Here is a 115,343-nt window from a genome sequence, read left to right on the forward strand (position 1 = left end):
GTCCGTAGACGTTGAAATAGCGGAAGCCAACAATCTGAGAATTGGCTTCTGGCAGGATCTGACGAACGTACTCGTCGAACAGGAATTTTGAGTAGCCGTAAACGTTCAGCGGTTTCTCATATTCACGGGATTCGATGAAATCAGAAGTACGACCGCCGTAGGTGGCGGCAGAGGACGCATACAGGAACGGAATTTCACGCTCCAGGCAGTAGTGCAACAGCTCTTTGGAGTATTGATAGTTGTTATCCATCATATACTTGCCGTCCCACTCGGTAGTGGAGGAGCATGCGCCTTCGTGGAAAATCGCTTCGATATCGCCGAAATCTTCTCCGGCCATAATCTGGATCAGGAAGTCTTCCTTGTCCATGTAGTCAGCAATATTCAGATCCACCAGGTTAACAAACTTGGTGCCATCTTTAAGGTTGTCCACCACCAGGATGTCGGTGATGCCTTTATCATTCAATGACTTGACGATGTTGCTGCCGATAAAGCCCGCGCCGCCGGTAACGATGATCATAAATGTAACCTTCGAATTTTGGAGTCAGAGACAATCTCAGACACGAATACTTTCTATCATATCACTACATGGCTCTGGCTTCAGCCATTCACCGATAAGCCGTACGGGTACACGTGATTTATGCTTCATTTTGAAGAAGTGATGATGCGTCATCTCGTATCAGCGTATAGCTTTGGGTAATATGTGCTGAAATTTGCCCAGTCTGGAGAATTGAAATGCGTGGGGATTTTTACAAACAGTTAACGAACGATCTCGAAACCGCACGTGCGGAAGGATTGTTTAAAGAAGAGCGCATTATTACGTCTGCCCAGCAGGCGGATATCACCGTGGCGGACGGAAGCCACGTTATTAACTTTTGTGCGAACAACTATCTGGGGCTGGCTAACCACCCGGAACTGATTGCAGCTGCAAAAGCAGGTATGGATTCTCACGGATTTGGTATGGCTTCGGTCCGCTTTATTTGCGGTACCCAGGACAGCCATAAGCAACTGGAGCAAAAACTGGCGGCATTCCTCGGTATGGAAGATGCCATCCTTTACTCTTCCTGCTTTGACGCCAACGGCGGCCTGTTTGAAACGCTGCTGGGCGCAGAAGATGCGATTATCTCAGATGCGCTCAACCACGCTTCTATCATTGACGGTGTTCGCTTGTGTAAAGCAAAGCGTTTCCGTTACGCCAACAACGACATGGTCGAACTGGAAGCTCGTTTGAAAGAAGCGCGTGAAGCGGGAGCCCGTCATATCCTGATCGCCACCGATGGCGTGTTCTCTATGGATGGTGTGATTGCTAACCTGAAAGGCGTTTGTGACCTGGCGGATAAATACGACGCGCTGGTCATGGTTGATGATTCCCATGCTGTCGGCTTTGTCGGCGAAAATGGTCGTGGCTCACATGAATACTGTGACGTGATGGGGCGTGTGGACATCATCACTGGTACGCTGGGTAAAGCGCTCGGCGGCGCATCTGGCGGTTATACCGCAGCGCGCAAAGAGGTTGTTGAGTGGCTGCGTCAGCGTTCCCGTCCGTATCTGTTCTCCAACTCATTGGCTCCTGCAATTGTTTCTGCCTCCATTAAAGTGCTGGAGATGGTCGAAGCAGGCAGCGAGCTGCGCGATCGCCTGTGGGCGAACGCACGTCAGTTCCGCGAGCAAATGTCTGCCGCAGGCTTTACGTTAGCGGGAGCGGATCACGCAATTATCCCGGTCATGTTGGGGGATGCGGTAGTGGCGCAAGAGTTCGCTCGCGAGCTGCAAAAAGAGGGGATTTACGTTACTGGATTCTTCTATCCGGTGGTTCCAAAAGGTCAGGCGCGTATTCGTACCCAGATGTCTGCGGCGCATACCCCTGAGCAGATTACGCGTGCTGTTGAGGCGTTCACACGCATTGGTAAACAACTGGGCGTTATTGCCTGAGGATGTGAAATGAAAGCGTTATCCAAACTGAAAGCGGAAGAGGGCATTTGGATGACTGACGTTCCTGAACCGGAAGTCGGCCATAACGATTTGCTGATTAAAATCCGTAAAACAGCCATCTGCGGGACTGACGTTCACATTTATAACTGGGATGAATGGTCGCAAAAAACCATTCCGGTACCGATGGTCGTTGGACATGAATATGTCGGCGAAGTTGTTGGCATCGGCCAGGAAGTTAAAGGCTTTAAAATCGGTGATCGCGTTTCAGGCGAAGGTCATATCACCTGCGGGCATTGCCGTAACTGCCGCGGTGGACGTACTCACCTGTGCCGCAATACGACCGGTGTTGGCGTAAACCGTCCTGGCTGCTTTGCAGAGTACCTGGTGATCCCGGCATTTAACGCGTTTAAAATTCCGGACAACATCTCTGACGACCTGGCGTCTATCTTCGATCCGTTCGGTAATGCGGTACATACGGCGCTGTCGTTCGATCTGGTTGGGGAAGATGTGCTGGTTTCCGGCGCGGGTCCAATCGGTATTATGGCGGCAGCGGTTGCCAGGCACGTTGGCGCACGCCACGTGGTGATTACCGATGTTAATGAGTATCGCCTTGAACTGGCGCGTAAAATGGGCATCACTCGCGCGGTCAACGTGTCGAAAGAGAGTCTGACCGACGTGATGGCTGAACTGGGCATGACCGAAGGGTTTGATGTCGGTCTGGAGATGTCCGGCGCGCCGCCAGCGTTTCGCGCCATGCTGGACACCATGAACCACGGTGGCCGTATTGCTATGCTGGGTATTCCACCATCAGACATGTCCATCGACTGGACTAAAGTTATCTTTAAGGGATTGTTTATTAAAGGTATCTACGGTCGTGAGATGTTTGAAACCTGGTACAAGATGGCCGCATTGATTCAGTCTGGTCTGGATTTGTCACCGATCATCACCCATCGATTCTCCATCGATGAATTCCAGCAGGGCTTTGACGCGATGCGCTCGGGCCAGTCAGGGAAAGTGATCCTGAGCTGGGATTAACCCTATCCAATCAGTAGATTCTGCGTATGTCCCTGGGTGTTGATTATCATTACCATCCGGGGCTTTTTTATGCTTGCACGCTCGCTCCTGCCTGGCGCATTTTCTGCTAAAGAATTAATAATTTTTTCTGAAAATCTACCGCTTAATATGCTAAAAAGTGCCGATAACTCTATTGTTTGGCTGGATTTGATATGACCTATATCCCTGGTCTCCTGAGCGTCATTATGCCACTTTACAACACGGGTGAACCGTTCATTGCGTGTATGGATTCGCTGATTGCGCAAACCTGGAAGAACCTGGAGATCATCATTGTTAATGATGGTTCTACGGATAACTCAGCGGACCTTGCTCAGTCTTATGCGGATCGTTACCCGCACGTTCACCTGTTGCACCAGCCCAATGGAGGGGTATCCGCGGCGCGCAATACCGGTATGGAAGTTGCCAGGGGGGAGTACATCGCGTACGTAGACGGCGATGATATTGCCTATCCGGAAATGTATGAGACGCTGATGACTATGGCGCTGAAGGATAATCTGGATGTTGCGCAGTGCAACGCTGATTGGTGTATTGCGGAGACAGGCCACACCTGGGCATCCATTCCTACCAATCGAATTAGTTCTACCGGCGTGATGACCGGGCCAGACTGGTTACGCAAAGCGTTAGCCAGTCGCCGTTGGCGGCACGTTGTCTGGATGGGCGTTTACCGCCATCAGACCATCCGCGACGCAGGACTGACCTTCCTGTCCGGTCTGCACCACCAGGATATTATCTGGACGACAGAGTTTATGTTTAATGCGAAACGCGCGCGTTATACGGAAGTGCCGTTGTATAAATACTTCCTGCACGGCGCGTCCGTCAGCCGCCTGCCACGCACCGGGCTGAAAAATCTCGCCTATCAACGCCACTACATTAAAATTACCCGTCTGCTGGATAAGATGAATCACGACTATGCTGGACGCATTCCAATTTATCCGGAGTTCAAACAGCAGGTGATTTACGAAGCGCTACGCGTTTGTCATTGCATACGTAAAGAGCCGGACGAGAAAATCCGCCAACGGATGATTGCTGAAGTATTCGTATCGGGTATGTTTAAGCGCATGGTGAGCAATATCTGCAGCGTTAAGCTGGGTTATCAGGTGCTATTGTGGGCCATACGCTTTAGTCAGTGGCGCGATAAATCACTGACGCCGCGCCGCCTGGCCCATTTAACGCTGGATATTAAAGAGTAATTATTGCCAGCCCTGCCATTGCAGGCGCATGTACTGCACCAGCGTGCTTTGGGTGATGCTTTCACCGAGCACGCTGAAGAAGCGGCTGGCGTAAACTGGCTCTAACGGCTGCTTCGGTTTGCATAATCTCACCCCGCGGAAAGGATTACGTGGCGCATCAGGTTTACCATTCTTCGGCGGTGTAAGGTTTGGTCTGGAGGTGTCTACCTGTGGTTCATTGAGCAGGCTGCTTGGGCGAACCAGCGTAATGTCCGCAGGCAGGTTATAAAGCATCTGCTGCAGGACGCGAACCGTCGAAGGGTGAGGATGCCCAATGGCAATTGCTGAACCGTTGCGGCGCGCAAGCTCAACGGCACGATTAAACTGACGGCGAATATCGGCTTCGTTTTGCGTGTCATCCAGGAAGACTTTGCGTTTGATAACCTTCACGCCGGTTCCTGATGCTGCGCGCATTGCCTGACTGTTGCCGATGGTCATACTGTCCAGGAAGTAGAGATCGTAGCGTTCCAGCGCCTGCATCACCTTCTGCATGCCGAACAGGCTGGAGGTCATCGCGCTGCCCATATGGTTGTTCAGCCCGACCGCATTCGGTACTTTGCTTACCGCGTCGCGAATAATCCGCTCAATCTCTTCGCTGCTCATTTCCGGGCGCAAAGTATCTTTCTCTAACGGCTGTTTGCTCAGCGGCGCCATCGGCAGATGGATTAAAACTTCATGCCCGCTGTTATGCGCTTTAATCGCCATTTCACGCGCGTGTGGGGCATTAGGCAGAACGGCAACGGAGAGGGTGGAAGGCATCGCCAGAACCTGATTTTCGGTGTGTGGACGATAGCCGAAATCATCAATAACGATGGCAAGTTTGCCAGCAAAAACAGGTGTTGCGAAGGCCAGCACGCTGGCGAGAGAGAATAATAGACGACGAAATTGAGGCAAAACTTATCTTCCCAACCACGGCTGTGGATTGACCGCCTGACCCTGGCGACGAATTTCGAAATAGAGTGCCGGCCTGCCCTGTCCGCCGCTGCTACCCACAAGTGCAATAGGCTGCCCGGCGCGAACCTGCGTACCGACGCTGACCAGCGCGCTCTGGTTATAACCGTAAAGGCTCATATCGCCTTTACCGTGCTCAACGACGACCACTAGACCGTAGCCCTGCAACCAGTCCGCCAGAATGACGCGGCCATCGGCAATGGCTTTAACTTCGGTGCCTTCGGATGCGCCAATAACCATCCCCTTCCAACGTAGCTCACCTTGCAACTGTTCGCCATAACGATGTAGCGTTGGGCCACGAACGGGCCAGAATGCCTGGCCGCGTGGGGAACCTAAACCGCCGGTACGGGACATCAGTGATTTTTCGCTTTCGGTTGGCTTGTAGGTTGAGCCTTTCCGTGACGCATCCTTTTGTTTGTCGCGTACGGCCTGCGCCTCGCGTGCTTCACGTTCCGCACGTGCTTTGGCTGCGGCTTCGGCGCGAGCAATGCTGTTGCGCAGGCGTGATTCGTTGGCGCGCATTTCGCCCAGTTGCTGCTGGTCCTGCTGAATCGATGACTCCAGACCCGAGAGCGTCTTCTTGCGTTCATTACGCGCCTGCTCCAGCTTAGCCTGCTGAGCGCGCTGTTCGTACAGCAACGTCTGCTGTTCGCTCTGCTTATCTTCCAGCTCGGCTTTTTGCGAGTCGACTTCTTCGCGGGTTTGTTTCAACTGCGCGATGGTTTCCTGCCGCGCCTGGTTCAGATAGCCGAAATAGGCCTGCAGGCGTTGCCCGCGCTGGCTCTCTTCCCCGCTCAGAATGAGCTGAATACCGGTGTGTTCGCCCTGGCGAAACGCTGCGTCAAGTTGGGCTGCCAGGCTACGCTCTTGCGCAGCCCGCTGTTTTTCCAGCTTCGCGAGGGCGGCATTCATTTCAGTGATTTGCGCATTCAGCTGCGCCAGCGAGTTTTGCGTTTCGCGTAGTTGCCTGGCGGCAACGGCGATGGCCTGTTCCTGAGCTTTAAGTTGAGCGAGGAGAGTGGAGCGTTGTTGTTGTTGTTGGCGTACCGCGCGTTCTTTTGCCGCGATATCAGCCTGAATAGATTTGAGCTGATCGCGCTCGTCCGCGTGGGCGGAAAAGGCGCACAGCAATACGCCAGCGCTAAGCGCGCTGGCGTAGAAAAAGGGCCTGACTGAAAGCTTTCGCAGTTTCACGGCCCAAGTGATGGTATTAATCGCCTTTCCCCTCATGGGGAGGGATTATTCCACGATGAACAGCGGCTTACCAGTCATCTCTTGCGGGATTTCCATACCCATCAGCGTCAGCATCGTCGGGGCGATATCAGAAAGTTTGCCGCCTTCAACTGCTTTGACGTTTTTACCACCGACATAAATCAGCGGAACGGGCAGGTTGGTGTGTGCTGTATGCGCCTGACCGGTGGACGGATCGCGCATTTGCTCTGCGTTACCGTGGTCCGCGGTGATCAGCAGTTGGCCGCCAACGGATTCAACCGCTTTAGTCACCTGCTCAACGCAGTGATCCAGCGCTTCAACCGCTTTAACCGCAGCTTCCATCACCCCGGTGTGACCAACCATGTCGCCGTTCGGGTAGTTACAAATGATGGTGTCGTATTTTCCACTCTGAATCGCAGCAACCAGCTTCTCGGTCAGCTCAGCAGAGCTCATTTCCGGCTGCAGATCGTAGGTCGCGACTTTCGGCGAGTTGATCAGGATGCGATCTTCGCCTTTGAACGGCTCTTCTACGCCGCCGTTAAAGAAGAAGGTCACGTGGGCATATTTTTCAGTTTCGGAAATACGCAGCTGCGTTTTGTCATTCTTCGCCATCCACTCGCCAAGGGTGTTGGCCAGAGACGCTGGTGGGTAAGCAACAGCAGTTTTGATGTCGGCTGCGTATTCGGTCAGCATCACAAAGTTGAGGTTAACGACTTTCTTACGGGCGAAGCCGTCGAAGTCTGCGTTAACAAACGCACGGGTGATTTCACGCGCACGGTCAGCACGGAAGTTCATGAAAATCAGCGTATCGCCGTCTTCCATGGCGGCTTCAGCCTGGCCTTCAGCACGGATCACGGTCGCTTTCACGAATTCGTCGTTTTCGTCGCGGGCATAAGCAGCCTGCAGGCCTTCAACAGCCGTAGCGAACTGGAACTCGCCTTTTGCCAGCGTCATCAGGTCATAAGCCTGTTCAACGCGATCCCAACGGTTGTCGCGGTCCATGGCGTAGTAACGACCGATGATGGACGCTACGCGGCCTTTGCCCAGCGCGGCAAATTTCTCTTCGAATTTCTGCAGCGAATGTTCAGCGCTGCGCGGCGGGGTATCACGGCCATCAAGGAAAGCGTGCAGATAGATTTTCTCAGCACCGCGTTCAGCTGCCATTTCGACCATCGCCATGATGTGATCTTCGTGGCTGTGAACGCCGCCAGCAGAGAGCAGGCCCATGATGTGAACCGCTTTGCCGCTATTTTTTGCCTGGTCGACCGCATCGGTCAGCACTGGGTTAGCGAAGAAAGTCCGTTCTTTAATTTCAACATCCAGACGGGTCAGGTCCTGATACACGATGCGGCCCGCGCCCAGGTTGACGTGACCCACTTCGGAGTTGCCCATCTGGCGATCGGGCAGGCCGACTTCCAGGCCAGAGGCATCAATCAGGGTATGCGGACGTTTTGCCCACAGAGCATCCATTACCGGGGTTTTGGCATTAAAGATGGCGTTATCCTGGCTGTCTTCACGATAGCCATAGCCATCCAGAATCACCAGTACCATAGGTTTTTTAGAAACCGACATTGCGACAACCTCACACTCAATAGACAAAAATAATTGCGTAATTTTACTACAGCTGAATCGATAAAATAGCCCCAGAAGATCAAATAATCGACCAGAGCGTGTCGCAGAGGGCGCGGATTTACGTTTTTTTTTCCGTAGCGCCCCGCAAAAATGCAATCCAATGCACGCTCTGGCTGTATTTGCGCCAACGCGCAGGTATACTCCTTTCCTGGTTTTTTAATCACTAAGTCGGGAGTTGTTACCCCCCATGCAAGAAATTATGCAATTTGTTAGTCGCCACCCTGTATTGAGTATCGCCTGGATTGCGTTACTGGCGGCTGTATTATTTACCACGTTTAAGAGCCTGACTTCGAAAGTGAAGGTAATTACGCGCGGAGAAGCCACTCGTCTTATCAACAAAGAAGATGCGGTGATTGTGGATTTACGTCAGCGCGACGACTTCCGCAAAGGTCATATCGCGGGCTCCACTAACCTGCTGCCGAGCGAAATCAAAGCCAACAATTTTGGCGAGCTGGAAAAACACAAAAACAAACCTGTTATTGTGGTTGATGGCTCTGGTATGCAGTGCCAGGATTCAGCAACTGCGCTGATTAAAGCCGGTTTTGAGCAGGTATCTGTACTGAAAGACGGCGTAGCGGGCTGGAGTGGCGAGAATCTGCCACTGGTTCGCGGCAAGTAATTTACCCGTCTTCTTTCATGCCGCAGGGTAAAAGAACACTGGAGATAAGTCATGGCCAATATTGAGATCTATACCAAAGCGACCTGCCCGTTTTGCCATCGCGCAAAGGCGCTGTTGAGCAGCAAGGGTGTGAGTTTCCAGGAACTTCCGATTGACGGCGATGCCGTGAAGCGTGAAGAGATGATCAAGCGCAGTGGCCGTACAACGGTTCCGCAGATTTTTATTGATGCACAGCACATTGGTGGTTGTGACGACTTGTATGCGTTGGATGCACGTGGTGGACTGGATCCACTGCTGCGTTAAGGCGTACCGAAGTATTTAAAGGACAACACTAAAGGGTTTTCTCAACATGTCAGAACAAAATAACACTGAAATGGCTTTCCAGATCCAACGTATTTATACCAAGGATGTGTCTTTCGAAGCGCCAAATGCACCACATGTTTTCCAGAAAGATTGGCAGCCAGAGGTTAAACTGGATCTTGATACCGCATCTACCCAACTGGCAGATGATGTGTATGAAGTAGTGCTGCGTGTCACCGTAACGGCTTCTCTGGGTGAAGAAACTGCGTTCCTGTGTGAAGTTCAGCAGGGCGGTATTTTCTCCATCAGTGGTATTGAAGGGACTCAGATGGCGCATTGCCTTGGTGCATACTGCCCGAACATTCTGTTCCCGTATGCCCGCGAATGCATCACCAGCCTGGTTTCCCGCGGTACATTCCCGCAACTGAACCTTGCGCCGGTCAACTTTGATGCGCTGTTCATGAACTATTTACAGCAGCAGGCTGGCGAAGGTACTGAAGAACATCAGGATGCCTGATGAACCAAAGTAATGCTTCAATGACTGTGATTGGTGCCGGCTCGTACGGCACCGCTCTTGCCATCACCCTGGCAAGAAATGGCCATCAGGTTGTCCTGTGGGGCCATGATCCGAAACATATCGCGACCCTCGAGCACGATCGCTGCAACGTCGCGTTCCTCCCTGATGTGCCTTTTCCCGAAACGCTGCGCCTGGAAAGTGATTTAGCCACTGCGCTGGCCGCCAGTCGTAATATTCTGGTGGTGGTGCCGAGCCACGTCTTTGGCGAAGTGCTGCGGAACATCAAACCGCTGATGCGTCCTGACGCGCGTCTGGTCTGGGCGACAAAGGGTCTGGAAGCGGAAACGGGACGCCTGCTGCAGGACGTCGCGCGTGAAGCGCTGGGGAATTCTATTCCACTGGCAGTTATCTCCGGTCCGACGTTCGCCAAAGAGCTAGCGGCGGGCATGCCGACGGCGATTTCTCTGGCCTCGACGGACGACACCTTTGCTGACGATCTCCAGCAGTTGCTGCACTGTGGCAAGAGCTTCCGCGTTTACAGCAATCCGGATTTCATTGGCGTGCAGCTTGGCGGCGCGGTGAAAAACGTCATTGCGATTGGCGCGGGGATGTCTGACGGCATCGGTTTCGGCGCGAATGCGCGAACCGCATTGATCACCCGTGGACTGACCGAAATGTCTCGTCTTGGCGCGGCGCTGGGTGCCGATCCTGCCACCTTTATGGGGATGGCGGGTTTAGGCGATCTGGTGCTGACCTGTACCGACAACCAGTCGCGTAACCGTCGTTTTGGCATGATGCTCGGCCAGGGGATGGACGTGCAGGGGGCGCAGGACAAGATTGGTCAAGTGGTTGAAGGCTACCGCAATACGAAAGAAGTTCGTGAATTGGCGCACCGTTTTGGTGTTGAGATGCCAATAACCGAGGAAATTTATCAAGTATTGTATTGCGGAAAAAACGCGCGCGAGGCAGCATTGACGTTATTAGGCCGTGCACGCAGGGACGAGCTGAGTCGCCACTAGCTGTAAGGAACTGTTGAATATAACGACCCGACCCGCGAAGAACGGGTCGGTCGTTTTGCTACCTTCTGGAGTACGCAATGCCGTGTGAAGAACTGGATATCGTCTGGAAAAACATTAAAGCGGAAGCCCGGGCACTGGCGGAATGTGAACCAATGCTGGCCAGTTTTTACCACGCAACGCTGCTCAAGCATGAAAACCTCGGCAGTGCGCTGAGCTATATGCTGGCGAATAAACTCGCTTCTCCGATCATGCCCGCCATTGCCATTCGCGAAGTCGTGGAAGAGGCCTACGCGGCCGATCCTGAAATGATTGCCTCAGCGGCCTGTGATATTCAGGCGGTACGCACGCGTGATCCGGCTGTCGATAAATATTCCACCCCACTTCTGTATCTGAAGGGCTTTCATGCGCTTCAGGCCTACCGTATCGGTCACTGGCTGTGGCATCAGGGGCGTCAGGCGCTGGCGATCTTCCTGCAAAACCAGGTGTCCGTTAGCTTCCAGGTAGACATTCACCCGGCGGCAAAAATTGGCCGTGGGATTATGCTCGATCACGCCACTGGTATTGTGGTCGGTGAAACTGCCGTGATTGAAAACGACGTCTCTATTTTGCAATCCGTCACGCTGGGCGGGACCGGTAAAGCCGGCGGTGACCGTCATCCGAAAATTCGTGAAGGCGTGATGATTGGCGCGGGAGCAAAAATTCTCGGCAACATTGAAGTCGGGCGCGGCGCGAAGATTGGCGCAGGTTCCGTCGTTTTACAGCCGGTACCCCCGCATACCACTGCAGCAGGCGTTCCGGCACGCATCGTCGGCAAGCCTGACAGCGATAAGCCGTCCATGGATATGGATCAGCATTTCAACGGGATACATCATACTTTTGAGTATGGAGATGGTATCTGATTTCGAGCTATCTTACCTGGCAGATTGAACCTGAGCTGTGCTCGTCATCCTCACGTATTGCGTGTACGCTCCGGTGACTGTGCGCAGTCCGTGTTCAATCTGTCTGCGCCGATAACGCTCAAAATGAATTTCATCAAATTAATGTAGGTCGGATCAGGCGCTAGCCGCCATCCAACAATCATCAGCTACGCAGTACCGCGCCCGGATACCCTAGCTGGCGCCAGGCCTCATACACCACCACCGACACCGCATTTGACAGGTTCATGCTGCGACTGTCTGGCATCATCGGAATACGAATTTTTTGTTCGGCCGGCAGCGCGTCAAGGATGCTGGCTGGCAGACCGCGTGTTTCCGGACCAAACATCAGATAATCCCCGTCCTGATAGCATACCGCGCTATGCGCTGGCGTACCTTTGGTGGTCAGAGCAAACAGGCGCTGCGGATGTTCTGCGGCGACGAAGGCGGCGTAATCAGGGTGGCGCAGCACGGCGGTAAATTCATGGTAATCCAGCCCCGCGCGACGCAGGCGCTTGTCGTCCCAGGTAAAGCCCATTGGCTCTATAATATGCAGACGAAAGCCGGTGTTGGCGCAAAGACGGATAATATTGCCGGTATTTGGCGGGATTTCTGGTTCGAATAAAACGATGTTAAGCATACTGCCCCCTTGATAACGGGGGGCAGAATAGCAGAAAGAGCGGGTACTATGCGACGGTCAGCGTGTGCGGTTTATAGCGTTGCAGCTTGTAAATTGTCGCGGCAGCAGCGACCAGGGCCGGAAGGCTGAGGAACATTAAGATACTGTCTGCCTGCCATTGCAGGGAAAGCAACTGGGCGCTCATCATCGTTCCGGCTACGCCGCCGAAGCGGCCCACGCCCTGCATCCAGGCAATGCCCGTCGCACGGCAGTGGGTTGGATAAAACGTGGCGGCCAGCGTCTGCAGCCCGGACTGCGCGCCGTTCATGGTAATCCCCATCAGGAAGATCAGTGCGCCGAACAAGATGATGTGGTTATGTTCAAACCCGAGAGCGAGGGCAAACAGCATCGTCAGAATGAAGCCGAGTGAGACCACTTTATGGGCTTCCCAGCGGTCCATTAACCAACCGGCCAGCAGGATCCCCGCCGTACCGCCAAAGGTAAACAGCGATGTCAGCCAGGCGGATTCGGCCAGCGGATAGCCCATTCCCAGCATCAGCGTTGGCATCCAGCTCAGCAGCACGTAATAGATAACCAGCCCCATAAAGTAGGTCATCCAGAGCATCAGCGTACCCGGCAGCCAGGGCATACTAAATAACTGTGCCACGCTGCTTTTTTTGACCGTGATACGGTCTTCATCCAGATAAAACTGGGTAACCTGTTCCAGACTTCCCGACATAAAACGTTGAGCAATGCGTTTAATCTGTGCAACCCCTTTACCGCGGTGAACCAGATACTTAACCGACTCCGGCAGGAACAGCACCAACAGTACGGTGAGGACCAGTGGGGCGATCGCACCAGCAAGCAGAACACTGTGCCAGCCGTAGTTGGGGATCAGCCAGGAGGAGATCACGCCGCCGCCCGCAGCCCCTAATGGAAAGCCACAGTACATGGTGTTAATCACCATTGAACGACAGCGTTTCGGGGCGAATTCTGACACCAGGGTGATGGCATTGGGCATTGCCGCGCCAAGCCCAAGCCCGGTGAGAAAGCGCCAAAACGTGAGCATATTCAGCGTCTGGGCATAGGCGGTTCCCAGACTGGCGAGGCCAAAGAACAGACAGGAAAAGACCAGGACGCGCTTACGACCCATACGATCGGAAATCGGTCCGGCCAGCAGGGCACCAAATGAGAGGCCCAATAGCGCGGCGCTTAACACCGGTCCAAGATCTTGTTTCTTGATGCCCCAGTCGGCTGAAAGCGTGGGGGCAATATAGCCCATCGCCGCCGTATCGAAGCCGTCAATGGCTAAAACCAGAAAACCCAGGACAATAATGACCCAGTGGAAGCGCGAAAAAGCACTGTCATCTATCGCCTGCTGGATATTCACTTTTCCGGAATAAGCCATGTCACCCTCGCCCGTTATGATGGTTGTTATATGTATAAAATGCTGTTGTATTAGCTTGTCTATACATTTGGCAGGTGGATAAAAAGTTGTCAAATATATTGGTTGTAAATGTTAACTAGTCGTTATTTTTGGATAAAAAATGGTCGGGCTGAAAACAGACCGACCATTCAGAAAATGGGGTTTACGGGGATGTTGTTACGCTGCGCTACCCTGGACCAGAGGTGCCAGCGCGGCAGGCAGGCTCTTACCCAGTTCCTGTACCAGCGAATCACGGCTGATTTCGCTAATCGACTTCGCACCGGTCAGGGTCATCGCCACCTTCATCTCTTTCTCGATCAGGTTCAGCAGATTCGCCACACCGGCCTGGCCGTGGGTCGCCAGCGCGTACAGATAAGCACGCCCCAGCAGCACGCTATCCGCGCCCAGCGCTATCATGCGTACAACGTCCAGACCATTGCGGATCCCGCTATCAGCCAGAATGGTAATATCGCCTTTCACCGCATCGGCAATGGCGGGCAGCGCACGAGCTGAAGACAGCACGCCATCTAACTGACGGCCACCGTGGTTAGAGACAACGATGCCATCCGCGCCAAAGCGTACGGCGTCGCGGGCATCTTCAGGATCGAGGATCCCTTTGATCACCATCGGACCATCCCAGAATTCACGGATCCACTCGAGGTCTTTCCAGGAAATCGACGGATCGAAGTTATTCGCCAGCCAGCCGATGTAATCTTCAAGGCCGGTGGGTTTGCCAAGATAAGTCGAAATATTGCCTAAATCATGCGGGCGACCGTTCAGACCAACGTCCCATGCCCACTGTGGATGAGTGACTGCTTGCCAGTAGCGCCGCAGTGCCGCATTTGGACCGCTCATACCGGAATGGGCGTCACGGTAGCGTGCGCCAGGCGTTGGCATATCGACGGTAAAGACCAGCGTGGAGCAACCCGCCGCTTTGGCGCGCTCCAGTGCGTTACGCATAAAACCGCGATCGCGCAGCACATACAGCTGGAACCACATCGGACGCTTGATGGTCGGGGCGACTTCTTCAATCGGACATACGGACACTGTGGAAAGCGTAAACGGAATGCCTTTGGCATCAGCGGCGGCGGCGGCCTGAACCTCGCCCCGGCGTGCGTACATGCCGCACAAGCCGACAGGCGCGAGGGCTACCGGCATGGAGAGTGTTTCGTTGAACAGCTTGGTTTCCAGGCTCAGGTCGGACATATTCTTCAGTACGCGCTGGCGCAGCGCCACCTCTGACAGGTCTGCCACGTTACGGCGCAAGGTGTGCTCGGCATACGCCCCGCCGTCAATATAGTGGAACAAGAAGGGGGGCAGGATGCGCTGGGCTGCGGCGCGATAGTCGCTGGCTGCTGAAATAATCATGTGTTGTTCTCCCTGCTATTCTCACCAGGATCACCGGGCAGGCGAGTAATACGCGCCTGCCGGGCCTGATCTTCATCAAATCGTTTAATTGTGGTGTGGACAAAACTGAGGTGCGCCATCATGGCCTTACGCGCCCCGTCGGCATCCCCGGCAACAATGGCGTCCAGCACGGCCTGATGCTGCGCCGTCAGTTGAGAAAATACCGGCGGTACCAGGTACATACGTTGGCGGCTCTGTTTTACCGAAGACTGCAGGACGTCGAAGAAACCGCGCATGGTCTGCAACAGCACCACGTTGTGCGAGGCTTCCGCAATGGCGAGATGAAAACGAACGTCAGCCTGCGAGGCGAGATCCGGATCTTCGCTTTGCGTGGCCTCGAAACAGAGCCTGATTTTCTCTTTATCCGCGGCGGTGGCCCGCATGGCAGCGTGCCAGGCGGTACTGGCTTCGATGGCGTGGCGGGCCTCCAGAATATCGAAACTGTAATCAGGATCGTCCGCCAGCAGGGTTTTCAGCGGCTGAACGATGTTTTGTTCAGACCAGGCCTCATGCTGCCAGCGGATAAACGTCCCGCCGCCACGACGGCTAATCAGTACGCCTTCACTGACCAGCTTTGCTAACGCCTCGCGCAGCGAGTTACGCGATACGCCGAGCTGTACAGCCAGTTGGCGCTCAGCGGGCAACTTCATGCCCGCCTCCAGCTGTTGTTCTTCAATCAGCGCCCGCACACGAGATGCGACTTCGTCTGACAGGCGTCTGGGCATCACTATCATGGAATCATCCAGGTTAAGACATAGGCCTGCAGCGTGGTAATCACACCCACCATGCAGGTGAAAATCAGGCTGTGTTTCACGGTAAAGCGGAACAGGTCAGACTCTTTCCCCACTAATCCCACTGCCGCACAGGCGATAGCGATAGATTGCGGCGAGATCATCTTGCCGGTCACGCCGCCGGTGGTATTTGCCGCAACCATCAGCACATCCGAAACGCCGATTTGCTGAGCAGCCGTAGCCTGCAGGGCGGCAAACAGTGCGTTTGATGAGGTGTCGGACCCGGTCAGAAATACCCCCAGCCAGCCGAGGAACGGTGAGAAGAAGGTAAACGCGCTGCCGGTGTGTGCCAGGGCCAACGCCAGGGTTGATGAAAGCCCGGAGTAGTTTGAGATAAACGCGAATGACAGCACCATTCCGATGGAGTAAATAGGTAATGCCAGATCTTTCAGCGTGCTGCCAAAAGTCTGCAGCGCTGCGGACGGCTTCATCTTCAACCAGACGATAGACAGCAGGGCGGCAAACAAAATCGCGGTACCGGTCGCGGAGAACCAGTCAAATTTATACACCGCCGCGTAGGCTGTGGCTTCGTGTACGACCGGCGGCATACGGGCAACCAGCTTATCGAGGTACGGAACCGGAATATTGACCACCCAGTGGTACATCGCGCCGCCTGGCGCAAACAGCGCTTTAAACGGCGGTACGCTCCACAGCGTGACGGTGGCCGTCAGGAACAGGAACGGAGACCAGGCGCGGACCACCTGTCCAGCGGTATAGTGGGTGCGAGCCAGCGTCTGATCGACCTGTGAAGCGCCCATATCGCCAAAGCGGAAGATGCGTACCGGCTGCCAGCGTTTCAGGAACAGCGTCAGGCAGACCAGCGAAACCAGAGACGAGATAATGTCCGGCAGTTCCGGCCCGATAAAGTTAGAGCTGAGGTACTGCGCGATAGCAAACGAGCCGCCAGCGACCATCACCGCAGGCCAGGTCTCTTTTACGCCGCGCCAGCCATCCATAATCGCCATAATCCAGAACAACACGATAATGGTCAGGAACGGTAACTGACGGCCCACCATCTGACCAATCTCGAAGCTATCCAGCCCGGTAACCTGACCGGCAACCAGAATCGGAATGCCCATTGCGCCAAAAGCGACCGGAGCGGTGTTTACGATCAGGCACAAACCTGCCGCGTACAGAGGGTTAAAACCCAGACCAACCAGCAGTGCGGCGGTAATCGCTACCGGAGCGCCAAATCCTGCCGCCCCTTCGAGGAATGCGCCAAAGGAGAAACCGACAATCAGCATTTGCAGACGTTGGTCCGGGGTAATCGAGAGTATTGAGGAGCGGATGATGTCGAACTGCCCGGTTTTCACCGAGATTTTATAGACGAATACCGCGGCGATAATGATCCAGGCAATTGGCCACAAACCATAGAAGAAGCCGTACACCACGGAAGCCAGAGCGTGATCGACTGGCATTTTGTAAAACAGCAGGGCGACCGTCAGAGCGATCACCACCGTCCATGACGCCGCAACATAGCCTTTCAGCTTGAGCTTAATCAGGGCGAAGAAAAAGAACAGGATAGGGAGCGATGCGATCAGACTGGAAAGCCAGATGTTACCGGCCGGGTCGTAGTTCTGTTGCCAGAGATTCATTGCAGGTCTCCTGGGGGCCGCCGACATAATGGAATGAGTCTGTGCTCATCTCCTGGTCACATTATGTGTAAAAGTGGCCCTGCCAATATTGTTGTGTAGGGGTAATGACAATGAATGGTTAATCAAATGTTATTTATTGGCAACGGTATTGTACTCACATTTTAATGAAATGTGAGGTGCTGGTAGGATCCGGCTAAAATTGGTAGGGCCAATTGCGGGTGAGGACAACAAAGAGAAGTGAAAAGGCAATGGCATGATGCCATTGCCTTTGATGTCGGGAGTATTGTTACTTCATTACCACTGGAAGCCAGCACCAATGGCTGCAGAGTAATCGCCCTGGCTGTTACTGGTTCCTTGCAATTTATAAACCCAGCCCCCGCTTTCACTCACCATAGACACGCCGAGTGCGACGGCACTTTCACCATTAAACGTACCCCCAGCAATCGAGGTCATGTTGGCTCCCGGTGCGTAAGCTTGTGGAAGACCGGCCATGGCCATTGCTGAGGCAATACCGCCGCTCATCTTGTTTTCTACTCCTTTGATTTTACTGTTCATTTCACCCATTTTTTGATCGGTATAGGTGTTTGCTTCTTCTACGCTGCGTTTCAATTGCGCATAGTTCACCGCATCCGTATCGTTCACCGCCGCTGAAACATTGCCGATCCGAGTGGTACCGCCACTCCCGTCTCCCAGGTTGAGCACACTGTAGTTAAGCGAGCCATCGGTATTGGTTTCATAACGAACGGAACCTGCTTCTGAGGCTTTCAGTTGCGCCACATTAACCGCGTCAGTGTTGTTCACCCCTGCGGCAACATTGGTAATACGACGTTGTTGAGTAGAAGAGCCGACAGACACCGTATTAGCTTCATCTGCGACGGAATTTGTGCCTAGCGCCACGCTGTTTTCAGCAGCCGCAATAGATCCGGAACCCATCGCGACGCTGTCTGCACCCTGGGCATTTGCATCGGCACCTGTTGAACTGGTCTTGAAGTATTTGGTGCTCCCCGTAGTGACAATATCGCCGACAGAGTTTTCGATATTGGTGACGCGAGTATCAAGGTTGCTAACCTGGGTATTCAGGTTATTGATGCTTTCGGTATTTGCGGCAACACGGCTGTCAGTGACTTTCAATTGACCAACGTTTACGGCATCGGTGTCTGCGCTTCCTGCTGCAACATTGGTGATCTGCCGCTGGCCATCGCCACTGCCTACAGAAACTTCGCCCACTGACGTTTGTGGCGTATCCATGTTGTAAGCGGTATAGCTGCTTTGTGCGCCGACGGTGGTTTGTGAATTGCTGCCGAGCGCGATGCTGTTGGCGTGATTTACCTGTGCGTTTGAACCAATGGCAATGCCGTTGAAGGCAGATTGATCCACGACTGCGCCATAGCCAATACCGACTCCCGAATCGCCATTGACGATGGTTTTCGCGCCGACGGCAATCGCGTTTTCACCCACCGCCAGGGAATCTTCCTCATCCGAGTTGGCGTGGAAATATTGTGTCGACGTCGTGGAAACGGCGGCGATAGCATTTTGTAACTGACGAACTGTTACCGCATCTTGCGCTTCAGAGCCGTCCGCAACGTTGGTAATTTGACGATAGCTTTCTCCATCCGTCCCCAATGACAACGCGCCCAGCAACTCTCTGTCTGTTGTATCGTAACCAATGACGACGCCATCGCTTGTTACGCTCGTTGCTTGTATGCCGGTTGTAATAGCGCGGTTAGAGCTGGAGCCACTGCCCAAGGCGATGCTGCCCTCAATGCTGCTGCTGCTGTTTTCTCCAAGCGCCAGACTCGAAGCACCGGATGCGACGGCGTTGTAACCCACTGCTGTTGCGCCCTCACCCGTTGCGTATGCATCCTGGCCTTCAAGCCCGTTATCGTTCGTGCGGATGTATTTCACGCCGGTACCATTTTCCGTGATATAGGTTTCGCTGGTATCACCGGTTATTTGGCTAATAGATTCATTATACTGAGAAATCAGCATGTTAGTTTCATAGAGCTGAGAGCCATTAACGGCGTCAGTACTGTCACTGGCGATTTCACCTGCTGCTACATTGGTTATCTTATTGGTACCGCTGGTACCGTGGCTGGCGCTGAACGCACCCTCTTCGTCATCCCAGCTCAGTGCATCGGTACCAAGGTTGGTGATGGACGTATTGATATCCGCAATAGCAGAGGTGTTTTGATCTACTTTCTGGTTGGTTTCATACAACTGTGAGCCGTTTACCGCGTCTGTACTGTTCTCAGAAAGCTCCCCGGTGGCGACATTGGTTATTTTACTGGTACTTCCACCGTGGTTTGCGCTAAAAGCCTCGATGTCTTCGTCCCATAACAGAGCATTATCAGTGAGGCCGGTAATGGACGTATTAATGTCGGTGACAGAAGTATTCAGGTTCTCAATTGCGGTGCTGTTCTGAGATATGTTGGTGGTATTGGCGGCGATATCGGTCGTGTTCTGATCCACTTTTTCATTGGTTTCGAACAGCTGCGAACCGTTAACCGCGTCGGTGCTGCTCTCAGAAAGCTCCCCGGCGGCGACATTGGTGATTTTGTTTGCCGTACTACTTCCGTGGCTGGCGGAGAACGAATTGGTTGCCTCATCCCAGCTCAGTGCATCGGTACCAAGATTGGTGATCGTCGTATTAATATCTGCAATATCTGATGTGTTTTGATCTACCTTCTGGTTGGTTTCATACAACTGTGAGCCGTTCACCGCGTCTGTACTGTCCTCAGAAAGTTCCCCGGCGGCGACATTAATGATTTTGCTGGCGCTTCCCGCGTGGTTAGCGCTGAATGCTCCAGAGTCAGCATCCCACAGCAGGGCATCATCGGTTAGCGTGGTAACTGAGTTGCTCAGGTTATTGATATTGGTGGTGTTGGTGGCGATATCAGTGGTGTTCTGAGACACATTTTCGTTGGTGGCAAACAACTGGGAGCCGTTAACTGCATCGGTGCTGTCTGCGGCCAGAGTGCCTGCCGCCAGATTGGTGATCTTGCTGGCGCTTCCCGCGTGGTTAGCGCTGAATGCACCAGAGTTAGCATCCCACAGCAAGGCATCATTGGTGAGCGTGGTAACAGAGTCGCTCAGGTTATTGATATTGGTGGTGTTGGTGGCGATATCAGTGGTGTTCTGATTGATGCTGGTCGTATTAGCGGCGATATCAGTGGTGTTCTGGTTAATGCTGTCGGTATTGGCGGTAATATCGGCAGTGTTCTGGTTGATGCTGTCGGTATTGGTGGCGATATCAGTAGTGTTCTGATCCACTTTCTCATTTGTATCAAACAACTGGGAGCCGTTAACGGCATCGGTGCTGTCTGCGGCCAGGGTGCCTGCCGCCAGATTGGTGATCTTGCTGGCGCTTCCCGCGTGGTTAGCGCTGAATGCGCCAGAGTTAGCATCCCACAGCAAGGCATCATTGGTGAGCGTGGTAACAGAGTCGCTCAGGTTATTGATATTGGTGGTGTTGGTGGCGATATCAGTGGTGTTCTGATTGATGCTGGTCGTATTAGCGGCGATATCAGTAGTGTTCTGATTGATGCTGGTCGTATTAGCGGCGATATCAGTAGTGTTCTGATTGATGCTGGTCGTATTAGCGGCGATATCAGTAGTGTTCTGATTGATGCTGGTCGTATTAGCGGCGATATCTGTTGTGTTCTGGTTAATGCTGTCGGTATTGGTGGCGATATCAGTAGTGTTCTGATCCACTTTCTCATTTGTATCAAACAACTGGGAGCCGTTAACGGCATCGGTGCTGTCTGCGGCTAGGGTGCCTGCCGCCAGATTGGTGATCTTGCTGGTGCTTCCCGCGTGGTTAGCGCTAAAGGCACTGGTGCTGTCATTCCACAACAGCGCGTCTTCGGTTAATCCTGCGACAGAGGCACCTGTGTTAATGATAGAAGTGTTAAGTGCACTTAATGCACTGCCTACGTTATTGTAGGTGCCTGTGCCTACCTCGTAGAGGGGAGCATTCACTGTACCATCAGAATTAACGGAAGCCCCTCCGCCGAGTCGGTTGGCGACGGATTGACTTAAAGAATGAATTTGCGCACCTGTGACGGCATCAGTACTGCTGGAATTGATGTCGCCTTTAGCAACATAGGTGATCTGCCGTTGAGTGGTGCTGTTACCCACGGCGACGGAATTGTCTTCCAGGGCGGTAGAGCCTGTGCCAAGGGCAACTGAGCTGGTGCCTATCGCTTTTGCGCCATTACCAAATGCAGTGCTGTCGTCACCGCTCGCAGTGGATTGATTACCTAATGCAACGGATGTTGCTCCGCTCGCAGTGGATTGATTACCTAATGCAACCGATTTTGCACCGCTCGAATTGGCATAAACACCCATTGCCATCGAATAATCTCCACCGGCTGAGGAAGAGGCTCCCATTGCAATGGCCCGGTCACCGGCAGAAACCGATTTTACGCCAAGCGCTAGCGAAGAGTCGCCGGAGGATTGGCTGTATGAACCAATGGCGGTACTCCATTTCCCCATCGCATCGGCCTTATAACCCATCGCGGCGCTTGCGCCATCTTCGCTGGTGTAAGTATTGGCTGTGGCATTGGTACCAATTGCAACCCACCCTGTTCCCGTTGTACCTGATACGGTAACACCGCTTCCGGTATCGTTCCCCGCGTTGGCCAGCGCATCCGCTGAGACCATAATACTGCCAAGACCGATGAGTGCGGAAACAGCCAGCTTTTTGCGACCGCTTTTTTTGCCGTGGCTTTTTGCGGTTTCGCTGGTGACAATAAATGTTCCCGTAGCGGCATTCCAGATGACTTTAAATATTTTGTTCATGGATAAGTGCTTTCCTTTTATAAAATAGTTGTATCAATGGCTATTATTTTTTTGATTTCTTTTTTGTATCTTTAATAGGTTGTATGCTGTCAAAAATAACATTTTTCATGTTAATGCCTATTTTTAGATACTTAAGATTATTGGGCGATACGCCTTTTAATGTCAGCGTGACGTTTGTCCATGCTCCCGGTAAGAGTTCTATTGTCGAATCCATTTGCGTGTTGAGCAGGAGCTGTTTCCAGCGAGGCAGATCTTTTGCCTCGGAAGGTTTTTTCGTACCCCATGTCATATTAAACGCCAGGTTTGATACGGGAATGCTGAGTAAGTTAACCAAATCAAGATGAATAACACTTCCATCATCTATTGGCTCAATAGATAGAATACGCCCGGCTAAGCCGATATTGCCGTTGTTAATAATAAAATAGTGCGTTTGTGATGGGTCCAGTTCTGTGTAGTCGAATAGCCGTTGTTTGCGTTCAATGCGTCCAACGACTTCGGCGACCTTTTGTGTCGCGTTAATAATCGTAGTTTGTTGTTTTTCTAGTAAATTTATCTTTTCTTCTTGTTCTTTTTGTTGTTTTTTTAGTTCTTCGACAAGGTGTTTATCTGCAAAGTAATCACAACCCGATAACAAGAATGTGAATCCCAAAACAAGCAGCGGAACAAATTTTCCATTATTGTTCATATAAAATATCCTTATTTATAATTTATATGGTGTAAATAGTTGTCTGTTATTTATACAGCTAACTCACTATTCTGCGGGCATTGCCAATAACCCATTAATGTATGGTTATAATGAAAATATTCATTGCTTATATGAAATTTTGAAAATACCCAATATTATTTATTAATTACCCATAGCAATGCCTTATAAAAATATAATCATAATATTTATATATAGGGGCATTGTTTTATAGATGATAATGTTATTTAATTTTGTGGGTCAATTATATTCTGCGGGTCATGAAAAAAGAGGATGAAAAAATTCATTGTATAAATACAAACAGACATGATGGTGGGATTTTTTTTCTGAAAAGCAGAGATTGCCGTTAAAAATGAACTTGTATATAAGCGGTGTAAATATTTACAAGAAAAAATTCGGAATATAGCCCGATGCTCTCAAGCCACCCGCCGTTCGACGGGTGTCTTGAGAGCCTGTGATGCGGGAGTGCTTAGAACTCGCTCTTCGCGAAGCCCGTCATCTCTTTCAGGCCCATTTCACGGCCAAGCTCGGTCATCGGGTGAACGACGATCAGGCCGCGCACGCTCTTCTTCAGCTTGCCCATGTCGGCCTGTTCTTTTTTGGTGATAGCACGACGGAACGGAAGTTTCGCCAGCTTTTGCGCTTCTTTGCTCAGCTTCTGACCGTGGACGTCACGCAGACGCGCGATCTCGGTTTCCAGCGTTTCTTTCTCTTGCTCCAGCTCGGCATATTTGTCGGCGGCTTCAACCAGGGACAGGTCTGCCTGCTGGTGGCGGATAGCGTCCAGACGATCGCTCAGGCGTTTAATTTCGTTTTTTTCGACTTCTTTCATAGGATAGCTTCTGATAAAAATAGGATGAATATCCTATAGTATGCGCGCAGAGCGGGATTATTCACAACTAATCGAAGATAAATAATCAAATGTTGCAAGTATTATTCAGCTAATGAAAATACTACTATTTTGATTAATAAGGAATTTTAAGTGATAAGGTCGGCCGTGGTGCTTTTTATTGACGGGTTCATAGTGAAGCACGTTTTCCTCAATATAATCGCCCAACCGATCCTAAACTTAAATGAGCAACCGCGCAGGCTGAGCGCGGTTAATACATGGAGGAGGGAAGATTATGGCGAAAATAGGTGAGAACGTTTCGGCCCTTATTGATAAGACGGTCGATTTTATGGCTTCAAGCCAGGCTTTTCGCGAATATCTGAATAAAACACCACCGCGCAACGTTGTCCCTACTGAAATACCGCAGGAGAATGCGCAGCTGTATCTGCAACGTCTGGCGTATTATCGGCAGCTGTATCGACCGCAGCAGGAAGAGAAGTAAGCCTGCAGGGTCTTATTTTTGAAAGGCTTTTTTTAAGCTGATTTTAGAAATCAGCTCGGTCAGGGAAAGTACCATCGTGGAGCGTACCATCTGCTGGTAGCGCTGAATCTGCATTGCGTGCAAACCTGAGTCTGAGGTATCAAACTGCGGTGGCGGCGGGAGTGCCGTCACGCAGTGGAGTTCGCCAAACGGGCCAAGAATTTCGTCGTCGGTGAACGCGTATTCATTACCGTCATGGTTTAACTCTTCCCGCAGCGCCATCAGAAGCTCCGCATCTTCATACTCCGGCCGGCTGAGTACGCCCAGACCGTAAATTAGCTTCAGACGAACGGAAAGATCGCCCAGCGGACCGTCGCCGTCGAGCAGGGGTTCTACGGCATATTTTACCGCATAGTCGTCTTTGCGAAATACCTGAAGCACAAGGATATTCACCGCTTCGGTGAGCAGTTCTACGGCGGTGATGAGGAAGCTGCGTACGGTTTTGCCAGCATTCAGACGCTCAAGCACACGATTTTCAAAGGCCTGCGTTTGTTCCATTATTGCCTGCATATCTGACAATCTGTCATTTGGGCGCAGGCTGACCTGCGCCACATTCTCTATCATTTGGTTGCGTTATATGCGTTAACCGCCTCCGCCACCACATCACTGTTGGCATCCAGACCGGAAACCTGCGCCAGCGCGGCCTGTGGACCTTTTTCGTCAATCAGCGCGGCCAGCTCCTGGGCCTGCGGATCTTCTTCACTGCGATAGTGCATCGCTGCAGCAATACCGGTGACCAGATTCGCGTGCGGCAGGCCATACTCCAGCGTGCCCAGCAGCGGTTTAATCAGACGATCGCCCGCGCTCAGTTTACGCAGCGGCTGACGACCCACGCGCTCAACGTCATCTTTCAGATACGGGTTTTCAAAGCGACCGAGGATTTTCTGAATGTATGCCGCATGTTTTGCTACATCAAAGCCATAGCGTTTGATCAGTACCGCGCCGCTCTCTTCCATCGCACCTTTTACCACTGCACGGATTTTCTCGTCGAGAATCGCGTCACGGATGGTCTGATGACCGGTCAATTTTCCGAGGTACGCGGTTATAGCATGCCCGGTGTTCAGCGTGAAGAGTTTACGTTCGACAAATGCCATCAGGTTATCAGTTAATTCCATTCCCGGGATGTCAGGCAGTTCGCCTTTGAACTGTGTTTTGTCGACAATCCACTCACTGAAGGTTTCGACGGTGACTTCCAGCGGATCGTTGGTCGCAGAAGCCGAAGGGGGAACAATGCGGTCCACGGCGGAATCGACGAAGCCAACATGTTCTTCAACCCAGGATTTGTCTTCATCTGCCAGCGCGTTCATAACGTGGCCTTTCAACTGGGTGGTTCCGCGCACCATGTTTTCACAGGCGATAATATTCAGCGGAGTGGCGATGCCCTGCGCCTTGCGTTTAACCAGCCCTTTGGCGATGGCCGGAGCGATACGCTCAAGCACGACCGGACCGACGGCGGTAGTGACTAAATCTACGTGGGCAATCAGGTCGACAACATCATCGCCGATGCTGCTCACGGCGTTGACGCCGGAAACGGTATCAACCTGCTCGTTTTCACCCACCACATGAACCTGATAGCTATGACGGGCATTCAGGGCATCGAGCACGACCTGGTTTACATCCGCGAACGTCAGTTGTATCCCCGCGTCCGCCAGCAGTTTGCCGATAAAGCCACGACCGATATTACCTGCGCCAAAATGTAATGCTTTCATAGTATTAACCTTCATTAATGTTTTTACCCAAGAGGGCTGGGGTGAGGCGTTTCCCTCAACCTAACCCTCTCCACAAGGGAGAGGATATCGCCTTCATATTTCGAACTGCAGATGCGTTGGCTCTCCTCGCTCACCCCAGTCACGTACTTATGTACGCTCCTGGGGATTCGCTGCGTTGCCGCCTTTCTGCAGCTCGAACTATTTTGGAGATACTTAATGGTTAAGCTTTTTTACCTGCCAGCAGTTCCAGAACTTCATCCACGCTGGTGGTATGGGCCAGACGTTCGATCACGGATTCGTCATCCAGAGCGTTGGTCAGGCTGGTGATCACCTGGATATGTTCATTGTTACGTGCGGCGATACCAATGACCAGGCGGGCAATGTCGTCTTCTTCTTCACCGAAGCGCACGCCTTCCGGGTACTGGCAGAACACCACGCCGGTTTTCAGCACGCGGTCTTTGGCTTCAACCGTACCGTGCGGCACTGCGATGGACTCACCGAGGTAAGTCGGGGTCAGTTTTTCGCGGTCCAGCATCGCCTCGACGTATTCTGGCTCAACGTAGCCGCCTATCACCAGTTGCTCACCGGCAAAGCGAATCGCTTCTTCTTTGTTAGTGGCTTTACGGCCGAGGAAGATATTCTCCGCACCCAGTTTGAACAGGTGGGTATCACCCTCTTCAAAGCTGTCTTTCAAGTGATCGCGGACTTTCTCTTCGTTCACGTTGTGGCGCTGTGCTGCAACCAGACGTTCGGTCAGGCTGGCGTACAGGCCGCTGTCGAGGAAGTTGGTCAGCGAAATGTGCTGCGCCTGAGGCACCTGGCGCATCGCACGTTCGGTCAGGTCACGGTGAGTAATGACCAGATCGACATCCGGCGGCAGATTGTTAATCGCGCTGTTGGTGACGGAAATCTGAGACAGACCGGCATCCTGCACTTTCTTGCGCAGTACGCCCGCACCCATGGCGCTGGAGCCCATACCCGCATCGCAGGCAACGATGATTTTACGCACATGGCTCAGGTCGTTAGTCACGTCGCCAGCCGCCAGCGGAGATGCACCTTTGGATTCCGCTTTCATGTCGTGCATACGACGAGTTGCGGCATCAATGTCATCATCTTCTTTCACTTTGCTGGTTTTCAGCAGAATGGCTGAGACGACAAAGGAGACAGCCATTGCGGCACAAATAGCAGCGATGTTCGCGAAGTAAGCACCCTTCGGCGTCATTGCCAGCACGGCCAGGATAGAACCCGGAGAAGCCGGAGAAACCAGGCCGCCGTTCAGGATAGTCAGGGTAAATACGCCAGTCATACCACCGAGGATAACGGCCAGGATCAGACGCGGGTTCATCAGCACGTACGGGAAGTAAATTTCGTGGATACCACCCAGGAAGTGGATGATAGCCGCGCCGCCTGCAGACTGCTTAGCGCTGCCGCGACCGAAGAACATGTATGCCAGCAGAACGCCCATACCCGGACCCGGGTTAGCTTCAATCAGGAAGAAGATGGATTTGCCCATCTCGTGGGACTGCTGAATACCCAGCGGTGAGAAAATACCGTGGTTGATGGCGTTGTTGAGGAACAGGATTTTCGCCGGTTCAACGAAGATAGACGCCAGCGGCAGCATGTCATGGACAACCATGAAGTTAACGCCTGCCGCCAGGATTTTGGACAGTGCTTCAACCAATGGGCCAATGCCAAGGAATGCCAGAATGGCGAGGATCATCCCGATGATGCCTGCGGAGAAGTTATTCACCAGCATCTCAAAACCGGACTTGATCTTACCGTCTACCCAGTTGTCGAAATGTTTGATAGCCCAGCCGCCCAGCGGACCTGCGATCATCGCGCCGAGGAACATTGGCATATCGGCACCGACGATAACGCCCATGGTGGTGATAGCACCCACCACGCCGCCACGCTCGCCGCCAACCAGCTTACCACCGGTATAACCGATCAGCAGCGGCAGCAGATAGGTGATCATTGGGCCGACAAGCTTCGCCAGCGTTTCGTTCGGCAACCACCCTGTCGGAATGAATAATGCGGTGATAATACCCCACGCGATAAACGCGCCGATATTTGGCATCACCATGTTACTGAGGAATCGACCAAAGCTTTGCACTTTGATCTTAATATCGGATGACATAAAAACACCCCTTCTTATGTTTGCTGTCGCGCAGGCTAAAAGCCCGAGGTTTGTTAATGTAGCGGCAGGAGGTAGCCGGACCCTGTAGATACTGCGAAATCTGGCACTGAATCGTTCAACTGTCCAGTCGACGGCTTTTTATGTGACGTTTGTCACGTAAATATAGGGTGTATGGCGTTAGTTAATGTGATTTTCATCACAAAATATCGGTACAAAAAAACATCACAGGTCAAGAATTGGCTAAAAATGGGCGTTAAGTGTGAAGTTGTTCACGCTTTTGCTTTGGCTGTTTGTTGGGTATTTGTGATCTACTTCGCAATAAATATTTGTCTGGATTTCTCCTGGTGTGATCTGGAGCGGATTCTGTTTCATCACCTATTTCTTGCAACTACCCCGCAAGCCATCAACCTGAAAATTTATACCCTGGTGGTATGGCGGAAATGGCTAACTGCAATTATGTTCAAATTACCAGCCATGACTCCTTTCGGCTGCCTGCAATTGAAAGCTCTGATTAGCGTGAATACGAGGCGGGTATGTTTCTAAACTATTTCGCGTTAGGTGTGCTGATCTTCGTTTTTCTGGTTCTGTTTTACGGAATCATCGCCATCCATGATATTCCCTATAACATGGCTAAGAAGCGCAACCATCCCCATGCCGATGCCATCCATACGGCGGGTTGGGTGAGCTTATTTACGCTGCATGTTATTTGGCCCTTCCTGTGGATCTGGGCCACGCTCTATCAGCCAGAACGAGGCTGGGGAATGCAGTCACACATCGCGCCGTCCGGGAAGGAACCTGACCCTGAAATTGCCGCGCTGGCCGCGCGCATCACCCAGTTGGAAAATAGACTGGATGGGGAGAAAAAAAACGATAACTCCACCTTTCCGGAGATTTGATCATGGACTTGTTGATTGTCCTGACCTATGTGGCATTCGCCTGGGCCATTTTTAAAATATTCCGTATTCCGGTAAATCAATGGACGCTTGCTACCGCCGCATTAGGTGGGGTGTTTATTGTGGCGGGACTCATTTTATTAATGAACTATAACCACCCGTATACCTTTACGGCGCAAAAGGCGGTTATTTCAATTCCTGTTACCCCACAGGTCACCGGAATTGTTAGTGAGGTGACAGATAAAAATAATCAGCTGATTAAAAAAGGCGAGGTGTTATTTAAACTCGATCCCGTTCGTTATCAGGCGCGGGTCGACAGGCTGCAGGCCGACCTGGTGACCGCTACGCACAACATCGACAATATGAAAGCGCAGCTGTCTGAAGCCGTAGCCAATACCACCCGCGTTTCCGCTGAACGAGATCGCCTGTATAAAGATTATCAACGCTATTTGAAGGGTAGTCAGGCGAAGGTTAATCCATTCTCTGAAAGCGACATCGACAATGCCCGGCAAAACTATCTGGCGCAGGATGCGCTGGTCAAAGGCTCCGTTGCTGAACAGACGCAGATTCAGAGCCAGTTAGACAGTATGGTCAATGGAGAGCAATCTCAGGTTGCGTCTCTGCGCGCCCAGCTCGCTGAAGCCAAATACAATCTTGAGCAGACTATCGTACGTGCGCCCAGCAACGGTTATGTAACACAGGTGCTTATCCGGCCCGGGACCTATGCCGCCGCGCTGCCTCTACGCCCGGTGATGGTATTTATTCCGGAACAAAAACGGCAAATCGTGGCGCAATTCCGCCAGAATTCGTTGCTGCGCCTTAAACCGGGTGATGAAGCGGAAGTGGTCTTCAACGCGCTGCCAGGCCAGGTATTCTCCGGCAAGCTCACCAGCATTCTGCCGGTTGTTCCGGGCGGTTCTTATCAGGCGCAGGGAGCATTACAGTCCTTAACGGTGGTGCCGGGTACCGATGGCGTGCTGGCCACGATTGAGCTGGCTCCCAATGCCGATGTGGATGCGCTGCCGGACGGTATCTATGCCCAGGTGGCGGTCTATTCCGACCATTTCGCTCACGTTTCAGTGATGCGTAAAGTGCTGCTGCGCATGACCAGCTGGATGCATTACCTTTATTTGGATCATTGAGACCGCCATCACCTGCCATTTGCACTGACCTGAGCCATACTGATATTTTTGTTGGCAAAAAGGACCCGGCATGAAACTCATTGGCAGCTATACCAGCCCTTTTGTGCGTAAAATTTCTATTCTGTTACTGGAAAAGGGCATCACCTTCGAATTTGTGAATGAACTCCCCTATAACGCAGATAACGGCGTGGCACGCTATAACCCGTTAGGAAAAGTGCCCGCGTTGGTTACCGATGAGGGCGAGTACTGGTTTGACTCTCCGATCATCGCGGAATACATAGAACTGCTGGATATTGCGCCAGCGATGCTGCCGCGTGAACCACTGGCGGCGCTGAAGGTACGCCAGTTGGAAGCGCTGGCCGATGGCATTATGGATGCCGGTTTAGTCTCGGTACGCGAACAGGCTCGCCCCGTCGCACAGCAGTCAGAAACCGAACTGTTACGCCAGCGAGAAAAGATTACCCGTAGTCTGGATATGCTGGAAGGTTATCTGGCGGAGGGTACGCTGAAAACGGATACGGTTAACCTGGCAACCATTGCGATTGCCTGTGCCGTCGGTTATCTCAATTTCCGTCGGGTTGCGCCCGGCTGGTGTGTTGATCGCCCGCGTCTGGTCAAACTGGTGGAAACGCTCTTTCAACGCGAAAGTTTTGCCCGTACGGAACCGCCAAAGGCTTGATACACATTATACTCGCCTAAGCAAAGTCACGGTACAATCCTTCCTATATCGATATCCCTCTCCACGGTGGAGAGGGCCACCAACAGCCAGGCCCTTTCATGACAACCGACATGCGTTCACTCTACAGCCAGCTTCCTGCGATCGATCGTTTATTGCGCGATAGCGCCTTCCCAGCTTTACGTGAGTCTCACGGTCATACCCGGGTGGTTGACCTGCTGCGTCACATGCTCGACGAAGCCAGAGAAGCTATTCGCGACACGCACGCGCTCCCGGCATGGTGTGAGGACTGGGCGCAAGAGGCCTGCGCCCGGCTGGAACGAGAATCGCAAAGTGCGCTGCGTCCGGTAATTAACCTTACCGGAACGGTGCTGCATACCAATCTTGGTCGCGCATCGCAGGCCGAAGAAGCGATCGAGGCGGTGGTGCAGGCGATGCGCACGCCGGTGACGCTGGAATACAGCCTGGATGATGCCGGGCGTGGGCATCGGGATCGGGCCCTGGCGGATTTACTCTGCCGTCTGACGGGGGCGGAAGACGCCTGTATCGTCAATAACAATGCGGCAGCGGTTTTGCTGATGCTGGCGGCCACAGCTAACGGCAAAGAGGTGGTCGTTTCACGCGGAGAACTGGTAGAAATTGGCGGCGCGTTTCGTATTCCTGACGTGATGTGTCAGGCCGGATGTATTCTGCGCGAAGTGGGTACCACCAACCGGACCCACACGAAAGATTATCGTCAGGCGGTAAATGAAAATACCGGTCTGCTGATGAAAGTACATACCAGTAATTACAGCATCGAAGGCTTTACGAAGTCGGTGGATGAGGCAGAGCTGGCCACTATTGGCAAGGAGCTGGATATTCCGGTAGTGGCGGATCTCGGCAGCGGCTCGCTGGTCGATCTCAGCCAGTATGGATTACCGCAGGAGCCGATGCCGCAACAGCTGATTGCCGCTGGCGTCAGCCTGGTGAGCTTCTCTGGCGATAAATTACTGGGAGGGCCGCAGGCAGGGATTATTGTCGGTAAAAAAGAGATGATCGCGCGCTTACAGAGCCATCCGCTGAAACGTGCATTACGGGCTGATAAAATGACGCTGGCTGCGCTGGAAGCGACGCTGCGGCTCTACCTGCACCCGGAAGCGCTGGCAGCGAAGTTGCCGACGTTACGCCAGCTCACCCGCTCGCAGGAGGCTGTCCACGCGCAGGCACAACAATTACAGGCACGGCTTGCTGATCATTACGGCGACGAATTCGCCCTGAACGTTATGCCTTGTTTATCGCAGATAGGCAGCGGTTCGCTACCTGTTGATAGGCTGCCCAGCGCGGCATTAACCTTTACGCCACATGACGGGCGCGGTAGCCGCCTCGAAGCACTGGCCGCTCGTTGGCGTGCGCTGCCTGTGCCGATCATTGGGCGAATTTATGATGGTCGCTTATGGCTGGATCTGCGCTGCCTTGAGGACGAGACCCGGTTTATGGAGATGATGCTGAAATGATTATTGCAACCGCCGGACACGTTGACCACGGAAAAACAACGTTATTACAGGCGATTACCGGCGTGAATGCCGACCGTTTGCCGGAAGAAAAAAAGCGCGGCATGACCATCGATCTCGGTTATGCCTACTGGCCGCAGCCGGACGGAAGGATTCTGGGATTTATCGATGTTCCCGGACACGAAAAGTTTTTGTCCAACATGCTGGCGGGTGTCGGCGGGATCGACCATGCGCTGCTGGTGGTGGCGTGTGATGACGGCGTGATGGCGCAAACGCGTGAGCATTTGCAAATTCTGCAACTGACGGGCAATCCGCAGATCACCGTGGCGCTCACGAAAGCCGATCGCGTGGATGACGATCGCATCAACGCGGTACGTACTGAGGTGCATACTGCGCTTGAGAACTATGGATTCGCCGATGCGGTTCTGTTCGTGACGGCTGCCAGTGAAGGTCGTGGAATCGAAGAACTGCGCGATCATTTACAGCAATTAACGTCGCGCGAGCATGCCCGCGATTGCAGCTTTCGCCTGGCGATTGACCGTGCCTTTACGGTCAAAGGCGCGGGTCTGGTGGTGACCGGGACGGCGCTTAGCGGTGAGGTGACTGTTGGTGACACGCTGTGGCTCACGGGCGTCAACAAACCGATGCGCGTACGTAGCTTGCATGCGCAAAATCAGGCCACCGATCGCGCGCAGGCGGGGCAACGTATTGCGCTGAATATTGCCGGTGATGCACAAAAAGAAGAGCTTAACCGCGGCGACTGGCTGCTGTCCGATGCACCGCCAGAGGCGTTTACCCGCGTGATTGTCTCTTTAGAGCATGCCGCGCCGCTGATGCAGTGGCAACCGCTGCATATTCACCACGCGGCCAGCCACGTCACCGGGAGAATCTCGCTGCTTGAAGGGACGCTGGCGGAACTGGTGTTTGATACACCGCTCTGGCTCGCCGATAACGACCGTCTGGTGCTACGCGATATTTCGGCCCGCACGACGCTGGCTGGCGCACGCGTGGTAACGCTCAATCCGCCGCGTCGCGGGAAGCGTAAGCCGGAATATTTGCAGTGGCTGGCAGCGCTGGAGAAGGTACAGAGTGACGGCGAAGCTCTGGCGCTGCATCTGACGCGCGGGGCGGTGAATATTCCTGACTTCGCCTGGGCGCGTCAGCTCAACGGCAACGGTATGCGTCCGTTGATTGAGCTGCATGGCTTTATTCAGGCGGGATACAGTCTGTTGAATGCTGCCGTTGCAGCGCGCTGGCAGCGGAAAGTCCTTGATACGCTGGCAACGTACCACGAGCAGCACCGTGATGAACCAGGACCTGGGCGAGAACGCCTGCGCCGTATGGCTTTGCCGATGGAAGATGAAGCGCTGGTCCTGCTGCTGATTGAAAAGATGCGTGAGAGCGGAGCCATCCATAGTCATCATGGCTGGCTGCATTTGCCGGATCATAAGGCCGGTTTCAGCGAAGAGCAGCAGGCTATCTGGCAAAAAGCAGAACCGCTTTTTGGCGATGAGCCGTGGTGGGTGCGCGATTTGGCAAAACAGACGGGCACAGATGAGCAGATGATGCGTGTGGCGTTACGACAAGCAGCGCAGCAGGGCATCATCACTGCGATCGTCAAAGATCGCTATTACCGTAATGATCGTATTGTGGCCTTTGCCAATATGATCCGCGAACTGGATCAGGAGAAAGGATCGACCTGTGCTGCCGATTTCCGCGACAGGCTTAACGTTGGACGCAAATTGGCTATCCAGATTCTGGAATATTTTGACCGCATTGGTTTTACGCGTCGCCGGGGAAATGATCATTTATTACGCGATGCTTTGCTGTTTCCCGAAAAGTAATGAAACAATTAATTCAGGAATTAAATGAATTAATACAAAATAAATATTGATTGAAATAAGCACATTAGATTATGAACCTAATGTGCTTTTTAATTGTGGGTGTTATTAAAATAACAACCACGATCATATTTTGTTGGATATTTCACTCGTATGCTTCCTGACTCTTTAGAGTAATTAAGGATCGTACAATGGCTGCTTCAACATTTTTTATTCCTTCCGTGAATGTAATCGGCGCTAATTCATTAAAAGACGCAATGAATACAATGGCGGAATATGGTTTTCGTCGTACGCTGATTGTCACTGATGCCATGCTGACAAAATTAGGTATGGCTGGCGAGATTCAAAAAGCATTACAGGAACGTGATATTTTCAGCGTAATTTTCGACGGTACGCATCCTAATCCCACGACCAGTAACGTCGCTGCTGGCCTGCATATACTGAAAGAAAATGAATGTGATAGCGTTATTTCCCTCGGCGGCGGTTCTCCGCACGATTGTGCGAAGGGCATTGCGCTGGTGGCGGCTAACGGCGGTGATATTCGCGATTACGAAGGTGTGGACCGTTCTGCAAAACCACAACTACCGATGATCGCCATTAACACCACCGCGGGCACGGCATCTGAGATGACCCGTTTCTGCATCATTACCGATGAAGTACGTCACATTAAAATGGCGATTGTGGATAAGCATGTTACGCCGCTGCTGTCCGTTAATGACTCCTCGCTGATGGTCGGCATGCCGAAGTCCCTGACAGCGGCAACCGGTATGGATGCGCTGACCCACGCCATTGAAGCCTACGTGTCTATTGCTGCAACGCCGATTACCGATGCGTGCGCGTTGAAAGCGGTCACCATGATTGCGGAAAACCTGCCGGTCGCCGTTGCAGATGGCAGCAATGCTCAGGCGCGCGAAGCCATGGCTTACGCGCAGTTCCTCGCGGGCATGGCTTTTAACAACGCTTCTCTTGGTTATGTGCACGCAATGGCGCACCAGTTGGGTGGCTTCTACGATCTGCCGCACGGTGTATGTAACGCAGTGCTGCTGCCGCATGTGCAGGTCTTCAATAGCAAAGTGGCTGCCGCTCGCCTGCGTGATTGCGCTGCGGCAATGGGCGTGGACGTTGCTGGCTTGAGCGCAGAGCAAGGGGCGGAAGCCTGCATCGCGGCGATCCGCGAACTGGCGCAGAAAGTGAATATCCCGGCCGGTCTGTGTGAGTTGAACGTGAAGGAAGAGGATATTGCCGTACTGGCGACCAATGCTCTGAAAGATGCCTGCGGTTTCACTAACCCGATTCAGGCGACTCATGAAGAAATCATGGCGATTTATCGCGCTGCTATGTAATTCGTGATACCTGTCGTAAAGCAGTAAATGGCTGGCGAATAATTCGCCAGCCCCGTCTACCCTTGTAGTACCCCTACAGCAAGGAGACGGTCATGACCAATAACCCCCCTTCAACGCGTATTTATCCCGGCGAGTATGGTTACCCTCTGAAGTTAAAAGCCCGATACGATAACTTTATCGGCGGTGACTGGGTTGCCCCGGTGGACGGCGAGTATTACCAAAACCTGACGCCGGTAACCGGGCAATTACTGTGCGAAGTGGCCTCTTCCGGCAAAAAGGATATCGATCTGGCACTGGATGCCGCGCACAAAGTAAAAGACAAGTGGGCGCAGACATCCGTGCAGGACAGGGCGGCGATACTGTTCAAAATCGCCGATCGTATGGAGCAAAACCTGGAACTGCTGGCGACGGCAGAAACCTGGGATAACGGTAAGCCCATCCGCGAAACCAGCGCGGCAGATGTTCCGCTGGCGATTGACCATTTCCGCTATTTCGCTTCCTGTATTCGTGCGCAGGAAGGGGGAATAAGCGAGGTTGATAGCGAGACCGTGGCTTATCACTTCCATGAACCTCTTGGCGTGGTAGGGCAAATTATCCCGTGGAACTTCCCGTTGCTGATGGCCAGCTGGAAGATGGCGCCCGCGCTGGCGGCGGGTAACTGCGTCGTGCTTAAACCCGCGCGCCTCACGCCGCTGTCCGTGCTGTTGCTGATGGAAGTCATCGGCGATCTGCTCCCGCCAGGCGTGGTGAACGTGGTAAACGGTGCGGGTGGGGAAATCGGTGAGTATCTGGCGACGTCTAAACGCATTGCGAAAGTGGCGTTTACCGGCTCAACGGAAGTTGGGCAGCAGATCATGCAATACGCTACGCAGAACATTATTCCCGTCACGCTGGAGCTGGGTGGGAAATCGCCCAATATCTTCTTCGCTGATGTGATGGATGAAGAAGATGCGTTTTTTGACAAAGCGCTGGAAGGTTTCGCGCTGTTTGCCTTCAATCAGGGTGAAGTGTGTACCTGTCCGAGCCGTGCGTTAGTACAGGAATCTATTTACGAACGTTTTATGGAAAGAGCTATTCGCCGGGTGGAGAGTATTCGCAGCGGCAACCCGTTAGACAGCGTGACGCAAATGGGTGCGCAGGTGTCGCATGGTCAACTGGAAACCATTTTGAATTACATCGATATTGGTAAGAAAGAAGGGGCCGACGTTCTCACCGGTGGGCGGCGCAAGCAACTGGGTGGCGACTTAAAAGAAGGTTATTACCTCGAACCAACCATTCTGTTTGGCAAGAACAACATGCGGGTTTTCCAGGAAGAGATCTTCGGGCCCGTGCTGGCCGTAACGACCTTTAAAACCATGGAAGAGGCGCTGGAAATCGCCAATGACACCCAATATGGGCTTGGCGCTGGCGTCTGGAGCCGTAACGGAAATCTGGCGTACAAGATGGGCCGTGGGATTCAGGCGGGGCGTGTATGGACCAACTGTTACCATGCTTATCCGGCCCATGCGGCATTCGGTGGTTATAAGCAGTCAGGCATCGGGCGCGAGACGCATAAGATGATGCTCGAGCATTATCAGCAAACCAAATGTCTGCTGGTTAGCTACTCGGATAAACCGCTGGGACTATTTTAATTTCTCATCACTTATTGCCCGGTTTTGCGCCGGGCATATCTTTATTCTGCAGTTATATATAAACCCATATATCGTTATATAAATAAGACGATTGCATCCAATCTGGTCATTCCACTACTATTATCAACTCTATTGTGTAAATCAAATTGCAGCCGAATTTTTAATTTAAATCCCTGAGGCAAATATGTTCCTTAATTATTTTGCATTAGGAGTGCTTATTTTTGTATTCCTGGTCATTTTTTACGGGATTATTATTCTGCATGATATTCCCTATCTCATTGCAAAGAAACGTAACCATCCTCATGCTGACGCAATACATGTCGCGGGCTGGGTGAGTTTGTTTACCTTACATGTCATTTGGCCCTTTTTATGGATCTGGGCAACGCTTTATCGCCCGGAACGCGGGTGGGGTATGCAAAGCGCGGATTCTTCCCTGATCCAGTTGCAGGCCAGGGTTGCCGATCTGGAAAAGAAACTGGGTGAGGCGAAGACCTCTCCGGCGGAGTAATATCGATGGATTTATTGATCGTTCTGACCTATGTGGCGTGCGCATGGTCAATATTTAAGATTTTTAAAATTCCTGCCAATAAATGGACAGTACCCACTGCAGCATTGGGCGGTATATTCATTGTTTGCGGGCTTATATTACTGATGAATTATAACCATCCGTATACATTTAAGGCGCAAAAGGCAGTAATTTCTATTCCCGTAGTACCGCAGGTCACGGGGGTCGTGACGGAAGTGACGGATAAGAAGAATACGCTGATCAAAAAAGGTGAGGTACTGTTTAAACTTAATCCGGGACGTTATCAGGCACGAGTTGATCGCCTGAAAGCTGATATTGTCACCGCACAACATAAAGAGCAGGTGCTGGTGGCGCAGTTAGACGAAATGCAAGCCAACACGCAGCGGGCAAAGGCTACGCGTGACAAGCTAGCTAAAGATTACCAGCGCTATGCGCAGGGGAGTCAGGCGAAGGTCAATCCTTTTTCTGAACGCGATATCGATGCGGCGCGGCAAAACTATCTGGCGCAGGAAGCAGCGGTGAAATCCTCCGTTGCGGAACAACAGCAAATCCAGAGTCAGTTAGACAGCCTGGTGCAGGGTGAGAATTCGCAAATTGCCAGCCTGAAAGCGCAGTTAGCCGAAGCGGAGTTCAACCTGGACCAGACAGTGGTTCGCGCGCCCAGCGATGGTTACGTTACGCAGGTGCTGATGCGACCGGGAACCTATGCCGCCGCGCTGCCTATGCGTCCGGTGATGGTGTTTATCCCGGATCAAAAACGGCAAATTATCGCCCAGTTCCGGCAAAACTCGTTGCTGCGATTGGAGCCAGGCGATGAAGCTGAGGTGGTGTTTAACGCCTTGCCGGGTAAGGTTTTCAGCGGCAAACTGGCTGCCATCAGTCCGGCCGTACCGGGGGGGACATATCAGTCGAATGGGGTGCTGCAATCCTTAAATTCTACGCCCGGATCGGAGGGGGTGATCGCCACGATTGAGCTGAATGATAATGTGGATGTGAACGCTCTGCCTGATGGGATTTATGCGCAGGTCGCGGTTTATTCTGATCACTTCACCCATGTGTCAGTGATGCGTAAGGTTCTGCTGCGTATGACCAGTTGGGTGCATTATCTGTATCTCGATCACTAGGCGCAGGCTATTTTGCTTACCATTTTGAACCTGGTACCCTAATTCGCTTACTCAGGCTGCTGTTCCAGCGCCTGAGTAAGTTGCTGGCGGATCTCTGCCAACATCTCATCAAGAATAAACTGTACCCGCCATGGCTGATATTCACGTTTGCGGAAAATCACCACCAAATCCAGCCACCATTCATGTTGTTCTGAGAAACATGGAACCAGCGACCCGGATTCAACATCTTTTTGCACACTCGCATTTGGCGCAAAAACAATGCCCAGATGGTTACGTGCCAGCGCCAGTGCAGACTGTGTATTGTCGCAGACATAATTTCCGGTTACCCGATAATCGTGCATCTCCTTGCCTCCGGCAGAAGTGAAACGCCAGATATTAGCCTCATCTATCATCATGGAATCAATCAGGATACAGGAATGTTCTTCCAGTTCATCAGGGCTACTAATAGGATGTGCTTTGATATACTCAGGGCTGGCAAAAGCCGTCACCGCATATTTGGTAATGAAACTGGCAACCAGAGATTCATCTTTAGGATGCGCATAGGTAATTAAAATATCACAATCTTCAGGGAAGTCGACACCTTCAAAAAATGCCTTTCGTTCCAGGTTACATGTTTTAAGTGAGAGGCTAATTCCACCAATATCCTGAATTTTTGCGATCACATGTTGCGATAAATAAGCAATTATGCCCGTCGGAGCATATACGGTTACCCGGCCACGTTTTTCGTGCTTATAATCAGCAATGAAATTATTGAGCTGATCGTTTCTGTCCAACATGTCATTGATGTAAGGAAGCAGCGCTGTACCAAACGGTGTGAGGGTGAGCTGTCGAGTGGTGCGATCAAATACCTTTAGTCCAACTTTGGATTCAAAATCAGCAAGATACTTACTAACGTTGGCTTGTGCGATGCCGAGAACCGTAGCGGCATGACTGATGTTTTCACTGGCAGCAATTACCGAAATAATCTTCAGTTCCCGGTGTTTGAGTTGTAATTTGTTCATCGCCAAACCCAATATATATATGTTTGTATATATTACTATATAAATATGAATCTTGCACCGATGAAATTGTAAGCATTATTATGCACGCGTTTTGTATCTTATTTTAAAATGGAATGTGGGCATGTTAATTAAACGCAATATTGTGGCGCTATTCGCCTTTTCATTTATGGCGAGCGCAACTGCCGCAGAATTTTCTATTGGCGGCGGCGCTGTATATAACGAATCTCCTTATCGTGGATATAATGATAACGTTCACGCAGTACCGCTTGTCAGTTATGAAAGTGAATCATTTTATTTTAGGCAAACAACGTTAGGTTATATTCTTTCAAAAAATGAAAGTAATGAATTTAGCATTACTGCCTCGTACATGCCGCTTGAGTTTGATCCGGGTGATAACGACGATCAAGCGATGAAGCAACTGAACAAGCGTGACGCAACCGCGATGGCGGGTGCTGCATGGTATCACCATGAGAAATGGGGCAGCGTGAAAGTCTCCGCAGCAGCGGATGTGCTGGACAACAGCAACGGTTGGGTTGGGGAAATGTCTCTGTTTCGCCAAATGCCGATGGGCAAGCTGACGCTGACGCCGGCGATTGGCGTGCTCTACTATGACGAAAACTTCAACGAATATTACTACGGCATCTCTGGCAATGAATCCCGCCGTAGTGGGTTATCAAGCTACTCCCCTGGCGATAGCTGGACACCGTATGTTGGCCTGTCCGCTAAATACGCATTGACCAGCAATCTGACGCTGCTGGCCAGCGCCAACTATAGTGCGCTGCCAGATGATATTAAAAATAGCCCGATGGTCGACCGTGATGACAGCTTTACCTTTATGTCCGGTCTGACCTGGCGTTTCTGATTTAAATACGTGCCTGATGGCGCTTCGCTTATCAGGCCTACGTGGATGGGTGTTGTAGGCCGGATAAGACGTGAAGTGTTGCCATCCGGCACGGTTTAATTACTACTCGTTTACCCAGATACGCATTTCGCCTTCACCACGGTTCGCCCAGCTAAACCACGGAATAAACGTCAGGGTATGTGGCTGGCGCGTAGTCGGTGAAACATCGTAGTGCCACAAGGATTGCTGTGTCGCGTCATCGCTACTTTGCTTCACGCCTTCAGCCTGAATTAACTGTTTATGGCTGAACAGCCCCTTACCCTCGAATACCCTGAATTCACTCTCTTTTGGCAGCCACAAATTATGTAGCTCCTCACCGTTGTCGGCCTGCTCCAGGCAATACACCAGCGGCCCTCGTTGAATGGCGACCTTACCGGCAACATGACGCACCAGTGGATTTCCGTACACCCGACGCACCGGCATCGGCAGAGTCAGACTCAGCGTATCTCCCTCCTGCCAGATTCGGCTGATGTGCAAATAGCCTTTGCGAATATCCTGCTCAACCGGCTGACCATTCAGTAAAACCTGCGGCGCGGAGCACCAGTCTGGTAGGCGCAGGGCCAGAGTGTGATATACCGACTGCGGCGATTCGATGGCGATTTTTACCTGCTCATGCCATGGATAATCTCCGCTAATGCGCAGTTTGAGCGAGCCATCTGCAATGGGGACTTCCATGCTATTGCCCACGTACATATTGATATACAGCGCGTCCTGACGTGGCGTGTAGATGTAATGACCAATTGAGGTTAACACGCGGGCGATATTTGGCGGACAGCAGGCGCAGCCGAACCAGCGTTGGCGAACGGGCTTCACGTGGTCGTAAATATGATTGAATTTTAATGACTTAGGATGTACTTCCAGTGGGTTTACGTAGAAAAAGTGTTTACCGTCCAGCGCCATGCCGCCAAGTACGGTGTTATACAGGGCGCGCTCCATTACGTCGGCATACTGGCTGTCGGCCTCCATTTCCAGCATTCTGCGGGCGAACATCATCAGTCCGATTGAAGCGCAGCTTTCCGCGTACACGGAGTCGTTGGGCAGATCGTAATCGCTGCTAAAAGCCTCACCGCTGCTTTGAGAGCCGATCCCGCCGGTAATGTACAACTGACGCTGGACCATGTTTTTCCACAGACGCAGGCAATCCTGACGTTTGCCTTCGTCCCGGCTTAAGCGCGCCAGGTGCGCCACGCCGGTCATCAGATAAACAAAACGTACTGCATGACCGATCGCCGTTTGCTGTTCTGAAATGGGCTGATGTGCCTGGCTATAGGGTTTATCCTTCACCATCCATGCTGGGCCGTAAGTATGCCAGTAAGAGGTTTGGCCGCGCTTTTCATACTCTTCGTCATAGAAATGGGGCTGTGCGCCGCGCTGCTCAACAAAGTAATTTACCAGCGCCATATAGCGAGGTTGCTGGGTCACTTCGAACAAGCGCATTAAGGCCAGCTCGATTTCCGGGTGTCCGGGGTAGCCACGCAGTTGATTCTCTCCGAGACCAAACACGCTGTCGATGTGATCCGCCAGGCGGCACACCACCTCTAACAGACGACGCTTACCCGTCGCCTGGAAAAATGCGACGCCCGCTTCAATTAAATGACCGGCGCAGTACAGTTCATGGCATTCCGCGAGGTTGGTCCAGCGTTCATCCGGGGCTTTTACCGTAAAGTAAGTATTGAGATAGCCATCTTCACACTGTGCCGCAGCCACCAGTTCAATGACCTCATCAGCGGTTTTCTCAAGTTCCGCATCGGGTTTCTGGCACAGCGACCAGGCAACTGCCTCCAGCCATTTCGCTACATCGCTATCCTGAAAAACCATGCCGTAAAACTCGCCATCCTGCAGCCCTGCGGCGATGCGGAAGTTCTCTATCGCATGGCTTGGTTCCGCCTCTGCAATGCGGTCATTGAGCGCATCCCACTGGTAGGGGAGCACCACATCACGCACCAACTGCTGATATTGTCCGAGAAACGGATCGCTGACCGTGAGCTTGTGCAGGTCGACTTCCAGTACGTTCATTTCATGCTCCTTAAGGCTGTACATGACGCTGACGCAGATCGGTGGCAATGCGCGACATCATCGGGTTATTGAGTTTACAAATGCGGATAGACAGCGCCAGCAGCAGGTGGAACAGCGCGGGCAGCAGCGTTTCCATCGCCGTAATCCCTTGCAGCGAACTGGCGGTTTGGTTGCCAGCGCCTGGCTGATAGGCGACAAAAATAAACAACAGGCTGATGATCCCCGCGCTTGAGGCCCAGGCCAGCTTGATGAAAAACAGGTTGAAGGCGAAATTCATGCCGGAGGAACGCACGCCGGTTTTCCACTCGCCGTAATCGTCGGCAAAGGCCATCAGCGAGAAGTGCAGCGGCAGCGTGAAGCCCAGAATAATGCCGTTGCCGAGAATAACCGCCAGCCATAATGTCTGATAAGCCGAACCGGTCGGCAGGAACCACATCATCACTGCCAGGGCTGCCAGCACCAGGTTGGTGTAGTAATAGAGTTTGACGGTATCAATGCGGCGGGTCAGCGGGCTGACAACCACTGAACCGATGATGGACGCGAAGGTGACCATGGTGAAAAACAGCGACGTGTAAGCGGTGCTGCCCTCCAGCACGTAGGTAATGAAGTACATGTACCCGCCGCCGCGAATATTGAAGACGTTAATCAGCAGGAAAGACATCACCAGCATCAGTAATAGCTGATCATTTTTGCGCAGTCCGCCAATGTGTTCGCGCAGGGTAAATTTTCCCATCATCGCCAGTGGCACACGCTCGCGAACCCAGAAGAAACAGCACAGGAACATCACCACTGCGATGGCGCACAGGATGCCCACGCCGAACTGATAACCCTGCGCGGCATTGCCCTGACCCAGAATATCCACCATCCACGGCAGACCAACGGAGACAAGGAATCCTGCCACGCCGCACAGCACAAAGCGCCAGGACTGACAGGCGATCACCTCGTTATGGCGGGTTGTCATGGTGTTGATCAGCGCACAATACGGTACGTTGATGGCGGTATAGCCGACAGAGAGCAACAGATAGGTGCCGAATGCCCAGGCGATTTTTACGCTCATGCTGGCGTCAGGGACGGTAAACGTCAGTACGCCAATGATGCCAATGGGAATTGCCACCCACAGCTGCCATGGGCGAAAACGCCCCCAGCGGCTTTGTGTGCGGTCGGCAAGTATGCCCATTATCGGATCGGAAATAGCATCAAATACGCGCAGGGCAATAAACAATGTGCCGACCAGCGCGGGCGTTAACCCGAAGACATCGGTGTAGAAAAATGTCAGAAAGTTCATGATCAGACAGGTAATTACCGTCCCGCCTGCATCGCCCAGGCCGTAGCCAATTTTTTCACGCAGGGATAATTTGTCGTCCTGGGCACGCTGTGCCAAATCAGAGGTCGTAATCGGAGCCGAAGTCATAAATAACTCCCGGAGAGGATGTTCAGAAAGTACCCCGCTACGTTGCGGGTTATTTGTTTGTAATTTGCAAAGTACGTTATTTATTCTGCACGAAATGTTTGGGTCAACAAGGGAAGAGAAAAGTATAAAAAGATGACAATTCCGACTTCATTATAAAAATGTGATTTCGATCCAGCGGAAAGCAATTTTATCGTGAATAATCAATGATAAAGGGTGGTTTAAATAATGCAAAAAGCGGGAATTTGAATATATATGCTCGAATTGTCCATGTCTCTTCCGATTAAAGTGCAAAATGGTGGGCTATTTATTTCCCGAGGCGTGGGAAGCCATCCTGCGCGGCAATTGCAATCCTGGGAAATCATCTTTGTCGAAAAAGGGACATTAACGATTCGCGAAGGCCAGACCGTTTTTTGTGTGAATGCTGGAGAAAGTTTGTTGCTATGGCCGCAGCGTTCGCATATTGGTGTGGGACAATTTCCGGCTGATTTGAAATTTTACTGGCTGCACTTTGAGGTGACAGCAGAAAACGATGCTTCACTTACAGAACCGTTGCTTGCAATTCCTCAGCATGCCCGGGTTAGCGAGCCACAATATATTATTTCGCTGTTTCGCCAGTTCTTACGCGAGCAGGAAAATATTCATCGCAGCGTTGCGTTGGAACTGATCCTACTGCTGATTTTGCAGCAAATCTCCGCGGCGGCTAGCGAGCAACCCGCAGATAGTCCCGGTAATGCGCTGGCATGGAAAGCGCAACAAATAATCCACACCCAGTTCCACCTGCCGATTAGTGCTTCAACTCTGGCGAAAGAACTGTATTGCAATGCGGATTATCTGGGGCGTGTATTCCGTAGCGCTTTCAGGCTGACGCTAACTGAAGCATTGCATCGCCAGCGGGTAAGGGCGGCAGAAAAACTGTTGATCAGTGGCTCGCTGTCGCTTACCGAAGTGGCGATAAAATGTGGATTTAATGATGTGGGTTACTTTCGCAAAATCTTTCGCAAGCATACCAGCCTGACACCCGCGGCGTGGAAACGGCGCTATTGCAAAGAGCATATTAATAGCGCCTGACCCGTTACTGCCCGTAATACGCATTCACGCCGTGTTTGCGCAGATAGTGTTTATCCAGCAACTCCGACTGCATATCCGGCAACTGAGGGGCTAACTGGCGCGAGAACAGCCCCATATAGGCGCACTCTTCGAGCACCACTGCGTTATGTACGGCGTCTGCGGCATCTTTACCCCAGGCGAACGGACCGTGTGAATGCACTAATACCGCCGGAACCTGCAGCGGATTAAGATCGCGTTGCTCAAAGGTCTGAATAATGACCTCACCGGTTTGATATTCATATTCGCCGTTAATCTCCTCAACGGTCATCAGACGAGTACACGGAATAGAACCATAGAAATAATCGGCATGTGTGGTGCCCCATGCCGGGAGATCAAGACCCGCCTGTGACCAGATCGTCGCGTGGCGTGAATGGGTGTGGACGATCCCACCGATTTCAGGGTAGCGACGGTACAGCGCCAGATGGGTTGGCGTGTCTGAGGAGGGTTTTTTACTGCCTTCAACCACATTGCCGCTGGCAATATCCACCACCACCATATCGTCGGCGGCCATCACGTCATATTCCACGCCGGACGGCTTAATCACCATCAGCTTACGCGTTTCATCCACCGCGCTGACGTTACCCCAGGTAAAGGTGACTAAACCATGAGCCGGAAGCGCCAGATTGGCCGCCAGCACCTCGGCCTTCAGTTGTTCTAACATGGAAATCCTCCTTCCTGCATACGTGCTTCTATCCAGCGTCGCGCCTGGATAATTTCCAGTACCGGCTCATTCGCTTTTTCAGTCCACATTTCAATCAGAAACGATCCGCGATAGTTCAGCTCATACAGCGTTTTGAAGATACCGACAAAGTCCACGCACCCTTCGCCAAAAGGCACATCGCGAAACTGGCCCGGATGCGTTTCGGTTACCGGCAGCGTGTCTTTCAGGTGGATAGCGGCGATACGGTCGATGCCCAGCGTCAATTCGGCAGTGACGTCATTTCCCCAGGCACTGAGATTGCCTACGTCCGGATAGACGGTGAACCACGGCGATGACAGCATTTCGTCCCACTTTTTCCACTTGCTAATCGAGTTCATAAAAGCGGTATCCATAATTTCTACCGCCAGCATGACCTGCGCGGCGGCGGCTTGCTCGACTGCCCATGCCAACCCTTCGGCAAAGCGCTGCTGCGTACCTTCGTCATGTTCCTCGTAATAGACGTCATAACCTGCCAATTGAATGGTGCGAATACCGAGATCGCGCGCCAGACGAATGGCTTTGGTCATGATGTCGCGCGCCCGAACTCGGACTGATTCATCGCGGCTGCCAAAGGGAAAACGGCGGTGGGCGGACAGGCACATTGAGGGGATTGCCACGCCGGTTTCCAGCATCGCGCTCACCAGCGATGCGCGCTGAGCGGGGCTCCAGTCGAGACGCGACAGACGTTCATCGGTTTCATCCACCGACATCTCGACGAAATCAAAACCGCAGCTTTTCGCCAGCACCAAACGCTCCGGCCAGGAGAGGTCTTTCGCCAGCGCTTTTTCATAGATACCTAACGGATGATTACGCATACTGTGCTCCCCAGATGGCGTCGATTTGCGCATGGAATTCAGCTGCAACCTGCGTTGGGTTTTGCGCCCCAGCCAGCGCGCGTCCGGCGATAAAGGCTTTGACGTTGATATCGCGAAACAGCGGCAGGTCGGCGGGCGTAATCCCGCCGGTAATCGACAACTCCAGACCGATATCGGAAAGCGCTTTCATGCGCGCCAGATCCGCTTCTCCCCACTGTTGCCCGCTGGCCTGGGCATCGCGCCCCCGATGGTAAATCGCCTGGCGAACCCCAACGTGATACCAGTCACGGGCGTCATCCAGCGTCCAGTTGCCGAACAGTTCCATCTGAATTTCGCCGCCGCAGGACTGCGCGACGCCATGGCCTTTCTCTACCGTCGCCAGCGGCGCAGCGCAGATGATGGTCATCCAGTTAGCGCCAGCGCCAAACGCTTGCTGTGCAAGGGTTTCGCCCGCATCGGCTACCTTCCAGTCGGCGACGATGATTTTATTTGGGCACTGGGCGCGCAGCGCTTTGACGGCGCTAAGTCCTTCGGTTAAGCAGAGAATCGTTCCCGCTTCAACGATATCGACACTTTCTTGTAGCAGTGCGACATCGCGCTGGGCTGCCTGCAGGTTGGTGTGGTCGAGCGCCAGTTGCAGTAATGGTCGACTCATCATTCGTGCTCCTTAATGCGGGCGTGATAGCCCTGTAGTGCGGTAATTAAATTCTGGTATTGGCGGTATTTGCGCTGGTAGCTCGCATGCGCGGCAGCGTCTGGCAGCAGTGTGCGCACTGGGTGCTGTAAGCTGCGCTGCGCGTCGCTGAAATTGTGATAAACGCCGGTGCCTACGCGGGCGGCGAGTGCTGCGCCAAAGCAGCCGGTCTCTTCAATCTGTGGCAGCTCGATACGTAAGCCGCTGACGTCTGCCAGCATTTGCATCCAGATGTCGGAGTGCGCCGGACCTCCGGTGACGCGCAGGGTATGTGCCTGCGTAAAACGTTCACGCATGCGGTTCAGGTGGGTCATGTGGCTGAAAACCACGCCTTCGTAGATGGCCTGTAATAAGTGGGCGCGAGTGTGTATAGCCTGCATGCCATAAAAGCCGCTGGTCATCTCCAGCCCGGCGTTACTGCCGTACAAAAAAGGCAGGAAGAAAAGCGCGCTACCGGCTTTCGGTAAACTGGCTACGGCCTGATTGATCTCATCAAAAGAGAGCTCACCCCACTGAGCGGTAAACCATTCCAGATTGCCGGAGGAGGTCGGACTGGCTTCATGAACGATGTACTGCCCGTCATTCACATAGCGGCCATAAACATAGGGATGAGGCTCGTGGTCGCGCAGCCCGTGAGCGATCCCGCTGGTGACAGCCCACGTTCCCATCACCGCGTTAAGGGTGTGCTCATCTTCGATACCGGCGCAGAGTGCGGTGGAAACCACATCAAATAGACCGCCGACGACGGGCGTACCCGCCGCCAGACCGGTGATGGCGGCTGTCTGAGCGGTGATTTCCCCGCATATTTCTGCTGACCCCACGATGGGGGGCTGGGCATGGTCGATTTCACTGATACCCAGCCACTGAGTCAGCCTCGGGTCGTACTGACCCGTGGTCATGTTGTAGAGGTTCGACTCGGAGATATTGCTCTCTTCGCAGCCTTTGACGCCGGTTAAGCACCAGCGCAGATAGTCATGACCCATCATGACACTACCAATTTGCGCGTAGCGCTGAGGGGTGTTCTCTTTCACCCAGCGCAGGAGCGATGCCGGATGCCCGGTCCACAATGTCTGGCGGGTGACCGGGTAGAGCTGCTCAGGGATCCCATCCTGCTGCCAGCGCTGTACGATGTCCATCGCACGTCGGTCAGAAGAGAGAATGGCATTACCTAGCGGCTTATCTTGCTTATCAAGAAGGAACAGGCCTTTGCCCTGAGCGGATATACCGACGCCTTTGATTTGCTCGCCGCAGACGCCTGTACGCTTTAACAGCCCGTCAATGGTCGCGACGCACTGTTGCCACAGTTGGTGCATATCGCGTTCGGCGTAACCGGGTAATGGCGATATTGTCTGCAGCGATTGCCGGTTAATTCCCAGCTCATGACCTTTGGCATCATACAAACCTGCTTTCAGATATGTACCGCCGCAATCAATACCCAGCCAGAAGGTCGCTTTCTCACTCATCTTTGTTATCTCATTTTTGCCGGATGGCGCTGTGCTTATCTGGTCTACAGTGGTGCCATTTGCAGGCCCGGCAAGCTTATGGCTACCGGGCAGATATGAGGCGTACGCTGGAATAATCCAGAATATGCCCATAATTTATTGGACCTCATCGACCGCTTTTAGCAGGTATGCGCCATGCGGCGTGTCCTTTAGGAACATATCGCGGACCTGGTTGCCCAAAACATTACTAAAAGCTTTGCGATCGATATCCGTCAGCACTTCCACTCCCGAATTTTTCATACCATCGATAATTTTTTGCTGATTTTCCGCGACCAACTGACGTTGGTAATCTCCCGCCTCTTTGGCGGCACTTAATAATGTTTCTTGTAGCTTCGGTGCTAATGCATCGAATTTGGCTTTATTCATCACGAGTAACAAAGGTGAGTAAGCATGGTGAGTAAGAGAAAGATACTTCTGCACTTCATAAAACTTGGCAGACCATACGACGTTGATAGGATGTTCTTGTGCATCAATCGCACGGGTTTCCAGTCCGGTGTAAACTTCTGCGAATGGCATTGGAATTGGATTAGCGCCGAAGATCTTAAATGCGGCAATATTCATTGGGCTGTTATTCGTGCGCACTTTTAATCCTTTCAGGTCTGCGGGTGTTTTCACTGGCGCACGTGAATTTGTCACATCACGCCAGCCATTCTCCCAATATGCCAGTACAACCAATCCTTTCGGTTCAAGTGACTTTTTCAGCTCTTCGCCGACCTCGCCATCCAGCGTTTTATGCGCATGTGCCGTGTCACGAAACAGGAATGGCACATCCAGCAGGTTAAATACTGGAGCAAGGCCAGTGAAGTTGTTTGAACCAGACATTTCCATATCAATGGTGCCACCGCGTACGCCGCTGATCATCGCCTGCGCGTTGCCCAACGTACTGTCAGGGAAGAGTTTAAGCGCCAGCGCGCCGTTGGTTTTTTCTTTAAGCAATTCATTAAACTTTTTTGCGGCGATATGTTGAGAGTCTGTTTGTGGTGTTTCATAGCCAAAACGCAAAGATTGCGCAGCCTGTGACGACAGGCTGAAAGTCATCAGGCCAGCTATTAATAATGTGTAGGTTACAGAGCATAATTTCATGTTATTTTCCTTTTAGTTAATCCATTTAAGCGGTGTGGTGATAAGTTCAGGAATAAATATAAAAAGTATTAGCAGCATAAATAACACTATTACATAAGGTGTAACGCCTCTTACGGCGTCATCAAATTTTAGTTTTGCTACGCCTGAAATAACATTAAGAACATTGCCTACTGGTGGGGTTATTAATCCAATAGAGCAGTTGATAATAAACATTACGCCAAAGTAAATAGGGTCGATGCCTGCTTCTTTAACTAACGGAAGTAATACTGGTGTTAGAATTAATACCGTCGGGGTTAGATCCATCACCATTCCTACAACGAGGATTGCCAGCATGATGACAATAAATAAAAGCCGTGGCGAATCCACCAGTGGTTGCAGTAAATCGGAAACCATCATAGGTAACTCAGCGATCGTGATAAGCCATGCGGATACCTGAGCAGCGGCAACCAGAAACATTACAATCGAGGTAGTTTTAGCCGCATTGACCAGTACGTGATATAAGTTTGTCAGAGGCAATTCTCGGTAGATTACCGTAGCGACAAAAAGTGCATAAAATGCTGCTACCGCCCCTGCTTCTGTTGGAGTGAATAATCCTGAGCGGAAACCACCAATAATAATAACCGGTAAAAATAGCGCCCAAATGCCAGACACCAATGATTGCCAAATTTCACGTGGGGTGGCTTTGGGCTGGCGTGGTAGATTTAGGCGAGAGGCCTGCCACCACCATGTAAGCATAAGTACCGTACCCATCATAATGCCAGGTGCGATCCCTGCCATAAATAACTTACTGATGGATAAGCCGCTGGAGACACCAAAAATAATGAATGGGATCGAAGGTGGGATAATGGGCGCGATAATTCCACCGGAGGCAATAAGTCCCACAGAACGGTTTACCGGATAGTTGGCTGAACGCATCATTGGGACTAACAATGCTGCGACAGCGGCGGTATCTGCAACGGCAGAACCAGATAAACTGGCCATGATCATTGCTGCCAGCACGCCAACATATCCCAGCCCCCCAGGTTTGTGGCCAACTAACTTCATCGGTAAGTCAACGATACGCTTTGACAGGCCGCCAGCATTCATAATTTCGCCCGCCAGGACAAAGAACGGAATTGCCAGCAGGGAGAAGCTATCTGCACCGTTAACCAGCGTTTGCGCCATGATTTGTACGTCGAACATATCGAGGTACATCATTAGAGCCATCCCACACAACAACAGAGACCAGGCTATGGGCAAGCCAATTGCAATCCCGCCCAATAGACAGCAGAGAAATATCACGACGGCCATGATTAAGCTCCTTGCTGTGGTTGTTGGGAAGAATGCCTGCTGGCAATTAAGATATACAATCGGCGCAGCTCAATAAGCGCAATTGCCACTCCTGTAGGTAGGCAAGCGGCATACATCAGGCCAATAGGTATACCGAGGATAGGGGAATGATCGCTCCAGTCCTGGAGTGCTTTTTGTATTCCGCCCCAACTGAGTGCGATGCAAAGTAATAAGATCAACGTATGTGTTAATAATGACATACGCCTCTGGTTTTTCGGTGAGAGTTTCTCAACCAAAAAAGTCACCTGCACGTGGGCATTATCCATAAAGGCGACAATGGCACCGATGAACGTTAGCCAGACAAACAAGTAGCGTGATAGCTCATCAACCGACAAAATGCTGGTTTGAAAACCATAACGCAGGATAACGTTAAGAAAAACAATGCAAGACAATATTGCGATTAATACTGCAAGAATGCCTTCAAGTACCCGCTTCATAATTATTCCTTCAGATCAAATGTCGAGTTGAAAGAGTGATTGGTTTTTTTATATAAACAATTAAATTTTCATATCTGTTATGATTCTGTGAGCTATCGCTTATTTAATCTGATAATAATTTTTCTATGGATAATTCAATCTAATTTATTGGTCCACCAAATTTATCATGTTGATACCGTCGCGCAATATTGCTACACGATGAGCTACATCTGCATTGGCATTTATTTCCAGTAATTTAATGCCGGCAAATTGCAATGGCTCGGTTCCTGCGCAGGCGAATAATTCGCGGGCATGGTCGGTGGTCATCAGGCTTTGCGGGCAAAAAGGGGCAAACGGTGCGTGTAAGTCCTGCCACTCACCGTACTCTCCCGTAAGCGTCGTGCCAGAGAACATCAACGCCCCTAGTTTTCCAGCCCGTTGGGCCTGCTGCGTGTGGGTCAGCGCCAGGGCAGGATTCTGCCCTTCAATGGCCGATCGCGCCCAGTTAATGCACACGCTGATGTCATACCCGGCAATGACCTCCAACACGTTGTCCAACGGCAGAAAACCTTTGCGCGGCGCAATACCGGTCATGGCATCACAATGTTCAAGCACCAGATCGCAGGACCAGTCCCAATTGGCTATCTCTTTAAGCGAACGGGCGAATGCGTCGGTGGCCTGCGCAACATCTGGATTGCTGGCACAGGGTGCGGCATGCAACTCCAGCGCAATCACTTTTCCGGAGCGGGCCGCATTGATATGGTTGATTTTCTGCTGCAGATGACGGTAATACGCCACGCAGCCTTTACGTTGTTCTTCGTCGCTGGAAGCCAGCCCAAAAGCGCTGTTTGCGCCACGACGGCGCATGGTTTCCATTATAGCTGTGACCACGATTTGCCAGTCGCCCGGTGTATGACGTAATAACCATTCGTCGCCGAATGGGTGCAGATGTTCAAGGCAGGGCTGCTCCAGTCCGCGAATATCTGGGGTATCGGAGAGTTGTCGCCAGAATTCCTTCTCTTCCTCTTCACACTTTTGGTGAAATGAGGGTGCACAGGGATACGCACCGATAATATAACCGGCATTGTCCAAATTCATTTTGTGCTCCTTTTATAAAACTGAAATAGAAACTTTAACAACTATTTTGCGGATCGGCGTGGCGACAGTTTTATGACATGCAGGGCGGTGAACATCCTGCGGGAAAAATATGGCATAACTTCCCGGAATCATTTCAATGAAAGATTCATGTTCGCTGGCGTGATAAAAAATAATATCGCGCTGTTCTAATAACGATTCACTGATTTGGTTATTCCCGGTATCAATGGCGATCCCGATTTTCTCTTCACCCCAGGCCAGAAACTGAATATCCAGATAGCGGCGATGCACCTCAGGACGATTTTCGGCAACGTCACGGGTGGTTAAATCGATAATTTGAGCGAAGATATTTTTACCGTCGATCTCCACCACGCCCGGCTCCAGTTTTTGAAAATCTGTGGTGCGCAGAAAGTCGAGCGCCCTTTCAATCGCCGCGGGCAAACTGCATGGGTTAGGTTGAGCAATATGTCCGAAGATCATGGTGTTGCTCCTTACAGGGCCTGAATTTTTGCCCAGACGCTGTCGTCAACGGTGATACCGTTCCGGCTATTTTCTTCCAGTAGCTTTGTAAACTCGTGGCCCGGCAGACGAACAGGCGTGTTTTCATCAGCGCGTTCGGCGGTGGTGATGAAATCCATAATCCGCTGTAGCTTGGCATCGCGGGTGGCGCCGTCGATCAGCTTATCCACTTCAATGGCGATAAAAATCTGTGAAACGCCATATTCATCGCTGTTATCCTGGGTGACTTCCGCAACGGAGGAGCCATCAGAAAGCAGGGTGGCAATCATATCCAGCACAATCGACAGACCTGAACCTTTCCAGTAGCCCATCGGCAAAATGCGGCGGTTTTTTTCGATAACGCCCGGCTCTTTGGTGAGATTGCCTTCATCATCAAAGCCACCATCTACCGGCAGTTGGCGACCGGCCAGGCGATTCACTTCCAGCATGCCGTAGGAGAACATCGACATCGACATATCAACCATGGTGATTGGCGTGGAGGGGATCGCGACAATCAGCGGGTTGGTTCCAATGCGGCACTCTTTCGAACCCCACGGTGGCATGACGGCAATTGAGTTAGTCCAGCAGATACCGATGTAACCTTTCTCCGCCGCCTGCCAGCCATAGCTACCGCCGCGCATCCAGTGGTTGGCGTTACGCAGTGCGACCAGGCCAATACCGTGATCGGAGGCCAGCTCAATGGCTCTGTCCATCATCTTTTTCGCCGTCAGGTTGCCGATCGAACGCTGGGCATCCCATTGTTCAATCGCCCCCAGGCTGGTAATGCGTTGCGGTTTGGCCTCAGGAATGATGTCGCCGTTATCCAGTTGCTGAATGAAACGGGGGAAACGATTCACGCCGTGCGAATAAACGCCGGACTCGGTGGTGCGCGCAAACATTTCGGCACAGGCATCGGCGGTTTCAACGGCGATACCGCGTGCCAGCAGTACCCGATTGAACGCATCTTTCAACTGCTCAAAAGTGACTTTCATTCCTGTTTCCTTGTTTAAATTTGATCTCTTTTTTATCTCTAAATTTCACTATGCGAAATCTGATTTCAAATATAACGATCAAATTTTGACAGATCAACGGGGTGGTCTATTTTTTAAAATCATCAAAATCAAATAGTTGTGTTTTTTCGGTTCAGATCGTGAACTGAAACACACTTTGCGCTACCATCAGAGCGCGACGAAAAGGGGGAGCGGATGCGATGGGCACAAAAGAGAGTGAAATGACGCAAGATAAAGAGAGGCCAGCCGGAAGTCAGAGCCTGTTCCGTGGTTTAATGTTGATTGAGATTCTGAGTAACTATCCGAATGGGTGCCCACTGGCCCATCTGTCTGAACTGGCCGGGCTGAACAAAAGTACTGTGCATCGACTCCTGCAAGGGCTGCAGTCCTGCGGATATGTCACGCCTGCACCTGCTGCGGGTAGCTATAGGTTAACCACTAAATTTATCGCCGTGGGTCAGAAGGCACTATCTTCACTGAATATCATCCATGTTGCCGCACCACACCTCGAAGCGTTGAATATTGCCACCGGTGAAACAATCAACTTCTCCAGTCGTGAAGATGACCACGCGATTCTGATTTATAAGCTGGAACCGACGACAGGCATGCTGCGTACCCGCGCTTATATCGGTCAACATATGCCGCTGTACTGCTCCGCGATGGGCAAAATTTACATGGCGTTTGGGCATGCGGATTACGTGGAGTCCTACTGGGAGAGCCATCAGGATCTGATTAAGCCGCTGACCCGCAATACCATTACCGGTCTACCGGCGATGTACGATGAACTCGCTAAGATCCGCGAAAGCAGTATGGCGATGGATCGTGAAGAGAACGAACTGGGCGTTTCCTGTATTGCTGTACCGGTGTTTGATATTCATGGCCGGGTGCCGTACGCGGTGTCAATTTCACTCTCGACCTCGCGACTTAAGCAGATAGGGGAAAAAAATCTACTCAAGCCGCTACGGGAAACCGCGCAGGCGATTTCCAATGAGCTGGGTTTTACCGTTCGCGATTAGGCGGATCGCCATAGTTGTTCAGGCACCTGACAATATTTAACCGTTTCCCCTGTCCGATCAAGGCGTCAGGGGCAACCTCTCTGGCACTCTGTGGTTTTCACGCAGACGGAGGGAGCAATGAACGAGTTTATTATGGCGGATGCGGCAAAATGTATTGGGTGTCGTACCTGCGAAGTTGCTTGCGTCGTCGCGCACCAGCAAAACCAGGACTGCGCGTCGGTCTCTTCCACTGCGTTTACCCCGCGCATCCGCGTGATCAAAGACGACGCCTTTACGACGGCAGTCGCCTGCCATCAATGCGAGGACGCTCCCTGTGCAAATGTCTGCCCGACGCACGCAGTTCGTCGTGAACATGGGCATATCTTCGTTGAACAGACGCGTTGTATTGGCTGTAAAAGTTGTATGCTGGCCTGCCCGTTTGGGGCAATGAATGTCGTCGCCCGCTCGTCGCGGGTACAGGCGATAAAGTGCGATTTATGCTGGCACCGTGATGCGGGGCCGGCGTGTGTCGAAGCCTGCCCGACCAGCGCGTTGCAGTGTATAGATGCCGTCAGTATTCAGCGCCAGCGTCTGTGTTCACTTCCACAGTAATGTGAGTCCCGACCTGTAGTTAGGTCGGGACTTGCGTTAGCCTTCCTGCCAGGCGCGTTCGATCTCTTCAGCCAGAATCTTCACTCCAGCTTCTATTTTCTCCGGTTCTGGCACGTAGTTCATCCGCATACACTGATGCGTATGCGGCCAGGGTTTATCCAGACCCGGGAAGAAGTAGTCACCAGGAACCATCAGCACGCCGCGCGCTTTCAGACGCTGATACAACAGTTCGGTAGTGATAGGCAAATCTTTGAACCATAACCACAGGAAAATCGCGCCCTCCGGTTTATGAATAAGGCAGCGATCTTCAGATAAATAGCGGCGAATGATCGCAATCGTCTCCTGAACGCGCTGATAATAAAACGGCTTAATAACCGTCTCGGACAGGCGCAGAAGGTCGTTGCGCTTAATCATTTCGCACATGATTGCCGGACCCATTCCGCCAGGCGCGAGACTGATAATGCCGTTCATGTTGGTGATGGCGGTGATGATTTTTTCATTCGCGATAATGATGCCGCAGCGGGAGCCTGGCAGACCCAGCTTGGAAAGGCTCATGCACAGCACAATGTTGGGGTTCCACAGCGGGCGCGCTTCGCTAAAGATGATGCCGGGGAACGGTACGCCATAGGCGTTATCAATCACCAGCGGGATCCCATGCTGGTTGGCCAGCCGGTCCAGCTTCATCAGCTCTTCATCGGTGATCACGTTGCCTGTCGGGTTTGTCGGACGTGACACGCAGATCATGCCCGTCTCTTCACCGATGTGCAGGTGTTCAAAATCAACGTGATACTTAAACTGACCTTCTGGTAACAGTTCGATGTTTGGACGCGCGGAGACAAAAAGATCCTCTTCCAGCCCGGAATCGGCATAGCCAATGTATTCCGGAGCTAACGGGAACAACACTTTTTGCGTTGTTCCGTCGGCGCGGCGTCCGGCGAACAGATTGAATAAGTAGAAAAATGCGCTCTGACTGCCATTTGTCAGTGCAATATTTTGTGGCTCGATATCCCAACCCTGCTTCTCACGTAGCAGTTTCGCCAGCTCAGTCAGCAGCTCGGTTTTACCTTGTGGACCATCGTAATTGCAAAGCGCATCAGTGGCTTTGCCGTTTTCCAGCATATCTGCCAGCAGAGATTGAAAGTAATTTTGCATCTCTGGAATTTGCGCCGGATTGCCGCCACCGAGCATGATGGCGCCTGGGGTGCGTAAACCGTCGTTAAGGTCCTCCATCAGGCGTGTGATGCCTGAATGGCGGGTAAATTTGTCGCCAAAAAGTGAGAATGTCATAGCAGGTGGTCTGTCGAACTGAGTAGTAAAGTGGCTAACCATAGCGCTACCCATGGCAGGGTGCAAATCAGGGGGAACAGGCCGGATTGAGATTTTGTGCTACTGATTTTTATTTGGCTGGTTTTTAATGTTGAGTAAGGCTTCCCGCTGCGTGCACAGCGAGAAGCCTGCCGGGATCAGGGCTGGCCGGCCCACACCACCATCACCTTATCGTCGCCATGCTCACGAATAAATCCGTATCCCTGCGTCAGCGGCAGCGTGATTTGTTTACCGGCGCCAATGGCGGGATGCCTGGCCCTGAACTGACTGATTCGCTGCCAGTGGGCGACGCTGGCGGCAGATTTCCCGGTCACATCCTGCCAGTTCATCTCTGAGCGCGTACCCTGTAATGGGTCTGAGCCGGTTGGGCCAAAGGGGCGGGCCGACTCGTCGCCATAAAAGAGTTGAACCGCGCCAGGTGCCAGCAGCAATAGCTCGGCGGCTTTGTCTCCACCTTCGCGGAACAGACGTGTATCGTGCGAGGAGAGATAGCTCAGGACGTTGAAGTCCTGCAATTTATCCGCCATCTGCTGCCAGGTGGGGTCCATATTTGCCAGACAATCGACGGCCTTTGCCGCCTGCTCCTGGTAGTCGAAATTGATCATCGCATCGAAGCCGTGACGGTAATAGTCGCTTTGCATCACACCGTGACCCCAGGCCTCGCCGGTCATCCAGAAGGGGTTATCATCCAGCGCTTTTTCCGGATTGGCTTTCTTCCATTCGACCAGCGCCGCGCTGGCCTGTGTTTTTAGCTGCTGCCAGGCGGGAAGCTCGACGTGTTTAGCGGTGTCGACCCGAAAGCCGTCAATCCCATAATCACGCACCCACTGACTGAGCCAGTGCGTCAGATAATCCCGGGGCGTGTAACCGGCGATGGCTTTGGCGTGCGTATCCGGCTTGTGCTGATAAAAGTTTGGCAGCCCGGAAGGCGTGGTGGATTCGGTTTTCAGATCGGGCAGGAAAGCCAGCGACATCGTCAGGTCGTCAAAGCCAGGATTGTCGTAATCGCCAATATCGGTGCGGACCCAGTTTTTCCCCCACCATTTTTCCCAGCCAGCTTTATCGCTAAAGTTGATGTAATCATTGAAACTGTGCCAGCTTTGCCCGGCGGCTGGCTGCCAGTCCGTCCAGCGTTCCCCGAGCGTTTTTTTCAGCTCATCGCCCGATAGATACAGTGCCCCAAACTGATACTCCTGCATATCCGCCAGCGTGGCGTAGCCGGTATGGTTCATCACCACATCAAACAAGACACGGATGCCGCGCTGGTGTGCGCCATCAACCAGCGCACGCAGGTCCGCTTCGTTTCCCATATTGGCGTCAAGCGTGGTCCAGTCTTGGGTGTAGTAGCCGTGGTAAGCGTAGTGGGGGAAGTCCCCTTTGGCGCCACCGCCGACCCAGCCGTGGATTTGCTCAAACGGCGCGCTGATCCACAGGGCGTTGACGCCTAACTGTTGCAGGTAGTCGAGTTTGCTGGCTAGCCCGCGCAAATCGCCACCGTGGAACGTGCCAATTTCTTGCATGCCGTCGTTGCGACGCCCATAGCTGTGGTCGTTACTCGGATCGCCATTCACAAAGCGGTCCGTCAGGACGAAATACACCGTGGCGTTATGCCAGTCGAAAGCGGCGGGGGCATCGGTTTCCGCCCGTTCCAGTAGCAACAGCCCGTTACTGGTTGCGGCGGGCTGTAGGGTAATCGACCCGTTTTTTACCGTTGCCGTTTGCTGGCTGTAGAAATCACGCACCACGGCACCTTCCGGGAAGGTCTGGCTCACGTCCAGCGTTAATGGTGAACCGTCCCATTTCGGGCATTGGCGAATCTGGGTGGTGACGGTGTCCTTAGCACTTTTTACCAACAGCATCAGCGTCGGCGTACCGGAGCGGGTATCGATTTCCAGCGTGTAATCGCCGTCTTTGAATAAACGCCACTGTGGCGGCGTGCCTTCACAAGGTTTTAGCGACAGCATCTGGTTGAGTTTTATCGCATCAGCAGGCTGCCAGCACTGTTGGTCAAAATTCAGGGTTAAAGGACGGGTACCCTTCGTCAACGCTGCATGGCTGACGAATTTACCCGTACCTTCCGCTTCGAAGGTGGGAAGTCCTTGAGACGTCCATGATGAGGCGATGGCAATGCCGGGCATTAGCGCCAGCGCAACGGCGGCAAGTTTCATAGTGCTGTCCTTGATGCTGCGATTTTCGCCAGTTTGCCAGTGAAATCAGGCCGGAAACTCCTCCTTTGAGTTGATTCCGCCAGGAGGAGAAGTGAGGGTGAGCGATCGCGCGCAAAAAATGAACTTATTTTGCGATAACCTCCACATTTTCTTCGAATTAATGGCACCCAGAACTGTTAATACGTGACATAGTTTCAGAATTGGACTATTCCTGAGGGTGCTCTTGACGGCTATTTTTGATATGATTTGAGATTCATCTCTCATTTTTGTGAAAAATATAAGGTGTTGGAATGTATAAATCCGACCAGGAGACCTAATGATATTGACTCCCATTCGACGATATGGGGCAATGATTCTTATGTTACTCACCGTTGCATTTTCGGGTGAGGTGCTGGCAAAGACACACACGGCGACAACGAGTCACAAGCCCCAGATAACCAAGGCAAGTAATAAACAGGTTAGCAGTAAACAAGAGTATTCTCGCAATAGTGCAAAGAGTAGTTCACTTCCTGATTTGCGAAAATACCCTTCCGGAACACCAAGGAAAAAAGCGTTTCTCCGGACAGTTATGCCTTATATTACCAGTCAAAATGCTGCCATTACGGCGGACCGTAACTGGCTGATTTCAAAACAGTACCAGAATCGCTGGTCACCGACTGAGCGTACGCGTATGAAAGACATCGCGAAGCGCTACAAGGTGAACTGGTCTGGTAACACGCGTAAAATTCCGTGGAATACGCTGCTTGAGCGTGTAGACATTATCCCGACCAGTATGGTGGCAACCATGGCTGCGGCAGAAAGCGGCTGGGGTACGTCGAAGCTGGCGCGGAGCAACAACAACCTGTTTGGCATGAAATGTGGCAAGGGTCGTTGTAACAATGCACCGGGTAAGGTGAAAGGCTACTCACAGTTTGAATCAGTGAAAGAGTCGGTGAATGCTTACGTCATTAATTTGAATACGCATCCGGCCTACTCTTCCTTCCGTAAGTCACGTGCGCAGTTGCGTAAAGCCGATCAGGAAGTCACCGCCACCGCGATGATCCATAAGCTGAAGGGTTATTCCACTAAGGGACAGAGTTATAACAACTATCTGTTCGCAATGTATCAGGACAACCAGCGTTTAATCGCCGCGCATATGTAATTTCGAGTGCCGGATGGCGACTTCGCCCTCCGGCTATCATCCTTATAGCAACACTTCACTGTTCACATCGCGATACTCTTTTGGCGTCGTGTCGTACTCTTTCTTGAATACCGAATAGAAATACTGCAGAGATGGGTAGCCGCACATCTGTGAAATTTCGTTGATTGAAAGCGTGGTAGAAATCAACAGACTGCGCGCCTTTTCCAGCTTTTCGGCATGAATCACGGCGTGAATGGTCTCTCCGACCTCTTCTTTAAAGCGCTTCTCCAGATTCGAACGTGAAATCCCTACTGAGTCCAACACTTGATCAACCTTGATACCTTTGCAGGCATGGTTGCGAATGTAATGCATCGCCTGAATAACGGCAGGATCGGTAAGTGAACGATAATCTGTAGACTGACGCGCAACAACGCGTACAGGAGGAACCAGAATGCGCTGTAAGGGTATCTCTTCGTGAGCCAGCAGGCGGTGGAGTAGTTTGGCTGCCTGATACCCCATTTGTCTGGCCCCCTGAGCGACGGAGGACAAGGCGACTCGTGACAGGTAACGGGTCAGCTCTTCGTTATCGATACCAATGACGCACAGTTTTTCCGGTACCGGAATATGCAGATGTTCACAGGCCTGCAGAACGTGCCGCGCACGTGCGTCGGTGACGGCGATAATCCCGGTTTGCGGCGGCAGAGTTTGCAGCCAGTCCGCCAGCCTATTTTGCGCGTGCTGCCAGTTCTCCGGCGCGGTTTCCAGCCCCTGATAGACGACGCCGCGGTACTTCTCTTTGGCAACCAACTGGCAAAACGCATATTCACGTTCTGCGGCCCAGCGTTTACCGCTTGAAGCCGGAAGACCATAAAATGCAAACCGGTTAATCCCTTTCTCTTTCAGATGCAGGAAGGCGCTTTCTACCAGCGCGTGGTTGTCGGTGGCAATGTAATGTACTGGTGGATAATCTTGCTGCAGATGGTAGGAACCCCCAACGCCAATGATCGGAACATCCACATCGACAAGTAATTGCGCAATATCATCATCGTCATAATCGGCAATAACGCCGTCGCCTAACCACTCTTTAATGTTATCAATGCGAGCACGAAAATCTTCTTCTATGAAGATATCCCACTCCGATTGCGACGCTTGCAGATACTCGCCAACCCCTTCAACCACCTGACGGTCGTAGGCTTTATTGGCATTAAATAACAACGTAATACGATGACGTTTATAAAACATGGTTCTTTTCCTGCTGAATCATGTAGATAAGACAATGCCGGTTGCATTAACCGGCATTGAGATACACCCACTTCTTAAATTCAGGAACGACGTTTGGTTGCTGAGTCCATCCATACCGCCAACAACAATATCGCCCCTTTCACTATGTATTGCCAGAAGGTGGGGACGTCCATCATACTCATTCCATTATCGAGAGAAGCCATAATGAATGCGCCCATGACGGCGCCGGCAACACTCCCGACCCCTCCCGCCAGGCTGGTTCCCCCGATGACACATGCGGCAATGGCATCCAGTTCTGCAATGTTCCCTGCGGAAGGGGAACCTGCGCCAAGCCGGGAGCTAAGAATGAGCCCGGCAATGGCGACCATCAAACCATTAATAGCGAAGACGGCAAGTTTGGTGCGTTCAACGTTGATACCTGAAAGGCGGGCGGCTTCCAGGTTCCCGCCAATGGCGTAAATTCTCCGACCGAATGCAGTGCGCGTGGCCATAAACATCCCGCCGAGCAGCAGCAGCGTCAGCAGCAGGACGGGCGTTGGAACACCACGATAATCGTTTAATAGCCAGATTGCCCCTAAGACGACAATGGCTGTGAATGCCTGGCGACCCACAGCCGACGTTGATGCGGGAGTGGCAAGGCCTAACGCCTGGCGACGCATACGGCCTCGCCATTGCCAGCCAACAAACGCCATTAAGCCGAGAGCACCGATGACAAAGCCTGTGCCATCAGACAAGTAGCTCTGACCAATCTGAGACATTGCTGCGCTGGTGGGGGATACGGTGGTGCCGTTGGTGATGCCAATCAGAATACCGCGGAAAGCCAGCATTCCCGCAAGGGTGACGATAAACGACGGAACCTTGCGGTAAGCAACCCACCATCCATTCCATGCCCCGAGGAGCAATCCCAGAGTCAAGGTTACGATCACCGTCAGCGGTAAAGGCCAGCCTAGCCAAACATCACAGATCGCCGCTACGCCGCCCAATAATCCCATCATGGAACCGACAGAGAGATCGATTTCAGCGGAAATGATCACAAACACCATACCCACGGCAAGAATACCGGTAATCGCAGTCTGTCGAAGCAGGTTCGAGACATTACGTGCGCTCAGGTATGCGCCATCAGTGGTCCACGTGAAAAACAGCATAATCACGATAATCGCCGCAATCATGACGAAGACTTGCAAGTTAAGCGATTTTATTGCTGGGAAACCACCTGTGATAGAGGGAGAAAGTTTCGCTTCAGACGGATTGTTTTTCGACATGATGTTCGCTCCTTAATGCGGCTTCCATCACCTGCTCCTGAGTCAGGTTATGATTTACCAGGTTAGCTTTCAGTTTTCCTTCATGCATCACAAGGATGCGATCGCTTAGTCCGAGCACTTCAGGTAATTCAGAGGAGATGACAATCACGGCAATGCCTTCCTGGACGAGGTGGTTGATGAGTTTGTAGATTTCATATTTGGCGCCGATATCAATACCCCTGGTGGGTTCATCAAGAATGAGAATCCGGGGATTTAACAGGAGGCAACGTGCGAGAATCGCTTTTTGCTGATTCCCTCCGCTCAGACGCCCGATCGCAAGGTCGGGGGACGATGTTTTTACTTTGAGCTGTTGAAGCGATTCCAGAATGCATTTTTGTTCAGCGGCATCATCAAGATGGCTCATGCCCCCGGTAAATTTATCGAGTGCAGCCAGCGTGATATTTTTCCCCACAGCCATCACCGGAACAATGCCATCTTTTTTTCTGTCTTCAGGCACCATGGCGATGCCATGAGCAATAGCTTGCTGGCAGTTATGGATATGCACCTGAGTGCCTTCAATAAAAATCTTTCCCTCCCAACGACCAGACCAGACGCCAAACAGACACTGTACGGCTTCGGTACGTCCTGCACCGACGAGTCCGGCAATGCCGAGAATTTCGCCCTGCTTGAGTGAGAAAGAAATGTCGTTGACGCGTTTTATATGGCGATTGACGGGATGCCAGGCTGTCAGATTCTCAACCCGTAAAATCTCTTCTCCCGTGGTATGAGGCTCGCTGGGGTAAAGTGCGGTGAGCTCACGACCAACCATCATGGTGATAATATCGTCTTCAGTCATGTTGGTCGCATCGCGTGTGCCGATGTGTTTACCGTCGCGAATAACGCAAATGGTATTCGAGATGGCCTTAACTTCATTCAGTTTGTGTGAAATATAAATGCAGGCGATATCATGCTGTTGTAGGTCACGTATAATATTCAGCAGTATTGCAGTTTCCTGCTCGGTGAGGGAGGCCGTTGGTTCATCCAGAATAAGTAAGCGGACCTGCTTATTCAGCGCTTTTGCAATTTCTACCAGCTGTTGTTGCCCTAATCCTAAATCGCCCACGCGCGTATCTGGCGAAATAGACAAACTGACCTGATCGAGTAATTTTTGACAGCGTAACGTCATCATCTCGTAATCAAGAACGCCGTTACGGGTCATTTCGTTACCGAGGAAAATATTTTCCAGTATTGTTAACTCTTTCACCAGGGCTAATTCCTGGTGGATGATCGCAATACCCTTACGTTCGGTATCACGAATATGGCTGGCACGGATGGCTTCGCCAGCAAAAATGATCTCGCCTTCGTAGGTTCCATGCGGGTAAATTCCGCACAGAACTTTCATTAGCGTCGATTTACCCGAACCATTTTCACCGCATAATGAAATGATTTCGCCAGCATTGATCCTAAGGCTAACGTTATCAACCGCCTTCACTACGCCGAATGTCTTGGTAATGTTTTTCATTTCAAGAAGATATGGCATAACTGCTCCACATAAGCCAATAAGAGAACCCTGCGTGGACATTCACGTATATCCGTGGCGAATTTGACACCACGTTTTATTGCCCTCTGATTTGCAGAGGGCACATGGCTTACAGATCGCTTTTCTTGTGGAATCCGTCTTTAATGACGGTCTCGTTAATATTGTCTTTGTTAACATCAATAGGTGTGAGTAGTCGGGAAGGGACATCTTTCAGGCCATTATTCAGCGAAGTATCTGCTTTAGGCTGTTGATCATTTCCCAGTTCGACGGCGATTTCCGCAGCGGTATTTGCGAGCAATGTAATAGGTTTATAAACCGTCATGGTTTGAGTCCCGGCGACAATGCGCTTGATGCCTGCAAGGTCTGCATCTTGTCCGGAAATAGCGACTTTTCCTGATAATCCTTGCGCACTCAGCGCCTGAATCGCACCGCCAGCTGTGGCGTCATTTGAGGCAACTACTGCGTCAATTTTGTTATTGTTGGCGGTTAGCGCATTTTCCATAATCTTCAACGCATTCTCCGGTAACCAGCCGTCAACCCATTGATCGCCCACCACCTTAATTTTTCCGCTGTCGATATACGGTTTTAATACTTTCATTTGTCCAGCGCGGAACAGCTTCGCGTTGTTATCAACGGGTGAGCCACTCATCAGGAAATAATTCCCTTCGGGGACAATATTGACTAATGATTGAGCCTGTAATTCACCTACTTTTTCATTATCGAAAGAGATATAAAAATCGATGTCAGCATCATTGATCATGCGATCGTAAGCCAGCACCTTGATCCCTTCTTGTTTTGCTTCTTTGATAACATTGCTTAATACCTGGCCGTTGTAAGGGATTATCACAAGGACATCCACGCCCCGGTTTATCATGTTTTCAATCTGCGACATTTGGGTTTCTTCATTACCATTCGCCGATTGTACAAATACTTTCGCACCAAGCGATTCAGCTTTATTGACGAAAATATCGCGATCTTTCTGCCAGCGTTCCAGGCGGAGATCATCAATCGCCATACCGATTTTTACTTCTTTGGCATGACCTGCGACACTGGTGAGTAAAAGGGATGTGCAAACAGCAAGTAAAATGTTCTTCATCTTCATAATCGTGATGCCTTTTGTAGGGGAGAAACAGCAGTAAAAGTAACAATCACAGCATAAGACGTAGCAGAGTTTTAACAGGTAACGGCGGGAAGGCAATTATAGATTTTTATCTTCCAATTACGTTTTTTGGTTTATTTCTTGATTTATGACCGGGATCGTATTTTAAATGATTCGTTACCTGGGTTGCATTTAAGTTTGATAAGTAACAATTTTTAAATTGTTCAGATTTTATTTTGAGAAGTAGCGCACACTTGTGAATTATCTCAATGGCAGTATGAAATAACATAATTGAGCAATAGGTGGGGAGTGCCCAATATTACGACATTATCCATCACCCGCCGCATTACCTGATTATGGAGTTCATTATGCCAGCCTATTTTGACCAGCTTGAGCGCGTTCGTTATGAAGGCACCAAATCAACTAATCCATTAGCATTTCGCCACTACAACTCTGATGAGTTAGTGTTAGGCAAGCGTATGGAAGATCACCTGCGATTTGCTGCCTGCTACTGGCACACTTTCTGCTGGAATGGTGCAGATATGTTTGGTGTTGGTGCATTTAATCGCCCGTGGCAGCAGCCCGGTGAAGCGCTGGAATTAGCGAAGCGCAAGGCGGACGTGGCGTTCGAGTTTTTCCACAAACTGAACGTGCCCTACTACTGCTTCCATGACGTGGATGTCTCGCCGGAAGGCGCGTCGCTGAAAGAGTACAAAAACAATTTTGCGCAGATGGTTGATGTACTGGCGGCAAAACAGGAACAGAGCGGCGTGAAGCTGCTGTGGGGAACGGCAAACTGCTTCACCAACCCACGTTACGGCGCGGGCGCGGCCACGAACCCGGATCCAGAAGTGTTCAGTTGGGCCGCCACGCAGGTGGTTACGGCTATGGATGCCACGCATAAATTAGGCGGTGAAAACTACGTTCTGTGGGGCGGTCGTGAAGGCTATGAAACGCTGCTGAATACCGATCTGCGTCAGGAACGTGAGCAAATTGGTCGCTTCATGCAACTGGTAGTGGAACACAAACACAAAACTGGTTTCCAGGGCACTTTGCTTATCGAGCCGAAGCCGCAGGAACCGACCAAGCACCAGTATGATTACGATGCGGCGACCGTATACGGATTCCTCAAGCAGTTCGGTCTGGAAAAAGAGATCAAACTGAATATCGAAGCCAACCACGCCACGCTGGCGGGTCACTCGTTCCATCACGAAATCGCTACCGCTATCGCACTGGGCCTGTTTGGCTCTGTCGATGCCAACCGTGGGGACGCGCAACTGGGCTGGGACACTGACCAATTCCCGAACAGCGTAGAAGAGAATGCGTTGGTGATGTACGAAATCCTGAAAGCCGGCGGCTTCACCACCGGTGGCCTGAACTTCGATGCCAAGGTTCGTCGTCAGAGTACCGATAAATACGATCTGTTCTATGGTCATATTGGCGCGATGGATACCATGGCGCTGTCGCTGAAAATTGCGGCGCGTATGATTGAAGACGGTGGTCTGGATCAGCGCGTGGCTAAACGTTATGCCGGTTGGAATGGTGAGCTGGGCCAGCAAATTCTGAAAGGGCAGATGACGCTGACGGAAATTGCGCAGTACGCTGAACAACACAACCTGGCGCCAGTGCACCAGAGCGGTCATCAGGAATTGCTGGAAAATCTGGTGAACCATTATTTGTTCGACAAATAACGGGTCTCTGAGCATGTCCGTAAGCCCGGTCAGCTCGCGCGACCGGGCCTTTCTTTAAGGAACGATGCCCTATGTATATCGGGATAGATCTTGGCACATCAGGCGTAAAGGCCATTCTGCTCAACGAGCAGGGCGATGTGGTCGCTTCGCAAACAGAGAAACTCACCGTCTCGCGCCCGCACCCGTTATGGTCAGAACAAGACCCAGAGCAGTGGTGGCTGGCAACGGATCGCGCTGTGAAAGCCCTGGGTCGGCAGCATTCACTTCGCGAGGTGAAAGCGTTGGGGATTGCCGGACAGATGCACGGCGCGACGCTACTGGATGAACAACAGAAGGTATTGCGCCCGGCTATCCTGTGGAACGATGGTCGCTGCGCCGAAGAGTGCGTCATGCTGGAGAGCCTGGTTCCGCAGTCTCGTGCCATCACCGGCAACCTAATGATGCCTGGCTTTACCGCGCCAAAGCTGCTGTGGGTACAGCGCCACGAACCGGAGATTTTTAGCCGGGTTGATAAAGTCCTGCTGCCGAAAGATTACCTGCGCCTGCGTATGACCGGCGATTTCGCCAGCGATATGTCTGATGCGGCTGGTACCCTGTGGCTGGATGTTGCGAAGCGTGACTGGAGTGATGTCATGCTGGAAGCCTGTAAGCTGACTCGTGCGCATATGCCTGCGCTCTATGAAGGCAGTGAGATTACCGGAACATTGTTGCCAGCAGTCGCCAGGGCCTGGGGAATGCAGGAGGTTGCGGTGGTCGCCGGAGGCGGGGATAACGCAGCGGGGGCAGTTGGCGTGGGCATGATGAATGCCGGTCAGGCGATGCTATCGCTGGGTACTTCCGGGGTCTATTTTGCGGTCAGCGACGGCTTTCTCAGCAAACCGGAAAGCGCGGTCCATAGCTTTTGCCATGCCTTGCCTGAACGATGGCACCTGATGTCCGTGATGCTAAGTGCGGCATCCTGCCTGGACTGGGCGGCAAAATTAACCGGACTGGCGAGCGTTCCTGCGTTGATTGCCGCAGCGCAACAGGCGGATGAACACGCTGAGCCGGTCTGGTTTTTACCCTATCTGTCCGGTGAACGTACGCCGCACAACAACCCGCAGGCGAAGGGCGTATTTTTCGGTCTGACGCATCAGCATGGTCCGGCGGAGCTGGCACAGGCGGTGCTGGAAGGCGTTGGTTTTGCATTGGCTGAGGGTATGGACGTGGTACACGCCTGCGGCGTGCAGCCCTCCAGCATTACGCTGATTGGCGGCGGGGCGCGCAGCGAATACTGGCGTCAGATGCTGTCTGACATCAGCGGATTGCAATTGGATTACCGTACCGGCGGCGATGTTGGTCCTGCTCTCGGTGCGGCGCGTCTGGCGCAAATTGCCATTAATCCGCAGCAGCCATTATCAGACCTTCTGCCTCAGCTTACGCTGGAGCAGGCGCATTATCCTGATGCCGAGCGCCATGCCCTTTATCAACAGCGTCGGGAAACCTTCCGCCGAATCTATCAGCAATTACACCCGCTGATGTCCTGACCCTAAATCCCCTCTGGTAAACAGAGGGGATTTATCAAATATATATTTCAATCTAATTAATAATTATCGCGCATGAATTTATTCTGAAAGTCCGGCGTAGTGACCTTTTCTGTGTTGTCTTTAGCGGGTTATTCATATTGTATCCATGATGGATAAGGAGGTCCCAATGAAGACGACAAGGCTGTTGCCATGGATATTATTCTTCTCTGGTGCATTTATTTACGTTATTGGCTTATGGCGGGCATGCCCGTTATTGAGTAGCAAAGGCTATTTTTTCGCCGTGCTGATGACGGGAATGTTTGTGACGTACGTTTATCAGCGTGCAGATAATCTCAATCAGAATGATGAACACTTCGCCTCTGTATGTCAGATGGTGGCGCTCATCACGGTAGGGGTGCTGTTGGTGGGCGTATTGAATGTCCCATTATCACCCCTCGAAAAGGGGCTGTTCCCGCTGGCATTCATCGTATGTTTACTGGGGCAAGTTTTACTCATGCGTTCAGCAGAATATTTATCTAAAGGACCGGAACTCTAAATGGAAAACAGGATATCAACTTATTCACCGGCATTTAGTATTGTGTCATGGGTCGCGCTTCTCGGCGGCATTGTGGTTTATCTGCTGGGGTTGTGGAATGCCGATATGCAGTTGAACGAAAAGGGGTATTACTTTGCTGTTTTGGTGCTTGGTTTGTTTTCTGCTGCGTCGTATCAAAAGACGGTACGGGATAAATATGAGGGGATCCCGACAACGCCGATTTACTACATAACCTGTCTTGCCGCGTTTATTATTGCGGTTGCATTGTTGGTTATCGGTTTGTGGAATGCCACGCTGCTGCTAAACGAGAAAGGGTTTTACGGCCTGGCCTTCTTTTTAAGCCTGTTTGGTACCGTTGCGGTGCAGAAAAATATCCGTGATAGTGACTTTGAGCATCCAAAAGAAACGCTGGCAGTCGCAGACGATTTTACGGAGTGATCGTATGCCCTCGATGGTTACCGATCGAGGGCTTTTATTGTTAGCTCACCAGTCTGCGCGTATCGATGCGCTGCAACAATACAGACAACAGTAAACTTCCCGCCAGCGTGGCGCTAAAAATCCATAACATATCCAGCGGCGGCCAGTTTTTGAGTTCTACACCGTTGGTGCGTAGCGCGTGAATGATCAGCGCATGAAAGCCATAAATGCCCAGGGAGTGGCGGGAAATAAGGCCCAGTACCGGCAGAGTGCGCGTACTGAGCGTATTTTTGACCAGCGTCAGGAGGGAGGCAGCACAAATAAACACCGCCGGGCCGCAATAGAGATACCAGGTATCGGCAAAATTGCCTCGCCAACGCAGTTCATGCAACGTGCCTCGAGAAATAATAAACACTGCGGTGATAAACAACGCCGCACAGAGCCAGGTAAGTGCGCGCTTGTGCGTATCCATCATACCAATCGCTCGGCCTAGCATACCGTACACGATGTAGTAGAACGTGTCGCCACTGATGTACAGGTTGATGGGAAGCCACTCAAAACCGCCAATTTTTTGTGAGACGGTATTGGGATTGGCAATCACCCCAATCACCACCATAAGTGCCAGCAGCATCTTGCCGCTGATATTTTTTACCTGTATCAGCGGGGAAACCAGGTAGATTACGGCGATCGCGAAGAAAAACCACAGGTGATAGAACACCGGCTTTTGCAGCAGGTTTTTCAGCGACAGCTCAGCGTTGATCGAGGTAAACAGCAGGATGTAGGCCAGCGCCACGCTGCTGTAAAACAGGATGCAGAGCGCAATGCGCATGAAATGGCGCGATTTGGCGCTGCGCTCGCCAAAAAACAGATAGCCGGAAATCATAAAGAACAACGGGACGCTGACGCGAGAGGCTGAATTGAGCACATTGGCCAGATCCCAATTCAATGGGCTGACGCTTTGCGCATTGGTGATGTACCAGGTCGTGGTGTGGATCATCACAACCATGAGACAGGCTATCCCGCGCAGGTTATCAATCCAGAATATTTTGGGCTGCATCAGTTCCTCTGTATCCATTAAAAAAAGTCTGACCGAAAATTTGCGAGCGTAGCTCACTGGAAAAATCCGAGATCTTACGCTAAAGCTTGAGATGGTCTGATGAGATTCTCAAAATAGCATCCGTTTCCAGACACTTAATAATAAGACTGACCAGCAAACCAGGCGGTAATAAAATGATGATGAAGTATTTCTTTTCCGCGATCGTTACCCTTTTACTGGTTGCATGCGCCGACACCCAGCCGCCTGCACCCGCGCAGAAGGCGCAAAAGATCAAAGTCAGTGCAACACGTTCGCTGGATATGGAGTCACTGTGTAAAAATGAGGCGGCACAAATCTACAACACTGGTGTGCAGAAAATTGATATCTCCGGTCTGGAACAATTTCAGGGCAGCTATGAGATGCGTGGTTCTACCTTCCGTAAAGAGAGTTTTGTCTGCTCTTTTGATGCAGACGGGCAGTTTTTACACCTTTCCATGCGCTAAGTTCCCCCTTTTTCCCGTTTCGTACTGTATATCTTGCAGCCAGCGGGTATACTGACCGCTTCCTTTAAATCCACACGTATCCAGCACGAAATAATATGCAAAAGTTTGATACCAGGACCTTCCAGGGCTTGATCCTGACCTTACAGGATTACTGGGCTCGCCAGGGCTGCACCATCGTTCAACCATTGGACATGGAAGTCGGCGCGGGGACATCTCACCCAATGACCTGCCTGCGGGCGCTGGGGCCGGAACCGATGGCGACTGCTTATGTGCAGCCTTCTCGTCGTCCGACCGACGGCCGCTATGGCGAAAACCCGAACCGCTTACAGCACTACTATCAGTTCCAGGTAGTGATTAAGCCGTCTCCGGACAACATTCAGGAGCTGTACCTGGGTTCTCTGAAAGAGCTGGGTATGGACCCGACCATTCACGATATCCGTTTCGTGGAAGATAACTGGGAAAACCCAACGCTGGGTGCCTGGGGTCTGGGTTGGGAAGTGTGGCTGAACGGCATGGAAGTCACGCAGTTCACCTACTTCCAGCAGGTTGGTGGTCTGGAATGTAAACCAGTGACCGGGGAAATTACCTACGGTCTGGAACGTCTGGCTATGTACATTCAGGGCGTAGACAGCGTTTACGACCTGGTCTGGAGCGATGGCCCGCTGGGTAAAACCACTTACGGCGACGTGTTCCATCAGAACGAAGTGGAGCAATCCACCTACAACTTCGAATACGCCGACGTGGACTTCCTGTTCACCTGCTTCGAGCAGTACGAGAAAGAAGCGCAGCAGTTGCTGGCGCTGGAAAATCCGCTGCCGCTGCCTGCGTATGAACGTATTCTGAAAGCCGCCCATAGCTTCAACCTGCTGGATGCGCGTAAAGCCATCTCCGTCACCGAGCGTCAGCGCTATATCCTGCGTATTCGCACCCTGACCAAAGCAGTGGCAGAAGCTTACTACGCTTCCCGTGAAGCCCTTGGCTTCCCGATGTGCAACAAAGACAAATAAGAGGCGGCCATGTCTGAGAAAACTTTTCTGGTGGAAATCGGCACTGAAGAGCTGCCACCAAAAGCACTGCGCAGCCTGGCTGAGTCCTTTGCTGCGAACTTTACCGCGGAGCTGGATAATGCTGGCATCGCGCACGGCAACGTGGAGTGGTTCGCCGCGCCGCGTCGTCTGGCGTTGAAAGTCGCTGCCCTGGCTGAAGCGCAACCCGACCGTGAAGTAGAAAAACGCGGCCCGGCTATCGCCCAGGCGTTTGACGCCGAAGGTAAACCGAGCAAAGCGGCCGAAGGTTGGGCGCGTGGCTGTGGCATCACGGTTGATCAGGCTGAGCGTCTGACCACCGACAAAGGCGAGTGGCTGCTGTATCGCGCGCATGTGAAAGGCGAAAGCGCTGAAGCGTTGCTGCCGAATATGATCGCCACCTCACTGGCGAAGCTGCCGATCCCGAAACTGATGCGCTGGGGCGCGTCTGACGTTCACTTCGTGCGTCCGGTTCACACCGTGACGCTGCTGCTGGGCGACAAAGTTATTCCGGCAACTATTCTGGGTATTCAGTCCGATCGCGTGATCCGCGGGCATCGCTTTATGGGCGAGCCGGAGTTCACCATCGATAATGCCGATCAGTACCCAGAAATTCTGCGTGAGCGCGGCAAAGTGATTGCGGATTACGCTGAGCGTAAAGCCAAAATCAAAGCCGATGCCGAAGACGCGGCGCGTAAAATTGGCGGCAACGCCGATCTGAGTGAAAGCCTGCTGGAAGAAGTCACCTCGCTGGTGGAATGGCCGGTCGTGCTGACCGCGAAGTTCGAAGAGAAATTCCTCGCTGTTCCGTCCGAAGCGCTGGTACACACCATGAAAGGTGACCAGAAGTACTTCCCGGTATACGCGAACGACGGCAAACTGCTGCCGAATTTTATCTTCGTTGCCAACATCGAATCCAAAGACCCGCAGCAAATCATCTCCGGTAACGAGAAGGTGGTTCGTCCGCGTCTGGCGGATGCCGAATTCTTCTTCAATACTGACCGTAAAAAACGTCTGGAAGACCATCTGCCGCGTCTGCAAACCGTGCTGTTCCAACAGCAACTGGGTACGCTGCGCGACAAAACTGACCGTATCCAGGCGCTGGCGGGCTGGATTGCTGGTCAGATTGGCGCTGACGTTAACCACGCAACGCGTGCTGGCCTGCTGTCCAAGTGCGACCTGATGACCAACATGGTCTTCGAGTTCACCGATACCCAGGGCGTGATGGGCATGCACTACGCGCGTCACGATGGTGAAGCGGAAGATGTCGCTGTGGCGCTGAACGAGCAGTATCAGCCGCGTTTTGCCGGTGATGACCTGCCATCTAATCCGGTTGCCTGTGCCGTGGCGATTGCCGATAAGATGGACACACTGGCGGGTATCTTCGGTATCGGTCAGCATCCGAAAGGCGACAAAGACCCGTTTGCGCTGCGTCGTGCCGCGCTGGGCGTACTGCGTATCATCGTTGAGAAGAACCTGAATCTGGATCTACAAACGTTGACCGAAGAAGCGGTTCGTCTGTATGGCGACAAGCTGACTAACGCCAACGTGGTGGATGATGTGATCGACTTTATGCTCGGTCGCTTCCGCGCCTGGTATCAGGATGAAGGTTACACCGTCGATACCATTCAGGCAGTACTGGCGCGTCGTCCGACTCGTCCGGCTGATTTCGACGCACGTATGAAGGCGGTTTCGCACTTCCGTACGCTGGAAGCCGCGTCCGCGCTGGCTGCAGCGAACAAGCGTGTATCGAACATCCTGGCGAAGTCTGAAGAGACGCTGAATGACCGTGTAAATTCGGCAACGCTGAAAGAGCCGGAAGAAATTGCACTGGCGCTGCAGGTTGTGGTGCTGCGCGATAAGCTGGAGCCTGTCTTTGCAGCTGGTCGTTACCAGGAAGCGCTGGTTGAGTTGGCGGAACTGCGTGAACCGGTTGATGCGTTCTTCGAGAAAGTGATGGTCAACGTGGAAGATAAAGATCTGCGTATTAACCGTCTGTCTATGCTCGCAAAACTGCGCGAACTGTTCCTGCGCGTAGCGGATATTTCTCTGCTGCAGTAACGTTCCTGAGCTGACTTAGAAAAAGCCGGATAAGCATTGTGCCATCCGGCTTTTTTGTATGTTGTTAGCGCAGCTGTAATTTTGTCAGACAGGTCTGGCTGTTTTCCATCGTCTTGATGGGATACTCTGCCGTTTTACCGTTGTAACTTACCGCGATTGTGCCTGCCATATTGCGCGGTAGCCATACCCCGACGAAGCCATTTCGACCGCTCTTCATCACTTTTTGTACCACCACCTCACCCTTGTTATCCGTCACTTTGACATTGAATGCCTTCTCCGGCATTTCGCCCTGGCAGCCAGAAAGGCTGTGGTTGAAGCAAGGATGTGTTTGCCATTCATAAGGGGCAAATGACAGATAGAACTTGTCACCGAGCGGTAGGGTATAAATCTGATCGCCCGAAGAGAGCTTCAGTTCGGTACTGGTGATAGATGCTGAGTACGGCAGCGGGCGGTTCTGTGGCGACTGGTCAATGGTCTCGACGATTTGCTCGACGGATTTACCGCTGAGCCCGTGTTCCGCCAGAAAAGCAGCTTCCGGAGTTGCTGCGAACGCGCTACCGGTTGTGAGCAAACCTAAAACCAGCAGCAGTGAGGATTTCGACATAACTTCAATTCCTTGTGAATATTGTGGAATACAGACTGGCTCACTATAAAGCTTGCCCTTAGGGAAAGGTCAAAGGGAGGACGGGTAAAGTAATGCAAAGAAGCGTTTGGGCGGGGAGTCTTGCGAAGTACAGATAAAAAAAATCCCCGCCGTTTGGCAGGGATTCAGAATTTTGAGCTTTTTAAGCTTACAGGCTGGTTACGTTGCCAGCTGCCGGGCCTTTAGCGCCGCTTTCGATGGTGAAGGAAACTTTCTGACCTTCGTCCAGAGATTTGTAGCCATCGTTCTGGATAGCAGAGAAGTGTACGAACACGTCTTTAGAGCCATCGTCAGGAGTGATGAAGCCGAAACCTTTGTCAGCGTTGAACCATTTTACGATACCAGTCATTTTACCGGACATAGTGTATTACCTTTTAAAAAATAAGTGTGCCTTTCGGCGATATGGCGTGCTTTACAGATTTTTTAACAGTAAAGGAAATGCTCACTACGAAGGGTATCAACGATAACTCTTGAAGGGACTTGCCTTACTAACTGCTGTAATGGTCTGTACGTCAAACCGTTGAGGGCATTAACTCATTTTACGCATGTGGATGCAACTACTATTTTCTTTTTTGTGGATAACCCCCTTAAGGGAACGGCCCTTTTACAGGGCCGTTCATAAGTAAAATTAAAAAATAGTTCAATCCATCAGTTGCTTACTTAATCTTGGGTCTGCCTGAATCAGGCGCATTAACTTCAATTCGGTATTGGAAGGCTTTACGCGTTTAGACTCCCATTCATGAACCGTCGCGACCGTCACGCCCATCACCCGGGCAAAATCATCTGTTTTTAAACCTGTCCCTCGTCGTAGCTGTTCAAATTCGGTGAAAGGGTTGGTTTTTTGCGTCAGAGTAACCGTCTGCGATACATCTTTAAAAACAATCTGCTCCAGACTGCTCAGCAGTTCAAACATAGGATCTTTGTATTCCATTGAGAACTCCTACAAATCACACAGCGGGATCGTGAATTTCATCGAAGCTCATTAAGAGTAGTCGGAAAAAATGAAGCCGGATTTTAGGTTTGCGTGATGGATTCGTTTCAGCGGATCGGGGTCGACAATCTTTTGCAGGCTAACGAACTGATAAAGGTCGTGATCTGCGAACGATCGATCCCGATTGTAAAGATGACTAAAATATGACGTCGTGTGGTAAATGGCGCATTGTTTAGCAAAACGATGGGTGGCGGGAGCGGTTATTTTCCCCCACAAGATTACGCGGAAAGGGTATCTTGCGGGGCTGACCTGGACTATCCTTGTCAACGTCAGGCACGCGGGTGTCGTTGTGCGCATTTTTGGGTGAAAGGAGTATTAAAATGGCGACAGGTAAGTCCTGCTCTCGCTGGTTTGCGCCTGTTTTGGCGCTCTTAATGGTAGTTGGCCTGAGTGGGTGTTTTGATAAAGAAGGCGATCAACGCAAAGCGTTTATCGATTTTCTGCAGAATACTGCAATGCGTAGCGGAGAGCGTTTACCAACGCTGACCGCCGATCAGAAAAAACAGTTTGGCCCGTTTGTGTCCGATTACGCGATTCTGTATGGCTATTCACAGCAGGTTAATCAGGCAATGGACTCCGGTCTGCGCCCGGTGGTTGATAGCGTAAATGCGATTCGTGTTCCTCAGGATTATGTGACTCAGCGTGAACCGCTGCGTCAGGCAAATGGTGCGTTGGGCGTATTAGGGCAACAGTTGCAGAATGCGAAACTGCAGGCAGATGCTGCGCATGGCGCGCTGAAGCAGGGCGAGGATCTGAAGCCGGTCTTTGACCAGGTCTACAATAAAGTCGTCACTGTACCTTCAGAGGCGCTACAGCCGCTGATCCCTGCCGCGCAAATCTTCACGCAGCAGTTAGTACAGGTCGGTGATTTTGTGGCACAGCAGGATACGCAGGTGAGCTTTGTCGCTAACGGTATCCAGTTCCCAACTTCACAGCAGGCAAGTCAGTACAACACGCTGATTGGCCCGTTGGCCTCTCAGCATCAGGCATTTAATCAGGCCTGGACTGCTGCGGTGAATGCCGCTCAGTAATGAAGGCGCTGTAATACATAAAAGGCAGGGTAAGCGTAAGCGCTACCCGGCCTTTTGTTTATGGCGCGACCTGCGGGTTCACGCAATTCTTCTCAACGCGTCCTTGCAGCGCATCGATTAAGTTATCCACCGCACAGGCCGCCATGTTATAGCGCGTTTCGTGCGTCGCTGAACCTATGTGCGGCACGGCTACCACGTTTGGCAGCGCCAATAGCGGTGAGTCTGCTGGTAATGGCTCCTGCTCAAACACATCCAAGCCTGCGGCATGAATTTCCCCGCTTTGCAGGGCGGCAATCAGCGCTTTTTCATCGACCACTGGCCCACGCCCGGCGTTAATGAAAATGGCGGAGGACTTCATTTTGGCAAACTGTTCGGTACTAAACAGATGATGCGTTTCTGCGGTTAATGGCAGGATCAGGCAGACAAAATCGGACTCCTGCAACAGCGTATCGAGGTCACAGTAACGCGCGTTGAAGCGTTCTTCCGCCTCCTGGTGATGACGGCGCGCGTTATAAAGAATCGGCATGCTAAAACCAAAATGCGCGCGTTGCGCCAGCGCCAGACCAATACGGCCCATGCCGACAATCCCCAGCGTTTTGTGGTGTACATCCGTACCAAACCAGTCCGGCCCGATACTTTTGGTCCACTCGCCAATTTTCACCCGTTCAGCAACTTCTACCACGCGGCGAGCGGTGCTTAACACCAGCGCCATTACCGTATCGGCGACAGTTTCCGTCAGCACGGTTGGCGTGTGCATCAACAGCACCTTGCGCGCGTTGAGGGCATCGACGTCGAAGTTGTCATAACCTACGGAAATCGTGGATGTCGCACGAAGCCTGGGCATTCTCTCCAGTAGGGCGGTATTGACGGCTTCACTGGAACCCAGCAGACCTTCCGCGTTGGCAAAAGCCTCGGCGTGCTGTGCGACCGTTTCCGGGCGCAGGTTAGGCACATGAGTCACAGTAAAATGCTCTTCCAGGCGATGCAGTAAATCGTCAGGTAACGCTTTATAGAGAATAATGGACGGCTTCATGCGAATCTCCGTAAGTTAAAATTTAAGCGTGGCGTGCGCCAATAGGTAATTGCTGATTATTAGCAGGCTTAACAATTAAAGTTAGCCATACTGAGACAAAAAGCGCTACCCCCATAAATATGTACGAGGCGGATGGGCTGCCGGTTGCGCCATTGAGGTAGCCGACAAACCATGAACCAAAGAATGAGCCTAGCGCGCCCATGCTGTTAATCAGCGCCATTGCACCCCCGGCGACGTTGCGCGGCAGCATTTCCGGGATGATGGCGAAGAAGGGGCCATATGGGGCGTACATTGCCGCACCCGCAATAACTAACAGCGTGTAAGAAATCCAGAAGTGGTCTGCACCCACGGCCCAGGAGCCGATAAAAGCGAAAGCAGCTATCAATAACAGCGGCCAGACAAACAGTTTACGGTTTTGCAGCTTATCGGAGGCCCAGGAGACGAGGATCATCGCCGCCGTCGCCGCCAGATAAGGTACGGATGACAGCCAGCCAACCTCTACCATGCCCAGATTTGCGCCGCCGTTGCGGATAATCGACGGTAGCCACAGGACAAAACCATAGACGCCAATACTCCAGGCGAAATACTGCATGCACAGCAGGATGACGTTACGTGAGCGGAAGGCCTCGCTATAGTTACGCACGGCTTTGATGCCTTGCTGCTCTTTTTCCAGTTGCGCCTGAAGGGCGGCTTTTTCAGATTCTGACAGCCAGCCGACCTGAGACGGTTTGTCTTTTACCAATACCCACCAGCAGAACGCCCAGATGATGGCCGGGAAGCCCTCGATGATAAACATTTCCCGCCAGCCCAGCGCCTGAATCAGATAACCGGAAACCACAGACATCCACAGGACGGTAACCGGGTTACCGAGGATCAGGAAAGTGTTAGCGCGCGAGCGCTCGGATTTCGTAAACCAGTTGCTGATATAAATCAGCATTGCGGGCATCACCGCGGCTTCAACGACGCCAAGAATAAAGCGGATGGCGGCAAGCATTGGAATATTGCTGACCATACCGGTTAACGACGCGCATGCGCCCCAGAGGATCAGACAGACAAAAATCAGTTTTCGTACGCTGCGCCGTTCTGCGTAAATCGCGCCTGGGATCTGAAAGAAGAAATAGCCGAGGAAAAACAGAGCGCCCAGCAGGGAAGAGATCCCTTTGGTAATGCCGAGGTCCTCGTTGATACCGGCGGCGGAGGCGAAGCTGAAGTTCGCACGGTCAAGGTACGCCAGGCTATACGTGATAAACACGATTGGCATAATGTACCACCAGCGTTTTGCTGCATTAGTTGAGCTATTCATAGACTGCCCTCTGGTTATGCTGATACGCCGCCTCTGTATGTAGGGTACAGAGACAGAGTTGGCCGGGAGTTTATTCCCCTAATTGTTCACGTGTGGGTAATCCTTCGCTGTCGCCCTGAACCTGAATGGCCAGTGCGCCGATTTTATTGCCGCGCGTCACCGCCTGATGCAGCGAACGGCCTTCCAGCAGGGCGCTGATAACGCCTACGGCAAAGCCATCGCCTGCGCCGACCGTATCGACCACGTTGTCGACTTTTACCGGTGCAACGCAACCTTGTTCACCGCTGGCTGTTTTGTACCAGGCACCATCAGCCCCGGTTTTGATGATCACGGCCTTCACCCCGTGGCGCAGATAAAAGTCGGCGATGGCTTCAGGCGTCTGTTGGCCGGTTAAAATCATCCCCTCTTTTAATCCAGGTAAAACCCAGTCAGCCTGGAATGCCAGCCGGTTCAGTTTTTCCACCATTTCGGCTTCGCTTTTCCACAGTACCGGACGCAAATTTGGGTCGAACGAGATGGTCTTCCCCTGGGCTTTCAGCGTGCGGGCGGTGTGCGCCAGTAGTTCATAGGAGCTGGCAGAAAGCGCCGCCGCCACGCCGCTCAGGTGCAAGTGGCGCGCGCTGGCGAAATAGTCCTCGTGATAATCCTCAACGCTGAGGTGGCTGGCGGCCGAACCTTTGCGGAAATACTCCACAATGGGATCGGTTCCATTTTCGACCTTAGATTTAAGCTGAAAGCCGGTAGCGTAACGCCCATCCAGGGTAACTCCCTGCGCATCTATCCCTTCTTTTTCCAGCGACTTAACGATAAAACGACCAAAACTGTCGTTGCCTACGCGGCTCACCCAGCCGACCTTCAGGCCCAGACGAGCAAGACCGGTCGCCACGTTGAGTTCAGCGCCTGCAACGCGCTTGATAAACTGCTCTACATCCGTCAGTTCGCCGGTTTGCGTGGCGACAAACATCGCCATCGCTTCACCAATAGTGACCGCATCCAGTGAATTTTTCATGTGTTACTCCTCGCGTAACAGCTCGACGTAGTGGCGGGTAACCGCCGTCAAATCCTGCCCTTCCAGGGGGAACTCAATACCGCGCGGAACATCGTTGGGCAGCGTTTTTAACAGCGCCAGCCAGCGTGAATCTGCTTCATCAGGCGGTACGGCACGGTAGCTATCGCGATGCGTAACTGCGGCTTTGACATGGATATATCCGACGGTTGGCGCCAGGTTCTGCGCGGCCTGCTCCGGGGAGTCGCCAACCCACAGCCAGTTGCCCATATCGAAAGTCAGAGATATCGGCAGGTTTTGCGTCTGACAGGCTTCATTAAAGCGTTGCATCGGCTGCAGGCGTCCGCAGGCGGTCTGATCGTTTTCCACAACCAGCTCCATTCCGCTGTTGTCCAGCCATTCACGTAAATCGTCGAACTGTTCGGTATGGAAAAAATGACCGAGAGAGACTTTTAACCACAGTGCCTGTAGGGCCTGCGCTTCTTCGAGGAGCTGCGGAAGTCGGGGATTCAGGTTCCCATCCTCAAGGAATAACGGTTCAGGCGCTGAATAACAGGCCAGCAGGCCGAAGAGTTCGATTGCAGAGGCCGTTGTGGACAGCGTTTTCAGCTCGGCGTCGGTTAATAACTCGCGGCGGATTTCGACGCCGTCAGCACCGGCTTCGGCAATGATGGGCAACATTGCCGTTTGCCCGCCTGCGGCCCGCACCTGGTCGTAGCCGTAGGCGGCGGTAACCACCATAATTTTTCTTTTCATGGAAACTCCAGACTAGCATTCTTGTTATAACGCTAGATGGAACCGGTTCCAAAGAAAAGCTCATGATGTCGAATTTATGATCACCATCACGAAGGAAATTTAACGGGCGGTTGAGCCGCGCACGATCAGCTCGCCGGAGAATACCTGTTCCTGAATGGCAGCAGAGCCGCCATCAATTCGGCGTACAACCTGCTCAACGGCGGTGTAGCCAATCTGCCATGTGGGTTGTTTCAACGTGGTGATACCGACGCCCGCCAGCTCCGCCCATTCCAGTTCGTCAAAACCGAGCAGGCCGATATCGCTGCCCCAGTTAAGGCCAATGCGCTTCAGGGCGCGGGCAACCTGCAGCGTGAGAGCGCCGTTGGCAGAGATAACGGCTTTGCGCATCCCCCGATGCTGCTGGTGAAACTGGCGCAGCGTGTCATCCAGTTGCGTATTGTCCGTTAGCGGGACTTCGGCATTTTGCGCGATAACGCCGGGGTACTGTGCGAGCGTGGCGCGAAAAGCGCTCAGGCGTTCGCGGCGGGTATTCACCATGCCCAGCGGTTCGCTGAGGAACAGGATGGCTTCAAAGCCTTGCTCGACCAGATGTTCAGTGGCAACCGTTGCCGCCTGGGTGTTATCCAGCCCGACCATATCACAGGCGAAATCGGGGATTTTACGGTCAATCAGTACCATCGGTAGCGCAGACTGTTGCAGGCGGTTCAGCCCCTCTTCGCGCATTCCAACGGCGTTGACCACAATCCCTTCGACCTGGTAGCTGCGCAGCAGGTCGAGATAATGCAGCTCCTGATCCACTTCGTTGTTGGTGTTACACACCAGCGGGGTAAAGCCCTTATCGCGACAGGCGGCTTCAATCCCGCTTAACACGTTGACGGAGTAGGGATTAGTAATATCGGCGATGATCAGACCAATCAGACGGGTACGACCGTGTTTCAGGCCTCTTGCCATCAGGCTGGGACGGTAGTCGAGATCGGCAATGGCTTGTTCAATGCGGGCCAGTAGCGCGTCGGAAAGCAGGTGCTTTTCACCGTTGAGGTAGCGTGAAATGCTGGTCTTGCCGGTTTTTGCGGCTTTCGCCACATCGCTGATGGTTGCCCGTGTTGATTTGCTCATCGCTGATTTCCCTAAATTTGGTGACAACACCTTAACGCGAAAATCAACGATGGCAAGTGCTTCATGCCGGATAAGACGCTGCCATTATCCGGCACAAAACGTTACTGGAGCGGGCTTAAGGTGATCTCTACGCGGCGGTTTTGTGCTTTACCTTCCGCCGTGCTGTTACTGGTGATCGGGTTTGCCGGGCCCATACCCTGAGTGCGGATACGGTTAGCGGCGACGCCTTGAGTGATTAAGGCGCTGGCCACAGAGTCCGCGCGCTGCTGCGACAGGCGCATATTTAGATCCTGACTGCCGGTGCTGTCGGTGAAGCCGAGCACGTTGACGGCGGTTTTATTGTACTCTTTCAGTACCATTGCCACGCCGGTCAGGGTGTTGGCACCCGCAGGTTTCAGGTTGCTGCTGTTGCTGTCGAAGGTGACGTTATTTGGCATATTCAGGATGATGTTATCGCCACTGCGCGTCACGCTGACGCCCGTTCCCTGCATTTTGTCGCGCAGTTTTGCTTCCTGCACGTCCATGTAATAGCCGACACCGCCGCCAACGGCCGCGCCAGCCGCCGCACCAATCAGCGCGCCTTTGCCGCGATCTTTCTTCGAAGAAGAGAGTGCGCCAATACCCGCGCCGACCAGAGAGCCAATACCCGCGCCAATGCCGGATTTACCCGCTTCGCGTTCGCCGGTGTAAGGGTTTGTTGTGCAGCCAGAAACCGCCAGGGCGCCGCTCACGATGGCAGCAATAACAAAAACACGTTTCTTCATCTTAATTCCTTAATGACTTTTTCTTCTTTGCCACAGCGACCGTGGCGGTTGATTATGACGTGTGAACATGAAGAAAATTCCAGGGAAGACTCTGAAATTTGTAAGTAACATTGAACGGCATAATAAATAAGCCGTCACATCGCATTCAGGAGCGCCATCTTGGCTAATTCACCCGCACATTACTCGGTGTTAACCGCCGCCCACTGGGGACCTATTCTCGTCGAAACTGATGGCGAGACAGTTTTCTCCTCTCGCGGCGCGCTGCCCACCGCCCATCCCAACTCTTTGCAAACCGTGGTGCGCGACCAGGTACACAGTAAAACGCGGGTACGTTTTCCCATGGTGCGTAAAGGCTTTCTCGCCTCGCCGGAGGATCCGCAGGGGGTGCGCGGGCAGGATGAATTTGTTCGTGTCAGTTGGGACGACGCGCTGAATCTTATCCATACGCAGCATAAACGCATCCGTGACAGCTACGGCCCGGCCTCGATTTTTGCCGGTTCCTACGGCTGGCGTTCCAACGGAGTGTTACACAAAGCCGCAACCCTGCTACAGCGTTATATGGCGCTGGCGGGCGGTTATACCGGGCATCTGGGGGATTACTCGACAGGCGCTGCGCAGGCCATCATGCCGTACGTGGTGGGCGGTAACGAAGTTTACCAGCAGCAGACCAGTTGGCCGGTGGTGCTGGAGAACAGCGAAGTGGTGGTGTTATGGAGCGCCAATCCACTGAATACCCTGAAAATTGCCTGGAACGCCTCCGACGAGCAGGGCCTCGCTTACTTTGAGGCACTGCGTGGCAGCGGGAAGCGGTTGATCTGTATCGATCCGATGCGATCGGAAAGCGTCGATTTCTTTGGCGAGAAGATGGAATGGATCGCTCCGCATATGGGGACCGACGTGGCGCTGATGCTGGGTATCGCGCATACGCTGGTGGAAAACGGCTGGCACGACGCGGACTTTCTTGCCCGGTGTACGACCGGATATGACCGTTTTGCCGACTATCTGCTGGGCAAATCTGACGATGTTGCAAAAACGGCAGAATGGGCCGCGGGAATTTGTGGTGTTCCGGCGGCGAAAATACGTGAACTTGCGGCGATATTTCACCAAAACACCACCATGCTGATGGCGGGGTGGGGTATGCAACGCCAGCAGTATGGCGAGCAGAAACACTGGATGATTGTCACGCTGGCTGCCATGCTCGGGCAAATCGGGACACCTGGCGGGGGCTTTGGGCTGTCGTACCATTTTGCCAACGGCGGCAACCCAACGCGCCGTGCTGCGGTGCTGGCTTCAATGCAGGGCAGCGTTAAAAACGGTACCGACGCGGTAGATAAAATCCCGGTGGCGCGAATTGTTGAAGCGCTGGAGAACCCCGGTGGTTTTTATCAGCACAACGGTATGGACCGCCATTTCCCGGACATCCGTATGCTGTGGTGGGCGGGCGGCGCCAACTTCACCCATCATCAGGACACCAACCGTCTGATTCGCGCCTGGCAAAAACCGGAGCTGGTGGTTATCTCGGAGTGTTTCTGGACAGCCGCAGCGAAGCATGCCGATATCGTGCTGCCGGCGACGACGTCTTTTGAGCGTAATGATTTGACCATGACCGGCGATTACAGCAACCAGCATCTGGTGCCGATGAAGCAGGTTGTATCGCCGCAGGCTGAAGCGCGAAATGATTTTGATGTCTTTGCCGAGCTGAGTGAACGCTGGGAGAAGGGCGGATATGAGCGATTTACCGAAGGCAAAAGCGAGCTGGAATGGCTGGAGACTTTTTACAACATTGCCGGGCAGCGTGGGGCTAGCCAGCAGGTGACGTTGCCGCCATTCACCGAGTTTTGGCAGCGGAATGCGCTGATCGAAATGCCGGAAAACGCCGCCAGCGCGGAGTTTATCCGTTTCGCGGATTTTCGCCGCAACCCACAGGCGCATCCGCTGAAAACGGACAGCGGTAAAATTGAAATCTACTCCGCGAGGATTGCCGGTTACGGTTACGCGGACTGTGCGGGGCATCCGATGTGGCTGGAGCCGGATGAGTGGTTCGGTAACGCCGAGCCGGGCCAGTTACAGCTGCTTTCCGCCCATCCGGCGCACCGTTTGCACAGTCAGCTAAATTACAGCGCGTTGCGCGAACAGTATGCGGTAGCGGATCGTGAGCCCGTCACGATTCATCCGCAGGATGCCAAAGCGCGCGGTATTGCGGATGGCGACACGGTCAGAGTGTGGAACCAGCGTGGGCACGTTCTGGCGGGAGCGGTCGTGACGACGGGAATTAAACCCGGTGTCATCTGTATTCATGAGGGCGCCTGGCCTGATTTGGATCTTGCCGCCAACGGTATTTGTAAAAATGGCGCCGTCAACGTGCTGACCAAAGATCTCCCCAGCTCGAAGCTGGGGAATGGCTGTGCGGGCAACACTGCGCTGGCGTGGCTCGAAAAATACAGCGGACCAACGTTGACGCTTACGGCGTTTGATCCGCCTGCCAGCCCATAATCCACGTGGGATGGTGAGTCTCTTCCTGCCATGCGCCATCTTCAATGCGAAAACCCAGCGCATGGTAGAAGTTCACCGCTGATTGATTCTTCTGGTAGACCTCGAGGCTGAGTAACGAAAAGCGCTGCTGCACATGCTGCACCAGCGCTTTGCCGATCCCGCTTCTGATGGCGGCAGGCGCGACGAACAGCGCGCCGAGAAAGCGGTCGTCAATGACGCTGGCAAAGCCTTTGAGCACCCCTTCTTCTTCCCATACCCAGGTTTGTGCGGCTGGCAGATAAACATCCCGCACGATGGATTCACTTTCGCGCCAGTAGCGTTCTTCGATAAACGGATGGGCATGGATCGTGCTTTCCATCCACAGCGCCAGAATCGACGGTAGATCGTCAGCCTTTGATTCACGAATCATGTTGTTCTCCCGGGTAACAGATACAGCTGGTGACATGGTCATTGACCAAGCCGCATGCCTGCATAAAGGAGTAACAGATGGTGGTGCCGACAAACTTAAATCCGCGTTTTTTTAACGCTTTAGACAGAGCATCTGACGCCGGTGTAGAGGTGGGGATATCGCTCAGGTTGGCGGCGCGGGTCAGTTGCGGTTGGTTATCAACAAACGACCAGACGAACTCGCTAAACGATTCTCCGTTTTGCGCCATGGTCAGAAAGGCGCGAGCGTTGCCGATAATGGCCTGAATTTTTCCTCTATGGCGAATAATGCCGGCATCCAGTACCAGTCTTTCCACATCCTCTTCGGTCATGGCCGCCACTTTTTCCGGGTCAAAATGGTGGAAGGCGTGGCGATAATTTTCCCGTTTCTTTAGCACGGTGATCCACGATAAACCGGCCTGTTGGCCTTCCAGACAGATCATTTCGAACAGCTTGTTGCCATCTGTTTCGGGGACGCCCCATTCCTTGTCGTGGTAGGCAATGTAAAGTGGGTCCTGGCTGACCCATCCGCAACGCTGCATATTCTTCCTCGCTGTTTTTACTGGCGTAAAAATTTCATTCGGCCCGCCTTGACGCGCCAGCTAAAAAGACAATATTTAATACAGGGCCTGATGGGCCCGATATCCTTCACACAATGACAATAATATCGCCGAATTCGGCTCTTTTCTGGAGTCGCGTTGATGATTATAAGAAACAGTAGTGGTCGCCAAAGGTTAACTCTGGCGAGCGTCGTAGTTTGTGCGCTGTTCATCAATACAGCATATGGCTGGCAACAAGAATATATCGTTGATGCGATGTCAGGGCATACGGCTGAACGTTATACATGGGACAGCGATCACCAACCACGTTATAACGACATTCTGGAAGAACGTATTCGCTCCACTCAAAACGTGGCGGGTCCCGTGGTGAATCTGGCGGATGAAACGCCTATGGATGCGACCAGCGGCATGAGTATGGGCTGGAACTTTCCGCTTTCAAGGCAGGTGATGACCGGTCCGGTGGCCGCGCTGCATTATGACGGTTCGACCACGTCTACTTACAACGAATTTGGCGATAGCGTGACGTCGGTAACGCAGAACGATCCGCTGTGGCATGCCAGCGTCAGCACGTTAGGCTGGCGAGTCAATTCTCAGTTCGGTGATGTGCGACCGTGGGCGCAAATCAGCTATAACCAGCAGTTTGGCGAGAATATCTGGAAAGCGCAGTCGGGCCTCAGTCGCATGACGGCGGCGGGTCAAGACGGTAACTGGCTGGATGTTACCGTTGGCGCAGATATGCTGTTGAACAGGCACATGGCGGCTTACGCGGCGCTTTCGCAGGCGGAAAATAGCGCCAATAACAGCGACTATATGTACACCATGGGAGTGAGTGCCAAATTTTAACGCAAACAATCATCATATAAACATCTCCGTTACATATTGAGAACAGCAATCACACGCCCCTCAGCGATAGCGTGTACTAACTCTTACGATAAAATTCAGTAACCCGACTTTTTGTCTCGTCATTCATTCCGCATTCCAGGCATTTCATTCCGTCCTGGCGGCATTTCATGCCGTTTTCTCCTGGCCATAAAAGCGCTTCGGTATGGTTGTTGGCAGAGAATTTCCCATTTTGCTTATGCAGGAAGACTGCCATGAAAACTTCTGATTATCAGCGTACTCGCTGGCTAACACTGATCGGCACGATTATTACCCAATTTGCTTTAGGTTCTGTTTATACCTGGAGCCTGTTTAATGGCGCGCTCTCTTCTAAGCTCGATGCGCCGGTCAGTCAGGTGGCATTTTCTTTTGGCTTGCTGAGCCTCGGGCTGGCGATTTCCTCTTCCGTTGCTGGCAAGCTGCAGGAACGTTTTGGCGTGAAACGCGTCACCATGGCCTCCGGTATTTTACTCGGCGTCGGTTTCTTCTTAACTGCCCATTCCAACAGTCTGATTATGCTGTGGCTGAGCGCCGGTGTGCTGGTTGGTCTGGCGGATGGCGCAGGTTACCTGTTAACGCTTTCCAACTGCGTAAAATGGTTCCCTGAGCGTAAAGGGCTGATTTCCGCCTTTGCCATCGGTTCTTATGGCCTTGGCAGCCTCGGTTTTAAATTTATCGACAGCCAACTGCTGAGCACCGTGGGCCTGGAAAAAACCTTCATGATTTGGGGCGCGATCGTACTGGTGATGATCGTCTTTGGCTCCACGCTGATGAAAGATGCGCCGAATCAGGAAGTGAAAGCGAAGAATGGCGTAGTTGAGAACGACTACACCCTGGCGCAGTCCATGCGCAAACCGCAGTACTGGATGCTGGCAGTCATGTTCCTGACAGCGTGTATGAGCGGTCTGTACGTCATTGGCGTGGCGAAAGATATCGCACAAAGCCTGGCGCATATGGATGTGGCGACGGCGGCGAATGCGGTTACCGTCATTTCTATCGCGAACCTGTCGGGTCGTCTGGTGCTGGGGATTCTGTCCGATAAAATCTCTCGTATTCGCGTGATCACCATTGGTCAGGTTGTTTCTCTGGTCGGTATGGCTGCACTGTTGTTCGCGCCGCTGAATGACGTAACCTTCTTTATGGCAATTGCCTGTGTCGCATTTAACTTTGGCGGTACCATCACCGTATTCCCGTCACTGGTCAGCGAGTTCTTCGGTCTGAATAACCTGGCTAAAAACTACGGTGTTATTTACCTGGGCTTCGGTATCGGTAGCATTTGCGGTTCCATTATCGCCTCGCTGTTTGGCGGGTTCTATGTGACCTTCTGCGTCATCTTTGCGCTGTTAATCATTTCGCTGGCGCTTTCTACCACTATTCGTCAGCCACAACGTAGCGTCTATACCGAGGCGCACGCCTAAATCTATTAGTAGTATGATTAATACCTGGCGCATATATTTACAAAAATTTATGCGCCATTTTCATTCTCTATAAGCACTTTTGCTCCCTCCTGTGGTCTACTTACCCGCGCCCGTAGACATTTCACCTCTGCTGTTGTCGCATTTTTCCTCTGTCAGGTCTGATTGATCGCTGCTCAGGGTTTTTTATCCCGATTTCCAGGGTTTGTTTGCATGAGATACATTAAGTCGATGACGCAGCAGAAACTCAGTTTCTTGCTGGCAATCTATATCGGTTTGTTTATGAACTGTGCTGTATTTTTCCGTCGTTTTAGCGGATATGCGCACGATTTTACCGTCTGGAAAGGACTTTCCGCGGTTGTTGAATTGGCCGGCACTGTGCTGGTGACCTTCTTTTTACTACGACTTCTCTCTTTGTTTGGCCGCCGCGCCTGGCGTGTCCTGGCAACCTGTTTGGTGCTGTGTTCTGCCGGCGCCAGTTATTATATGACCTTCCTGAACGTGGTAATTGGTTACGGTATTATCGCCTCCGTAATGACCACGGATATTGATTTATCGAAAGAAGTCGTCGGCTGGCATTTCATCGTGTGGCTGGTTTCGGTCAGTATTATTCCCTTGGTGCTGATTTGGAGTAACCGCTGCCGCTACACGTTGATGAGACAAATTCGTACACCGGGCATGAGGTGGCGTAGCGTAGCGGTGGTTTTGTTAGCTGGCCTGATGGTATGGGTACCAATTCGCCTGCTGAGCATGCAACAGAGAAGCGTGGAGCGAGAAACTGGTATCGATTTACCCAGCTATGGCGGGGTTGTGGCGAACTCTTATTTGCCGTCAAACTGGCTCTCTGCGCTGGGTTTGTACGCCTGGGCACAGGTGGATGAATCCTCAGACAACAAATCGCTGATGAACCCGGCGAAGAAATTTACCTATGTTGAGCCCAAGAACCTCGACGACACCTATGTGGTCTTTATTATCGGCGAAACCACCCGCTGGGACCATATGGGGATTTTTGGCTATGAGCGAAATACCACGCCAAGGCTCGCCCAGGAGAAAAACCTGGCCGCGTTCCGTGGATATTCCTGTGACACAGCGACCAAGCTTTCGCTGCGCTGTATGTTTGTGCGTGAAGGTGGGGCGGAAGAAAACCCGCAGCGTACCCTGAAAGAACAAAACGTCTTTTCCGTGCTCGGTCAGTTAGGGTTCAAGACAGACCTCTACGCGATGCAAAGCGAGATGTGGTTCTACAGCAATACCATGGCGGAGAACATCGCTTACCGAGAGCAGATTGGCGCAGAGCCGCGTAACCGTGGCAAGAACGTTGACGATATGCTGTTGATTACCGAAATGCAGCAGTCTCTGCAACCGAATGACGATGATGGCAAACGTCTGATTATTCTGCATACCAAAGGTTCGCATTTTAACTACACGCAGCGCTACACCCGCGACTATGCGCAGTGGAAGCCGGAGTGTGTCAATGTGGATAGCGGTTGCTCGAAAGCCGAGATGATTAACTCTTTTGATAACTCGGTAACCTATGTTGATCACTTTATTACCAAAGTGTTTGATCAACTGCGGGATAAGAAAGCGATAGTGTTCTACGCCGCCGATCACGGTGAGTCGATTAACGAGCGTGAGCACCTGCACGGTACGCCGCGTAAAATGGCTCCGCCAGAGCAGTTCCGCGTTCCTATGCTGGTGTGGATGTCAGATAAATATCTGGAAGACCCAGACCATGCGAAGGCGTTTGCACACCTGAAGCAAGAAGCTGATATGAAGGTGCCGCGTCGTCATGTGGAACTGTACGACACTATTTTGGGTTGCCTCGGTTATACCTCGCCAAATGGCGGTATTAACGAGAATAACAACTGGTGCCGTATCCCGGACGCGAAGAAGGTTACGGCTCAGTAATTGGGCTGCTGACTTTCTCGCCGATCAAATGGCATTTTGATACTAAGGGATTGACGGGGGCGCGGCTGAGCAGTAAGATGCGCCCCGCATTCGGTGATTGGCGCAGCCTGGTAGCGCACTTCGTTCGGGACGAAGGGGTCGGAGGTTCGAATCCTCTATCACCGACCAAATTCAAAACCCTGCTCAACGAGCAGGGTTTTTTGCATTTGAAACCCACGAGGATGAGAACCTCCGGGGGTAAGAGGTTCGACTCGAGCGCAGCGAGAGAACGTTGCGTTAGCAACGGCCCGTAGGGCGAGCCACGTCAGTGGCGAGTAATCCTCTCTCTCCGACCAAAATTGACCTTCCTTTTATCTGCAAAAATTGTGCACCACTTCCCACTGACTGTTAACGATTCTGTGACATATTCCATTGCCTTTTTTTATATTTGCTTGAAACTTTTTTTGCGCTACTTATGGCTGAACCTGGCATTTTCCGCTGTGCGCTTTAGCGTTCATGGCATTAATCGCTCAGATATGCAGCATTAATTTAGAAAGTTTTAATAATTTGCATAAATGTTAATCACCAAATGTTGCGAAATATGAAGATGTTTATTCTGGCATAGTGCGCGTAGCACAAATTTCCCTGCTGAAAATGTCCTTCTGCACTTTTTTTAATCTTTGTTTGCGAATTCTCACCGTTGGTGTAAATCACGGTTACCTGTATTGACGTTTTCACATTCTGTTGACAGATTGTAGGGCATGAGGGGCATTTCATGGAGAATCCGCACTGCAACTCAGTCGCTTATGTGAACGGAATCCCTATCCTCTTAACGCCGACCCGGCCGGGTAAAAAACAAAAAAGGCCAGGCGGTGCAAACCCACTGCAAAGGGTAAAACAACAAACATCACATTTGGAGCAGAAGAATGAGTATTTCCTTGAAGAAGTCAGGGATGCTGAAGCTTGGTCTGAGCCTGGTGGCTATGACCTGCGCCGCAAGCGTACAGGCTAAAACTCTGGTTTATTGTTCAGAAGGATCTCCTGAAGGCTTTAACCCACAGCTTTTCACCTCTGGCACGACCTATGATGCCAGCTCCGTACCGATCTATAACCGCCTGGTCGAGTTCAAAACCGGTACAACTGAAGTGATCCCGGGCCTTGCTGAGAAGTGGGAAATCAGCGAAGACGGTAAAACCTATACCTTCCACCTGCGCCAGGGCGTGAAGTGGCAGGACAACAAAGATTTCAAACCGACGCGCGATTTAAACGCCGATGACGTGGTGTTCTCTTTCGATCGTCAGAAAAATGCCCAGAACCCGTACCACAAAGTCTCTGGCGGTAGCTATGAATACTTCGAAGGGATGGGTCTGCCAGATCTGATCTCCGAAGTGAAAAAAGTGGACGATAAAACCGTTCAGTTCGTGCTGACTCGCCCGGAAGCGCCTTTCCTGGCTGACCTGGCGATGGACTTCGCTTCTATTCTTTCCAAAGAATATGCAGACAACATGCTGAAAGCCGGCTCCCCGGAGAAAGTGGATCTGAACCCAATTGGGACCGGTCCGTTCCAGCTGCAGCAGTACCAGAAAGACTCCCGTATTCTGTATAAAGCATTCGAAGGTTACTGGGGCACCAAGCCACAGATTGACCGTCTGGTCTTCTCCATTACGCCTGACGCTTCCGTGCGTTACGCCAAACTGCAGAAGAACGAGTGCCAGGTGATGCCGTACCCGAACCCGGCAGATATCGCGCGCATGAAGCAGGATAAAAACATTAACCTGATGGAGCAGGCCGGTCTGAACGTTGGCTACCTCTCTTTCAACACCGAGAAGAAACCGTTTGATGACGTGAAAGTCCGTCAGGCGCTGACCTACGCGGTGAACAAAGAAGCCATCATTAAAGCGGTATATCAGGGCGCCGGCGTTGCCGCGAAAAACCTGATCCCACCGACCATGTGGGGCTATAACGACGACGTTAAAGACTACACCTACGATCCTGAAAAGGCTAAAGCGCTGCTGAAGGAAGCGGGTCAGGATAAAGGCTTCACCGTTGAGCTGTGGGCCATGCCGGTACAGCGTCCTTACAACCCGAACGCCCGCCGTATGGCGGAAATGGTTCAGGCTGACTGGGCGAAAATCGGCGTTCAGGCCAAGATTGTGACCTACGAGTGGGGCGAATATCTGAAACGCGCCAAAGCGGGTGAGCATCAGGCGGTGATGATGGGTTGGACCGGTGACAACGGGGATCCGGACAACTTCTTCGCCACCCTGTTCAGCTGTGCGGCAGCGAAAGACGGTTCCAACTACTCTCGCTGGTGCTACAAGCCGTTTGAAGATCTGATCCAGCCGGCGCGTGCGACCGACGATCACAACAAACGTATTGAACTGTACAAGCAAGCTCAGGTTGTTATGCACGATCAGGCCCCGGCTCTGATTGTTGCTCACTCCACCGTGTATGAACCAGTGCGTAAAGAAGTGAAAGGCTATGTGGTTGATCCATTAGGCAAACATCACTTCGAAAACGTCTCTGTCGAATAATTAAAAGCAAGCCAGGCAGCGCTACGGACCGTTAAGTCGGGTCACCGTAGCGCCACCTGACAGTAATGCTTTATCTCCCTCTCGCTGGAGGGGGAGATAAGATTTGTGAGCAATACAGATTCACGGTTCCAGGCCGTGCGTCATTAGAGAGAATCCGGGTTATGTTGCAGTTCATTCTCCGACGTTTGGGACTTGTCATTCCCACGTTTATCGGTATCACTCTTCTCACCTTTGCTTTCGTTCATATGATCCCCGGCGATCCGGTAATGATCATGGCGGGTGAGCGTGGAATTTCCCCTGAGCGTCATGCTCAACTGTTGGCTGAACTCGGTCTGGATAAACCGATGTGGCAGCAGTACCTCCATTATATCTGGGGGGTTATGCATGGTGATTTAGGTATCTCGCTGAAAAGCCGATTACCGGTGTGGGAAGAGTTCGTTCCTCGCTTTAAAGCAACGCTGGAACTTGGCGTCTGCGCGATGATTTTCGCCGTTGCGGTGGGTATTCCGGTGGGTGTACTTGCTGCCGTTAAGCGCGGCTCTATTTTCGATCACACTGCCGTTGGCCTGGCGCTGACCGGTTACTCCATGCCGATTTTCTGGTGGGGCATGATGCTGATCATGCTGGTTTCCGTGCAGTGGAACCTGACGCCGGTTTCCGGTCGGGTGAGCGACATGGTGTTCCTTGATGATTCCAATCCCCTGACTGGTTTCATGCTGATTGACACCGCCATTTGGGGTGAAGAGGGCAACTTTATCGATGCGCTGGTGCATATGATACTGCCGGCAATGGTGCTTGGCACCATTCCTCTGGCGGTAATTGTGCGTATGACTCGTTCATCAATGCTGGAAGTACTGGGTGAAGATTACATTCGTACCGCACGCGCCAAAGGCCTGACCCGTATGCGCGTCATCATCATTCACGCTCTGCGTAACGCGATGCTGCCCGTTGTGACCGTTATCGGCCTGCAGGTCGGTACGTTATTGGCTGGGGCGATCCTGACCGAGACTATTTTCTCGTGGCCGGGACTGGGACGCTGGTTGATCGATGCGCTACAACGCCGTGATTATCCAGTGGTACAGGGCGGGGTACTGCTGGTCGCGACGATGATTATCCTCGTCAACCTGCTGGTAGACCTGCTGTACGGCGTGGTGAACCCGCGTATTCGGCATAGGAAGTAAGGGGCCATCATGTCACAGGTTACTGAAAATAAAGTTATTGCTGCACCGGTGCCCATGACCCCGCTGCAGGAGTTCTGGCACTATTTTAAACGCAACAAAGGTGCGGTTGTTGGGCTGGTGTACGTTGTCGTGATGATCCTGATTGCGGTCTTTGCCAACGTCCTCGCGCCGTACAACCCGGCAGAGCAGTTCCGCGATACGCTGCTGGCTCCTCCTGCGTGGCAGGAAGGCGGTACCATGGCGCATCTGTTTGGTACTGATGATGTGGGCCGCGATGTGCTGTCCCGCCTGATGTACGGTGCGCGTCTGTCTCTGTTGGTCGGCTGTCTGGTGGTGGTGCTCTCCCTGCTGATGGGCGTGATTCTCGGGCTGATTGCCGGTTACTTTGGCGGGATTGTCGATAACGTCATCATGCGTGTGGTCGATATCATGCTGGCACTGCCGAGCCTGTTACTGGCGCTGGTGCTGGTGGCGGTATTTGGGCCCTCGATTGGCAACGCCGCGCTGGCGCTGACGTTCGTGGCATTGCCGCACTATGTGCGTCTGACGCGCGCCGCCGTCCTGGTGGAGGTTAACCGCGACTACGTTACCGCATCCCGCGTGGCCGGGGCCGGTGCGATGCGCCAGATGTTCGTCAATATTCTTCCTAACTGTCTTGCGCCGCTGATTGTTCAGGCGTCGCTTGGCTTCTCTAACGCCATTCTCGATATGGCTGCCCTCGGCTTCCTGGGGATGGGCGCACAGCCGCCTACGCCGGAATGGGGCACCATGCTCTCTGACGTGTTGCAATTTGCCCAAAGCGCCTGGTGGGTCGTGACCTTCCCGGGGCTGGCAATCCTGCTGACGGTGCTGGCATTTAACCTGATGGGTGACGGTCTGCGTGACGCGCTCGATCCCAAACTGAAGCAGTAAGAGGTTCGAGATGGCGTTATTAAATGTAGATAAATTATCGGTGCACTTCGGCGATGTGGGGTCCGAATTCCGTGCCGTAGACCGCATTAGTTACAGCGTGAACCAGGGTGAAGTGGTTGGCATTGTAGGGGAGTCCGGCTCTGGTAAGTCCGTCAGCTCGCTGGCGATCATGGGATTGATTGACTACCCAGGCCGCGTTATGGCCGAAAATCTGGAGTTTAATGGTCGTGACCTGAAGCGCATCTCTGAGAAAGAGCGTCGCCAGTTAGTGGGCGCGGAAGTGGCGATGATCTTCCAGGACCCGATGACCAGCCTTAACCCGTGCTACACCGTCGGCTACCAAATTATGGAAGCCATTAAGGTGCACCAGGGCGGCAACAAAAAAACGCGTATTCAGCGGGCGATTGACCTGCTGACGCTGGTGGGGATCCCCGATCCGGCCTCGCGTCTGGATGTCTATCCGCACCAGTTGTCTGGTGGGATGAGCCAGCGCGTGATGATCGCGATGGCGATTGCCTGTCGTCCAAAGCTGTTGATTGCCGACGAACCGACAACGGCGCTGGATGTGACCATTCAGGCGCAGATCATCGAGCTACTGCTGGAATTGCAGCAAAAAGAGAACATGGCGCTGGTCTTAATCACGCACGACCTGGCGCTGGTGGCCGAAGCGGCGCACAAAATCATTGTGATGTACGCCGGGCAGGTAGTGGAAGCCGGGGCCGCGCAGGATATTTTTCGCGCGCCGCGTCATCCGTATACCCAGGCGTTGCTGCGCGCGTTGCCGGAGTTCGCTCAGGATAAAGCGCGTCTGGCTTCGTTGCCGGGCGTGGTGCCAGGTAAATATGACCGCCCGACCGGTTGTTTACTGAACCCGCGCTGCCCCTATGCGACTGACAAATGCCGCGCTGAAGAACCTGAACTGAACCTGCTGGAAGGCGGTCGTCAGTCGAAATGCCACTACCCACTTGATGATGCCGGGAGGCCTGGGCTATGAGTACGCAAAAGGCCGCTTTGCCACAGCCGCTGTTGCAGGCAATTGACCTGAAAAAACACTACCCGGTGAAGAAGGGGATGTTCGCCCCGGAACGCCTGGTGAAAGCGCTGGACGGCGTCTCCTTTACGCTGGAACGCGGCAAAACGCTGGCGGTGGTAGGCGAGTCGGGCTGTGGGAAATCCACCCTTGGTCGCCTGCTGACGATGATTGAAGTCCCGACCGGCGGCGAGCTGTATTACCAGGGGCAGGATCTGCTTAAGCACGACCCGCAGGCGCAGAAGCTGCGCCGGCAGAAAATCCAGATTGTGTTCCAGAACCCTTACGGTTCCCTGAACCCGCGCAAGAAAGTAGGGCAGATTCTGGAAGAACCGCTGCTGATCAACTCCACGCTAAGCAAAGAGGAGCGTCGTGAAAAAGCGCTGGCGATGATGGCAAAAGTGGGGCTGAAAACCGAGCACTACGACCGCTATCCGCACATGTTCTCCGGCGGTCAGCGTCAGCGTATTGCCATCGCTCGCGGGCTGATGCTTGATCCAGACGTGGTGATTGCCGACGAACCGGTCTCGGCGCTGGACGTTTCTGTTCGTGCGCAGGTGCTGAACCTGATGATGGACTTGCAGCAGGAACTGGGGCTGTCATACGTCTTTATCTCGCATGACCTGTCGGTGGTAGAGCACATTGCCGATGAGGTGATGGTGATGTATTTAGGCCGCTGTGTGGAAAAAGGAACGAAGGATCAGATCTTCAATAATCCGCGTCATCCGTATACGCAGGCGCTGCTCTCCGCGACGCCACGCCTGAACCCGGACGATCGCCGCGAGCGTATCAAGCTGACCGGTGAGCTGCCAAGCCCGCTGAATCCACCGCCGGGCTGTGCGTTCAATGCCCGCTGCCGTCGGCGTTTTGGTCCGTGTACCCAGCTTCAGCCGCAGCTGAAGGATTACGGTGGACAACTCGTGGCCTGTTTCGCTGTTGACCAGGATGAAAATCCACAGCAATAAACGTGGGTTATGACCTGATAACCGGAGCCTTGTGCTCCGGTTTTTTTATATTTTGTTTTTACGTCCACAATGTGAGTCCTCTGGCAGAACATTATTCCACAGCGTCTAAAATGTAGTCAGATTTCCTCTCGTCACAGAAATATCTATTTCGCAGTTGCTAACTGTCAGGAGCAAATGTGGTCACGATACGCTGGGATATTAAAACAATTGATCGTCTGTCGATGGTTGAGGATGTCCTGAAGGAATTTTCCTGCTGCGATATCAATATCATCTCCATGAAAGTCACGCCTGGACGGATCCTGATTAAATCCTGGTGCCGTCAGTTACAGGATATTTCCTGCGTGCAATCCTGTTTAGGCCGGCGCGCCGATATTATTAACGTCGCTTACCTGTGTGAAGAGATAAGCGAACTTTCAACGCCTGAGCCGGAACGCCCGCGCTATTTCTCTGACATTATTTGTAGCAGCCAGAGCATGCACTCGCTTATCGAAAAGGCGATAAAAATTGCCGACAGCAAATATACCGTTTTGATCCGCGGCGATACGGGTACTGGCAAAGAACTTCTGGCCCGGGCTATCCATAATTCCGGGCAGCGACGTTTTTATCCGTTTATTCCGGTCAACTGCTCTGCGCTACCTGAGTCGTTGATGGAGAGTGAATTCTTTGGCTATGAGAAAGGGGCTTTTAGCGGTGCAGATTGTAAAGGCAAAAAAGGGCTGTTTGAAATGGCCGATAAAGGCACCCTTTTTCTCGATGAATTTGGTGAAATGTCGCTGAGCTTACAGGCTAAATTACTGCGCGTACTTCAGGATGGCGGGATTCGTCGCGTTGGCGGGGCGCAAATTATTCCGGTCAATGTGCGCATTATTGTGGCAACCAACGCCAATTTGGAAGAGATGGTGGAACAACGTCTGCTGCGTGCCGATCTCTATTACCGCATCAATGTACTTTCACTGACCATTCCGCCCCTGCGGGAGCGCCCGCAGGATATCAGCCTATTGATTCGCCACTTTGTGCAGAAATACGCGAAGGAATTCCAGCGACGGATCATTCTGGATAAAGCCTGCTTTGATGCCCTGCATCATCACACCTGGCCGGGGAACGTTCGCGAACTGGAAAATACCATCATTCGCCTGATGCTGATGGCGGAATCCGATGTCATTACGCGGGAAGAATTAGGGATGGTGAATTTGCCTACCGTTGAGCTGACGCCGACAGAGCGTCCTTTTAAAGAACAGGTTTTGTGTGCTGAACGCCAGCTTATTGAACAGATGGTGGAAGAGAATGTGTCGTCGCGGCATATCGCTAAAGCGCTGGGGGTGTCACATACCACGGTACTGAATAAAATTCGCAGCTATCAACTGGAGAGTGTGAGTTAAGCGCCGTCAGTCACTGACGGCGCTGTAAACTGATTATTCAATCAGCTTCAATAATGGCGACAGGCACAGCAGGATCCCGTACAACAGGATTAGCCAGGTTTTCAGCCCGCGTAGTTTTTCCAGTTGCGTTACTTTATAGATCAGGAAAAACGGAATAATACACGACACAATCCCGTAAAGTGGGCTACCCAACTGGAAGAACACCAGTACCGATACACGAAATGACACCCAGATCACCAGGGTGATAACAATAAAGGTGCAAATACCCAGCGTAAGCACCAGGGGATTAATTTTCTCCACATCAATAACGCGGCTCAGAACATTAAGAATAATACCCTTAATCGCCTCGTGGAACCCCAGATAAATACCAAAGAATGCGGTTAATACGGCGAAGATATTTAGCACCGTTGAGGTGATATGAATAATTTGCCCAGGAATGACTTGCGCTGCCAGCGCCAGTGCGGAAATATTTTGTTCGAAGGCCGAAACGGCCTCTTCATGACTAATAGAAAAGGTAAAAGAGAATGAGAAAAACAGAATGACCGCAATCAGCGTAATGTAACTGATGCGATGCGTGCGTATTGCCATGCGGGTGGCCAGAACCCGGTCCGCTACCCGCTTGCGGTAGGCGATGTTCATTGGGTTCAACACCTGAATAAACACCGCCGAGAAGAAGCAGAACGGGATGGTCAGCAATACGTCGCGAAAGAAGACCGATGCTTCAGGGAATGCGCTGATATTAGAGAAGTTCCAGTGCGGAACCATCGCAAAACCAAACACGATGATGATCCCCACTTTGACTACCACCATCGGGCCGGAGATTTTAAACAGCAGCTTTTCTCCCCCGGAAGCAATGGCCACCAGCACGGCAAAAATGGCCACTTTATAGATTATCGATTGTGAAAGATCGGCATCGGTTAAGCCGAAGGTTTTGATATATGAGGCACTGTCAAAAACCACGGATAAGGAATAGATAAATATGCCGTGAATAATCATCAAAAAATAGATGACGCCAAGAAATACGCCCCAGTTTTTTCCCAGGTAATGACTGATAATATCGGTATAGTCATTACAAGTTTCACTTTCTGATAATGTTTTTAAATAAATATCCTGCACAATATAGGTTGCTGGATAGGCAATAATAAAGGCGACGATAAATACCCAAATGCCTGTTAAGCCTATTTGTACCGGCATCAGTACCGTTCCAGCACCAATTGCCATACCGATACACAGTAATACCCAGCCAAAGTCGTATTTCGTAAACGGTATTTTCTTTGAGAATGGTACGGTGGTTGCTGTATTGTTGCTTAGTTGTAATGTGTCGTCCTGCATAGAACCCCCTGCCCAAAATACGCGCACTCCCCGAAACAGGATTGCGCGTATTACCAGACTGTTGTGCCTTGATTCTCAACAACCTGAACCGATCGGCGTCGGTTCAGGTCATAATGGTCAGAATGTTGCCTTTCTGATGGCGTGTTCAAGGTCGTTAATAATATCTTCTGGATCTTCAAGACCCACAGAAAGACGGATAAGCCCGTCGGTAATACCTGCTTTAAGCCGTTCCTCTGGCGCAACGGGCGAATGTGTCATAGACGCTGGGTGCTGAATGAGGGTTTCGGTATCACCGAGACTGACCGCGAGGAGGCACAATTCTACAGAATTGATCATCCGTCTGCCAGCCTCGAGGCCGCCGGCTATTTCGAAGCTGATAATTCCTCCTGGCAGGCTCATCTGTCGCTGGCCCAGCTCATACTGCGGGTGTGAAGATAAGCCAGGATAATAAACGCGGGTAATGGATGGATGCCCCTCGAGGAAGCGGGCGATTTTCAATGCGTTTTCACAGTGGCGTTCCATACGAATCCCCAGTGTTTTAACGCCGCGTAGCGTCAGCCACGCGTTGAAAGGACTCATGCAGCCGCCGGTGATATCTTTCAGACCAACAAACCGCGCCTGGTCAATAAACTCCTGCTTACCAACAATGATGCCGCCAATCACGTCTCCGTGACCGTTGATATATTTAGTGACGCTGTGTACCACAATATCCGCGCCTAGCTGTAAAGGCTGCTGGCAGTACGGTGACATAAAGGTGTTATCCACCACCAGCAATGCGCCTTGTTGATGGGCGATACCGGCTACCGTTTCAATGTCGACCAGCGACAGCGTCGGGTTAGCGGGCGTTTCGATATACACTACTTTGGTTTCCGGGCGCATGGCGGCGCGGATTTCTTCAGGCTTTGCCGCATCGACGAAGCTGACGTTAATCCCAAACTTCGGCATGCTGTGCGACAAAAACGCGTGGGTGCAGCCGTAAATCGCGCTGGCGGAAACGATATGGTCGCCCTGCTGGCACAACGTCAGCAGCGTGGTGGTGATGGCAGAAATACCGGATGCGGTTGCCAGCCCGGCTTCACCTCTTTCCAGTACCGCCAGCTTTTTCTCCAGCGCATCGGTGGTGGGGTTACCCAAACGGGTGTAAATGTACCCGGACTCCTCGAGCGCAAAGCGGGCGGCACCTTGTTCGGCGCTGTCAAAAACAAACGTTGAAGTCTGGAAAATAGGCGTACTGAGCGCGCCAGTAGAAGGGTCGGGTTGTTGCCCCGCGTGAACGATCTGGGTGTTGAATCCGTAAGTACGACAGTCAGACATGATATCTCCTTTGATTCGGAACAGAACAGCTCACAGTCAAATAGCAATCGCTGTGCCAGAAAATGAAGGCATAGATATCAATGAGATATGTCTTTTTCAGTATTGAAGAGCGGCAGGAATGTTGCCAACTGGCAAGAATCTTTCCAGCGTAATGGTGAGAAAACAGGTGAAATGCGAGGCGCTACGCAGAGCCATATATTGCGCAGTGATATGGCAAGTGGGCTACCGTAGAATCAGCGGCAAGCCGGGAATTCCCGGTGAGGCGCAATGTTGCGGGGGCTTGATCCCCGGCGGCATCGGTTGCTGGAAAGAGAAAACCCCCGCACGTTGTTAGGTATAAACCAGGCAACAAGACGGGGGCTAACTTGACTCCAGACAAGTTAAGAATAGCCGCGAACAGTTGCCATTGCAACACAGGCGGCTATATGACGCTCGCACAGTTAGGCGTGGCCTTCTGGCACGATTTAGCGGCACCGATCATCGCTGGCATTATTGCCAGCCTGATTGTGAGCTGGCTGCGTAACAGGAAGTAATGCTCCTTGCGGGCGTCTGTCTGCCGTGATGGCAACATGCGCCCGAACCAGGCCGCAGGGGGTAACTTTGCGGCCTTTTTCGGCTTAAATGCAGATAAATCTCGTCGCCAGGTGCCTATCCTGTCGGGATAATGCATGCTGGGAAGTTTTCAGATACCGCCTCTCTTAATACCGCTACGATCGGGTATACTCTGACGGCAGTTTCGTCTATCCGTGGAGAGTCAGTTTGCGTGTCAGTCGCTCGTTAACAATTAAGCAGATGGCAATGGTTGCGGCCGTTGTCATGGTGTTTGTGTTTATTTTTTGCACCGTTTTGTTGTTCCATCTGGTCCAGCAGAATCGCTACAACACGGCTACGCAACTGGAAAGTATCGCTCGCTCCGTCCGTGAGCCTCTGTCGGGCACGATCCTGAAAGGGGATATTCCCGAAGCAGAAGCTATTTTAAGAAGTATTCGACCAGCAGGCGTGGTCAGTCGCGCCGATGTGGTGCTTCCGAATCAGTTTCAGGCGCTGCGGATGAGCTTTATTCCTGAACGCCCGGTTCCGGTTACGGTGACTCGCCTGTTTGAACTTCCGGTACAAATTTCGCTGCCGGTCTATTCTCTTGAGCGTTCAGCGAATCCGCAACCGCTGGCGTATCTGGTGCTGCAGGCGGATTCGTACCGTATGTACAAGTTCGTGATGAGTACGCTCTCAACGTTAGTGACCATTTACTTACTTCTCTCGTTAATACTCACGGTAGCTATCTCATGGTGTATTAACAGATTGATTTTGCATCCATTACGTAAAATAGCGCGTGAGCTGAACGACATTCCCCAGCAGGATCTGATTGGCTATCAGCTGGCATTGCCGCGTCTGCATCAGGACGACGAGATTGGCCTGCTGGTGCGTAGCTACAACCTCAATCAGCAACTGATTCAGCGCCGCAGTGAAGAGCAAAGCGACCATTCAATGCGATTCCCGGTTTCTGAGCTGCCCAACAAGTCGTTTCTGATGGCGCTGCTGGAGCAGGTTGTGAACCGCCAGCAGACAACGGCGTTGATGATTGTCACCTGCGAAACCCTTCGTGATACCGCGGGTGTATTATCCGAGACCCAGCGGGAAATCCTGCTGCTTACGCTGGTTGAAAAGCTGAAGTCAGTATTGGCCCCCAGAATGGTGCTTACCCAGGTGAGCGGCTATGACTTTGCCATCATCGCACATGGTGTGAAAGAACCCTGGCACGCTATTACGCTAGGTCAGCAAGTGCTCACTATCGTTAACGAGCGATTACCGATTCAGGGCATTCAACTCCGTCCAACATGCAACATTGGGGTGGCGATGTTTAATGGCGATTTGACCGCAGAACAGCTTTACCACCGCGCACTCTCAGCCGTATTAACGTCGCGTCACAAGGGTAAAAACCGGATTCAGTTCTTTGACCCGTTGCAGATGGAAGAGGCGCAACAGCGTTTGACGGAAGAGAACGATATTCTTACCGCGCTGGATAACCATCAGTTTGCGCTCTGGATGCAGCCGCAGGTGGAGATGTCCAGCGGTAAGGTATTGAGCGCAGAAGCATTATTGCGAATGCAGCAGCCAGACGGAAGCTGGGAGTTGCCAGAAGGGTTAATTGACAGGATTGAGTCCTGTGGCCTGATGGTGACGGTCGGTTACTGGGTGCTGGAGGAGACATGCCGCCAGCTGTCAGCCTGGCAGGAACGCGGCCTGATGCTGCCGCTCTCGGTGAACCTGTCTGCGCTACAGCTGATGCATCCGAGTATGGTGTCGGATCTGCTGGAATTGCTAAACCGCTATCGCATCAAGCTTGGGACGTTGATTCTGGAAGTGACCGAAAGCCGGCACATTGATGATCCTAATGCCGCTGTGGCTATTTTACGCCCGCTGCGCAACGCGGGCGTGCGTATCGCGCTGGACGATTTTGGTATGGGATATGCGGGCCTGCGGCAGCTGCAGCACATGAAGTCGCTCCCGGTGGATGTACTCAAAATCGATAAGATGTTTGTCGATGGCGTCCCTGAAGATTGCAGCATGATCTCCGCCATCATTCAGTTGGCACATAGCCTCAATTTGCAGATGATCGCTGAGGGCGTCGAAACCGAAGCGCAACGCGAATGGTTATCACAAGCGGGGGTAGAAGTGGCACAAGGGTTCCTGTTTGCCCGGCCGGTTCCGGCGAATATCTTCGAAGAACGTTATCTGACGCCGAAAAACGCTGATTACAAAAGTTAAAAAAGGTCTCGCTTGTGCGAGCCAGCTCAAAATTTTTAACATTTCTGTATCAATTATGATCCAGGCGCATTTCTGTCATGTTGTGTGGGTGTTACTTTAAGGCCGCAGGTTAAACAAAACCTTACAAGACCTGTGGTTTTTACTTTAAGGACACCCTATGAAAACCTCTATATTCAAAAGCCTTTACTTTCAGGTCCTGACAGCAATTGCCATAGGTATTCTCCTTGGCCATTACTACCCTGAATTAGGCGCCCAAATGAAGCCACTTGGTGATGCTTTCGTGAAGCTCATCAAAATGGTCATCGCACCTGTCATCTTCTGTACTGTCGTCACCGGCATTGCAGGCATGGAAAGTATGAAAGCCGTAGGCCGCACCGGTGCGGTTGCACTGCTTTATTTTGAAATTGTCAGTACGATTGCGCTGATCATCGGCCTTATCATCGTCAACGTGGTGCAACCCGGTGCCGGTATGAACGTCGATCCGGCGACGCTGGATGCCAAAGCGGTTGCGATTTACGCCGAACAGGCAAAAGACCAGGGGATCGTAGGCTTCCTGATGGATATTATCCCGGGTAGCGTCATTGGCGCGTTCGCCAGTGGCAACATCCTGCAGGTATTGCTGTTTGCGGTTATGTTTGGTTTTGCGCTGCATCGTTTAGGTAGCAAAGGCCAGATGATTTTCAACGTGATTGAAAGCTTCTCGCAGGTTATTTTTGGCATCATCAACATGATCATGCGCCTGGCGCCGATCGGTGCTTTCGGTGCCATGGCCTTTACTATCGGTAAATATGGCGTCGGGACGCTGGTGCAGTTGGGTCAGTTGATCATCTGTTTCTACATTACCTGTATTCTGTTTGTGGTTGTGGTGTTGGGCTCGATTGCGCGCGCAACCGGCTTCAGCATTTTCAAATTCATCCGCTATATCCGTGAAGAACTGCTGATCGTTCTGGGCACCTCTTCTTCCGAGTCCGCGCTGCCGCGTATGCTCGATAAGATGGAAAAACTGGGCTGTCGCAAGTCGGTTGTCGGGTTGGTTATACCCACGGGCTACTCGTTTAACCTTGATGGGACATCAATCTATCTGACGATGGCGGCGGTATTTATCGCTCAGGCCACCAACAGTCATATGGATATCTTCCATCAGATAACCCTGCTGGTGGTGCTCCTGCTCTCTTCAAAAGGTGCTGCGGGTGTGACCGGGAGTGGCTTCATTGTTCTGGCCGCGACTATCTCCGCTGTGGGCCATTTGCCGGTTGCTGGTCTGGCGCTGATTCTCGGTATTGACCGCTTTATGTCTGAAGCCCGTGCGCTGACTAACCTGGTCGGTAACGGTGTGGCAACTGTTGTAGTAGCGAAATGGGTGAAAGAACTGGACCATAAAAAGCTGGATGATGTGCTGAATAATCGTGCGCCGGATGGCAAAACGCACGAAATATCCTCTTAATCTCTCCACTTATGCCCGTAGTCCCTTCCAGGACTGCGGGCGTTTGCGCATAATTAACCCCTGTGCCTGAAACCGCCGATTCGGCGGCGTCGGGATTTTTTCACTTCCTCCGTGACATTTTTATGTTCTTGCGGTCTAACACGAAGTGTTTTTAACGTCATATTCAGAGAGTCCTCTCGCGGGCTGTCTTTTTATTTCCAGGATAGTTGATCAGGGGTTCACATGCAGGGCACAAAAATTCGACTTTTAGCGGGCGGCTTGCTGATGATGGCCACTGCCGGCTATGTGCAGGCAGATGCGCTCCAGCCTGACCCGGCGTGGCAACAGGGCACGCTGGCAAATGGTTTACAGTGGCAAGTCTTAGCCACTCCCCAGCGCCCCAGCGACCGTATTGAGGTTCGCCTGCTGGTCAATACCGGTTCACTCACCGAAAGTACACAACAGAGTGGTTTCAGCCATGCGATCCCGCGTATCGCGCTGACGCAAAGCGGTGGCCTCGATGCTACGCAAGCCCGTTCTCTGTGGCAGCAGGGGTTCGATCCCAGTCGTCCCATGCCGCCCGTTATCGTTTCCTATGATTCCACGCTGTATAACCTCAGTCTGCCTAACAGCCGTAACGATCTGCTGAAAGAGTCACTTTCTTATCTGGCGAATATCTCCGGTAATCTGAGCATCACCCCTGAATCGGTCAATCATGCGCTGAGTAGCGAAGATATGGTTGCAACCTGGCCGTCAGATACCAAAGAGGGATGGTGGCGCTATCGTCTGAAGGGATCGACGCTGCTGGGTCACGATCCTGCCGATCCGCTGAAAACGCCTGTTGATGCGACGAAAATCCAGTCCTTCTACCAGAAATGGTATACCCCGGATGCGATGACGCTGATTATCGTCGGTAACGTAGATGCGCGCAGCGTGGCTGATCAAATCAATAAAACCTTCGGCGAATTAAAAGGTAAACGCGAAACGCCTGCGCCGGTACCCACGCTCTCTCCGCTGCGTGCAGAGGCCGTAAGCATAATGACCGATGCGGTACGTCAGGATCGCCTGTCTATTATGTGGGATACGCCGTGGCAGCCGATCCGTGAATCTGCCGCGCTGTTACGTTACTGGCGCGCTGATTTAGCCCGTGAAGCGTTGTTCTGGCACATTCAGCAGGAGCTCACCAAAAACAATGCCAAAGACATTGGCCTTGGCTTTGACTGTCGGGTGCTGTTCCTGCGCGCGCAATGTGCCATTAACGTTGAATCACCGAACGGTAAGCTGAACGCGAACCTCAGCACGGTTGCGCGTGAGCTGGCCAAAGTGCGCGATAAGGGGCTGCCGGAAGAAGAATTTAATGCGCTGGTGGCGCAAAAGAATCTGGAACTGCAGAAGCTGTTTGCCACCTATGGTCGCACCGATACCGATATTTTGATCAGCCAGCGTTTGCGCTCGCTGCAAAACCAGGTCGTAGATATTGCGCCTGAACAGTATCAGCGTTTACGTCAGAGCTTCCTGAACAACCTGAGTGTTGAGATGCTGAATCAGGACCTGCGTCAGCAACTGTCGCAAGATATGGCGTTAATTCTGTTGCAGCCGAAGGGTGAACCTGAATTCAATATGAAGGATCTGCAGGCGACGTGGGATAGCATTATGGCGCCGGTTACCGCCGCGGCAACGTCGGTAGAAACGGATGAATCACATTCTGAAGTGACGGACATCCCGCCGGTGCAATAAGGGAATCGTGACCTGCAGGCCGGACGCGACGTTAACGTCTAATCCGGCCTGCCAGAACGCCAGATTACTGCGGCATGGCGTCGCGAGGAATAATCGCCCCGCGATGCTGAATAACGGTGCTTGCCGTCAGGTGCCCGCGTTTTGCGGCATCAGCGGCATCGCCACCGGTCAGACGTACCGCCAGATACCCGGCGCTGAAGGAGTCTCCCGCAGCGGTTGTATCGATAACCTTCTCTTTCGATAGTTTTACGGCCGGAACGTCGATGAGTTCTTCGCCTGCGATGGAAACCAGGCAAGAATCTGCACCGCGTTTCACAACCACTTCCTGTACGCCAGCCGCGTGAGTACGGGCAATCACCTCGGCAACTGGTTTTTCACCCCACAGCGCGTCTTCATCATCCAGCGTCAGGAACGCGATATCGGTGCATTCCAGCATTTGCTGATACACCTGCTGGGTCTCTTCTTTACTGCTCCACAGACGTGGGCGGTAGTTATTGTCAAAAATGACCTTTCCACCGTTGGCGCGGCATTCTTGCAGCAGCGACAGCAGCTTGTCACGACTTGCCGGGCTTAAAATAGCCAGGCTGATTCCGCTCAGATACAGATAGTCAAATGTCGCCAGTTCTTCGCAAATAGCGGCGGACTGTTCGCTCTCAAGCCAGAATTTTGCGGCGGCTTCATTACGCCAGTAATAGAAGGTGCGCTCGCCGGTGCTATCGGTTTCAATGTAATAGAGGCCCGGCAGGCGGTTTTCCATGCGTTGGGTTAATGAGGTATCCACATTTTCGCTCTGCCAGGATTCCAGCATTTGTTGGCTAAAACTGTCGGTACCCAGCGCAGTCACATAGTGTACGGAAAGTGCCGCAGCATCGACCTGACGGGCGATATAAACGGATGTATTCAACGTGTCGCCACCGAATCCGCGCTGAACGTCAGCGCCTTTCTGTGACAGCTCAATCATGCATTCGCCAATCACGGCAATCTTTCTGGACATAGTCGTAACCTGCTCTGAAAAAAATTAGCGTTAGTGTGCGCTGTGGGTGTTAAGTGGTCAACTATATTAAAACATCGTTCCATTATTTTTTTGAGCCAGCACGTGTTCTGCGTCGTTTTTTGCCGCTTAGTTTCTATTTTGCGTAGGGCTGAACGTAAAGTTCTTCGCCTGAGCGCCGATAACCTTTGACGAGTCCGGTCAGTCACACTCTTATTTACAGGACATCTCAGATGATAAAGCAGGTTACCCAGCAGCTAATTACGCTCGATGCGAGTATTGAAAACTTGCAGGAGAGACGCTATTGGCTGCAGTGCGAGCGTGCTTACACCTACCAGCCGATTTATCAGACCAACGGACGGCTGATGGCCGTTGAGCTGCTGACCGTCGTGAGCCATCCTGAAAACCCCTCCCAACGTATCGCACCAGACCGCTATTTCGCCGAAGTGGCCGTACGACATCGTGTAGATGTGGTGAAAGAGCAGCTTGTACAGCTTGAACAAAAAGGGGCGTTTTTCAAAGCCCACGATCTGCTGGCATCCGTGAATGTCGACGGGCCAACGCTGATTGCAATGCGCCAGGATCCCGAAATCCTGAAAATCATCGAATGTCTGCCGTGGCTGCGCTTTGAACTGGTGGAGCATATCCGCTTGCCGAAGGGCTCGTCGTTCGCCTCAATGTGCGAGTTTGGCCCGCTCTGGCTGGATGATTTTGGTACCGGAATGGCAAACTTCTCGGCTCTGAGTGAAGTGAGTTACGACTATATCAAAGTGGCGCGGGATCTGTTTGTCATGCTGCGCCAGACGCCGGAGGGCCGCAATCTCTTTACGCTGCTGTTACAGCTGATGAACCGCTATTGCCGCGGTGTGATTGTCGAAGGCGTTGAAACGCTGGAAGAGTGGCGTGATGTGCAAAACTCTCCGGCTTTCGCTGCGCAAGGCTATTTTCTCTCTCGTCCAGTGCCTCTGGATACCCTTGAAGACGTAATTCTGTCGCTTTGATAAGGATGTAGAGCGCCTCCTTTCCTCTGCTGGACTATCTTTAGGACAGGCAAGGAAGAAAGTAAGGAGGTTAAACATGACGAGAACAGGCAAAATAACCACTTCAGTAATAGGGGTTTTCTTGTTGTTGATCGTCGTACTCATCATCGTGATTGCGACATTTGACTGGAACCGGCTCAAACCGACCATCAACCAGAAAGTCTCTACAGAACTCAACCGTCCCTTCGCCATACGGGGTGACCTGGGCGTGGTTTGGGAACGCCAAAAACAGGAAACCGGCTGGCGTAGCTGGGTTCCGTGGCCGCATGTTCATGCTGAGGATATCATTCTCGGCAACCCGCCGGACATTCCTGAGGTCACCATGGTGCATCTCCCGCGCGTTGAAGCCACGCTCGCCCCACTGGCGTTGCTGACAAAAACCGTCTGGCTCCCGTGGATCAAGCTGGTAAAACCCGATGCGCGGCTTATCCGCCTGTCGGAGAAAAACAATAACTGGACCTTTAACCTGGCAGGGGATGAAAACCGCGATCCCAATGCGCCGCCATCAGCCTGGTCTTTCCGGCTGGATAACATTCTGTTCGACCAAGGGCGCATCGCCATTAACGATAAGGTGACGAAGTCAGAGATTGAGATCCTGGTCGATCCGCTGGGTAAGCCGTTGCCCTTTAGCGAAGTGACTGGCGCAAAAAGTAAAGAGAGCAACGCCCACATTGAGGACTACGTGTTTGGTCTGAAAGCGCAAGGCCGATATAACGGCGAACCGCTAAGCGGTCGCGGGAAGATAGGCGGAATGCTGGCGCTGCGCAGTGAAGGAACTCCTTTCCCGATTCAGGCTGATTTCCGTTCGGGTAATACGCGTGTGGCGTTTATGGGTACGATAAACGATCCGATGAATATGGGCGGGGCGGATCTGCGGCTTAAATTCTCGGGAGATTCGCTAGGGGATTTGTACGATTTGACCGGCGTGCTGCTCCCGGATACGCCGCCGTTTGAAACCGACGGACATCTGGTCGCGAAAATTGACCCGGAAAAATCCTCTGTTTTTGATTACCGCGATTTTAATGGCCGAATTGGCGACAGCGATATTCACGGAACGCTGGCCTATACCACCGGTAAGCCGCGCCCAATGCTGAAAGGGGATGTTGAGTCACGCCAACTGAGGCTGGCTGATTTGGGGCCGCTGATCGGTGTGGATTCAGGCAAAGGGGCCGAGCGCGCCAAACAATCTGAACACCGCAAAGGTGAGAAGAGCGTCCAGCCCGCGGACAAGGTCTTGCCGTATGACCGTTTTGAAACCGACAAATGGAACGTGATGGACGCTGACGTACGTTTCAAAGGACGGCGTATTGAGCACGGCAGTAGCCTGCCGATCAGCGATCTCTCCACCCATATCATCCTGAAAAATGCCGACCTGCGCCTGCAGCCGCTGAAATTTGGCCTCGCGGGAGGCAGCATTGTCTCCAGCATCCATCTGGAAGGGGATAAAAAGCCGATGCGGGGGCAGGCGGACATCCAGGCTCGCCGCCTGAAGCTAAAAGCGCTGATGCCGGATGTGGAGCTGATGCAGAAAACGCTCGGTGAAATGAACGGTGACGCCAGGTTTAGCGGGAGCGGAAACTCGGTAGCGGCGCTGCTTGGTAACAGCAATGGCAACCTGAAGCTGCTGATGAACGACGGTTTGATCAGCCGGAATCTGATGGAAATTGTTGGCTTGAATCTGGGCAACTATCTTGTTGGACAGATATTTGGTGATGACGAGGTGCGGGTGAACTGCGCGGCGGCGAATCTGGATATTGTTAACGGCGTAGCCCGCCCGCAGATTTTTGCCTTCGACACGGAAAACGCGGTCATTAATGTCACTGGTACGGCGAGTTTTGCGTCGGAGCAACTGGATTTAACCATCGATCCGGAGAGCAAAGGCATTCGTATTATTACCCTGCGTTCGCCGCTGTATGTTCGCGGCACCTTTAAGAATCCGCAGGCCGGTGTGAAGGCCGGGCCGCTGATTGCGCGCGGTGCGGTTGCTGCCGCGCTGGCAACGTTAGTGACGCCCGCGGCGGCCTTGCTGGCGCTGATTTCACCTTCTGAAGGAGACGCTAATCAATGCCGGACCATTTTGTCGCAAATGAAGAAGTGATTTTTGCCGTTGTCGGATGGCGCTAACGCTTCGCTTCTGCGGCCTACATTTCATGCTCAACGTAGGCCGCAGACGGTGCTTACAACCAAAGAATCACAATGATTGATGGCGGGTTTCGTGGGTTAACAGCAGCGCAATCAGCGTTAACGCCGCCATTGATGCCAGATACGTACCGACCGCCGCCAGGCCGTAATTCGCCTGCAGCCATGCGGCAATGTAAGGGGCAACGGAAGCACCAAGAATCGACGAAACGTTGTACGAGAACGACGCCCCCGTGTAGCGCACTTCGGTCGGGAACAGCTCCGGCAGTAGCGCGCCCATCGGACCAAATGTCAAACCCATCAGGCTCAAACCAAGCAACAGGAAGGCGAACACCAGCACCGGATTGCCAGAGCCGAGCAGCGGTTTAAAGGCAAACAGCGCAAACAGAATAATAAGCGTGGTGATGATGAGCATGCTCTTGCGACGACCAAACGCATCGGCCAGCAGGCCCGCCACCGGCACCATGACGCCAAAGCCAATAACCGCCATCATCAGCATCCACAACACTTCATTACGCGGCAGGCCAAGCCCTACAGGCGCCGCGGCGGTGCTGAACGTCATGGAATAGACGGTCATGATATAGAACAGCGTATAGGTCGCCAGCATAATGAACGTGCCGAGGATCGTCACGCGGACATGTTTTGTCAGCAGGGTACCCAGCGGGATTTTCACCTGTTTTTTCGCCGCAGCCACTTTGGCAAAGACCGGGGATTCATGCAGCGAAACGCGAACGTACAGACCGATAATCACCAGCACCGCAGAGAAGATGAACGGTACGCGCCAGCCCCAGCTCATAAACTGCTCGTCGGTCAGCAGCCAGGAGAGCAGCAGGAAAGTGCCGTTGGCGAAGAAGAAGCCGATAGGTGCGCCCAACTGCGGGAATGATCCGTACAGCGCGCGTTTACGCGGCGGTGCGTTTTCCGTCGCCAGTAACGCCGCGCCGCCCCATTCCCCGCCCAGTCCTAAACCCTGACCAAAACGCGCCAGCGCCAGCAGCAGCGGGGCGAAAATACCGATAGTTTCATAACCCGGCAGCAGGCCAATGACAACCGTCGAGATCCCCATAGTGAGCAGTGAGGCAACCAGCGTGACTTTACGCCCTACGCGATCGCCAAAATGCCCGAACACAGCAGAACCGATAGGCCGTGCCACAAAGGCGATGGCAAAGGTGGCGAGGGACTGCAGCGTTGCCGCGGTCGGATCCCCCTGCGGGAAGAAGATATGGGGGAACACGATCACCGCGGCGGTGGCGTAGATATAGAAGTCGAAGAACTCAATGGCAGTGCCAATGAGTGAGGCGACGACGACTTTATTGCGCGAGTTGACCGGGGTGTGTTCCTGTTCGTTGTCGAGCGTTGTGGCTGTTGCTTGCATAATATTTTCTTATTTTTGGTCGAACGAAAGGTCATATTACGCACAGCAAAAGAGACATTTCAATCTGTAACAAACCTTGCGATTGGTCAAAAACAGAGCAAAAAGGGGATAATTTTTAGGCTGGAGATTTCACTTCCATGAAATGCTTCACATAATTTAAAACTTGGATGATAAAACTGGTTTTGGGTTAAACAAAAGTTACGGGCTGGATTTTAATTCTGATAATGCGCAGGATTTCGACGTAAGCATTGGGTTGGCCGGATAAGCGCAGCGTTATCCGGCAGTTAACAAAGATTAGCGGTGGGTTTTTCCTGGCATACGCGGGTCGTCTTTGTACTCCGCTGTGGCAATCCAGGCAGCGCAAAACAGAGTCAGACGGGCGAAGAAGTAGAAGAACGCCATTAAGCCAAGTACGGAACCAAACGCCGCGCCTGACGGCGATTGCACCAGTGATGGCAGCGTGTACGTCATGATCATTTTGATGACTTCAAACCCCAGTGCCGCGATAAACGTGCCGCGAATGAGCGCTTTTTTGCGCGGTCGGTGACGCGGTAGCCGCCAGAAAATCCAGAAGAACAGCAAGTAGTTGGCGAAAATAGAGATGGTCAGGCCGATCAGCCGCCAGGCGGGCTTCAGCCATTCGATGCCGTCGAGATACAGCGCAGAGATAATCATCTGCTGGGCGGAACCGGCGATGGAGGTAATGGACAGCGTAACAATCAGCGCAATCAGTAAGCCAATCAATGAGACAAAATCACGCAGATATTTGACCCAAATTTTTTCCTGATCCTGTGGGGTCCGCTCCCAGACATCCCGCGACTGGGCACGAATAGCTTCGCGCAGGTTTCCCATCCAGTTAATTCCGGAATAGAGCGCGATGGCAAGACCCACCAGACCGACGGTGGTTCGTTGCTGAACGGCGGTATTGATGGTGTTTTTCAGCGTGGAGGCGAGTGTCGGATCGCTGACGTTGAGCAGGATTTTGCTGAAGATATCCTGCAACAGCGTAGGGTGCGAAGCGAGAATAAAACCCGCGGCGGCAAACGACACCATCAGGATAGGGATCATCGACAGAAACGAGAAGTAGGTAATGGCGGCGCCAAACTGATTTCCCATACGATCGTTAAATCTCTCCGCGGCGCGAATCAGATGGGCAATCATGGGCTGACGTTGAATTTTATCGGCGAAGGTCAGGGCGGTTTTCAGCGCCTGGTTGGTCTTACCGTTGGTTTTTGTATTCTTACGCTCCAGGGTCTCAATTTTTGGGATTGGTGCGTGCTCAAGTTCCTGAATGGGGCGTTTAATCTCTTTTTCCTGCGTCATCAGGGCAGTAATCCTTGTTCTGTTCATTCTCAGGACAGTATAGCTTGTCAGTCCACATAGTCTTTCATCACGCCGGTCAGCCATTCCATAAACAGATGTACGCGGCGGGAGAGGTTACGGCGATGCGGATAGAGCAATGAAACCGGTAATGGTTCGGCGCGATATTGCGGCAATACTTCAATCAGCGTACCGGCGCGCAGGGCATCACGCACGCCCACGCGCGGTACCTGAATAATGCCCAGACCGGCAAGACATGCCGCATGATACGTTTCGGTACTGTTCACCGTCAGCATGCCGCCGGTTTTAACCCATTTAGCACCGTTGTCTGTCGCCACTTCAAAGCCTTGCGCACGTGTTCCCAAATTGACTGAGTAGTGAACCACCGCATGCGAGGCTAAATCCTCCAGGCTTTCCGGATAACCAAATCGGGCGAGGTATTGCGGGCTGGCGCAGTTAATCTGCGTGAGTTTCCCCAGCGGGCGCGCAATCAGCCCTGAATCTTTCAGCGTTCCCACGCGTACCACACAGTCGAAGCCTTCGCGGATCAAGTCCACCAGGCGGTCGCTGCTGCTAAGTTCGAGCTCAAGCCCCGGATACTGATGCAAGAAGCCCGGTAAGCGGGGCATCACCAGATTTCTCGCCACACCAACCGGCATATCGACGCGCAGCTTGCCGCTGATGCTGGCCGGGTCATGATGGAATAGCCCATCCAGTTCATCGAGATTGCTCAACAAATCTTTCGCTCGTTCGTAATAGATCATGCCGTCTTGCGTGAGCTGAACGCGGCGGGTTGTGCGGTGCAACAACTGTGTGCCCAGATGATTTTCCAGGGCCTGGATTTGACGCGATACGCTACCTTTAGGAAGTCCGAGGGTGTCTGCCGCGCGCGAAAAGCTCTCCAGTTCTGCGACGCGGATGAACAACTGCATTGCGTGAATTTTATCCATTCTCATGCCCTATTGTTGTTCTAAATGAAACAGTAATGCGCAGTTAGCGGTATTTATTGTTTTTCTACCACCTAATAAGCTTTGTCTCAATCTTCACAACACCTGAAATGAGGTTTCTTATGACGCAACGTATCGCATTGGTGACCGGCGGCGGCCGTGGACTCGGTAAAAACGCGGCGCTAAAGCTGGCGAGTAAAGGCATTGGTGTCATCCTGACGTGGAACAGCAATGAAAAAGAAGCGCAGCAGGTTGTAGATGAAATTCGCCAATCTGGCGGTAAAGCTGCAGCATTACCGTTGAACGTCGGAAATATTTCCA

General features: G+C 52.4%; 101 protein-coding genes, 1 tRNA gene and 1 other RNA gene (2 of these 103 cut by a window edge). 51 read left to right on the plus strand and 52 right to left on the minus strand.

The window, feature by feature from the left end; translation table 11 throughout:
* On the minus strand, positions 1 to 517 hold the 5' portion of the coding sequence (gene rfaD, locus HV237_RS00565; RefSeq protein ID WP_003827312.1) for an ADP-glyceromanno-heptose 6-epimerase. It extends 416 nt beyond the left edge of the window; the window shows 517 of its 933 coding nt (coding positions 1–517); its start codon is at positions 515 to 517; the stop codon falls past the left edge of the window.
* Positions 518 to 732: 215 nt separating this feature from the next.
* On the opposite strand from rfaD, the gene kbl reads away from it, so the two are divergent.
* The 3 genes from kbl to HV237_RS00580 all read left to right on the plus strand — a co-directional run bounded on the left by kbl (position 733) and on the right by HV237_RS00580 (position 4,193).
* The gene (gene kbl / locus HV237_RS00570) at positions 733 to 1,929 is read left to right on the plus strand and encodes a glycine C-acetyltransferase (RefSeq protein WP_046275754.1); all 1,197 of its coding nucleotides are present in this window, start codon (positions 733 to 735) and stop codon (positions 1,927 to 1,929) included.
* Between the two features lie 9 nt (positions 1,930 to 1,938).
* On the plus strand, positions 1,939 to 2,964 hold the full coding sequence (gene tdh / locus HV237_RS00575; protein ID WP_016154972.1) for an L-threonine 3-dehydrogenase: 1,026 nt from the start codon (positions 1,939 to 1,941) through the stop codon (positions 2,962 to 2,964).
* A 191-nt stretch (positions 2,965 to 3,155) separates the two neighbouring features.
* Entirely contained in the window at positions 3,156 to 4,193 is a 1,038-nt protein-coding gene (locus HV237_RS00580) for a glycosyltransferase (protein WP_046275752.1), read from the plus strand.
* On the opposite strand, the gene HV237_RS00585 is transcribed toward HV237_RS00580, so the two are convergent.
* Genes HV237_RS00585 through gpmM form a run of 3 tightly spaced genes read right to left on the minus strand, consistent with a single transcriptional unit; the run spans position 4,194 to position 7,967 of the window.
* On the minus strand, positions 4,194 to 5,126 hold the full coding sequence (locus tag HV237_RS00585) for a divergent polysaccharide deacetylase family protein (RefSeq protein ID WP_047358804.1): 933 nt from the start codon (positions 5,124 to 5,126) through the stop codon (positions 4,194 to 4,196). It lies immediately after the preceding gene.
* Between the two features lie 3 nt (positions 5,127 to 5,129).
* Positions 5,130 to 6,389: a murein hydrolase activator EnvC gene (gene envC, locus HV237_RS00590; protein WP_240489687.1), complete on the minus strand. Its 1,260-nt coding sequence runs from the start codon at positions 6,387 to 6,389 to the stop codon at positions 5,130 to 5,132.
* A gap of 33 nt (positions 6,390 to 6,422) precedes the next feature.
* Positions 6,423 to 7,967: a 2,3-bisphosphoglycerate-independent phosphoglycerate mutase gene (gene gpmM / locus HV237_RS00595; protein ID WP_016154967.1), complete on the minus strand. Its 1,545-nt coding sequence runs from the start codon at positions 7,965 to 7,967 to the stop codon at positions 6,423 to 6,425.
* Between the two features lie 247 nt (positions 7,968 to 8,214).
* On the opposite strand from gpmM, the gene HV237_RS00600 reads away from it, so the two are divergent.
* The 5 genes from HV237_RS00600 to cysE all read left to right on the plus strand — a co-directional run bounded on the left by HV237_RS00600 (position 8,215) and on the right by cysE (position 11,381).
* On the plus strand, positions 8,215 to 8,646 hold the full coding sequence (locus HV237_RS00600; protein WP_005120473.1) for a rhodanese-like domain-containing protein: 432 nt from the start codon (positions 8,215 to 8,217) through the stop codon (positions 8,644 to 8,646).
* 51 nt (positions 8,647 to 8,697) lie between these two features.
* Positions 8,698 to 8,949, plus strand: coding sequence for a glutaredoxin 3 (grxC, locus tag HV237_RS00605; RefSeq protein WP_047358806.1), 252 nt, complete (start codon positions 8,698 to 8,700; stop codon positions 8,947 to 8,949).
* A 46-nt stretch (positions 8,950 to 8,995) separates the two neighbouring features.
* Complete coding sequence (secB, locus tag HV237_RS00610; RefSeq protein WP_003024155.1) at positions 8,996 to 9,463, plus strand: protein-export chaperone SecB; 468 nt, start codon at positions 8,996 to 8,998, stop codon at positions 9,461 to 9,463.
* Positions 9,463 to 10,482 (plus strand): NAD(P)H-dependent glycerol-3-phosphate dehydrogenase, encoded by a 1,020-nt coding sequence (gpsA, locus tag HV237_RS00615; protein WP_016154966.1) that lies wholly within the window; start codon positions 9,463 to 9,465, stop codon positions 10,480 to 10,482. Before secB ends, gpsA begins: the two co-directional genes overlap by 1 nt.
* Positions 10,483 to 10,559: 77 nt before the next feature.
* Positions 10,560 to 11,381, plus strand: a complete 822-nt coding sequence (gene cysE, locus HV237_RS00620) for a serine O-acetyltransferase (protein WP_016154965.1) — start codon at positions 10,560 to 10,562, stop codon at positions 11,379 to 11,381.
* Between the two features lie 181 nt (positions 11,382 to 11,562).
* Here the strand turns inward: cysE and trmL are convergent, their stop codons facing one another.
* The 8 genes from trmL to HV237_RS00660 form a co-directional block, all read right to left on the minus strand.
* Complete coding sequence (trmL, locus tag HV237_RS00625) at positions 11,563 to 12,036, minus strand: tRNA (uridine(34)/cytosine(34)/5-carboxymethylaminomethyluridine(34)-2'-O)-methyltransferase TrmL (protein WP_016157744.1); 474 nt, start codon at positions 12,034 to 12,036, stop codon at positions 11,563 to 11,565.
* Positions 12,037 to 12,082: 46 nt separating this feature from the next.
* Positions 12,083 to 13,423, minus strand: a complete 1,341-nt coding sequence (locus HV237_RS00630) for an aromatic acid/H+ symport family MFS transporter (RefSeq protein WP_047358807.1) — start codon at positions 13,421 to 13,423, stop codon at positions 12,083 to 12,085.
* Between the two features lie 195 nt (positions 13,424 to 13,618).
* Positions 13,619 to 14,809, minus strand: coding sequence for an FMN-dependent L-lactate dehydrogenase LldD (gene lldD / locus HV237_RS00635; RefSeq protein WP_016154962.1), 1,191 nt, complete (start codon positions 14,807 to 14,809; stop codon positions 13,619 to 13,621).
* Complete coding sequence (gene lldR / locus HV237_RS00640; protein ID WP_003024170.1) at positions 14,806 to 15,582, minus strand: transcriptional regulator LldR; 777 nt, start codon at positions 15,580 to 15,582, stop codon at positions 14,806 to 14,808. Before lldR ends, lldD begins: the two co-directional genes overlap by 4 nt.
* Positions 15,579 to 17,234, minus strand: a complete 1,656-nt coding sequence (lldP, locus tag HV237_RS00645) for an L-lactate permease (RefSeq protein WP_047358808.1) — start codon at positions 17,232 to 17,234, stop codon at positions 15,579 to 15,581. The genes lldR and lldP overlap by 4 nt, the downstream gene beginning before the upstream one ends.
* Positions 17,235 to 17,528: 294 nt before the next feature.
* Positions 17,529 to 22,034 carry a trimeric autotransporter adhesin SadA gene (gene sadA / locus HV237_RS00650; protein WP_181541661.1) on the minus strand — a complete coding sequence of 1,502 codons (4,506 nt, stop codon included), beginning with the start codon at positions 22,032 to 22,034 and terminating at the stop codon, positions 17,529 to 17,531.
* Positions 22,035 to 22,077: 43 nt separating this feature from the next.
* The gene (locus tag HV237_RS00655) at positions 22,078 to 22,719 is read right to left on the minus strand and encodes a DUF3251 domain-containing protein (RefSeq protein ID WP_047358810.1); all 642 of its coding nucleotides are present in this window, start codon (positions 22,717 to 22,719) and stop codon (positions 22,078 to 22,080) included.
* A gap of 487 nt (positions 22,720 to 23,206) precedes the next feature.
* Positions 23,207 to 23,569 carry a YibL family ribosome-associated protein gene (locus HV237_RS00660; RefSeq protein ID WP_016154959.1) on the minus strand — a complete coding sequence of 121 codons (363 nt, stop codon included), beginning with the start codon at positions 23,567 to 23,569 and terminating at the stop codon, positions 23,207 to 23,209.
* Between the two features lie 292 nt (positions 23,570 to 23,861).
* On the opposite strand from HV237_RS00660, the gene HV237_RS00665 reads away from it, so the two are divergent.
* Complete coding sequence (locus tag HV237_RS00665) at positions 23,862 to 24,068, plus strand: hypothetical protein (RefSeq protein ID WP_016154958.1); 207 nt, start codon at positions 23,862 to 23,864, stop codon at positions 24,066 to 24,068.
* Positions 24,069 to 24,080: 12 nt separating this feature from the next.
* On the opposite strand, the gene mtlR is transcribed toward HV237_RS00665, so the two are convergent.
* The 3 genes from mtlR to mtlA all read right to left on the minus strand — a co-directional run bounded on the left by mtlR (position 24,081) and on the right by mtlA (position 27,953).
* Positions 24,081 to 24,671 carry a mannitol operon repressor MtlR gene (gene mtlR / locus HV237_RS00670; protein ID WP_005120486.1) on the minus strand — a complete coding sequence of 197 codons (591 nt, stop codon included), beginning with the start codon at positions 24,669 to 24,671 and terminating at the stop codon, positions 24,081 to 24,083.
* Positions 24,668 to 25,816 (minus strand): mannitol-1-phosphate 5-dehydrogenase, encoded by a 1,149-nt coding sequence (gene mtlD / locus HV237_RS00675; RefSeq protein ID WP_047359008.1) that lies wholly within the window; start codon positions 25,814 to 25,816, stop codon positions 24,668 to 24,670. Before mtlD ends, mtlR begins: the two co-directional genes overlap by 4 nt.
* 220 nt (positions 25,817 to 26,036) lie before the next feature.
* Positions 26,037 to 27,953, minus strand: coding sequence for a PTS mannitol transporter subunit IICBA (mtlA, locus tag HV237_RS00680; RefSeq protein WP_047359009.1), 1,917 nt, complete (start codon positions 27,951 to 27,953; stop codon positions 26,037 to 26,039).
* A gap of 533 nt (positions 27,954 to 28,486) precedes the next feature.
* Here mtlA and HV237_RS00685 point away from each other — a divergent pair.
* The 9 genes from HV237_RS00685 to HV237_RS00725 all read left to right on the plus strand — a co-directional run bounded on the left by HV237_RS00685 (position 28,487) and on the right by HV237_RS00725 (position 38,619).
* Positions 28,487 to 28,849, plus strand: a complete 363-nt coding sequence (locus HV237_RS00685) for a DUF3302 domain-containing protein (protein WP_047359011.1) — start codon at positions 28,487 to 28,489, stop codon at positions 28,847 to 28,849.
* A 2-nt stretch (positions 28,850 to 28,851) separates the two neighbouring features.
* On the plus strand, positions 28,852 to 29,988 hold the full coding sequence (locus HV237_RS00690) for an HlyD family secretion protein (protein WP_016157740.1): 1,137 nt from the start codon (positions 28,852 to 28,854) through the stop codon (positions 29,986 to 29,988).
* 70 nt (positions 29,989 to 30,058) lie between these two features.
* The gene (locus HV237_RS00695) at positions 30,059 to 30,667 is read left to right on the plus strand and encodes a glutathione S-transferase (RefSeq protein ID WP_046275795.1); all 609 of its coding nucleotides are present in this window, start codon (positions 30,059 to 30,061) and stop codon (positions 30,665 to 30,667) included.
* Positions 30,668 to 30,765: 98 nt separating this feature from the next.
* Complete coding sequence (gene selA, locus HV237_RS00700; protein ID WP_047359012.1) at positions 30,766 to 32,157, plus strand: L-seryl-tRNA(Sec) selenium transferase; 1,392 nt, start codon at positions 30,766 to 30,768, stop codon at positions 32,155 to 32,157.
* On the plus strand, positions 32,154 to 33,998 hold the full coding sequence (gene selB / locus HV237_RS00705; protein WP_016157738.1) for a selenocysteine-specific translation elongation factor: 1,845 nt from the start codon (positions 32,154 to 32,156) through the stop codon (positions 33,996 to 33,998). Before selA ends, selB begins: the two co-directional genes overlap by 4 nt.
* 188 nt (positions 33,999 to 34,186) lie before the next feature.
* On the plus strand, positions 34,187 to 35,338 hold the full coding sequence (yiaY, locus tag HV237_RS00710; RefSeq protein WP_047359013.1) for an L-threonine dehydrogenase: 1,152 nt from the start codon (positions 34,187 to 34,189) through the stop codon (positions 35,336 to 35,338).
* A 92-nt stretch (positions 35,339 to 35,430) separates the two neighbouring features.
* The gene (gene aldB / locus HV237_RS00715) at positions 35,431 to 36,969 is read left to right on the plus strand and encodes an aldehyde dehydrogenase AldB (protein WP_047359014.1); all 1,539 of its coding nucleotides are present in this window, start codon (positions 35,431 to 35,433) and stop codon (positions 36,967 to 36,969) included.
* A gap of 184 nt (positions 36,970 to 37,153) precedes the next feature.
* The gene (locus HV237_RS00720) at positions 37,154 to 37,477 is read left to right on the plus strand and encodes a DUF3302 domain-containing protein (protein WP_003024200.1); all 324 of its coding nucleotides are present in this window, start codon (positions 37,154 to 37,156) and stop codon (positions 37,475 to 37,477) included.
* 5 nt (positions 37,478 to 37,482) lie between these two features.
* Positions 37,483 to 38,619, plus strand: coding sequence for an HlyD family secretion protein (locus HV237_RS00725; protein ID WP_047359015.1), 1,137 nt, complete (start codon positions 37,483 to 37,485; stop codon positions 38,617 to 38,619).
* A gap of 47 nt (positions 38,620 to 38,666) precedes the next feature.
* On the opposite strand, the gene HV237_RS00730 is transcribed toward HV237_RS00725, so the two are convergent.
* Positions 38,667 to 39,620: a LysR family transcriptional regulator gene (locus tag HV237_RS00730; protein ID WP_016157735.1), complete on the minus strand. Its 954-nt coding sequence runs from the start codon at positions 39,618 to 39,620 to the stop codon at positions 38,667 to 38,669.
* 121 nt (positions 39,621 to 39,741) lie between these two features.
* Here HV237_RS00730 and HV237_RS00735 point away from each other — a divergent pair, with 121 nt between their 5' ends.
* Positions 39,742 to 40,482 carry a MipA/OmpV family protein gene (locus tag HV237_RS00735; RefSeq protein ID WP_016154944.1) on the plus strand — a complete coding sequence of 247 codons (741 nt, stop codon included), beginning with the start codon at positions 39,742 to 39,744 and terminating at the stop codon, positions 40,480 to 40,482.
* Between the two features lie 102 nt (positions 40,483 to 40,584).
* Here HV237_RS00735 and HV237_RS00740 read toward each other — a convergent pair whose 3' ends face one another.
* Positions 40,585 to 42,537, minus strand: coding sequence for a glycoside hydrolase family 127 protein (locus HV237_RS00740; protein WP_047359017.1), 1,953 nt, complete (start codon positions 42,535 to 42,537; stop codon positions 40,585 to 40,587).
* Positions 42,538 to 42,547: 10 nt separating this feature from the next.
* Positions 42,548 to 43,948 (minus strand): MFS transporter, encoded by a 1,401-nt coding sequence (locus tag HV237_RS00745; protein ID WP_047359018.1) that lies wholly within the window; start codon positions 43,946 to 43,948, stop codon positions 42,548 to 42,550.
* Between the two features lie 252 nt (positions 43,949 to 44,200).
* Here HV237_RS00745 and HV237_RS00750 point away from each other — a divergent pair, with 252 nt between their 5' ends.
* Positions 44,201 to 45,016 carry a helix-turn-helix domain-containing protein gene (locus tag HV237_RS00750; RefSeq protein WP_047359019.1) on the plus strand — a complete coding sequence of 272 codons (816 nt, stop codon included), beginning with the start codon at positions 44,201 to 44,203 and terminating at the stop codon, positions 45,014 to 45,016.
* Positions 45,017 to 45,020: 4 nt separating this feature from the next.
* Here HV237_RS00750 and araD read toward each other — a convergent pair whose 3' ends face one another.
* The 10 genes from araD to yiaK all read right to left on the minus strand — a co-directional run bounded on the left by araD (position 45,021) and on the right by yiaK (position 54,179).
* Positions 45,021 to 45,716: an L-ribulose-5-phosphate 4-epimerase gene (gene araD / locus HV237_RS00755; protein WP_047359020.1), complete on the minus strand. Its 696-nt coding sequence runs from the start codon at positions 45,714 to 45,716 to the stop codon at positions 45,021 to 45,023.
* Positions 45,710 to 46,570, minus strand: coding sequence for an L-ribulose-5-phosphate 3-epimerase (locus tag HV237_RS00760; RefSeq protein ID WP_047359021.1), 861 nt, complete (start codon positions 46,568 to 46,570; stop codon positions 45,710 to 45,712). Before HV237_RS00760 ends, araD begins: the two co-directional genes overlap by 7 nt.
* A complete protein-coding gene (ulaD, locus tag HV237_RS00765; RefSeq protein WP_047359027.1) occupies positions 46,563 to 47,225 on the minus strand; it encodes a 3-keto-L-gulonate-6-phosphate decarboxylase UlaD in 663 nt (220 codons plus the stop codon). Before ulaD ends, HV237_RS00760 begins: the two co-directional genes overlap by 8 nt.
* Positions 47,225 to 48,727 carry an FGGY-family carbohydrate kinase gene (locus HV237_RS00770; RefSeq protein WP_047359022.1) on the minus strand — a complete coding sequence of 501 codons (1,503 nt, stop codon included), beginning with the start codon at positions 48,725 to 48,727 and terminating at the stop codon, positions 47,225 to 47,227. The genes ulaD and HV237_RS00770 overlap by 1 nt, the downstream gene beginning before the upstream one ends.
* Positions 48,728 to 48,862: 135 nt before the next feature.
* Positions 48,863 to 49,849, minus strand: coding sequence for a TRAP transporter substrate-binding protein (locus tag HV237_RS00775; protein WP_047359023.1), 987 nt, complete (start codon positions 49,847 to 49,849; stop codon positions 48,863 to 48,865).
* 12 nt (positions 49,850 to 49,861) lie between these two features.
* On the minus strand, positions 49,862 to 51,139 hold the full coding sequence (gene yiaN / locus HV237_RS00780; protein ID WP_047359024.1) for a 2,3-diketo-L-gulonate TRAP transporter large permease YiaN: 1,278 nt from the start codon (positions 51,137 to 51,139) through the stop codon (positions 49,862 to 49,864).
* Between the two features lie 2 nt (positions 51,140 to 51,141).
* On the minus strand, positions 51,142 to 51,615 hold the full coding sequence (yiaM, locus tag HV237_RS00785) for a 2,3-diketo-L-gulonate TRAP transporter small permease YiaM (protein WP_047359025.1): 474 nt from the start codon (positions 51,613 to 51,615) through the stop codon (positions 51,142 to 51,144).
* A gap of 144 nt (positions 51,616 to 51,759) precedes the next feature.
* A complete protein-coding gene (locus HV237_RS00790) occupies positions 51,760 to 52,692 on the minus strand; it encodes a DUF4862 family protein (RefSeq protein ID WP_181541663.1) in 933 nt (310 codons plus the stop codon).
* Between the two features lie 12 nt (positions 52,693 to 52,704).
* Positions 52,705 to 53,169 (minus strand): YhcH/YjgK/YiaL family protein, encoded by a 465-nt coding sequence (locus HV237_RS00795; RefSeq protein WP_047359051.1) that lies wholly within the window; start codon positions 53,167 to 53,169, stop codon positions 52,705 to 52,707.
* Positions 53,170 to 53,180: 11 nt separating this feature from the next.
* Positions 53,181 to 54,179, minus strand: a complete 999-nt coding sequence (gene yiaK, locus HV237_RS00800; protein WP_047359052.1) for a 3-dehydro-L-gulonate 2-dehydrogenase — start codon at positions 54,177 to 54,179, stop codon at positions 53,181 to 53,183.
* 218 nt (positions 54,180 to 54,397) lie between these two features.
* Between yiaK and yiaJ the strand changes: the two genes are divergently transcribed.
* Together yiaJ and HV237_RS00810 are read left to right on the plus strand one after the other, a co-directional pair.
* A complete protein-coding gene (yiaJ, locus tag HV237_RS00805) occupies positions 54,398 to 55,213 on the plus strand; it encodes an IclR family transcriptional regulator YiaJ (RefSeq protein WP_047359053.1) in 816 nt (271 codons plus the stop codon).
* A 117-nt stretch (positions 55,214 to 55,330) separates the two neighbouring features.
* Positions 55,331 to 55,804: a 4Fe-4S dicluster domain-containing protein gene (locus HV237_RS00810; RefSeq protein WP_047359054.1), complete on the plus strand. Its 474-nt coding sequence runs from the start codon at positions 55,331 to 55,333 to the stop codon at positions 55,802 to 55,804.
* A 36-nt stretch (positions 55,805 to 55,840) separates the two neighbouring features.
* Here the strand turns inward: HV237_RS00810 and avtA are convergent, their stop codons facing one another.
* Together avtA and malS are read right to left on the minus strand one after the other, a co-directional pair.
* Positions 55,841 to 57,133, minus strand: a complete 1,293-nt coding sequence (gene avtA / locus HV237_RS00815; RefSeq protein WP_230675902.1) for a valine--pyruvate transaminase — start codon at positions 57,131 to 57,133, stop codon at positions 55,841 to 55,843.
* A 134-nt stretch (positions 57,134 to 57,267) separates the two neighbouring features.
* Positions 57,268 to 59,298 carry an alpha-amylase gene (malS, locus tag HV237_RS00820; RefSeq protein ID WP_047359055.1) on the minus strand — a complete coding sequence of 677 codons (2,031 nt, stop codon included), beginning with the start codon at positions 59,296 to 59,298 and terminating at the stop codon, positions 57,268 to 57,270.
* Positions 59,299 to 59,614: 316 nt separating this feature from the next.
* Between malS and HV237_RS00825 the strand changes: the two genes are divergently transcribed.
* Positions 59,615 to 60,439 carry a protein bax gene (locus HV237_RS00825; RefSeq protein ID WP_016154930.1) on the plus strand — a complete coding sequence of 275 codons (825 nt, stop codon included), beginning with the start codon at positions 59,615 to 59,617 and terminating at the stop codon, positions 60,437 to 60,439.
* 42 nt (positions 60,440 to 60,481) lie between these two features.
* On the opposite strand, the gene xylR is transcribed toward HV237_RS00825, so the two are convergent.
* The 4 genes from xylR to xylF form a co-directional block, all read right to left on the minus strand.
* The gene (xylR, locus tag HV237_RS00830) at positions 60,482 to 61,660 is read right to left on the minus strand and encodes a D-xylose utilization transcriptional activator XylR (RefSeq protein WP_016154929.1); all 1,179 of its coding nucleotides are present in this window, start codon (positions 61,658 to 61,660) and stop codon (positions 60,482 to 60,484) included.
* A gap of 80 nt (positions 61,661 to 61,740) precedes the next feature.
* Positions 61,741 to 62,922, minus strand: coding sequence for a xylose ABC transporter permease XylH (xylH, locus tag HV237_RS00835; RefSeq protein ID WP_016154928.1), 1,182 nt, complete (start codon positions 62,920 to 62,922; stop codon positions 61,741 to 61,743).
* Positions 62,900 to 64,441: a xylose ABC transporter ATP-binding protein gene (locus tag HV237_RS00840; RefSeq protein ID WP_047359056.1), complete on the minus strand. Its 1,542-nt coding sequence runs from the start codon at positions 64,439 to 64,441 to the stop codon at positions 62,900 to 62,902. Before HV237_RS00840 ends, xylH begins: the two co-directional genes overlap by 23 nt.
* Positions 64,442 to 64,550: 109 nt before the next feature.
* On the minus strand, positions 64,551 to 65,543 hold the full coding sequence (gene xylF, locus HV237_RS00845; RefSeq protein ID WP_047359057.1) for a D-xylose ABC transporter substrate-binding protein: 993 nt from the start codon (positions 65,541 to 65,543) through the stop codon (positions 64,551 to 64,553).
* A 365-nt stretch (positions 65,544 to 65,908) separates the two neighbouring features.
* Between xylF and xylA the strand changes: the two genes are divergently transcribed.
* The 4 genes from xylA (at position 65,909) to yiaA (ending at position 69,730) form a co-directional block, all read left to right on the plus strand.
* Positions 65,909 to 67,231 carry a xylose isomerase gene (xylA, locus tag HV237_RS00850; RefSeq protein WP_016154925.1) on the plus strand — a complete coding sequence of 441 codons (1,323 nt, stop codon included), beginning with the start codon at positions 65,909 to 65,911 and terminating at the stop codon, positions 67,229 to 67,231.
* A gap of 71 nt (positions 67,232 to 67,302) precedes the next feature.
* A complete protein-coding gene (gene xylB, locus HV237_RS00855; protein WP_016157731.1) occupies positions 67,303 to 68,757 on the plus strand; it encodes a xylulokinase in 1,455 nt (484 codons plus the stop codon).
* Between the two features lie 166 nt (positions 68,758 to 68,923).
* A complete protein-coding gene (yiaB, locus tag HV237_RS00860) occupies positions 68,924 to 69,292 on the plus strand; it encodes an inner membrane protein YiaB (RefSeq protein ID WP_019078075.1) in 369 nt (122 codons plus the stop codon).
* Positions 69,293 to 69,730, plus strand: a complete 438-nt coding sequence (yiaA, locus tag HV237_RS00865; RefSeq protein ID WP_065554386.1) for an inner membrane protein YiaA — start codon at positions 69,293 to 69,295, stop codon at positions 69,728 to 69,730.
* A gap of 40 nt (positions 69,731 to 69,770) precedes the next feature.
* Here the strand turns inward: yiaA and HV237_RS00870 are convergent, their stop codons facing one another.
* On the minus strand, positions 69,771 to 70,766 hold the full coding sequence (locus tag HV237_RS00870; RefSeq protein WP_047358213.1) for an acyltransferase: 996 nt from the start codon (positions 70,764 to 70,766) through the stop codon (positions 69,771 to 69,773).
* A 173-nt stretch (positions 70,767 to 70,939) separates the two neighbouring features.
* Here HV237_RS00870 and HV237_RS00875 point away from each other — a divergent pair, with 173 nt between their 5' ends.
* From HV237_RS00875 to glyS, 3 genes are all read left to right on the plus strand, one after another.
* A complete protein-coding gene (locus HV237_RS00875; protein WP_016154920.1) occupies positions 70,940 to 71,248 on the plus strand; it encodes a YsaB family lipoprotein in 309 nt (102 codons plus the stop codon).
* 95 nt (positions 71,249 to 71,343) lie between these two features.
* Entirely contained in the window at positions 71,344 to 72,255 is a 912-nt protein-coding gene (gene glyQ / locus HV237_RS00880; protein ID WP_001168551.1) for a glycine--tRNA ligase subunit alpha, read from the plus strand.
* A 9-nt stretch (positions 72,256 to 72,264) separates the two neighbouring features.
* Positions 72,265 to 74,334, plus strand: coding sequence for a glycine--tRNA ligase subunit beta (glyS, locus tag HV237_RS00885; protein ID WP_016157728.1), 2,070 nt, complete (start codon positions 72,265 to 72,267; stop codon positions 74,332 to 74,334).
* Positions 74,335 to 74,398: 64 nt separating this feature from the next.
* Here glyS and cueP read toward each other — a convergent pair whose 3' ends face one another.
* The 3 genes from cueP to HV237_RS00900 all read right to left on the minus strand — a co-directional run bounded on the left by cueP (position 74,399) and on the right by HV237_RS00900 (position 75,908).
* Positions 74,399 to 74,938, minus strand: a complete 540-nt coding sequence (gene cueP / locus HV237_RS00890; RefSeq protein WP_047358210.1) for a copper-binding periplasmic metallochaperone CueP — start codon at positions 74,936 to 74,938, stop codon at positions 74,399 to 74,401.
* 187 nt (positions 74,939 to 75,125) lie between these two features.
* Positions 75,126 to 75,338 (minus strand): RNA chaperone/antiterminator CspA, encoded by a 213-nt coding sequence (gene cspA, locus HV237_RS00895; RefSeq protein ID WP_000014594.1) that lies wholly within the window; start codon positions 75,336 to 75,338, stop codon positions 75,126 to 75,128.
* Positions 75,339 to 75,617: 279 nt separating this feature from the next.
* Entirely contained in the window at positions 75,618 to 75,908 is a 291-nt protein-coding gene (locus HV237_RS00900) for an HTH-type transcriptional regulator (protein WP_016157726.1), read from the minus strand.
* Positions 75,909 to 76,288: 380 nt separating this feature from the next.
* Between HV237_RS00900 and HV237_RS00905 the strand changes: the two genes are divergently transcribed.
* A complete protein-coding gene (locus HV237_RS00905) occupies positions 76,289 to 76,999 on the plus strand; it encodes a DUF3053 domain-containing protein (RefSeq protein ID WP_016154915.1) in 711 nt (236 codons plus the stop codon).
* Between the two features lie 58 nt (positions 77,000 to 77,057).
* On the opposite strand, the gene ghrB is transcribed toward HV237_RS00905, so the two are convergent.
* From ghrB to HV237_RS00935, 6 genes are all read right to left on the minus strand, one after another.
* Complete coding sequence (ghrB, locus tag HV237_RS00910) at positions 77,058 to 78,032, minus strand: glyoxylate/hydroxypyruvate reductase GhrB (protein ID WP_016154914.1); 975 nt, start codon at positions 78,030 to 78,032, stop codon at positions 77,058 to 77,060.
* A 22-nt stretch (positions 78,033 to 78,054) separates the two neighbouring features.
* The gene (locus tag HV237_RS00915) at positions 78,055 to 79,335 is read right to left on the minus strand and encodes an MFS transporter (protein WP_003827389.1); all 1,281 of its coding nucleotides are present in this window, start codon (positions 79,333 to 79,335) and stop codon (positions 78,055 to 78,057) included.
* 70 nt (positions 79,336 to 79,405) lie between these two features.
* Positions 79,406 to 80,344 (minus strand): sugar kinase, encoded by a 939-nt coding sequence (locus HV237_RS00920; protein WP_019078077.1) that lies wholly within the window; start codon positions 80,342 to 80,344, stop codon positions 79,406 to 79,408.
* Positions 80,345 to 80,347: 3 nt separating this feature from the next.
* Positions 80,348 to 81,097 carry a xylose isomerase domain-containing protein gene (locus HV237_RS00925; RefSeq protein WP_047358208.1) on the minus strand — a complete coding sequence of 250 codons (750 nt, stop codon included), beginning with the start codon at positions 81,095 to 81,097 and terminating at the stop codon, positions 80,348 to 80,350.
* A 99-nt stretch (positions 81,098 to 81,196) separates the two neighbouring features.
* Positions 81,197 to 82,213, minus strand: coding sequence for a LacI family DNA-binding transcriptional regulator (locus HV237_RS00930; RefSeq protein ID WP_005133828.1), 1,017 nt, complete (start codon positions 82,211 to 82,213; stop codon positions 81,197 to 81,199).
* A gap of 101 nt (positions 82,214 to 82,314) precedes the next feature.
* On the minus strand, positions 82,315 to 82,977 hold the full coding sequence (locus tag HV237_RS00935) for an OmpA family lipoprotein (RefSeq protein ID WP_047358207.1): 663 nt from the start codon (positions 82,975 to 82,977) through the stop codon (positions 82,315 to 82,317).
* Positions 82,978 to 83,136: 159 nt separating this feature from the next.
* Between HV237_RS00935 and HV237_RS00940 the strand changes: the two genes are divergently transcribed.
* A complete protein-coding gene (locus tag HV237_RS00940) occupies positions 83,137 to 85,470 on the plus strand; it encodes a molybdopterin guanine dinucleotide-containing S/N-oxide reductase (RefSeq protein WP_047358206.1) in 2,334 nt (777 codons plus the stop codon).
* On the opposite strand, the gene HV237_RS00945 is transcribed toward HV237_RS00940, so the two are convergent.
* Together HV237_RS00945 and tag are read right to left on the minus strand one after the other, a co-directional pair.
* Positions 85,439 to 85,879 carry an N-acetyltransferase gene (locus HV237_RS00945; protein ID WP_016157718.1) on the minus strand — a complete coding sequence of 147 codons (441 nt, stop codon included), beginning with the start codon at positions 85,877 to 85,879 and terminating at the stop codon, positions 85,439 to 85,441. The genes HV237_RS00940 and HV237_RS00945 overlap by 32 nt on opposite strands.
* Positions 85,869 to 86,438, minus strand: a complete 570-nt coding sequence (gene tag, locus HV237_RS00950; protein ID WP_047358205.1) for a DNA-3-methyladenine glycosylase I — start codon at positions 86,436 to 86,438, stop codon at positions 85,869 to 85,871. The genes HV237_RS00945 and tag overlap by 11 nt, the downstream gene beginning before the upstream one ends.
* Positions 86,439 to 86,597: 159 nt before the next feature.
* Here tag and HV237_RS00955 point away from each other — a divergent pair, with 159 nt between their 5' ends.
* The 12 genes from HV237_RS00955 (at position 86,598) to HV237_RS01010 (ending at position 98,638) form a co-directional block, all read left to right on the plus strand.
* A complete protein-coding gene (locus HV237_RS00955) occupies positions 86,598 to 87,299 on the plus strand; it encodes an autotransporter outer membrane beta-barrel domain-containing protein (RefSeq protein WP_016157717.1) in 702 nt (233 codons plus the stop codon).
* Between the two features lie 251 nt (positions 87,300 to 87,550).
* Positions 87,551 to 88,753 (plus strand): MFS transporter, encoded by a 1,203-nt coding sequence (locus tag HV237_RS00960; protein WP_016154906.1) that lies wholly within the window; start codon positions 87,551 to 87,553, stop codon positions 88,751 to 88,753.
* A gap of 210 nt (positions 88,754 to 88,963) precedes the next feature.
* Entirely contained in the window at positions 88,964 to 90,658 is a 1,695-nt protein-coding gene (gene eptB, locus HV237_RS00965) for a kdo(2)-lipid A phosphoethanolamine 7''-transferase (RefSeq protein ID WP_047358204.1), read from the plus strand.
* Positions 90,659 to 90,749: 91 nt separating this feature from the next.
* A tRNA-Pro gene (locus tag HV237_RS00970) sits at positions 90,750 to 90,826 on the plus strand.
* Positions 90,827 to 90,859: 33 nt separating this feature from the next.
* Positions 90,860 to 90,993: non-coding RNA, RtT sRNA (locus tag HV237_RS00975), on the plus strand.
* A gap of 419 nt (positions 90,994 to 91,412) precedes the next feature.
* Positions 91,413 to 91,649: a hypothetical protein gene (locus HV237_RS00980; protein ID WP_137398959.1), complete on the plus strand. Its 237-nt coding sequence runs from the start codon at positions 91,413 to 91,415 to the stop codon at positions 91,647 to 91,649.
* Positions 91,564 to 93,171: a dipeptide ABC transporter periplasmic-binding protein DppA gene (gene dppA / locus HV237_RS00985; RefSeq protein WP_016154904.1), complete on the plus strand. Its 1,608-nt coding sequence runs from the start codon at positions 91,564 to 91,566 to the stop codon at positions 93,169 to 93,171. Before HV237_RS00980 ends, dppA begins: the two co-directional genes overlap by 86 nt.
* A gap of 161 nt (positions 93,172 to 93,332) precedes the next feature.
* Positions 93,333 to 94,352 carry a dipeptide ABC transporter permease DppB gene (dppB, locus tag HV237_RS00990; protein WP_016157714.1) on the plus strand — a complete coding sequence of 340 codons (1,020 nt, stop codon included), beginning with the start codon at positions 93,333 to 93,335 and terminating at the stop codon, positions 94,350 to 94,352.
* Between the two features lie 9 nt (positions 94,353 to 94,361).
* On the plus strand, positions 94,362 to 95,264 hold the full coding sequence (gene dppC, locus HV237_RS00995) for a dipeptide ABC transporter permease DppC (protein ID WP_016154902.1): 903 nt from the start codon (positions 94,362 to 94,364) through the stop codon (positions 95,262 to 95,264).
* A 10-nt stretch (positions 95,265 to 95,274) separates the two neighbouring features.
* Positions 95,275 to 96,258, plus strand: coding sequence for a dipeptide ABC transporter ATP-binding protein (gene dppD / locus HV237_RS01000; RefSeq protein ID WP_016154901.1), 984 nt, complete (start codon positions 95,275 to 95,277; stop codon positions 96,256 to 96,258).
* On the plus strand, positions 96,255 to 97,259 hold the full coding sequence (gene dppF / locus HV237_RS01005) for a dipeptide ABC transporter ATP-binding subunit DppF (protein WP_003827418.1): 1,005 nt from the start codon (positions 96,255 to 96,257) through the stop codon (positions 97,257 to 97,259). The genes dppD and dppF overlap by 4 nt, the downstream gene beginning before the upstream one ends.
* Before the next feature lie 176 nt (positions 97,260 to 97,435).
* Positions 97,436 to 98,638, plus strand: coding sequence for a sigma 54-interacting transcriptional regulator (locus HV237_RS01010; protein ID WP_047358203.1), 1,203 nt, complete (start codon positions 97,436 to 97,438; stop codon positions 98,636 to 98,638).
* A 33-nt stretch (positions 98,639 to 98,671) separates the two neighbouring features.
* Here the strand turns inward: HV237_RS01010 and HV237_RS01015 are convergent, their stop codons facing one another.
* Positions 98,672 to 99,970, minus strand: coding sequence for an amino acid permease (locus HV237_RS01015; protein ID WP_019078087.1), 1,299 nt, complete (start codon positions 99,968 to 99,970; stop codon positions 98,672 to 98,674).
* 117 nt (positions 99,971 to 100,087) lie between these two features.
* Positions 100,088 to 101,284, minus strand: coding sequence for a methionine gamma-lyase (megL, locus tag HV237_RS01020; RefSeq protein ID WP_003023295.1), 1,197 nt, complete (start codon positions 101,282 to 101,284; stop codon positions 100,088 to 100,090).
* Positions 101,285 to 101,709: 425 nt separating this feature from the next.
* On the opposite strand from megL, the gene HV237_RS01025 reads away from it, so the two are divergent.
* The 4 genes from HV237_RS01025 (at position 101,710) to HV237_RS01040 (ending at position 107,210) form a co-directional block, all read left to right on the plus strand.
* Positions 101,710 to 101,817, plus strand: a complete 108-nt coding sequence (locus HV237_RS01025) for a type I toxin-antitoxin system toxin Ldr family protein (RefSeq protein WP_016154898.1) — start codon at positions 101,710 to 101,712, stop codon at positions 101,815 to 101,817.
* A 226-nt stretch (positions 101,818 to 102,043) separates the two neighbouring features.
* On the plus strand, positions 102,044 to 104,050 hold the full coding sequence (gene hmsP / locus HV237_RS01030; protein ID WP_181541664.1) for a biofilm formation regulator HmsP: 2,007 nt from the start codon (positions 102,044 to 102,046) through the stop codon (positions 104,048 to 104,050).
* A 157-nt stretch (positions 104,051 to 104,207) separates the two neighbouring features.
* On the plus strand, positions 104,208 to 105,494 hold the full coding sequence (dctA, locus tag HV237_RS01035; RefSeq protein WP_003023301.1) for a C4-dicarboxylate transporter DctC: 1,287 nt from the start codon (positions 104,208 to 104,210) through the stop codon (positions 105,492 to 105,494).
* Between the two features lie 222 nt (positions 105,495 to 105,716).
* Positions 105,717 to 107,210, plus strand: a complete 1,494-nt coding sequence (locus tag HV237_RS01040; protein WP_047358202.1) for a pitrilysin family protein — start codon at positions 105,717 to 105,719, stop codon at positions 107,208 to 107,210.
* Between the two features lie 64 nt (positions 107,211 to 107,274).
* Here HV237_RS01040 and HV237_RS01045 read toward each other — a convergent pair whose 3' ends face one another.
* Positions 107,275 to 108,204 carry a sugar kinase gene (locus HV237_RS01045; RefSeq protein WP_047358201.1) on the minus strand — a complete coding sequence of 310 codons (930 nt, stop codon included), beginning with the start codon at positions 108,202 to 108,204 and terminating at the stop codon, positions 107,275 to 107,277.
* A 230-nt stretch (positions 108,205 to 108,434) separates the two neighbouring features.
* Between HV237_RS01045 and pdeH the strand changes: the two genes are divergently transcribed.
* The gene (gene pdeH / locus HV237_RS01050; protein ID WP_016157708.1) at positions 108,435 to 109,202 is read left to right on the plus strand and encodes a cyclic-guanylate-specific phosphodiesterase; all 768 of its coding nucleotides are present in this window, start codon (positions 108,435 to 108,437) and stop codon (positions 109,200 to 109,202) included.
* A gap of 76 nt (positions 109,203 to 109,278) precedes the next feature.
* On the plus strand, positions 109,279 to 111,339 hold the full coding sequence (locus HV237_RS01055) for an AsmA family protein (protein ID WP_047358200.1): 2,061 nt from the start codon (positions 109,279 to 109,281) through the stop codon (positions 111,337 to 111,339).
* A gap of 93 nt (positions 111,340 to 111,432) precedes the next feature.
* Here the strand turns inward: HV237_RS01055 and HV237_RS01060 are convergent, their stop codons facing one another.
* From HV237_RS01060 to HV237_RS01070, 3 genes are all read right to left on the minus strand, one after another.
* Positions 111,433 to 112,755, minus strand: a complete 1,323-nt coding sequence (locus tag HV237_RS01060; protein ID WP_003023312.1) for an MFS transporter — start codon at positions 112,753 to 112,755, stop codon at positions 111,433 to 111,435.
* A gap of 294 nt (positions 112,756 to 113,049) precedes the next feature.
* Positions 113,050 to 114,078, minus strand: coding sequence for an inner membrane protein YhjD (gene yhjD, locus HV237_RS01065; protein WP_047358199.1), 1,029 nt, complete (start codon positions 114,076 to 114,078; stop codon positions 113,050 to 113,052).
* A 47-nt stretch (positions 114,079 to 114,125) separates the two neighbouring features.
* Positions 114,126 to 115,025, minus strand: a complete 900-nt coding sequence (locus tag HV237_RS01070) for a LysR family transcriptional regulator (RefSeq protein WP_047358198.1) — start codon at positions 115,023 to 115,025, stop codon at positions 114,126 to 114,128.
* A gap of 119 nt (positions 115,026 to 115,144) precedes the next feature.
* On the opposite strand from HV237_RS01070, the gene HV237_RS01075 reads away from it, so the two are divergent.
* Positions 115,145 to 115,343 carry the start of an SDR family oxidoreductase gene (locus HV237_RS01075; RefSeq protein ID WP_016157705.1) on the plus strand. 560 nt of this gene lie beyond the right edge of the window, so the window shows 199 of its 759 coding nt (coding positions 1–199); it begins with the start codon at positions 115,145 to 115,147; the stop codon falls past the right edge of the window.

Source organism: Citrobacter sp. RHBSTW-00570 (assembly GCF_013739755.1).
GTDB classification, from domain to species: Bacteria; Pseudomonadota; Gammaproteobacteria; order Enterobacterales; family Enterobacteriaceae; genus Citrobacter; species Citrobacter braakii.

Coding starts and splice junctions, on each gene's coding strand:
- kbl (WP_046275754.1), top strand. CDS start 733: ATGCGTGGGGATTTTTACAAACAGTTAACGAACGATCTCGAAACCGCA.
- tdh (WP_016154972.1), top strand. CDS start 1,939: ATGAAAGCGTTATCCAAACTGAAAGCGGAAGAGGGCATTTGGATGACT.
- HV237_RS00580 (WP_046275752.1), top strand. CDS start 3,156: ATGACCTATATCCCTGGTCTCCTGAGCGTCATTATGCCACTTTACAAC.
- gpmM (WP_016154967.1), bottom strand. CDS start 7,967: ATGTCGGTTTCTAAAAAACCTATGGTACTGGTGATTCTGGATGGCTAT.
- HV237_RS00600 (WP_005120473.1), top strand. CDS start 8,215: ATGCAAGAAATTATGCAATTTGTTAGTCGCCACCCTGTATTGAGTATC.
- grxC (WP_047358806.1), top strand. CDS start 8,698: ATGGCCAATATTGAGATCTATACCAAAGCGACCTGCCCGTTTTGCCAT.
- secB (WP_003024155.1), top strand. CDS start 8,996: ATGTCAGAACAAAATAACACTGAAATGGCTTTCCAGATCCAACGTATT.
- gpsA (WP_016154966.1), top strand. CDS start 9,463: ATGAACCAAAGTAATGCTTCAATGACTGTGATTGGTGCCGGCTCGTAC.
- cysE (WP_016154965.1), top strand. CDS start 10,560: ATGCCGTGTGAAGAACTGGATATCGTCTGGAAAAACATTAAAGCGGAA.
- trmL (WP_016157744.1), bottom strand. CDS start 12,036: ATGCTTAACATCGTTTTATTCGAACCAGAAATCCCGCCAAATACCGGC.
- HV237_RS00630 (WP_047358807.1), bottom strand. CDS start 13,423: ATGGCTTATTCCGGAAAAGTGAATATCCAGCAGGCGATAGATGACAGT.
- lldD (WP_016154962.1), bottom strand. CDS start 14,809: ATGATTATTTCAGCAGCCAGCGACTATCGCGCCGCAGCCCAGCGCATC.
- lldR (WP_003024170.1), bottom strand. CDS start 15,582: ATGATAGTGATGCCCAGACGCCTGTCAGACGAAGTCGCATCTCGTGTG.
- lldP (WP_047358808.1), bottom strand. CDS start 17,234: ATGAATCTCTGGCAACAGAACTACGACCCGGCCGGTAACATCTGGCTT.
- sadA (WP_181541661.1), bottom strand. CDS start 22,034: ATGAACAAAATATTTAAAGTCATCTGGAATGCCGCTACGGGAACATTT.
- HV237_RS00655 (WP_047358810.1), bottom strand. CDS start 22,719: ATGAACAATAATGGAAAATTTGTTCCGCTGCTTGTTTTGGGATTCACA.
- HV237_RS00660 (WP_016154959.1), bottom strand. CDS start 23,569: ATGAAAGAAGTCGAAAAAAACGAAATTAAACGCCTGAGCGATCGTCTG.
- HV237_RS00665 (WP_016154958.1), top strand. CDS start 23,862: ATGGCGAAAATAGGTGAGAACGTTTCGGCCCTTATTGATAAGACGGTC.
- mtlR (WP_005120486.1), bottom strand. CDS start 24,671: ATGATAGAGAATGTGGCGCAGGTCAGCCTGCGCCCAAATGACAGATTG.
- mtlD (WP_047359008.1), bottom strand. CDS start 25,816: ATGAAAGCATTACATTTTGGCGCAGGTAATATCGGTCGTGGCTTTATC.
- mtlA (WP_047359009.1), bottom strand. CDS start 27,953: ATGTCATCCGATATTAAGATCAAAGTGCAAAGCTTTGGTCGATTCCTC.
- HV237_RS00685 (WP_047359011.1), top strand. CDS start 28,487: ATGTTTCTAAACTATTTCGCGTTAGGTGTGCTGATCTTCGTTTTTCTG.
- HV237_RS00690 (WP_016157740.1), top strand. CDS start 28,852: ATGGACTTGTTGATTGTCCTGACCTATGTGGCATTCGCCTGGGCCATT.
- HV237_RS00695 (WP_046275795.1), top strand. CDS start 30,059: ATGAAACTCATTGGCAGCTATACCAGCCCTTTTGTGCGTAAAATTTCT.
- selA (WP_047359012.1), top strand. CDS start 30,766: ATGACAACCGACATGCGTTCACTCTACAGCCAGCTTCCTGCGATCGAT.
- selB (WP_016157738.1), top strand. CDS start 32,154: ATGATTATTGCAACCGCCGGACACGTTGACCACGGAAAAACAACGTTA.
- yiaY (WP_047359013.1), top strand. CDS start 34,187: ATGGCTGCTTCAACATTTTTTATTCCTTCCGTGAATGTAATCGGCGCT.
- aldB (WP_047359014.1), top strand. CDS start 35,431: ATGACCAATAACCCCCCTTCAACGCGTATTTATCCCGGCGAGTATGGT.
- HV237_RS00720 (WP_003024200.1), top strand. CDS start 37,154: ATGTTCCTTAATTATTTTGCATTAGGAGTGCTTATTTTTGTATTCCTG.
- HV237_RS00725 (WP_047359015.1), top strand. CDS start 37,483: ATGGATTTATTGATCGTTCTGACCTATGTGGCGTGCGCATGGTCAATA.
- HV237_RS00730 (WP_016157735.1), bottom strand. CDS start 39,620: ATGAACAAATTACAACTCAAACACCGGGAACTGAAGATTATTTCGGTA.
- HV237_RS00735 (WP_016154944.1), top strand. CDS start 39,742: ATGTTAATTAAACGCAATATTGTGGCGCTATTCGCCTTTTCATTTATG.
- HV237_RS00740 (WP_047359017.1), bottom strand. CDS start 42,537: ATGAACGTACTGGAAGTCGACCTGCACAAGCTCACGGTCAGCGATCCG.
- HV237_RS00745 (WP_047359018.1), bottom strand. CDS start 43,948: ATGACTTCGGCTCCGATTACGACCTCTGATTTGGCACAGCGTGCCCAG.
- HV237_RS00750 (WP_047359019.1), top strand. CDS start 44,201: ATGCTCGAATTGTCCATGTCTCTTCCGATTAAAGTGCAAAATGGTGGG.
- araD (WP_047359020.1), bottom strand. CDS start 45,716: ATGTTAGAACAACTGAAGGCCGAGGTGCTGGCGGCCAATCTGGCGCTT.
- HV237_RS00760 (WP_047359021.1), bottom strand. CDS start 46,570: ATGCGTAATCATCCGTTAGGTATCTATGAAAAAGCGCTGGCGAAAGAC.
- ulaD (WP_047359027.1), bottom strand. CDS start 47,225: ATGAGTCGACCATTACTGCAACTGGCGCTCGACCACACCAACCTGCAG.
- HV237_RS00770 (WP_047359022.1), bottom strand. CDS start 48,727: ATGAGTGAGAAAGCGACCTTCTGGCTGGGTATTGATTGCGGCGGTACA.
- HV237_RS00775 (WP_047359023.1), bottom strand. CDS start 49,849: ATGAAATTATGCTCTGTAACCTACACATTATTAATAGCTGGCCTGATG.
- yiaN (WP_047359024.1), bottom strand. CDS start 51,139: ATGGCCGTCGTGATATTTCTCTGCTGTCTATTGGGCGGGATTGCAATT.
- yiaM (WP_047359025.1), bottom strand. CDS start 51,615: ATGAAGCGGGTACTTGAAGGCATTCTTGCAGTATTAATCGCAATATTG.
- HV237_RS00790 (WP_181541663.1), bottom strand. CDS start 52,692: ATGAATTTGGACAATGCCGGTTATATTATCGGTGCGTATCCCTGTGCA.
- HV237_RS00795 (WP_047359051.1), bottom strand. CDS start 53,169: ATGATCTTCGGACATATTGCTCAACCTAACCCATGCAGTTTGCCCGCG.
- yiaK (WP_047359052.1), bottom strand. CDS start 54,179: ATGAAAGTCACTTTTGAGCAGTTGAAAGATGCGTTCAATCGGGTACTG.
- yiaJ (WP_047359053.1), top strand. CDS start 54,398: ATGGGCACAAAAGAGAGTGAAATGACGCAAGATAAAGAGAGGCCAGCC.
- HV237_RS00810 (WP_047359054.1), top strand. CDS start 55,331: ATGAACGAGTTTATTATGGCGGATGCGGCAAAATGTATTGGGTGTCGT.
- avtA (WP_230675902.1), bottom strand. CDS start 57,133: ATGGTTAGCCACTTTACTACTCAGTTCGACAGACCACCTGCTATGACA.
- malS (WP_047359055.1), bottom strand. CDS start 59,298: ATGAAACTTGCCGCCGTTGCGCTGGCGCTAATGCCCGGCATTGCCATC.
- HV237_RS00825 (WP_016154930.1), top strand. CDS start 59,615: ATGATATTGACTCCCATTCGACGATATGGGGCAATGATTCTTATGTTA.
- xylR (WP_016154929.1), bottom strand. CDS start 61,660: ATGTTTTATAAACGTCATCGTATTACGTTGTTATTTAATGCCAATAAA.
- xylH (WP_016154928.1), bottom strand. CDS start 62,922: ATGTCGAAAAACAATCCGTCTGAAGCGAAACTTTCTCCCTCTATCACA.
- HV237_RS00840 (WP_047359056.1), bottom strand. CDS start 64,441: ATGCCATATCTTCTTGAAATGAAAAACATTACCAAGACATTCGGCGTA.
- xylF (WP_047359057.1), bottom strand. CDS start 65,543: ATGAAGATGAAGAACATTTTACTTGCTGTTTGCACATCCCTTTTACTC.
- xylA (WP_016154925.1), top strand. CDS start 65,909: ATGCCAGCCTATTTTGACCAGCTTGAGCGCGTTCGTTATGAAGGCACC.
- xylB (WP_016157731.1), top strand. CDS start 67,303: ATGTATATCGGGATAGATCTTGGCACATCAGGCGTAAAGGCCATTCTG.
- yiaB (WP_019078075.1), top strand. CDS start 68,924: ATGAAGACGACAAGGCTGTTGCCATGGATATTATTCTTCTCTGGTGCA.
- yiaA (WP_065554386.1), top strand. CDS start 69,293: ATGGAAAACAGGATATCAACTTATTCACCGGCATTTAGTATTGTGTCA.
- HV237_RS00870 (WP_047358213.1), bottom strand. CDS start 70,766: ATGCAGCCCAAAATATTCTGGATTGATAACCTGCGCGGGATAGCCTGT.
- HV237_RS00875 (WP_016154920.1), top strand. CDS start 70,940: ATGATGATGAAGTATTTCTTTTCCGCGATCGTTACCCTTTTACTGGTT.
- glyQ (WP_001168551.1), top strand. CDS start 71,344: ATGCAAAAGTTTGATACCAGGACCTTCCAGGGCTTGATCCTGACCTTA.
- glyS (WP_016157728.1), top strand. CDS start 72,265: ATGTCTGAGAAAACTTTTCTGGTGGAAATCGGCACTGAAGAGCTGCCA.
- cueP (WP_047358210.1), bottom strand. CDS start 74,938: ATGTCGAAATCCTCACTGCTGCTGGTTTTAGGTTTGCTCACAACCGGT.
- cspA (WP_000014594.1), bottom strand. CDS start 75,338: ATGTCCGGTAAAATGACTGGTATCGTAAAATGGTTCAACGCTGACAAA.
- HV237_RS00900 (WP_016157726.1), bottom strand. CDS start 75,908: ATGGAATACAAAGATCCTATGTTTGAACTGCTGAGCAGTCTGGAGCAG.
- HV237_RS00905 (WP_016154915.1), top strand. CDS start 76,289: ATGGCGACAGGTAAGTCCTGCTCTCGCTGGTTTGCGCCTGTTTTGGCG.
- ghrB (WP_016154914.1), bottom strand. CDS start 78,032: ATGAAGCCGTCCATTATTCTCTATAAAGCGTTACCTGACGATTTACTG.
- HV237_RS00915 (WP_003827389.1), bottom strand. CDS start 79,335: ATGAATAGCTCAACTAATGCAGCAAAACGCTGGTGGTACATTATGCCA.
- HV237_RS00920 (WP_019078077.1), bottom strand. CDS start 80,344: ATGAAAAATTCACTGGATGCGGTCACTATTGGTGAAGCGATGGCGATG.
- HV237_RS00925 (WP_047358208.1), bottom strand. CDS start 81,097: ATGAAAAGAAAAATTATGGTGGTTACCGCCGCCTACGGCTACGACCAG.
- HV237_RS00930 (WP_005133828.1), bottom strand. CDS start 82,213: ATGAGCAAATCAACACGGGCAACCATCAGCGATGTGGCGAAAGCCGCA.
- HV237_RS00935 (WP_047358207.1), bottom strand. CDS start 82,977: ATGAAGAAACGTGTTTTTGTTATTGCTGCCATCGTGAGCGGCGCCCTG.
- HV237_RS00945 (WP_016157718.1), bottom strand. CDS start 85,879: ATGATTCGTGAATCAAAGGCTGACGATCTACCGTCGATTCTGGCGCTG.
- tag (WP_047358205.1), bottom strand. CDS start 86,438: ATGCAGCGTTGCGGATGGGTCAGCCAGGACCCACTTTACATTGCCTAC.
- HV237_RS00955 (WP_016157717.1), top strand. CDS start 86,598: ATGATTATAAGAAACAGTAGTGGTCGCCAAAGGTTAACTCTGGCGAGC.
- HV237_RS00960 (WP_016154906.1), top strand. CDS start 87,551: ATGAAAACTTCTGATTATCAGCGTACTCGCTGGCTAACACTGATCGGC.
- eptB (WP_047358204.1), top strand. CDS start 88,964: ATGAGATACATTAAGTCGATGACGCAGCAGAAACTCAGTTTCTTGCTG.
- HV237_RS00980 (WP_137398959.1), top strand. CDS start 91,413: ATGGAGAATCCGCACTGCAACTCAGTCGCTTATGTGAACGGAATCCCT.
- dppA (WP_016154904.1), top strand. CDS start 91,564: ATGAGTATTTCCTTGAAGAAGTCAGGGATGCTGAAGCTTGGTCTGAGC.
- dppB (WP_016157714.1), top strand. CDS start 93,333: ATGTTGCAGTTCATTCTCCGACGTTTGGGACTTGTCATTCCCACGTTT.
- dppC (WP_016154902.1), top strand. CDS start 94,362: ATGTCACAGGTTACTGAAAATAAAGTTATTGCTGCACCGGTGCCCATG.
- dppD (WP_016154901.1), top strand. CDS start 95,275: ATGGCGTTATTAAATGTAGATAAATTATCGGTGCACTTCGGCGATGTG.
- dppF (WP_003827418.1), top strand. CDS start 96,255: ATGAGTACGCAAAAGGCCGCTTTGCCACAGCCGCTGTTGCAGGCAATT.
- HV237_RS01015 (WP_019078087.1), bottom strand. CDS start 99,970: ATGCAGGACGACACATTACAACTAAGCAACAATACAGCAACCACCGTA.
- megL (WP_003023295.1), bottom strand. CDS start 101,284: ATGTCTGACTGTCGTACTTACGGATTCAACACCCAGATCGTTCACGCG.
- HV237_RS01025 (WP_016154898.1), top strand. CDS start 101,710: ATGACGCTCGCACAGTTAGGCGTGGCCTTCTGGCACGATTTAGCGGCA.
- dctA (WP_003023301.1), top strand. CDS start 104,208: ATGAAAACCTCTATATTCAAAAGCCTTTACTTTCAGGTCCTGACAGCA.
- HV237_RS01040 (WP_047358202.1), top strand. CDS start 105,717: ATGCAGGGCACAAAAATTCGACTTTTAGCGGGCGGCTTGCTGATGATG.
- HV237_RS01045 (WP_047358201.1), bottom strand. CDS start 108,204: ATGTCCAGAAAGATTGCCGTGATTGGCGAATGCATGATTGAGCTGTCA.
- pdeH (WP_016157708.1), top strand. CDS start 108,435: ATGATAAAGCAGGTTACCCAGCAGCTAATTACGCTCGATGCGAGTATT.
- HV237_RS01055 (WP_047358200.1), top strand. CDS start 109,279: ATGACGAGAACAGGCAAAATAACCACTTCAGTAATAGGGGTTTTCTTG.
- HV237_RS01060 (WP_003023312.1), bottom strand. CDS start 112,755: ATGCAAGCAACAGCCACAACGCTCGACAACGAACAGGAACACACCCCG.
- yhjD (WP_047358199.1), bottom strand. CDS start 114,078: ATGACGCAGGAAAAAGAGATTAAACGCCCCATTCAGGAACTTGAGCAC.
- HV237_RS01070 (WP_047358198.1), bottom strand. CDS start 115,025: ATGGATAAAATTCACGCAATGCAGTTGTTCATCCGCGTCGCAGAACTG.